Origin of the sequence: Morganella morganii (genome assembly GCF_019243775.1) — a bacterium.
GTDB classification, from domain to species: domain Bacteria; phylum Pseudomonadota; class Gammaproteobacteria; order Enterobacterales; family Enterobacteriaceae; genus Morganella; species Morganella morganii.
On the sequence record NZ_CP069157.1, the window covers coordinates 1,038,090 to 1,150,457 of the forward strand.

The 112,368-nt window shown below is 50.0% G+C and carries 128 protein-coding genes, 3 tRNA genes, 1 other RNA gene and 3 pseudogenes (2 of these 135 running past the window's edge); 87 read left to right on the forward strand and 48 right to left on the reverse strand.

Annotated elements, in window-relative coordinates; translation table 11 throughout:
• A protein-coding gene (locus JL661_RS04670; RefSeq protein ID WP_015422914.1) for an oxidative stress defense protein crosses the window boundary here: on the forward strand, positions 1-233 show its final stretch. 493 nt of this gene lie to the left of the window's left edge; the window shows 233 of its 726 coding nt (coding positions 494-726); its start codon lies off the left edge, out of view; the stop codon is at positions 231-233.
• On the opposite strand, the gene JL661_RS04675 is transcribed toward JL661_RS04670, so the two are convergent.
• Positions 230-1,138, reverse strand: a complete 909-nt coding sequence (locus JL661_RS04675; RefSeq protein WP_015422913.1) for a LysR family transcriptional regulator ArgP — start codon at positions 1,136-1,138, stop codon at positions 230-232. The two genes, JL661_RS04670 and JL661_RS04675, sit on opposite strands and share 4 nt — an antisense overlap.
• Before the next feature lie 128 nt (positions 1,139-1,266).
• Between JL661_RS04675 and rpiA the strand changes: the two genes are divergently transcribed.
• Both rpiA and serA read left to right on the forward strand, forming a co-directional pair.
• Positions 1,267-1,923, forward strand: a complete 657-nt coding sequence (gene rpiA / locus JL661_RS04680) for a ribose-5-phosphate isomerase RpiA (protein WP_004238350.1) — start codon at positions 1,267-1,269, stop codon at positions 1,921-1,923.
• Positions 1,924-2,209: 286 nt separating this feature from the next.
• Positions 2,210-3,460 (forward strand): phosphoglycerate dehydrogenase, encoded by a 1,251-nt coding sequence (gene serA, locus JL661_RS04685; protein WP_062772747.1) that lies wholly within the window; start codon positions 2,210-2,212, stop codon positions 3,458-3,460.
• 170 nt (positions 3,461-3,630) lie between these two features.
• Here serA and JL661_RS04690 read toward each other — a convergent pair whose 3' ends face one another.
• The 3 genes from JL661_RS04690 to zapA all read right to left on the reverse strand — a co-directional run bounded on the left by JL661_RS04690 (position 3,631) and on the right by zapA (position 4,894).
• Complete coding sequence (locus JL661_RS04690; RefSeq protein ID WP_049246362.1) at positions 3,631-4,236, reverse strand: 5-formyltetrahydrofolate cyclo-ligase; 606 nt, start codon at positions 4,234-4,236, stop codon at positions 3,631-3,633.
• 37 nt (positions 4,237-4,273) lie between these two features.
• Positions 4,274-4,456: non-coding RNA, 6S RNA (ssrS, locus tag JL661_RS04695), on the reverse strand.
• A gap of 108 nt (positions 4,457-4,564) precedes the next feature.
• Positions 4,565-4,894 carry a cell division protein ZapA gene (gene zapA / locus JL661_RS04700; RefSeq protein ID WP_004238346.1) on the reverse strand — a complete coding sequence of 110 codons (330 nt, stop codon included), beginning with the start codon at positions 4,892-4,894 and terminating at the stop codon, positions 4,565-4,567.
• A 149-nt stretch (positions 4,895-5,043) separates the two neighbouring features.
• On the opposite strand from zapA, the gene JL661_RS04705 reads away from it, so the two are divergent.
• From JL661_RS04705 to gcvP, 7 genes are all read left to right on the forward strand, one after another.
• Complete coding sequence (locus tag JL661_RS04705) at positions 5,044-5,625, forward strand: YecA/YgfB family protein (protein WP_004238345.1); 582 nt, start codon at positions 5,044-5,046, stop codon at positions 5,623-5,625.
• An 87-nt stretch (positions 5,626-5,712) separates the two neighbouring features.
• Positions 5,713-7,032, forward strand: a complete 1,320-nt coding sequence (pepP, locus tag JL661_RS04710; RefSeq protein WP_036416807.1) for a Xaa-Pro aminopeptidase — start codon at positions 5,713-5,715, stop codon at positions 7,030-7,032.
• 3 nt (positions 7,033-7,035) lie between these two features.
• Complete coding sequence (gene ubiH, locus JL661_RS04715) at positions 7,036-8,238, forward strand: 2-octaprenyl-6-methoxyphenyl hydroxylase (protein WP_004238343.1); 1,203 nt, start codon at positions 7,036-7,038, stop codon at positions 8,236-8,238.
• Between the two features lie 3 nt (positions 8,239-8,241).
• Positions 8,242-9,477 (forward strand): FAD-dependent 2-octaprenylphenol hydroxylase, encoded by a 1,236-nt coding sequence (ubiI, locus tag JL661_RS04720; RefSeq protein WP_004238342.1) that lies wholly within the window; start codon positions 8,242-8,244, stop codon positions 9,475-9,477.
• A gap of 305 nt (positions 9,478-9,782) precedes the next feature.
• Positions 9,783-10,877 (forward strand): glycine cleavage system aminomethyltransferase GcvT, encoded by a 1,095-nt coding sequence (gene gcvT / locus JL661_RS04725; protein WP_004238341.1) that lies wholly within the window; start codon positions 9,783-9,785, stop codon positions 10,875-10,877.
• 55 nt (positions 10,878-10,932) lie between these two features.
• The gene (gcvH, locus tag JL661_RS04730) at positions 10,933-11,328 is read left to right on the forward strand and encodes a glycine cleavage system protein GcvH (protein ID WP_004238339.1); all 396 of its coding nucleotides are present in this window, start codon (positions 10,933-10,935) and stop codon (positions 11,326-11,328) included.
• Between the two features lie 84 nt (positions 11,329-11,412).
• Positions 11,413-14,289 carry an aminomethyl-transferring glycine dehydrogenase gene (gene gcvP / locus JL661_RS04735; protein ID WP_036416809.1) on the forward strand — a complete coding sequence of 959 codons (2,877 nt, stop codon included), beginning with the start codon at positions 11,413-11,415 and terminating at the stop codon, positions 14,287-14,289.
• Positions 14,290-14,342: 53 nt separating this feature from the next.
• On the opposite strand, the gene JL661_RS04740 is transcribed toward gcvP, so the two are convergent.
• Both JL661_RS04740 and ygfZ read right to left on the reverse strand, forming a co-directional pair.
• Entirely contained in the window at positions 14,343-14,948 is a 606-nt protein-coding gene (locus JL661_RS04740; protein ID WP_036416811.1) for an HD domain-containing protein, read from the reverse strand.
• A gap of 79 nt (positions 14,949-15,027) precedes the next feature.
• Positions 15,028-16,011 carry a tRNA-modifying protein YgfZ gene (ygfZ, locus tag JL661_RS04745; protein ID WP_004238336.1) on the reverse strand — a complete coding sequence of 328 codons (984 nt, stop codon included), beginning with the start codon at positions 16,009-16,011 and terminating at the stop codon, positions 15,028-15,030.
• A gap of 327 nt (positions 16,012-16,338) precedes the next feature.
• Between ygfZ and JL661_RS04750 the strand changes: the two genes are divergently transcribed.
• Positions 16,339-16,575: a succinate dehydrogenase assembly factor 2 gene (locus JL661_RS04750; RefSeq protein WP_004238335.1), complete on the forward strand. Its 237-nt coding sequence runs from the start codon at positions 16,339-16,341 to the stop codon at positions 16,573-16,575.
• Between the two features lie 151 nt (positions 16,576-16,726).
• On the forward strand, positions 16,727-17,134 hold the full coding sequence (locus JL661_RS04755; RefSeq protein ID WP_004240903.1) for a protein YgfX: 408 nt from the start codon (positions 16,727-16,729) through the stop codon (positions 17,132-17,134).
• 5 nt (positions 17,135-17,139) lie between these two features.
• Here JL661_RS04755 and fldB read toward each other — a convergent pair whose 3' ends face one another.
• Positions 17,140-17,658 carry a flavodoxin FldB gene (gene fldB / locus JL661_RS04760; RefSeq protein WP_004238332.1) on the reverse strand — a complete coding sequence of 173 codons (519 nt, stop codon included), beginning with the start codon at positions 17,656-17,658 and terminating at the stop codon, positions 17,140-17,142.
• A gap of 133 nt (positions 17,659-17,791) precedes the next feature.
• Here fldB and xerD point away from each other — a divergent pair, with 133 nt between their 5' ends.
• The 12 genes from xerD (at position 17,792) to JL661_RS04820 (ending at position 31,454) form a co-directional block, all read left to right on the forward strand.
• A complete protein-coding gene (gene xerD, locus JL661_RS04765) occupies positions 17,792-18,706 on the forward strand; it encodes a site-specific tyrosine recombinase XerD (RefSeq protein ID WP_062772750.1) in 915 nt (304 codons plus the stop codon).
• A 12-nt stretch (positions 18,707-18,718) separates the two neighbouring features.
• Positions 18,719-19,411 (forward strand): bifunctional protein-disulfide isomerase/oxidoreductase DsbC, encoded by a 693-nt coding sequence (gene dsbC / locus JL661_RS04770; RefSeq protein ID WP_062772753.1) that lies wholly within the window; start codon positions 18,719-18,721, stop codon positions 19,409-19,411.
• Positions 19,412-19,433: 22 nt separating this feature from the next.
• On the forward strand, positions 19,434-21,167 hold the full coding sequence (recJ, locus tag JL661_RS04775; protein ID WP_062772756.1) for a single-stranded-DNA-specific exonuclease RecJ: 1,734 nt from the start codon (positions 19,434-19,436) through the stop codon (positions 21,165-21,167).
• A 104-nt stretch (positions 21,168-21,271) separates the two neighbouring features.
• Positions 21,272-22,370 (forward strand): peptide chain release factor 2 gene (gene prfB, locus JL661_RS04780; protein ID WP_096862115.1). Its coding sequence is split into 2 segments (ribosomal slippage): positions 21,272-21,346 and positions 21,348-22,370, totalling 1,098 coding nucleotides; the frame shifts between segments, so codons are not numbered across the junction.
• Positions 22,371-22,379: 9 nt separating this feature from the next.
• Positions 22,380-23,897, forward strand: coding sequence for a lysine--tRNA ligase (lysS, locus tag JL661_RS04785; protein WP_004238325.1), 1,518 nt, complete (start codon positions 22,380-22,382; stop codon positions 23,895-23,897).
• Between the two features lie 104 nt (positions 23,898-24,001).
• Positions 24,002-24,075: transfer RNA gene (locus JL661_RS04790), tRNA-Gly, on the forward strand.
• Between the two features lie 627 nt (positions 24,076-24,702).
• On the forward strand, positions 24,703-24,810 hold the full coding sequence (gene speFL / locus JL661_RS04795) for a leader peptide SpeFL (RefSeq protein ID WP_107678959.1): 108 nt from the start codon (positions 24,703-24,705) through the stop codon (positions 24,808-24,810).
• 380 nt (positions 24,811-25,190) lie between these two features.
• Complete coding sequence (speF, locus tag JL661_RS04800) at positions 25,191-27,353, forward strand: ornithine decarboxylase SpeF (protein WP_015422912.1); 2,163 nt, start codon at positions 25,191-25,193, stop codon at positions 27,351-27,353.
• 63 nt (positions 27,354-27,416) lie between these two features.
• On the forward strand, positions 27,417-28,745 hold the full coding sequence (potE, locus tag JL661_RS04805; protein ID WP_032098853.1) for a putrescine-ornithine antiporter: 1,329 nt from the start codon (positions 27,417-27,419) through the stop codon (positions 28,743-28,745).
• A 134-nt stretch (positions 28,746-28,879) separates the two neighbouring features.
• Complete coding sequence (gene acuR, locus JL661_RS04810) at positions 28,880-29,500, forward strand: acrylate utilization transcriptional regulator AcuR (RefSeq protein ID WP_225310053.1); 621 nt, start codon at positions 28,880-28,882, stop codon at positions 29,498-29,500.
• A gap of 84 nt (positions 29,501-29,584) precedes the next feature.
• Positions 29,585-31,006 (forward strand): DKNYY domain-containing protein, encoded by a 1,422-nt coding sequence (locus tag JL661_RS04815; RefSeq protein WP_062772759.1) that lies wholly within the window; start codon positions 29,585-29,587, stop codon positions 31,004-31,006.
• A gap of 181 nt (positions 31,007-31,187) precedes the next feature.
• Positions 31,188-31,454 carry a DUF2798 domain-containing protein gene (locus JL661_RS04820; protein ID WP_004238319.1) on the forward strand — a complete coding sequence of 89 codons (267 nt, stop codon included), beginning with the start codon at positions 31,188-31,190 and terminating at the stop codon, positions 31,452-31,454.
• On the opposite strand, the gene JL661_RS04825 is transcribed toward JL661_RS04820, so the two are convergent.
• The 4 genes from JL661_RS04825 to JL661_RS04840 form a co-directional block, all read right to left on the reverse strand.
• A complete protein-coding gene (locus JL661_RS04825) occupies positions 31,455-32,150 on the reverse strand; it encodes an ArsR/SmtB family transcription factor (RefSeq protein ID WP_062772762.1) in 696 nt (231 codons plus the stop codon). It lies immediately after the preceding gene.
• Positions 32,151-32,164: 14 nt separating this feature from the next.
• Entirely contained in the window at positions 32,165-32,473 is a 309-nt protein-coding gene (locus tag JL661_RS04830) for an antibiotic biosynthesis monooxygenase family protein (RefSeq protein WP_004240892.1), read from the reverse strand.
• A 79-nt stretch (positions 32,474-32,552) separates the two neighbouring features.
• Entirely contained in the window at positions 32,553-32,981 is a 429-nt protein-coding gene (locus tag JL661_RS04835; protein ID WP_062772765.1) for a DMT family transporter, read from the reverse strand.
• The gene (locus tag JL661_RS04840) at positions 32,981-33,433 is read right to left on the reverse strand and encodes a DMT family transporter (RefSeq protein WP_032098830.1); all 453 of its coding nucleotides are present in this window, start codon (positions 33,431-33,433) and stop codon (positions 32,981-32,983) included. Before JL661_RS04840 ends, JL661_RS04835 begins: the two co-directional genes overlap by 1 nt.
• Positions 33,434-33,546: 113 nt before the next feature.
• Between JL661_RS04840 and JL661_RS04845 the strand changes: the two genes are divergently transcribed.
• Together JL661_RS04845 and JL661_RS04850 are read left to right on the forward strand one after the other, a co-directional pair.
• Positions 33,547-34,485, forward strand: a complete 939-nt coding sequence (locus JL661_RS04845) for a LysR family transcriptional regulator (RefSeq protein WP_062772768.1) — start codon at positions 33,547-33,549, stop codon at positions 34,483-34,485.
• Between the two features lie 74 nt (positions 34,486-34,559).
• Entirely contained in the window at positions 34,560-35,195 is a 636-nt protein-coding gene (locus JL661_RS04850) for a glutathione S-transferase family protein (protein ID WP_004238311.1), read from the forward strand.
• A gap of 32 nt (positions 35,196-35,227) precedes the next feature.
• Here the strand turns inward: JL661_RS04850 and JL661_RS04855 are convergent, their stop codons facing one another.
• Positions 35,228-35,518, reverse strand: a complete 291-nt coding sequence (locus JL661_RS04855) for a putative quinol monooxygenase (RefSeq protein WP_004238308.1) — start codon at positions 35,516-35,518, stop codon at positions 35,228-35,230.
• A gap of 133 nt (positions 35,519-35,651) precedes the next feature.
• On the opposite strand from JL661_RS04855, the pseudogene JL661_RS04860 reads away from it, so the two are divergent.
• A pseudogene (locus tag JL661_RS04860) lies at positions 35,652-36,391 on the forward strand (cyclase family protein).
• A gap of 9 nt (positions 36,392-36,400) precedes the next feature.
• Here JL661_RS04860 and JL661_RS18535 read toward each other — a convergent pair.
• The 3 genes from JL661_RS18535 to JL661_RS04875 form a co-directional block, all read right to left on the reverse strand.
• The gene (locus JL661_RS18535) at positions 36,401-36,532 is read right to left on the reverse strand and encodes a hypothetical protein (protein WP_282097128.1); all 132 of its coding nucleotides are present in this window, start codon (positions 36,530-36,532) and stop codon (positions 36,401-36,403) included.
• Between the two features lie 394 nt (positions 36,533-36,926).
• Positions 36,927-37,424, reverse strand: coding sequence for a hypothetical protein (locus JL661_RS04870; RefSeq protein WP_225310054.1), 498 nt, complete (start codon positions 37,422-37,424; stop codon positions 36,927-36,929).
• Between the two features lie 335 nt (positions 37,425-37,759).
• Positions 37,760-38,590: a helix-turn-helix transcriptional regulator gene (locus JL661_RS04875; protein WP_073970190.1), complete on the reverse strand. Its 831-nt coding sequence runs from the start codon at positions 38,588-38,590 to the stop codon at positions 37,760-37,762.
• 640 nt (positions 38,591-39,230) lie between these two features.
• Here JL661_RS04875 and modA point away from each other — a divergent pair.
• The 5 genes from modA (at position 39,231) to JL661_RS04900 (ending at position 43,147) form a co-directional block, all read left to right on the forward strand.
• A complete protein-coding gene (gene modA, locus JL661_RS04880; protein ID WP_370531222.1) occupies positions 39,231-39,974 on the forward strand; it encodes a molybdate ABC transporter substrate-binding protein in 744 nt (247 codons plus the stop codon).
• Between the two features lie 14 nt (positions 39,975-39,988).
• A complete protein-coding gene (locus tag JL661_RS04885) occupies positions 39,989-40,777 on the forward strand; it encodes an ABC transporter permease (protein ID WP_049241209.1) in 789 nt (262 codons plus the stop codon).
• Positions 40,764-41,387: an ABC transporter ATP-binding protein gene (locus JL661_RS04890; protein ID WP_004238296.1), complete on the forward strand. Its 624-nt coding sequence runs from the start codon at positions 40,764-40,766 to the stop codon at positions 41,385-41,387. The genes JL661_RS04885 and JL661_RS04890 overlap by 14 nt, the downstream gene beginning before the upstream one ends.
• Positions 41,388-41,807: 420 nt before the next feature.
• Positions 41,808-42,521: a bactofilin family protein gene (locus JL661_RS04895; protein ID WP_051456202.1), complete on the forward strand. Its 714-nt coding sequence runs from the start codon at positions 41,808-41,810 to the stop codon at positions 42,519-42,521.
• 71 nt (positions 42,522-42,592) lie between these two features.
• The gene (locus tag JL661_RS04900; RefSeq protein WP_032098827.1) at positions 42,593-43,147 is read left to right on the forward strand and encodes a GNAT family N-acetyltransferase; all 555 of its coding nucleotides are present in this window, start codon (positions 42,593-42,595) and stop codon (positions 43,145-43,147) included.
• On the opposite strand, the gene JL661_RS04905 is transcribed toward JL661_RS04900, so the two are convergent.
• Positions 43,138-43,494 (reverse strand): nitrous oxide-stimulated promoter family protein, encoded by a 357-nt coding sequence (locus JL661_RS04905; protein ID WP_004240881.1) that lies wholly within the window; start codon positions 43,492-43,494, stop codon positions 43,138-43,140. The two genes, JL661_RS04900 and JL661_RS04905, sit on opposite strands and share 10 nt — an antisense overlap.
• Positions 43,495-43,613: 119 nt before the next feature.
• On the opposite strand from JL661_RS04905, the gene JL661_RS04910 reads away from it, so the two are divergent.
• Positions 43,614-43,865 (forward strand): DinI family protein, encoded by a 252-nt coding sequence (locus JL661_RS04910; RefSeq protein ID WP_004238291.1) that lies wholly within the window; start codon positions 43,614-43,616, stop codon positions 43,863-43,865.
• Positions 43,866-43,941: 76 nt separating this feature from the next.
• Here the strand turns inward: JL661_RS04910 and JL661_RS04915 are convergent, their stop codons facing one another.
• The gene (locus JL661_RS04915; protein WP_004240880.1) at positions 43,942-44,190 is read right to left on the reverse strand and encodes a YecH family metal-binding protein; all 249 of its coding nucleotides are present in this window, start codon (positions 44,188-44,190) and stop codon (positions 43,942-43,944) included.
• Between the two features lie 143 nt (positions 44,191-44,333).
• A complete protein-coding gene (locus JL661_RS04920) occupies positions 44,334-44,546 on the reverse strand; it encodes a DUF465 domain-containing protein (protein ID WP_004238289.1) in 213 nt (70 codons plus the stop codon).
• A gap of 323 nt (positions 44,547-44,869) precedes the next feature.
• On the opposite strand from JL661_RS04920, the gene eco reads away from it, so the two are divergent.
• Positions 44,870-45,394: a serine protease inhibitor ecotin gene (gene eco / locus JL661_RS04925; protein ID WP_004240879.1), complete on the forward strand. Its 525-nt coding sequence runs from the start codon at positions 44,870-44,872 to the stop codon at positions 45,392-45,394.
• 138 nt (positions 45,395-45,532) lie between these two features.
• Positions 45,533-45,934, forward strand: a complete 402-nt coding sequence (gene psiE, locus JL661_RS04930; protein WP_004238582.1) for a phosphate-starvation-inducible protein PsiE — start codon at positions 45,533-45,535, stop codon at positions 45,932-45,934.
• A gap of 49 nt (positions 45,935-45,983) precedes the next feature.
• On the opposite strand, the gene JL661_RS04935 is transcribed toward psiE, so the two are convergent.
• On the reverse strand, positions 45,984-46,421 hold the full coding sequence (locus JL661_RS04935; protein WP_004238583.1) for a universal stress protein: 438 nt from the start codon (positions 46,419-46,421) through the stop codon (positions 45,984-45,986).
• A 447-nt stretch (positions 46,422-46,868) separates the two neighbouring features.
• Between JL661_RS04935 and JL661_RS04940 the strand changes: the two genes are divergently transcribed.
• Positions 46,869-47,816, forward strand: a complete 948-nt coding sequence (locus tag JL661_RS04940) for a cation diffusion facilitator family transporter (RefSeq protein WP_004238584.1) — start codon at positions 46,869-46,871, stop codon at positions 47,814-47,816.
• Between the two features lie 130 nt (positions 47,817-47,946).
• Positions 47,947-48,819 (forward strand): GNAT family N-acetyltransferase, encoded by an 873-nt coding sequence (locus JL661_RS04945; protein WP_073970185.1) that lies wholly within the window; start codon positions 47,947-47,949, stop codon positions 48,817-48,819.
• A gap of 38 nt (positions 48,820-48,857) precedes the next feature.
• Here the strand turns inward: JL661_RS04945 and JL661_RS04950 are convergent, their stop codons facing one another.
• Both JL661_RS04950 and ghrB read right to left on the reverse strand, forming a co-directional pair.
• Positions 48,858-49,058 carry a hypothetical protein gene (locus JL661_RS04950; RefSeq protein WP_062772774.1) on the reverse strand — a complete coding sequence of 67 codons (201 nt, stop codon included), beginning with the start codon at positions 49,056-49,058 and terminating at the stop codon, positions 48,858-48,860.
• A gap of 228 nt (positions 49,059-49,286) precedes the next feature.
• Entirely contained in the window at positions 49,287-50,264 is a 978-nt protein-coding gene (gene ghrB / locus JL661_RS04955; protein ID WP_015422905.1) for a glyoxylate/hydroxypyruvate reductase GhrB, read from the reverse strand.
• Positions 50,265-50,372: 108 nt separating this feature from the next.
• Between ghrB and JL661_RS04960 the strand changes: the two genes are divergently transcribed.
• Positions 50,373-51,677, forward strand: a complete 1,305-nt coding sequence (locus JL661_RS04960; protein WP_062772776.1) for a uracil/xanthine transporter — start codon at positions 50,373-50,375, stop codon at positions 51,675-51,677.
• Between the two features lie 94 nt (positions 51,678-51,771).
• Positions 51,772-52,272, forward strand: coding sequence for a hypothetical protein (locus JL661_RS04965; protein ID WP_004238593.1), 501 nt, complete (start codon positions 51,772-51,774; stop codon positions 52,270-52,272).
• 229 nt (positions 52,273-52,501) lie between these two features.
• Here JL661_RS04965 and JL661_RS04970 read toward each other — a convergent pair whose 3' ends face one another.
• The 4 genes from JL661_RS04970 to ebgR all read right to left on the reverse strand — a co-directional run bounded on the left by JL661_RS04970 (position 52,502) and on the right by ebgR (position 58,746).
• Positions 52,502-53,968, reverse strand: a complete 1,467-nt coding sequence (locus JL661_RS04970) for an amino acid permease (protein ID WP_004238594.1) — start codon at positions 53,966-53,968, stop codon at positions 52,502-52,504.
• A gap of 16 nt (positions 53,969-53,984) precedes the next feature.
• The gene (locus JL661_RS04975; RefSeq protein WP_218481053.1) at positions 53,985-54,407 is read right to left on the reverse strand and encodes a beta-galactosidase subunit beta; all 423 of its coding nucleotides are present in this window, start codon (positions 54,405-54,407) and stop codon (positions 53,985-53,987) included.
• Positions 54,408-54,428: 21 nt separating this feature from the next.
• Positions 54,429-57,491: a beta-galactosidase subunit alpha gene (gene ebgA / locus JL661_RS04980; RefSeq protein WP_062772781.1), complete on the reverse strand. Its 3,063-nt coding sequence runs from the start codon at positions 57,489-57,491 to the stop codon at positions 54,429-54,431.
• Positions 57,492-57,756: 265 nt separating this feature from the next.
• Positions 57,757-58,746, reverse strand: a complete 990-nt coding sequence (gene ebgR / locus JL661_RS04985) for a transcriptional regulator EbgR (protein WP_036416830.1) — start codon at positions 58,744-58,746, stop codon at positions 57,757-57,759.
• 242 nt (positions 58,747-58,988) lie between these two features.
• On the opposite strand from ebgR, the gene galE reads away from it, so the two are divergent.
• The 4 genes from galE (at position 58,989) to JL661_RS05005 (ending at position 63,381) form a co-directional block, all read left to right on the forward strand.
• On the forward strand, positions 58,989-60,005 hold the full coding sequence (galE, locus tag JL661_RS04990) for a UDP-glucose 4-epimerase GalE (protein WP_004242315.1): 1,017 nt from the start codon (positions 58,989-58,991) through the stop codon (positions 60,003-60,005).
• A gap of 73 nt (positions 60,006-60,078) precedes the next feature.
• Positions 60,079-61,131 (forward strand): UDP-glucose--hexose-1-phosphate uridylyltransferase, encoded by a 1,053-nt coding sequence (locus JL661_RS04995; RefSeq protein WP_062772784.1) that lies wholly within the window; start codon positions 60,079-60,081, stop codon positions 61,129-61,131.
• Positions 61,132-61,144: 13 nt separating this feature from the next.
• Positions 61,145-62,299, forward strand: a complete 1,155-nt coding sequence (gene galK, locus JL661_RS05000; RefSeq protein WP_062772787.1) for a galactokinase — start codon at positions 61,145-61,147, stop codon at positions 62,297-62,299.
• Between the two features lie 11 nt (positions 62,300-62,310).
• Entirely contained in the window at positions 62,311-63,381 is a 1,071-nt protein-coding gene (locus tag JL661_RS05005; RefSeq protein ID WP_062772790.1) for a galactose-1-epimerase, read from the forward strand.
• A gap of 51 nt (positions 63,382-63,432) precedes the next feature.
• Here the strand turns inward: JL661_RS05005 and JL661_RS05010 are convergent, their stop codons facing one another.
• Positions 63,433-63,765, reverse strand: coding sequence for a tRNA-binding protein (locus tag JL661_RS05010; RefSeq protein WP_004242310.1), 333 nt, complete (start codon positions 63,763-63,765; stop codon positions 63,433-63,435).
• A gap of 98 nt (positions 63,766-63,863) precedes the next feature.
• On the opposite strand from JL661_RS05010, the gene JL661_RS05015 reads away from it, so the two are divergent.
• From JL661_RS05015 to JL661_RS05030, 4 genes are all read left to right on the forward strand, one after another.
• The gene (locus tag JL661_RS05015) at positions 63,864-64,868 is read left to right on the forward strand and encodes a substrate-binding domain-containing protein (protein ID WP_004904318.1); all 1,005 of its coding nucleotides are present in this window, start codon (positions 63,864-63,866) and stop codon (positions 64,866-64,868) included.
• 292 nt (positions 64,869-65,160) lie between these two features.
• The gene (locus tag JL661_RS05020) at positions 65,161-67,200 is read left to right on the forward strand and encodes a TonB-dependent receptor domain-containing protein (protein ID WP_004904321.1); all 2,040 of its coding nucleotides are present in this window, start codon (positions 65,161-65,163) and stop codon (positions 67,198-67,200) included.
• 555 nt (positions 67,201-67,755) lie between these two features.
• Entirely contained in the window at positions 67,756-68,616 is an 861-nt protein-coding gene (locus JL661_RS05025; RefSeq protein WP_036416838.1) for an alpha/beta hydrolase, read from the forward strand.
• 374 nt (positions 68,617-68,990) lie between these two features.
• Positions 68,991-70,061 carry an MFS transporter gene (locus JL661_RS05030; RefSeq protein WP_338143986.1) on the forward strand — a complete coding sequence of 357 codons (1,071 nt, stop codon included), beginning with the start codon at positions 68,991-68,993 and terminating at the stop codon, positions 70,059-70,061.
• Positions 70,062-70,113: 52 nt separating this feature from the next.
• Here JL661_RS05030 and JL661_RS05035 read toward each other — a convergent pair whose 3' ends face one another.
• A complete protein-coding gene (locus tag JL661_RS05035) occupies positions 70,114-70,599 on the reverse strand; it encodes a DUF4822 domain-containing protein (RefSeq protein ID WP_036415400.1) in 486 nt (161 codons plus the stop codon).
• Between the two features lie 337 nt (positions 70,600-70,936).
• Between JL661_RS05035 and JL661_RS05040 the strand changes: the two genes are divergently transcribed.
• Complete coding sequence (locus JL661_RS05040; protein ID WP_004904330.1) at positions 70,937-71,446, forward strand: hypothetical protein; 510 nt, start codon at positions 70,937-70,939, stop codon at positions 71,444-71,446.
• A 71-nt stretch (positions 71,447-71,517) separates the two neighbouring features.
• Here JL661_RS05040 and deoD read toward each other — a convergent pair whose 3' ends face one another.
• A complete protein-coding gene (deoD, locus tag JL661_RS05045; protein WP_004241027.1) occupies positions 71,518-72,225 on the reverse strand; it encodes a purine-nucleoside phosphorylase in 708 nt (235 codons plus the stop codon).
• Positions 72,226-72,355: 130 nt separating this feature from the next.
• Between deoD and JL661_RS05050 the strand changes: the two genes are divergently transcribed.
• Positions 72,356-73,624, forward strand: a complete 1,269-nt coding sequence (locus tag JL661_RS05050) for a NupC/NupG family nucleoside CNT transporter (protein ID WP_015422902.1) — start codon at positions 72,356-72,358, stop codon at positions 73,622-73,624.
• 202 nt (positions 73,625-73,826) lie between these two features.
• On the opposite strand, the gene JL661_RS05055 is transcribed toward JL661_RS05050, so the two are convergent.
• The 3 genes from JL661_RS05055 to JL661_RS05065 all read right to left on the reverse strand — a co-directional run bounded on the left by JL661_RS05055 (position 73,827) and on the right by JL661_RS05065 (position 78,071).
• The gene (locus tag JL661_RS05055; RefSeq protein WP_062772793.1) at positions 73,827-74,834 is read right to left on the reverse strand and encodes a hypothetical protein; all 1,008 of its coding nucleotides are present in this window, start codon (positions 74,832-74,834) and stop codon (positions 73,827-73,829) included.
• A 463-nt stretch (positions 74,835-75,297) separates the two neighbouring features.
• Complete coding sequence (locus JL661_RS05060; RefSeq protein ID WP_004241031.1) at positions 75,298-76,566, reverse strand: aromatic amino acid transporter; 1,269 nt, start codon at positions 76,564-76,566, stop codon at positions 75,298-75,300.
• A 134-nt stretch (positions 76,567-76,700) separates the two neighbouring features.
• The gene (locus JL661_RS05065) at positions 76,701-78,071 is read right to left on the reverse strand and encodes a tyrosine phenol-lyase (protein WP_004241032.1); all 1,371 of its coding nucleotides are present in this window, start codon (positions 78,069-78,071) and stop codon (positions 76,701-76,703) included.
• A gap of 1,296 nt (positions 78,072-79,367) precedes the next feature.
• Here JL661_RS05065 and JL661_RS05070 point away from each other — a divergent pair.
• Positions 79,368-79,443, forward strand: a tRNA-Thr gene (locus tag JL661_RS05070).
• 15 nt (positions 79,444-79,458) lie between these two features.
• On the opposite strand, the gene JL661_RS05075 is transcribed toward JL661_RS05070, so the two are convergent.
• From JL661_RS05075 to JL661_RS05150, 17 genes and pseudogenes are all read right to left on the reverse strand, one after another.
• Positions 79,459-80,616, reverse strand: coding sequence for a site-specific integrase (locus tag JL661_RS05075; protein WP_327037593.1), 1,158 nt, complete (start codon positions 80,614-80,616; stop codon positions 79,459-79,461).
• The gene (locus JL661_RS18585) at positions 80,499-80,846 is read right to left on the reverse strand and encodes a helix-turn-helix domain-containing protein (protein ID WP_071992687.1); all 348 of its coding nucleotides are present in this window, start codon (positions 80,844-80,846) and stop codon (positions 80,499-80,501) included. The genes JL661_RS05075 and JL661_RS18585 overlap by 118 nt, the downstream gene beginning before the upstream one ends.
• A gap of 210 nt (positions 80,847-81,056) precedes the next feature.
• Positions 81,057-81,596: pseudogene (locus tag JL661_RS05080) on the reverse strand (phage N-6-adenine-methyltransferase).
• Complete coding sequence (locus JL661_RS05085; protein ID WP_062772799.1) at positions 81,586-81,972, reverse strand: phage protein NinX family protein; 387 nt, start codon at positions 81,970-81,972, stop codon at positions 81,586-81,588. Before JL661_RS05085 ends, JL661_RS05080 begins: the two are co-directional and overlap by 11 nt.
• A complete protein-coding gene (locus JL661_RS05090; RefSeq protein ID WP_062772802.1) occupies positions 81,956-82,177 on the reverse strand; it encodes a hypothetical protein in 222 nt (73 codons plus the stop codon). Before JL661_RS05090 ends, JL661_RS05085 begins: the two co-directional genes overlap by 17 nt.
• A 535-nt stretch (positions 82,178-82,712) precedes the next feature.
• The gene (locus JL661_RS05095; RefSeq protein ID WP_062772808.1) at positions 82,713-83,093 is read right to left on the reverse strand and encodes an ASCH domain-containing protein; all 381 of its coding nucleotides are present in this window, start codon (positions 83,091-83,093) and stop codon (positions 82,713-82,715) included.
• Positions 83,094-83,095: 2 nt separating this feature from the next.
• The gene (locus JL661_RS05100; RefSeq protein WP_062772811.1) at positions 83,096-83,887 is read right to left on the reverse strand and encodes a DNA cytosine methyltransferase; all 792 of its coding nucleotides are present in this window, start codon (positions 83,885-83,887) and stop codon (positions 83,096-83,098) included.
• Between the two features lie 53 nt (positions 83,888-83,940).
• Entirely contained in the window at positions 83,941-84,636 is a 696-nt protein-coding gene (locus JL661_RS05105) for a lambda exonuclease family protein (RefSeq protein WP_062773021.1), read from the reverse strand.
• A gap of 2 nt (positions 84,637-84,638) precedes the next feature.
• Positions 84,639-85,562, reverse strand: a complete 924-nt coding sequence (locus tag JL661_RS05110; protein WP_062772814.1) for a recombinase RecT — start codon at positions 85,560-85,562, stop codon at positions 84,639-84,641.
• On the reverse strand, positions 85,559-85,804 hold the full coding sequence (locus JL661_RS05115; RefSeq protein WP_049246389.1) for a hypothetical protein: 246 nt from the start codon (positions 85,802-85,804) through the stop codon (positions 85,559-85,561). Before JL661_RS05115 ends, JL661_RS05110 begins: the two co-directional genes overlap by 4 nt.
• On the reverse strand, positions 85,801-86,001 hold the full coding sequence (locus JL661_RS05120; RefSeq protein WP_036412791.1) for a hypothetical protein: 201 nt from the start codon (positions 85,999-86,001) through the stop codon (positions 85,801-85,803). The genes JL661_RS05115 and JL661_RS05120 overlap by 4 nt, the downstream gene beginning before the upstream one ends.
• 164 nt (positions 86,002-86,165) lie before the next feature.
• Positions 86,166-86,399 (reverse strand): DUF551 domain-containing protein, encoded by a 234-nt coding sequence (locus tag JL661_RS05125; RefSeq protein ID WP_052928013.1) that lies wholly within the window; start codon positions 86,397-86,399, stop codon positions 86,166-86,168.
• Between the two features lie 57 nt (positions 86,400-86,456).
• Complete coding sequence (locus JL661_RS05130) at positions 86,457-86,777, reverse strand: hypothetical protein (RefSeq protein ID WP_062772817.1); 321 nt, start codon at positions 86,775-86,777, stop codon at positions 86,457-86,459.
• A 1-nt stretch (position 86,778) separates the two neighbouring features.
• A complete protein-coding gene (locus tag JL661_RS18280; protein WP_062772819.1) occupies positions 86,779-87,138 on the reverse strand; it encodes a hypothetical protein in 360 nt (119 codons plus the stop codon).
• Positions 87,139-87,226: 88 nt separating this feature from the next.
• Positions 87,227-87,511: a hypothetical protein gene (locus JL661_RS05140; protein WP_062772822.1), complete on the reverse strand. Its 285-nt coding sequence runs from the start codon at positions 87,509-87,511 to the stop codon at positions 87,227-87,229.
• Between the two features lie 412 nt (positions 87,512-87,923).
• Positions 87,924-89,078 carry a type I restriction endonuclease gene (locus tag JL661_RS05145; RefSeq protein WP_062772825.1) on the reverse strand — a complete coding sequence of 385 codons (1,155 nt, stop codon included), beginning with the start codon at positions 89,076-89,078 and terminating at the stop codon, positions 87,924-87,926.
• 8 nt (positions 89,079-89,086) lie between these two features.
• The gene (locus tag JL661_RS05150; RefSeq protein ID WP_052927997.1) at positions 89,087-89,773 is read right to left on the reverse strand and encodes an XRE family transcriptional regulator; all 687 of its coding nucleotides are present in this window, start codon (positions 89,771-89,773) and stop codon (positions 89,087-89,089) included.
• Between the two features lie 102 nt (positions 89,774-89,875).
• On the opposite strand from JL661_RS05150, the gene JL661_RS05155 reads away from it, so the two are divergent.
• The 37 genes and pseudogenes from JL661_RS05155 to JL661_RS05335 form a co-directional block, all read left to right on the forward strand.
• On the forward strand, positions 89,876-90,082 hold the full coding sequence (locus JL661_RS05155) for a helix-turn-helix domain-containing protein (RefSeq protein ID WP_062772828.1): 207 nt from the start codon (positions 89,876-89,878) through the stop codon (positions 90,080-90,082).
• A gap of 125 nt (positions 90,083-90,207) precedes the next feature.
• Positions 90,208-90,480: a CII family transcriptional regulator gene (locus tag JL661_RS05160; protein ID WP_062772831.1), complete on the forward strand. Its 273-nt coding sequence runs from the start codon at positions 90,208-90,210 to the stop codon at positions 90,478-90,480.
• 24 nt (positions 90,481-90,504) lie between these two features.
• On the forward strand, positions 90,505-91,299 hold the full coding sequence (locus tag JL661_RS05165; RefSeq protein ID WP_062772834.1) for a DNA-binding protein: 795 nt from the start codon (positions 90,505-90,507) through the stop codon (positions 91,297-91,299).
• A gap of 107 nt (positions 91,300-91,406) precedes the next feature.
• Positions 91,407-92,246, forward strand: a complete 840-nt coding sequence (locus JL661_RS18285; RefSeq protein WP_225310062.1) for a hypothetical protein — start codon at positions 91,407-91,409, stop codon at positions 92,244-92,246.
• Positions 92,243-92,938, forward strand: a complete 696-nt coding sequence (locus JL661_RS05175; protein WP_036424719.1) for a replication protein P — start codon at positions 92,243-92,245, stop codon at positions 92,936-92,938. Before JL661_RS18285 ends, JL661_RS05175 begins: the two co-directional genes overlap by 4 nt.
• A 24-nt stretch (positions 92,939-92,962) precedes the next feature.
• The gene (locus JL661_RS05180; RefSeq protein ID WP_062772836.1) at positions 92,963-93,226 is read left to right on the forward strand and encodes a hypothetical protein; all 264 of its coding nucleotides are present in this window, start codon (positions 92,963-92,965) and stop codon (positions 93,224-93,226) included.
• A 196-nt stretch (positions 93,227-93,422) separates the two neighbouring features.
• On the forward strand, positions 93,423-93,797 hold the full coding sequence (locus JL661_RS05185) for an ASCH domain-containing protein (RefSeq protein WP_062772842.1): 375 nt from the start codon (positions 93,423-93,425) through the stop codon (positions 93,795-93,797).
• A gap of 8 nt (positions 93,798-93,805) precedes the next feature.
• Positions 93,806-94,249, forward strand: a complete 444-nt coding sequence (locus JL661_RS05190; RefSeq protein WP_098935835.1) for a recombination protein NinB — start codon at positions 93,806-93,808, stop codon at positions 94,247-94,249.
• The gene (locus JL661_RS05195) at positions 94,246-94,677 is read left to right on the forward strand and encodes a hypothetical protein (RefSeq protein WP_062772848.1); all 432 of its coding nucleotides are present in this window, start codon (positions 94,246-94,248) and stop codon (positions 94,675-94,677) included. The genes JL661_RS05190 and JL661_RS05195 overlap by 4 nt, the downstream gene beginning before the upstream one ends.
• 190 nt (positions 94,678-94,867) lie before the next feature.
• Positions 94,868-95,158, forward strand: a complete 291-nt coding sequence (locus JL661_RS05200; protein ID WP_036421457.1) for a DUF1364 domain-containing protein — start codon at positions 94,868-94,870, stop codon at positions 95,156-95,158.
• On the forward strand, positions 95,155-95,520 hold the full coding sequence (locus JL661_RS05205; RefSeq protein WP_062772851.1) for a RusA family crossover junction endodeoxyribonuclease: 366 nt from the start codon (positions 95,155-95,157) through the stop codon (positions 95,518-95,520). The genes JL661_RS05200 and JL661_RS05205 overlap by 4 nt, the downstream gene beginning before the upstream one ends.
• 66 nt (positions 95,521-95,586) lie before the next feature.
• A complete protein-coding gene (locus tag JL661_RS05210) occupies positions 95,587-96,195 on the forward strand; it encodes a hypothetical protein (RefSeq protein WP_062772854.1) in 609 nt (202 codons plus the stop codon).
• 399 nt (positions 96,196-96,594) lie between these two features.
• Positions 96,595-96,670 (forward strand) — tRNA-Met (locus tag JL661_RS05215).
• A gap of 98 nt (positions 96,671-96,768) precedes the next feature.
• A complete protein-coding gene (locus JL661_RS05220; RefSeq protein ID WP_052927923.1) occupies positions 96,769-96,957 on the forward strand; it encodes a phage holin family protein in 189 nt (62 codons plus the stop codon).
• Positions 96,954-97,430 (forward strand): lysozyme, encoded by a 477-nt coding sequence (locus tag JL661_RS05225; protein ID WP_062772857.1) that lies wholly within the window; start codon positions 96,954-96,956, stop codon positions 97,428-97,430. The genes JL661_RS05220 and JL661_RS05225 overlap by 4 nt, the downstream gene beginning before the upstream one ends.
• Positions 97,412-97,582 carry a hypothetical protein gene (locus JL661_RS05230; RefSeq protein ID WP_169802104.1) on the forward strand — a complete coding sequence of 57 codons (171 nt, stop codon included), beginning with the start codon at positions 97,412-97,414 and terminating at the stop codon, positions 97,580-97,582. The genes JL661_RS05225 and JL661_RS05230 overlap by 19 nt, the downstream gene beginning before the upstream one ends.
• Positions 97,579-97,911: a DUF2570 family protein gene (locus tag JL661_RS05235; protein WP_062772860.1), complete on the forward strand. Its 333-nt coding sequence runs from the start codon at positions 97,579-97,581 to the stop codon at positions 97,909-97,911. The genes JL661_RS05230 and JL661_RS05235 overlap by 4 nt, the downstream gene beginning before the upstream one ends.
• A complete protein-coding gene (gene lysC, locus JL661_RS18630) occupies positions 97,865-98,104 on the forward strand; it encodes an Rz1-like lysis system protein LysC (RefSeq protein WP_425593540.1) in 240 nt (79 codons plus the stop codon). The genes JL661_RS05235 and lysC overlap by 47 nt, the downstream gene beginning before the upstream one ends.
• Before the next feature lie 373 nt (positions 98,105-98,477).
• Entirely contained in the window at positions 98,478-98,825 is a 348-nt protein-coding gene (locus JL661_RS05245) for a hypothetical protein (protein WP_062772864.1), read from the forward strand.
• A gap of 225 nt (positions 98,826-99,050) precedes the next feature.
• Entirely contained in the window at positions 99,051-99,248 is a 198-nt protein-coding gene (locus tag JL661_RS05250; protein ID WP_049245839.1) for a hypothetical protein, read from the forward strand.
• A gap of 2 nt (positions 99,249-99,250) precedes the next feature.
• Positions 99,251-99,853, forward strand: a complete 603-nt coding sequence (locus tag JL661_RS05255; protein WP_062772867.1) for a hypothetical protein — start codon at positions 99,251-99,253, stop codon at positions 99,851-99,853.
• 1 nt (position 99,854) lies between these two features.
• Positions 99,855-101,336, forward strand: coding sequence for a terminase large subunit (locus JL661_RS05260; protein ID WP_062772870.1), 1,482 nt, complete (start codon positions 99,855-99,857; stop codon positions 101,334-101,336).
• An 11-nt stretch (positions 101,337-101,347) separates the two neighbouring features.
• Positions 101,348-102,793 carry an anti-CBASS protein Acb1 family protein gene (locus JL661_RS05265; RefSeq protein WP_062772873.1) on the forward strand — a complete coding sequence of 482 codons (1,446 nt, stop codon included), beginning with the start codon at positions 101,348-101,350 and terminating at the stop codon, positions 102,791-102,793.
• Entirely contained in the window at positions 102,747-103,742 is a 996-nt protein-coding gene (locus tag JL661_RS05270) for a phage minor head protein (RefSeq protein WP_062772876.1), read from the forward strand. The genes JL661_RS05265 and JL661_RS05270 overlap by 47 nt, the downstream gene beginning before the upstream one ends.
• Positions 103,743-103,758: 16 nt before the next feature.
• Positions 103,759-105,159 carry a DUF2213 domain-containing protein gene (locus tag JL661_RS05275; RefSeq protein ID WP_062772879.1) on the forward strand — a complete coding sequence of 467 codons (1,401 nt, stop codon included), beginning with the start codon at positions 103,759-103,761 and terminating at the stop codon, positions 105,157-105,159.
• 6 nt (positions 105,160-105,165) lie between these two features.
• Positions 105,166-105,603 carry a hypothetical protein gene (locus JL661_RS05280; protein WP_062772882.1) on the forward strand — a complete coding sequence of 146 codons (438 nt, stop codon included), beginning with the start codon at positions 105,166-105,168 and terminating at the stop codon, positions 105,601-105,603.
• Positions 105,604-105,613: 10 nt separating this feature from the next.
• Positions 105,614-106,690 (forward strand): major capsid protein, encoded by a 1,077-nt coding sequence (locus JL661_RS05285; RefSeq protein ID WP_062772885.1) that lies wholly within the window; start codon positions 105,614-105,616, stop codon positions 106,688-106,690.
• A gap of 9 nt (positions 106,691-106,699) precedes the next feature.
• On the forward strand, positions 106,700-106,987 hold the full coding sequence (locus JL661_RS05290; protein ID WP_062772888.1) for a hypothetical protein: 288 nt from the start codon (positions 106,700-106,702) through the stop codon (positions 106,985-106,987).
• Positions 106,987-107,358: a DUF7370 family protein gene (locus JL661_RS05295; protein WP_062772891.1), complete on the forward strand. Its 372-nt coding sequence runs from the start codon at positions 106,987-106,989 to the stop codon at positions 107,356-107,358. Before JL661_RS05290 ends, JL661_RS05295 begins: the two co-directional genes overlap by 1 nt.
• Positions 107,355-107,696 carry a hypothetical protein gene (locus JL661_RS05300; protein WP_062772894.1) on the forward strand — a complete coding sequence of 114 codons (342 nt, stop codon included), beginning with the start codon at positions 107,355-107,357 and terminating at the stop codon, positions 107,694-107,696. The genes JL661_RS05295 and JL661_RS05300 overlap by 4 nt, the downstream gene beginning before the upstream one ends.
• A 1-nt stretch (position 107,697) precedes the next feature.
• A complete protein-coding gene (locus JL661_RS05305; RefSeq protein ID WP_049245859.1) occupies positions 107,698-108,066 on the forward strand; it encodes a hypothetical protein in 369 nt (122 codons plus the stop codon).
• Positions 108,063-108,431, forward strand: coding sequence for a phage tail termination protein (locus tag JL661_RS05310; RefSeq protein ID WP_062772897.1), 369 nt, complete (start codon positions 108,063-108,065; stop codon positions 108,429-108,431). The genes JL661_RS05305 and JL661_RS05310 overlap by 4 nt, the downstream gene beginning before the upstream one ends.
• Before the next feature lie 64 nt (positions 108,432-108,495).
• A complete protein-coding gene (locus tag JL661_RS05315; RefSeq protein ID WP_062772900.1) occupies positions 108,496-109,251 on the forward strand; it encodes an Ig-like domain-containing protein in 756 nt (251 codons plus the stop codon).
• A gap of 50 nt (positions 109,252-109,301) precedes the next feature.
• Positions 109,302-109,997, forward strand: coding sequence for a DUF6246 family protein (locus tag JL661_RS05320; protein WP_062772903.1), 696 nt, complete (start codon positions 109,302-109,304; stop codon positions 109,995-109,997).
• A gap of 102 nt (positions 109,998-110,099) precedes the next feature.
• Positions 110,100-110,366, forward strand: coding sequence for a hypothetical protein (locus JL661_RS05325; protein ID WP_150974883.1), 267 nt, complete (start codon positions 110,100-110,102; stop codon positions 110,364-110,366).
• A 223-nt stretch (positions 110,367-110,589) separates the two neighbouring features.
• Positions 110,590-110,982 carry a hypothetical protein gene (locus tag JL661_RS05330; RefSeq protein ID WP_073970187.1) on the forward strand — a complete coding sequence of 131 codons (393 nt, stop codon included), beginning with the start codon at positions 110,590-110,592 and terminating at the stop codon, positions 110,980-110,982.
• Between the two features lie 65 nt (positions 110,983-111,047).
• Positions 111,048-112,368, forward strand: a pseudogene (locus JL661_RS05335) (tape measure protein) (it continues 2,142 nt past the right edge of the window).

Sequence of the window (112,368 nt, forward strand, 5' to 3'; positions counted from 1 at the left end):
CGATTTCTGATGCGATTTCACAAGCCAAATCGGTCGCAAAAGGCTTTGGTACTGAGCTGGGTGCGGTTTACAGCATCGGTTACAACGCACCACAGCCGGTTCCGGTAATGGCGCGTAATAAAATGATGCTGGCCGCCGGCGCACCGGCAGCAGTCTCTGCGGATGAAACCTATGAACAGCAGACTATCGATTTCCGCGACCAGGTGGATGTCGTGTTTGAACTGAAACGTTAAGCCGTTTCAGGCTGCTCCTGCCGTAAGGTCTGACGCCCGTGTTTCAGCAGGGCGTCAGTCACCCGGCGCATGGTGGCACTTTCCGGTGCAAACCGGTGCCAGTACAGCATCCGGCGCTGAAACAGCCCCGGTGTCAGATCCAGTAACTCTCCCCGCTCCAGTTCATCCGCAATCTGCAAATGCGGGATCATACAACAGGCTGAGCTCTGTTTTGCCAGCTGCACAAAGGCTTCTGAGGAATTGAGTACGTGGCTCGGCACACTGCCGGGGGCGAGGTCAAAATTGGTCTGCAAAAAGGCCATGTGCATGTCATCGAGATAATCAAACGCCACAGCCGGGGCTTTCAGCAGGGCACTGCGGCTGACACCGTCAGGAAAATAACGGGCGGCAAATTCCGGTGAGGCGACAAAGAGGTAATCCAGCGCGCCAAGTTGATCCGCCAGACATCCGGGCAGCGGACGCGGCTGAATACTGACCGCACCGACCACTTCCCCGCGCCGCAGGCGTTCATGAGTCCGCGATTCATCTTCCACCTGAATATTCAGACGGATAGACAGGTCAGCCAGAACATGACGCAGTGCCGGGAGCAGCCAGGTCGCGAGGCTGTCGGCGTTGACCGCCAGAGAGATCAGCGGCGGCTCAATATTCCCGGCATCATCCCCCAGCCATTCCGCTTCGAGTAATTCCACCTGATGCAGCAGGCCGAGCAGCTTCTGGCCTTCTTCAGTCGGACGCGGCGGCACGGTACGCACCAGCAGCGGCTGCCCGAACAGATTTTCCAGCTGTTTGATGCGCTGCGAAACGGCAGACTGGGTAATACAGAGTTTCTGTGCAGCCCGCTCAAAACCACGTTCACGGATAACAGCGTCCAGCGCCTGCAGGGCACGATAATCCGGTCGTCTCATGGCGGTTTTCTCCTCTTTTTTATAAGTCATTCACAATATGCCACAATTCGCATTCCGGGGGAGAAATAATTGCTATAATTATTGCGGGCTATGCCGGTGGCATAGGATGACGACGAAAAGGCAATAACATGACTCAGGATGAATTAAAAAAAGCGGTTGGCTGGGCAGCATTAGAATTCGTGAAGCCGGGCACCATTGTCGGTGTGGGCACCGGGTCCACCGCATCTCACTTTATTGATGCACTGGCAACCATGAAAGGCCAGATTGACGGCGCGGTATCCAGCTCTGTGGTCTCAACCGAAAAACTGAAAAGCTACGGCATTCCTGTGCTGGACTGCAATGATGTGGACAGTCTGGATGTGTATGTCGACGGCGCGGATGAAATTGACCACCATATGAATATGATCAAAGGCGGTGGCGCAGCACTGACCCGCGAGAAAATCGTGGCAGCTATCGCGAAGAAATTCATTTGTATCGTGGATGAAAGCAAGCGTGTTGATATTCTCGGTAAATTCCCGCTGCCGGTGGAAGTGATCCCGATGGCGCGTTCTTATGTGGCGCGCGAGCTGGTCAAACTCGGTGGTCAGCCGGAATACCGTCAGAATGTGGTAACAGATAACGGTAACGTAATTCTGGATGTCTACAACCTGGAAATCCTGAATCCGGTTGAGCTGGAAAATAAAATCAACGGTATCGCCGGTGTGGTGACCGTTGGTTTATTTGCTAACCGTGGTGCCGACGTGGTGCTGATGGGTACTCAGGATGGCGTAAAAACCATTAAATAAATCAGTACTATATCTGTCATATTCAGATGCTGAATAAGGAACCGGAAACGGTTCCTTTTTTTATTTTTTTAAAATCATAAATTTCGGTGATATATATCACAATTTTGTCTTTGATATGGCCAAAATATCAGCTCTCAGCGGCATTTTTTCATTTTCTCCTGTAAACCTGCCTTTTCCCTGTGACTTGTTCTGTGACTTGTACAGGAGCGTGTATTGCGGAGACGTTATTTTTTGTTATTTTGATGTGAGGACAGGACATTTCGGGAACTTAACAAAAGGCAGGGTCATGGTAAAAGTATCACTGGAAAAAGATAAAATTAAATTTCTGCTATTGGAAGGCGTACACCAGAGTGCGGTAGACAGTCTGAAAGCAGCGGGTTATTCAAATATTGAATATCATAAAGGCGCATTATCCACGGAAGAATTAAAAGAAGCGATCCGTGATGCACGCTTTATCGGTATCCGATCCCGTACCCAACTGACGGAAGAGATTTTTACCTGTGCGGAAAAACTGGTCGCCGTCGGTTGTTTCTGTATCGGGACTAACCAGGTTGATCTTGATGCAGCGGCAAAACGCGGTATTCCGGTCTTTAACGCACCATTCTCAAACACCCGTTCCGTGGCTGAGATGGTGCTGGGCCAGTTATTACTGCTGCTGCGCCGTATTCCGGAGGCGAATGCCAAAGCGCATCGCGGTATCTGGGATAAACAGGCGAAAGGCTGCTACGAGGCGCGCGGTAAAAAGCTGGGGATTATCGGTTACGGCCATATCGGGACACAGCTGGGGATCCTGGCGGAATCCATCGGGATGGATGTCTATTTTTACGATATCGAAAACAAACTGCCGCTCGGCAATGCCACTCAGGTGCGCCATCTGTCTGAGCTGCTGAATATGAGTGATGTGGTCAGCCTGCATGTGCCGGAAACGGAATCCACCAAAAATATGATTGGTAAACATGAGTTTGAGCTGATGAAACCGGGGGCAATTTTTATTAACGCCTCACGCGGCACAGTAGTGGATATCCCGGCTCTGAGTCAGGCACTGGCATCAAAACACCTGTCCGGCGCGGCAGTGGATGTGTTCCCGTCTGAACCGGCGGCCAACAATGACCCGGCAGATCCGTTTATTTCAGAGCTGATTGGGTTTGATAATGTCATTCTCACCCCGCATATCGGCGGCTCCACTCAGGAAGCACAGGAAAATATCGGGTTTGAGGTCGGCGGTAAGCTGGCGAAATATTCCGATAACGGCTCGACGCTCTCTGCGGTCAACTTCCCGGAAGTGTCACTGCCGGTGCATGGCCAGAATGCCAACCGTCTGCTGCATATCCACGAAAACCGCCCGGGACTGCTGACCAGCATCAACCAGGTCTTTACTGATCGCGGTATTAATATCGCGGCGCAGTATCTGCGGACGGCGGGTGATCTGGGTTATGTGGTTATCGACATTGTGGCGAATAACAAAGATGAAGCTGACGACGTTCTGCTGCAGTTGAAAGCGCTGCCGGGAACTGTCAGAGCACGTCTGTTGTTCTGAGAGCGGTGATTGCTCTGCGGATAACGGGCAAAAACGAAAAGTCGCGGTAAACACATCCGTGTGCGCTCAGGCGCGTCATCCATGACGCGCATGCTTTTCGTTTCATTTGCCCGTTAACCGCTGTCGCTGTCAGCAGCAGATGGATTATTTATCTGATTGTTTATACTGATTTATTTATGTTCCGGCCACAGCCAGCGACGTGATGGCGTGATCACTTCCGGCAGCGGGACATCCCACTGTGCGGCAGGAAGTTCATCAACCTGCTGACAATCATGTGCCAGCCCCACCGGGTAAAACCCTTTCTTCTGCCAGCCTGTCAGTGTGCGGTCATAAAAACCGCCGCCCATCCCGAGACGCTCTCCTTTTTCATCAAACGCGACCAGCGGAATAAACATAATATCCAGTTCCTGCGGCGGTAATACCTGTGTGACATCCAATGCCGGTTCTGAAATTGAAAATTTGTTTTTAATCAGCGGGGTATCAGGGCGATAAGCAAGGAATAACAGATGATGGCGGCTGAACGGGTGAAGAACAGGTAAAAATACCTGTTTTCCCTGTGACCACAGCCACTCTGTCAGCGGACGGGTATCAATCTCACCATCAAAAGAGAGAAACAGGGCAATATTATTGGCGCGGTGTATATCAGGGTGATGAATGATTTGCTGAACAAGGTCTTGTGCGGCAGTGTTTTGCTGCTGAGGTGTCAGCGCACGGCGCTTATTGCGGATTAACTGACGCAGATGATGCCGCGCTTGTAACAACGGGTCATGAGTCATAGTGAAATCAGCGAAATATCAGGAGATAAAGAAGAGAGAGGTCTCCAAGATGCCGTCGCAGGCTGTAACCCTTGAACCCTTGGTTCAAGGTGAACGCGGTGTTGCTTCCATTAGGCTGCCTGAACGAATCAGGTATGCTCACCGGTGACAAATCACCACATTCTGTCTGTATCAATATCGGCTCAGGGGACTGACCCGCAGACAAACATCTCAGAGAATTTTGTGAACTTCATGTAACGTTGTTCTTAAACTCATTGTATGAAATCGGGCAGATATTGCAACCTAATTTCTAAATTTTTTTTGTCTAGTGACTGATTTCTAAACAATTTTATTCAATAGGTGTTACCTGGCGCTCAGTGATTCGGGTTTGGTCATGCAGCGCCTGCTCGATAGTCTGCTGTAACAGTTTTATCTTCTGTTCCATGTTATAGGCATAATCGCGCGTTTTCAATTTTTCTTGTGCCAGTTCGTGACAGATGTTTAACGCGACGATAAAAACGAGCTGTTCTGTGTTGGACACCCGGCTGCGTTCTTTCAGGTCCTGTAACCGTTGTTCAAGCTCCGCAGCAGAAGCGAGCAGAGCTTCTCTTTGTTCCGGTGGACAATTAACGCGCATGGAACGCCCGAATATCTGGATATCAACGGGTTGTGCAGACATGAAATCTTCCTTTGGTTCTGCAACAGGATATTATCCTGTGTGACGTGAATTGTGTACGTTATAGCAGCAGGCCGCAGCCCTTATCTGGTACAGCGGCGCCTCTTGATGGTAGCATATCATGAACTGAAACCCGACTGGTGAGCAAAATAATGACCCCGGATAAAACACTGCCCGATTTTAAAACACTTGATGAACTTTTGCGTCAGCAGGCCGTCGCCATGACCGCGTCAGAGATGCACGGCCTGATCACGGGTCTGCTCTGCGGCGGTAACACAGATGACAGCTGGCTGGCACTGATCCACGACCTGACCAACGAAGGCATGGCGTTTTCACAGGTTCTGGCACAGCCGCTGCGTGCTCTCTTTAATACCACATTTGAACTGCTTGATGATACCGAATGTCAGTTTAATTTACTGCTGCCGGATGATGAAGCGGGTGTGTTTGCCCGGGCTGATGAGCTGGCCGGCTGGGTCAATCACTTCTTATTAGGTCTGGGTGTGGCGGATCCGAAATTCAGTGATCGCAAGGAAGTAAAAGAAATTGTGACTGATCTGCGGGAAATCGGCATGCTGGGCTATGATGAGGCAGAAGATGCCGAAGAGTTGGATGACGCGCTGGAAGAAGTGATCGAGTATGTCCGCGTTGCGGTACAGCTGTGCTATATCTCGCTGGCGAAGCCGCGCAGCGCACAAAAGGCTGATGCGCCGGAACAGAAACCGACATTACACTGATATATCTGAATCTGTCCGCAGCAGATAATCTGCGGCACACTGAACCATCAGATTCCTGAATCATCACACAGTACAAGGAAAGAGGGTATGAATAAACAAGAATTTATCTCACGCCGTCAGGCATTGCTGGAAAAAATGGCACCGGCCAGCGCGGCGGTTTTCTTTTCGGCACCTCCGGCACAGCGCAATGCGGACAGTGAGTATCCCTACCGCCAGCACAGTGATTTTCTCTACCTGACCGGTTTCAGTGAGCCGGAAGCCGTACTGGTACTGATTAAAAGTGATGAAACCCATAACCACAGTGTTCTGTTTAACCGGGTTCGTGATCTGACGGCGGAAATCTGGTTCGGCCGCCGTCTCGGCCAGGATGCTGCGCCGGAAAAACTGGGTATTGACCGCGCACTGCCGTTTGATGAAATCAACGAGCAGCTCTGCCAGTTGCTTAACGGCCTCGACACCCTCTATTTCGCTCAGGGCGAAATGGCGTATGCTGATACCATTGTCTTTAATGCCCTCGATACACTGCGCCGCGGCAGCCGCCGTAACCTTTCCGCGCCGGGCACGATTATTGACTGGCGGCCGATTGTCCACGAAATGCGTCTGTTTAAATCCCCGGCGGAGCTGGACATCATGCGCCGTGCCGGGAAAGTCAGTGCACTGGCACACACCCGCGCGATGGAAAAATGCCGTCCGGGTATGTACGAATACCAGTTACAGGGCGAAATTGAACACGAATTTGTCAGTAACGGCGCGCGTTTCCCGTCCTATAACACCATTGTCGGCAGCGGTGAGAACGGCTGCATTCTGCACTACACCGAAAACGAATGCCGGATGAAAGACGGCGATTTGGTGCTGATCGACGCCGGATGTGAAATTGAGGGTTATGCCGGGGATATCACCCGTACCTTCCCGGTGAACGGCAAATTCAGCAAAGAGCAGCGCGAAATCTATGATCTGGTGCTGGAAACCCTGGATGTCTCCCTCGAACTCTACCGCCCCGGTACTTCTATTGCAGAGGTGACAGAGCGCGTGGTGGAAATCATGACGGAAGGGCTGGTAAAACTCGGCTTACTGACCGGGGATGTGCCGCATTTGATCGAGACCAAAGCATACCGCGCATTTTTCATGCATAGTCTCAGCCACTGGTTAGGACTGGATGTACATGATGTCGGCCATTACGGCACAGAACGTGACCGCATCCTGGAACCGGGTATGGTGCTGACCATCGAACCGGGGCTGTATATTGCGCCGGATGCGGATGTGCCGGAAGCATATCGCGGCATTGGTGTCCGTATCGAGGATGATATTGTCATCACAGCGGACGGCAACGAAAACCTGACCGCATCAGTGGTCAAAAACGCAGATGATATTGAGGCGCTGATGGCGCAGGCAAAACAGGCTGAATAATTAATGAGTGTGATAATCACCGGGGGCGGAATGACCGGCGCAACACTGGCGCTGGCACTTTCCCGCCTCAGTCACGGCAGGCTTCCCGTTGCACTGGCGGAAGCCAGATTACCGGATGACCATCATCCGGGGTTTGATGCGCGGGCGATTGCCCTGGCATACGGTACCTGTCAGCGGCTGGAGAAAATCGGGCTGTGGTCCGCCCTGAAAGCGCATGCGGCGCCGATTACCCGGGTGCATGTGTCTGATCAGGGGCATACCGGCTGTGTGAATATTACCGCCGGTGATTATGATATTGATGCGCTCGGACAGGTGATTGAGCTGTATGATGCCGGGCAAACCCTGTTTGCCGAACTGGCAAAAGCCGAAAATGTCACGTTGTATTGTCCGGACAGCGTAAAAAGCATTACCCGTACAATGGATTCGGTCAGTGTTCAGCTGGACAGCGGCAAAACACTGAACGGTCAGGTTCTGATCGCGGCGGACGGCAGTCACTCTGCGGTCGCGCAACAATGCGGTATGCAGTGGAGCGACACCCCGTATGAGCAGGTGGCGGTGATTGCCAATGTGATGACAGAATTGGATCCGCAGGGGCGGGCGTTTGAGCGTTTCACCCCGCAGGGGCCGCTGGCCATGCTGCCGATGACAGAAGGGCGCAGTTCGCTGGTCTGGTGTCACCGTGCAGAGCATGCGGAAGCCGTGCGTGAATGGGATGATGAGACTTTCTGCCGCGAATTGCAGAAAGCCTTTGGCTGGCAACTGGGCAAAATTGTCACTGCCGGTGCCCGTCACTGTTATCCGCTGACTCTGAGTGCCGCGCACTCTCAGATTTCCCACCGCCTGGCGCTGGTGGGTAACGCCTCGCAGACACTCCATCCGATCGCCGGCCAGGGTTTTAACCTGGGAATGCGTGACGTGATGGCACTGGCGGAGGTTATCAGTCAGGCGTTTTTATCACAGGAAGATATTGGTCAGTACCGTGTGCTGATGCAATATCATGCCGCCCGTGAGGCTGACCGGCAGGCGACAATGACCCTGACCGACAGCCTGGTGCGCCTTTTCTCCAACAGTTGCTTCCCGCTGGCCGCCGGACGGAATGCCGGTCTGATGGCAATGGAAATGCTGCCGTTTCTGCGCAACCGGCTGGCAAAACAGACTCTCGGCTGGGTCGCGCAGCCGCTTAACACCGCCACGGAAAGAGGATAAACAATGCAGTCATATGATGTGGTAATTGCCGGTGGCGGCATGGTCGGGCTGGCACTGGCCTGTGGTCTGCACGGCTGCGGGCTGCGTATCGCCGTGATTGAAAAGCAGGCGCCGGATACCCGTTTTGATCCGCAGGCGCCGTTTGCTGTCCGGGTCTCCGCCATCAACAGTGCCAGTGAGCGCTTACTGGGGCGACTGGGTGTCTGGCAGGATATTCTGGCAAAACGCGCGGCACCGTATCAGGGCATGGAAGTGTGGGATAACGACAGCTTTGGCCGTATTGCGTTCAGCGCGGCGGAAGCCCATTGTGAACACCTTGGTCATATCATTGAGAACGATGTGATCCGCAACGCGCTCTGGGAGCGGGTGCAAAAGCTGTCTGATGTAACACTGCTCACCGGTACGCAAATCCGTCAGGTGGTGTGGGGCGAAAACGATGCCTTTATCACCCTGGAAAATGACGACATGCTCACGACCCGCTTAGTGGCCGGGGCAGACGGTGCAAATTCCTGGCTGCGTCAGCATGCGGATATCCCGGTTTCGTTTTGGGATTATGAGCATCACGCGCTGGTCGCCACCATCCGCACAGAACTGCCGCATGAGAATGTGGCGCGTCAGGTTTTCCACGGCGACGGCATTCTGGCATTTCTGCCGCTGCCGGATGCACATCACTGCTCAATTGTCTGGTCTCTGCCCGGACTGACAGCACAGCACTGTCTGGATCTGGATGATGCTGCGTTTAACCATAAACTGGCAGCGGCGTTTGATCTGCGCCTCGGGCTGTGTGAAGTGGTCAGTGAGCGGCGGGCAATCCCGCTGACCGGACGTTATGCCCGTCAGTTCGCCGCGCCGCGTCTGGCGCTGCTGGGCGATGCGGCTCACACCATTCATCCGCTGGCCGGACAGGGTGTTAACCTCGGTTTTATGGATGTGGCAGAGCTGATTGGCGAAATCCGCCGTCTGACGGCTGAAGGCAAAGATATCGGTAACTATTTCTGGCTGCGCCGTTTTGAGCGCCGCCGCAAGCAGAGTGCCGCAATGATGCTGGCCGGAATGCAGGGTTTCCGTGAACTGTTCGACGGCAGCAATCCGGTGAAAAAACTGGTCCGTGATGTCGGTCTGGTGCTGGCAGACACACTGCCGGGCGTGAAACCGGCGCTGCTGCGCCATGCCCGCGGACTGAGTGATATGCCGGACTGGCTGCGTGAACCGAAGCCGGCATCAGCTGAAAAAATCTAATTTAAGGGCTTTTTTCACATTAGTTTTATTCATAATGCACTAAAAATTAACCGGTCGATCCGGCCGGTGTTTTAGTGCATTCCCGCCGCTTAATTCAAAACTATCACCTGTTAATGCTTTTTTGCGCCTCAGGGCTCAGAATGGCAGATGAAAAATCTGCATACTGACGGCTCGTATTTTTCCGTCCGCGTACACGGTCACAATTTTTTCTTATGGTTACGTTTGTGATTCGGTGATAACGTCAGGAAAAGGGTATCGTTTGCGCGGTACACGCTGCGCACTATGTCTGACTGAAAGGGGATAGAATGGCACAACACACACCACTGTCCGGTGAGCACGTTGCCTGCGGGGCAAAAATGGTGGATTTCCACGGCTGGATGATGCCGCTGCACTACGGCTCCCAGATCGAAGAGCACCACAATGTCCGCAATGACGCCGGTATGTTCGATGTTTCCCATATGACAATCGTGGACTTTCATGGTCCGCAATGTCAGCAGTTCCTCCGTTATCTTCTCGCCAACGATGTGGCAAAACTCACCGAAAAAGGCAAAGCACTGTATACCGGGATGCTCAATGCGTCCGGCGGTGTGATCGATGATCTTATCGTCTATTACTTTGCGGATGATTTTTACCGGCTGGTGGTGAACTCCGCCACCCGTGAAAAAGATCTGGCGTGGATTGACGAACATCGCAAAAACTTTGCGGCTGAGATGACAGTCCGTGATGATTTGGCGATGATTGCTGTTCAGGGGCCGCATGCCAAAGAAAAAGTTGCGACACTGCTGAGTGCGGAACAAAAAGCCGCCGTCGCCGGGATGAAACCGTTTTACGGCGTGCAGAGCGGCGATTATTTCATTGCCACTACCGGGTACACCGGCGAGGAAGGTTATGAAATCGCGCTGCCCGCAGAGCAGGCTGCTGACCTGTGGAAAAAACTGCTGGCCGCCGGGGTGAAACCTGCCGGGTTAGGAGCGCGGGATACCTTACGCCTCGAAGCTGGCATGAATCTTTACAGCCAGGAGATGGACGAAACCGTCAATCCGCTGGCGGCGAATATGGGCTGGACTATTGCCTGGCAGCCGGAAGACCGGAAATTTATCGGCCGTGAGGCACTGGAAAAATTCCGCCGTGACGGCACTGAAAAACAGGTCGGTCTGGTGATGCGCGAAAAAGGCGTACTGCGGGCCGGAATGGAAGTCCGCTTTACTGATGAGCTCGGCAAATTACAGACCGGCGTTATCACCAGCGGAACTTTCTCCCCGTCACTGGGATTCAGTATCGCGCTGGCCCGCGTCCCGCAGGGGATCGGCAATACCGCTATTGTACAGGTGCGCAACCGTGAAGTGCCTGTTGAGGTCGTGAAACCGGGATTTGTCCGTAACGGCAAAGCACTGGTCTGAACATCCGTATTTTATTGTTAAATTTTGAGAAACCCGATAACAGGAGCCGTTGGCGATGAGTAATATACCTGAGAATCTGAAATATACAGAAGATCACGAGTGGGTTCGCCATGAGAGTGGTGATGAGTATGTGGCAGGGATCACTGACTACGCGCAGGAACTGCTGGGCGATGTGGTTTTTGTTGAATTACCGGAAGTGGGTGATGAAATCACGTTTGGTGAGGCATTCGGTACCGTTGAGTCGGTAAAAGCGGCATCTGACCTGTATGCGCCGGTGACCGGCACCGTTATCGCCGTGAACGAAGCACTGGAAGACAGCCCGGAACTGGTAAACAGCGAGCCGTATGAAGGCGGCTGGATGATCCGTATTAAAATCACGGATCCGGATGAGTTTGCCGGTCTGATGGACGCAGCCAAATACGCAGAACTGCAGGCTGAAGAAGAAGACTGACGGATTGCGGAACCCTGTTTGTAAGTAAACAGGGTTTTTTTTCGGGTTTTTATTGAATCAGACAATGTCAGGAACCGGAGAACAATGACTCAAACTTTAACGCAGCTTGAAAACCGGGGTGAATTTGTCCGCCGTCATATCGGCGCATCCCCTGAACAACAGCAGCATATGCTGAAAACGGTCGGTGCGGCATCACTTGAAGATCTCACCCGCCATATTGTCCCTGATGATATTCAGCTGGATATCCCGCCTGCCGTGGGCGAAGGGGCAACCGAACAGGATGCGCTGGCAGAACTGAAAATCATTGCCGGGCTGAATCAGCAATTTACCTCTTACATCGGCCAGGGCTATGCACCGACCATTCTGCCGCCGGTAATTTTACGCAATCTGCTGGAAAATCCGGGCTGGTATACCGCGTACACGCCGTATCAGCCGGAAATCTCCCAGGGCCGCCTGGAAGCACTGCTGAATTTCCAGCAGGTGACTATCGACCTGACCGGTCTGGAGCTGGCATCTGCCTCACTGCTTGATGAAGCGACCGCTGCGGCGGAAGCGATGGCGATGGCAAAACGCGTCAGCAAAAAGAAAAATGCCAACCGCTTTTTCATTGCGGATGACGTGCATCCGCAAACCCTGGATGTGATCCGCACCCGCGCTGAATATTTCGGTTTTGAACTGATAATCGATAGTGCGGAAAAAGCCCTTGATTACGATGATGTGTTCGGTGTGCTGTTGCAGCAGACCGGCACCGGCGGACAGATCCATGATTACCGTGAATTACTGGCACAGTTACATCAGCGTCAGGTGATCACCAGTGTGGCAGCCGATATTATGGCGCTGGTCCTGCTGGAAGCGCCGGGCAAACAGGGCGCGGATATCGTCTTCGGCTCAGCCCAGCGTTTTGGTGTGCCGATGGGCTACGGCGGCCCTCATGCTGCCTTCTTTGCCTGCCGTGATGCTTACAAACGTGCGATGCCGGGCCGTCTTATCGGGGTATCCATTGATGCCGCCGGTAACCGTGCTCTGCGTCTGGCGCTGCAAACCCGCGAACAGCATATCCGCCGTGAAAAAGCGAACTCCAATATCTGTACCTCTCAGGTTCTGCTGGCAAATATCGCCGGGATGTATGCGGTCTACCACGGGCCGGAAGGTTTGAAACGGATTGCCGGCCGCATTCACCGCCTGACCGATATTCTGGCGAAAGCGCTGACAGATGCAGGTCTGCGTCTGCGTAACACCACCTGGTTTGATACCCTGACGATTGAAGTGCAGGACAAAGCTGCCGTTCTGGCCCGTGCCAAAGCGGCGCGTATCAACCTGCGTACCGATCTGCCGGGTGCCGTTGCGGTCACCCTGAGCGAAACCACGCAGCGTGAATGTCTGGAAAATCTGTACGCGGTACTGACCGGACAGGAAGCACAGTGGGATATTGATGCACTCGATGCACAGGTTGCCGCTTCTTCTGAATCCATTCCTGCCGCGCTGCGCCGCGAAGGGGAGATTCTGAAGCATCCGAACTTCCGCCGCTATCACAGCGAAACGGATATGATGCGCTATCTGCACAGTCTGGCCCGCAAAGACCTGGCGCTGGATCAGGCGATGATCCCGCTCGGCTCCTGTACCATGAAACTGAATGCGGCTGCGGAGATGATCCCGATAACCTGGCCGGAATTCGGTAATATGCATCCGTTCTGCCCGCCGGAGCAGGCTCAGGGCTATCATGTGATGATAGAACAGCTCTCCCGCTGGCTGGTGTTGCTGACCGGTTATGACGCCATGTGTATGCAGCCGAACTCCGGCGCACAGGGGGAATATGCCGGGCTGGTGACTATCCGCCGCTATCAGGAAAGCAAAGGTGAAGGGCACCGCACTATCTGTCTGATCCCGCAGTCTGCTCACGGCACTAACCCGGCCTCAGCCAATATGGCGGGGATGGAAGTCGTGGTGGTGGCCTGTGATGAAGACGGTAACATTGATCTGGCGGATTTACGGGCGAAAGCAGAACAGCACAGTGAAAATCTGTCCTGTGTGATGATCACTTATCCGTCCACCCACGGGGTGTATGAAGAGGGTGTGCGCGAAGTCTGTGATATCATTCATGAATTCGGTGGCCAGGTGTATCTGGACGGCGCGAACATGAACGCACAGGTCGGCGTGACCACGCCGGGCTTTATCGGCGCGGATGTTTCTCACCTTAACCTGCACAAGACCTTCAGTATTCCGCACGGCGGCGGCGGCCCGGGTATGGGGCCGATTGGTGTGAAAAAACACCTCGCACCGTTTGTGCCGGGGCACACCATTGTCACCTCTGAGCTGCTGACCTCTCAGGGCGCGGTATCCGCCGCACCGTTCGGCAGTGCTTCCATTCTGCCGATCAGCTGGATGTATATCCGCATGATGGGTGCGCAGGGGCTGCGTCAGGCCAGTCAGGTGGCGATCCTCAATGCCAACTATATCGCAGCACGGCTGAAATCCGCTTACGATGTGCTTTATACCGGCCGTAACGGCTATGTGGCGCATGAATGTATTCTGGATATCCGTCCGCTGAAAGCGAAGTTTGGTATTACGGAGATGGATATTGCCAAGCGTCTGATTGACTACGGTTTCCATGCACCGACTATGTCTTTTCCGGTCGGCGGCACACTGATGGTTGAGCCGACAGAGTCCGAAAGCCAGACGGAGCTGGATCGCTTTATTGATGCGATGCTGGGTATCCGTGCGGAAATGGAGCGGGTCGGCAGTGGTGAGTGGACAGCGGAAGATAACCCTCTGGTGAATGCCCCGCATATCCAGACTGAACTGGCAGCGGAGTGGTCACACCCGTACAGCCGTGAAGTGGCGGTATTCCCGACTCAATCCACCCGTGACAACAAATACTGGCCGACGGTTAAACGGCTGGATGATGTCTACGGTGACCGTCACCTTCAGTGCTCCTGTGCACCGATGAGTGATTACGAGTAAACGGTAAACGATAAAGAAAAGGCCGGTTGTGGTAACACAACCGGCCTTTTTTATCAGTGCAGCCAGCCTTTCTGCTTCGCGGTATCCAGTTCGGCGCGTAACCACGCCCAGAATGCCGGATGCACATCCGCAATAAATTTCGTGCGGTCAATTACCTGTTCCAGTGAAATATTGTTTTCCACCCAGCTCTGACCATTGTTGTGCAGATTCATCAGCACCGGCATCACGCGGTCGATCATATTGGCGATACGGGCTTCGCAGGTCTCTGCGGCGTCATACTCATTCCACAGCGCCTGAAACTCATCCGCCTGCGGCTGCGGCAGCAGGCCGAAAATCCGTTTTGCGGCAGCCACTTCTTTTTCCGCAATCGCTTCGCGGGCGGCCAGATCAAAGACCAGCACGTCCCCGGCGTCAATTTCCACCACATCATGCAGCAGTGCCATTTTCAGGATCCGCAGCATATCCGCATCCTCAACATACGGCGCAAAAGCCATTGCTGTCATGGCAAAATGCCAGCTGTGTTCAGCGGAGTTTTCCTGACGTTCATTGTTCAGCAGGCGGGTTTTGCGGTAAACGCTTTTGAGCTTATCCAGCTCCATAACAAAGGTGATTAACTGAGAAAAAGGAATGACTTCCTGTGCGGGAACAGCTGATGACATAACAACCTCAATACGGATTTATACGGAATACCCCCGGGCGCAGAGACAGGGTATCTCTGCGCCCGGGTATGACGGGAAATCAGGCTTCTTCAGTAAAGGAGTACGGCAGCGGGAAAAGGCTCAGGCGGCTTTCTTCATCTTCACGGATACGGAAGACAGCATCTTCCTCCGTATCATTATTCATCACAATCTGCACCAGAACGCGGTCATCGCTCAGGCGGACAGCCGCGAGAATGGTACCGGTGCGGCGCCAGTTTTCACCCAGCTGACGCTCAGCATCATCACCGGCGACCGGCACATGGCGGCTGTGACCAATCAGTGTGAACATGGCGCGTTTGTTGGCACCGCGGAATTTGGCGCGGGCGACCATTTCCTGGCCGGTATAACAGCCTTTCTTAAAGCAGATACCCCGGGGAAGGGATTGCAGATTTGTTGCCTGCGGCAGAAATTCACCGACGGTTGCCGCATCAATTACGGCGTAACCAGCTTCAATATCCAGTGCGGTCCACTGAGTGTCAGACGCGTCCGGCAGAGACAGGGCATCAGATAAAGCACCGGCCTGTTCAGCGGTTTGGATCAGAATAAAACGCCCCTGCGGCAGCGGCAGATACAGCAGCGTGGTGTCATCGCTGCTGACAACCTGAGTGTCCGCATCCGGAACTGTGCTGAAATGTGCCTGTAAGACTTCTGCCGCACCGTGACCGGCGATCCCGGTCAGGACAGCACTATCATCAGCGGCAATCGTCACTTTGGAAAATACCGCGTATTTTTTCAGTTCCGCGAGCTGGGTATCCAGCGCACTGCGGCGGATAAGGTAGGCGTAACCGTCTTTATAATGAAACAGACGCAGATCACTCCACATCTTCCCTTTGGCATCACAATGGGCACACAGCACATGCTGATCATCAGCCATAGCGTCGATATCAGCGGTGACCTGTCCCTGAAGATACTTCTGACTATCCGGGCCGGTGATGGTCACCAGCGCCAGATCGCTGAGGGAAATGCGTGTCAGGGGGAGAGAATCACTCAGTTGCGGGAGTAATGTATTTGTTTCTGTGTTCATGATGTTTTACCTGTCCGGAGAGCTGTGCAATGTATGGTAAAAGAGATAACAGACATTGCAAGAGAATATTATTGACCCTTTGTGTGATGCGGTACGTGCGGAGTGACAATGAAACCGGCAGTTGCGGATTTCATTTATTTTTCCGCCTGAGACGCATTTTTCTCCGGCATGTGCGGCAGACGATTTTCTTTATTGTCAGGGCTTGGTAGGCTACGCTGGTATCATCAGTTATGTTTACCGGTCTGATAAACCGCTTCTTATAAAAAGGATATACCGGTGTTAGATATTGAAAATAAAGCCCGCATCCACTGGGCCTGCCGTCGCGGCATGCGGGAGCTGGATATTGCGATTATGCCGTTTTTTCAGCATGAATATGACACGCTGACCGATGCTCAGAAACAGGATTTTGTGCAGTTGCTGAACTGCCCGGACCCGGATCTGTTTAACTGGCTGATGAATAAAGGCCGTCCGGATGATGAGGCGCTGTATCAGATAATCCGGCTGATTCAGGAACGTAATCAGGCACGGATGGCAGCACAGAACGCAGCGTATTATCCGGACTGAGCGGCAGAAAAAGTCATAACCGGTCACAGTTATTTCATAGGAAACCGGGAAGGAATGCCGTATATTTTCCGGCTGACGGACGCGGGATAACCGGGTTCTCAGCCGGACAGCGGGTGCTGTCATTATGTCAGGATACAGAGGGGGCAGACCGGTGGTTTTATGGAAATCAGTATTACGTGTCTCATTTAATACTCAGGTCTTCTCAACACTGATTTACGGTGTGCTGGCGCTGAGTGTATTATTTGCGCCCTGGCCCGGCAGAACCTCATTTATCTGGCTGCCGCTGACATTGCTGCTGATCGCAGGCTGGGGGCGGACACAGTATAAAATCAGCAAACGCGCCGGTCCCGCCAGTCTGCAGAATCAAAACCGGATTTTATGGCGTAAAAGCGAGTGGGAAATCACTAAACCGCCATATATTACCCGGCTGGGTATCCGTCTGCATCTGCGCTCACTGACCTCCGGGCGGCAGAAATACCTGTGGATAGCCTCTGACAGTGTCCCGAAAGAGGCATGGAGCAGCCTTAATCAGCTGCTTTTACAGTACCCGGATATCTGATCGGCCTACAGCAGTTCCTGAACTTCCTCAAGTACCTGCATACACCATGTGGCGATGCGCTCTTCGCTTTCGTCATACTGATTGACATCATCAAGTGCCAGGCCGACAAAGTGTTTGCCGTCCGGGGTCAGGGCTTTCGGGCTGGTGAAGGTATAACCGTCCACCGGCCAGTAACCGGCAAATTTTACCCCGGATGATTGCAGCTGCTGATGCAGATAGCCCAGTGCGTCCAGGAACCAGTCGCTGTAATCCACCTGATCACCCATGCCGTACATAGCGACAATTTTTCCCGATAAATCAAGCTGCGGCAGTTGCTCCCACACCGCCAGCCAGTCTTCCTGGATTTCACCGAAATCCCAGGTCGGAATGCCGAGGATCAGCACCGGGTAGCTTTCCATCAGTTGCAGATCTGTCTCTTTCACATCATGGAGTTCAACGAGATCATCACCTAAAATATCACGGATTTTTTCAGCTGCCATTTCGGTATAGCAGGTGCTGGAACCATAAAAAAGACCAATTTTCATCTGTTTATTCTGCTGTGTATCGGGTAAAAAATGAAAGCCCGCCGCCTCTGTGCGCTGCTTTCATCACAGGATTACGGTATTGTAACAGAAGATAAGTTAATTCTGACACGGGAATTCAAACGGGAGGTCAGCGGTGAAGGACGCCGTACAACACAGCGAAAGTGATGCACTGACAGAGCAGTTTCTTGATACTATCTGGCTGGAACAGAATTTATCGGAAAACACTCTGGCATCCTATCGCCTGGATTTACAGGCACTGGCGGACTGGCTGGCGCCGCAGGATCTGGACTGGTTATCGCTGACCACCCTTGATTTGCAGGCTTTTCTGGCCGGCCGGCTGGATCGCGGTTACAAAGCTACCAGTTCGGCGCGGATGCTCAGCTCGCTGCGCCGGTTTTTCCAGTATTGCTACCGTGAAAAACTGCGGACGGATGACCCGACTATTCAGCTGGCGGCACCCAAACTGCCCGCCCGGCTGCCGAAAGATTTGAGCGAAAGCCAGGTGGATGACCTGCTTGCGGCTCCGGATGTTACCGATCCGCTTGAACTGCGCGATAAAGCCATGCTGGAAGTGCTTTATGCCTGCGGACTGCGCGTGACAGAGCTGGTGTCACTGTCGCTGCCGGATGTCAGTCTGCGCCAGGGCGTGATCCGTGTGATCGGTAAAGGTAATAAAGAGCGTCTGGTGCCGATGGGGGAAGAAGCGGTGTACTGGCTGGAGGTTTATCTGGCACAGGCCAGACCGTCACTGCTGAACGGACAGGCTACGGACGTGCTGTTCCCGAGCAAACTCGGGCGGCAGATGACGCGGCAGACATTCTGGCACCGCATCAAACACTATGCGGTCGTAGCCGGGATTGCGACTGAAAAACTCTCGCCCCATGTGCTGCGCCATGCCTTTGCCACGCATCTGCTCAATCACGGGGCGGATCTGCGGGTGGTGCAGATGCTGCTGGGGCACAGTGATTTATCCACCACACAAATTTATACCCATGTCGCGACGGAGCGGTTACGCACGCTGCACCAGCAGCACCATCCGCGCGGCTGATAAGGAAACAGTATGCTGAAAATTGTATCATCCGCACTGGCGCTTCTGCTTGTGTTCAGTCACGGCGCGGTTGCCGGGGAAAGCGAAATCAAAGCGGCACTGGGCAAAATGGATATGACCGCCACCATGATCCGCCCGTCACCGGTGCCGGGTGTCTCGGCGGTAGCCACCCCGCAGGGTGTTTTTTATATCAGCGATGACGGCCGTTATCTGCTGCAGGGGCCGATGTTTGATATGAGCGGCAAAACCCCGAAAAATATCACCAATAATGTGCTGCTGGATGAGCTGAACAGCCTGGAAAATGAGATGATCATTTATAAATCTCAGCGCGGCAGCCACGTTATTACTGTCTTTACGGATATCACCTGTCCGTACTGCCTGAAGTTACATAATGAAAATAAGGCGCTGAATGATAAAGGCATTACGGTCCGTTATCTGGCGTTTCCGCGCAAAGGGCCGGATTCAGCTGTCGGCCGGGAAATGCAGTCAGTCTGGTGTAACGGGTTCAAAACCAAAGCGCTGGATAACGTGTTCCGTAATGAACCTATCCCGCAGATAGACAGCTGTAACATTGATATCAGTAAACACTATAATCTCGGCCTGAAATTCGGCATCACCGGCACTCCGGCGATTGTCCTTGAGGACGGAACGCTGATTGCCGGTTACCTGTCAGCGGATAAAATTGCTGAATTAGTAAATAAATAATTAATAGTATAATCAGGTTGTTATGATAAAAACAGAACTCCGCCGCCGTGATGCGGGGGATTATACAGCACTGCTTTCTCCCGATCGCCCCGAACTGTTATGCCGTCTGTATGCTGCCAGAGGAATTACCTCTGCCGAGCAACTGGAGCGCGGTGCACGCGGGCTGCTTAATTACGGTCAGCTTAATGGCATTGACCAGGCCGTTGTACTGCTGAAAGAAGCACTGCACCAGAATCAGCGGATTGTGATTGTCGGCGATTTTGATGCTGACGGCGCGACCAGTACGGCATTGTCGGTCCGTGCACTGCGCCGGATGGGATTCCGGCAGGTGGATTTTCTTGTCCCCAACCGTTTTGAGGACGGCTACGGGCTCAGCGCACAGGTGACAGAGCAGGCCCGCCGCAAAGGGGCGGAGCTGATTATGACAGTGGATAACGGTATTTCCTCTCATGACGGCGTGGCCGCTGCTCATGCTGCCGGGATCCGCGTGATTGTGACTGACCACCATCTGCCGGGAGAGATTCTGCCGCCGGCGGAAGCGATTATTAACCCGAACCTGGCAGACTGCGGATTTCTCTCCAAATCCCTCGCCGGTGTCGGCGTAACCTTTTATCTGATGTCCGCGCTGCGGGCATCACTGCGGGCGGACGACTGGTTCGCACAACAGAATATTGCCGAGCCGAACCTGGCTGAACTGCTTGACCTGGTCGCACTGGGCACAGTGGCAGATGTGGTGCCGCTTGATCAGAACAACCGTATCCTTGTGCATCAGGGGCTGAACCGCATCCGTGCCGGACGCTGCTGTGCCGGGATCACCGCGCTGCTGGAGATCTCCAAACGGCAGGCTCCCGCACTGGTGGCGAGTGACCTGGGTTTTGCGCTCGGGCCGCGTCTGAATGCGGCGGGCAGACTGGATGATATGTCAGTCGGTGTTGAACTGCTGCTGACGGATGATATGGCGAAAGCACGCATGCTGGCACATGAACTGGACGGCCTGAATCAGACCCGGCGCGAAATCGAGCAGGGGATGCAGCAGGAAGCCCTGACATTGTTCAGCAAAATTGAGCACAGCACTACGGAAATGCCGTCAGGAATAGCTCTGTATCACCCTGAGTGGCATCAGGGCGTGGTCGGTATTCTCGCCTCGCGTATCAAAGAACGTTATCACCGTCCGGTGATTGCCTTTGCGCCGTGCGGTGATGGTCTGCTGAAAGGCTCCGGGCGCTCGGTAAGCGGCCTGCATCTGCGGGATGTGCTCGAGCGGCTTGATACGCTCAATCCGGGAATGATGGCCGCATTCGGCGGCCATGCGATGGCGGCCGGGCTTTCTCTGCCGGAATCGTATTTCCCTGATTTTCAGCATAAATTTGCCGCGCTGGTGGATGATATGATTGACCCCGGCTTGCTGCACGGGGTTATCTGGAGCGACGGCGTGCTGTCACCGCAGGATATGACACTGGAAACCGCTGGTTTGCTGCGTGAAGGCGGGCCGTGGGGGCAGGGGTTCCCGGAGCCGTTGTTTGACGGCACATTCCGGCTGCTGCAACAGCGCATCGTCGGCGAAAAACATCTGAAAGTGATGATTGAACCGGAAGGCGGCGGTCCGCTGCTCGACGGAATCGCCTTTAATGTGGATGTAAATTACTGGCCGGACAACAGTGTGCAGCGGGTTCGTCTCGCGTATAAACTGGATGTGAATGAGTTCCGCGGACAGCGCAGTGTGCAGTTACTGATAGAACATATCTGGCCGGATTAATTTTAGTCCGAAAGGGGTTTGCGGTGCTGTCATGATGAGCGGATTTTCGCTACAATGTGCAGTTCTCACATTATTACCTGACAATCAACAAAAGATAAAAAGACATGTTTGAAATTAACCCGGTAAAAAATCAGATCCAGGATTTGACTGAGCGTACTTCGGTGCTTCGGGGGTATCTTTGACTACGATGCCAAGAAAGAGCGCTTAGAAGAAGTTAACGCCGAGCTGGAACAGCCTGACGTCTGGAACGAACCTGAACGTGCCCAGGCACTCGGTAAGGAACGCGCCTCTCTGGAAGCCATCGTGGAAACCATTGATGACCTTGACCAGGGGCTTGAGGATGTCAGCGGTCTGCTGGAACTCGCCGTCGAAGCGGATGACGAAGAGACCTTTAACGAAGCTGTTGAAGAGCTGAAGGGACTGGAAGACAAACTCGGTCAGCTGGAATTCCGCCGGATGTTCTCCGGTGAATATGACAGCGCTGACTGCTACCTTGATCTCCAGGCCGGTTCCGGTGGTACAGAAGCTCAGGACTGGGCAAGCATGCTGCTGCGTATGTATCTGCGCTGGGCAGAAAGCCGCGGCTTTAAAACCGAAATTATTGAAGAATCTGACGGCGACGTGGCCGGTCTGAAATCGGCAACGGTTAAGATCATGGGCGAATACGCCTACGGCTGGCTGCGCACCGAAACCGGCGTTCACCGCCTGGTGCGCAAGAGCCCGTTTGACTCCGGCGGCCGCCGCCATACCTCGTTCAGTTCCGCGTTTATCTATCCGGAAGTGGACGATGACATTGATATTGAAATCAATCCGGCGGATATCCGTATTGACGTTTACCGCGCCTCCGGTGCCGGTGGTCAGCACGTGAACAAAACGGAATCTGCGGTGCGTCTTACCCATATTCCGACCGGTATCGTCACACAATGTCAGAATGACCGCTCGCAGCATAAGAATAAAGATCAGGCTTTCCGTCAGATGAAAGCAAAACTTTATGAATATGAAATGCAGAAGAAAAACGCCGATAAACAAGAAATGGAAGATAACAAATCCGACATCGGCTGGGGCAGTCAGATCCGTTCTTATGTACTTGATGATTCCCGTATTAAAGATCTCCGTACCGGTGTGGAAACCCGCAATACGCAGGCTGTATTAGACGGCGATCTGGATAAATTTATTGAGGCCAGCTTAAAAGCGGGTTTATAAGGATTAAAAATGTCACAAGATCAACACAGTGCTGAGCAGGCACCTGATTTAAATAACGAATTAAAAACACGCCGTGAAAAACTGGCACAGTTGCGTGAGAAAGAAGCCGTTGCATTCCCGAATGATTTCCGCCGTGACGCGGTATCCGGTGAGCTGCATGAAAAATATGGTGAAAAAAGCGCGGAAGAGCTGGAAGCCCTGAATATCGAAGTGGCGATTGCCGGCCGTATGATGACCCGCCGTATCATGGGTAAAGCCTCTTTTGCCACCTTACAGGACACTGCGGGCCGTATTCAGATTTACGTTTCCCGTGATGATCTGGCTGAAGGCGTGTACAACGAATCCTTTAAAAAATGGGATCTGGGCGATATCCTCGCGGCGCGCGGTAAGTTATTTAAAACCAAAACCGGCGAACTGACTGTCCACTGCACTGAAGTCCGTCTGCTGACCAAAGCACTGCGTCCGTTACCGGATAAATTCCACGGTCTGAGTGACCAGGAAACCCGCTACCGCCAGCGTTATCTGGATCTGATCGCCAACGATGAATCCCGTCATACCTTTGCGGTGCGTTCACGTATTCTGGCTGAAATCCGTAAGTTTATGGTGAACAAAGGGTTTATGGAAGTGGAAACTCCGATGATGCAGGTGATTCCGGGCGGGGCAAGTGCGCGTCCGTTTGTTACCCATCATAATGCGCTGGATATCGATATGTATTTGCGTATTGCGCCGGAGCTGTATCTGAAGCGTCTGGTGGTCGGTGGTTTTGAGCGCGTGTTTGAAATCAACCGTAACTTCCGTAACGAAGGGGTTTCCCCGCGTCACAACCCGGAATTCACCATGATGGAACTTTATATGGCATATGCCGATTATAAAGACCTGATTGTACTGACCGAAGAGCTGTTCCGCACCATCGCTCAGGATGTGCTGGGTAACCCGGTCGTGAAATACGGTGACCAGGAATTCGATTTCGGTAAACCGTTTGCCAAACTCACCATGAAAGAAGCAATCTGCAAATATCGTCCGGAAACCAACATGGCTGATCTGGATGATATGGATAAAGCAGTTGCTATCGCGAAATCCCTGAACATCAAAATTGAAAAATCATGGGGTCTGGGCCGCGTACAGTGTGAAATCTTCGAGGAAGTGGCAGAAAGCCATCTGATCCAGCCGACATTCATCATTGAATATCCGGCAGAAGTCTCTCCGCTGGCGCGTCGTAATGACGACAATCCGTTTATTACTGACCGCTTTGAATTCTTTATCGGCGGCCGCGAAATCGGTAACGGTTTCTCCGAGCTGAACGATGCGGAAGATCAGGCAGAACGTTTTGCCGAGCAGGTCCGCCAGAAAGACGCTGGTGATGACGAAGCGATGTTCTATGACGAAGACTATGTTGTCGCGCTGGAGCACGGTCTGCCGCCGACAGCGGGTCTGGGTATCGGGATCGACCGCATGGTCATGCTGTTTACTGACAGCCATACCATCCGTGACGTTATCCTGTTCCCTGCGATGCGTCCGGGCAAATAATTGCTGCAGTAAATGAACACGGAGCCTCACAAATTTGTGGGGCTTTTTTTTCACTATCCTCTTGATAAACAAGATGACCGGCGTATAATCTCACACATCCTGACGCGGGCGTAGTTCAATGGCAGAACGAGAGCTTCCCAAGCTCTATACGAGGGTTCGATTCCCTTCGCCCGCTCCAATTTTCTTCGTTAACTTCCTGTGTTATCAAATATTCCGGCAACTGAATCTCTCCGGTGCATCTCATCCCGTATGTCTGAAACTCTGATTCAGCCACACATGTGTCTGTGTCAGCATAATGGCGCTTGTCATTGCGCTCCGGCTTCGTACTGTTTTATATATTTACCGGCCCGGAGAAATATTGTGACTGAAATGAATAATTATTCAAAAATAATACTTTATTAATTTTACGAGTTTCCCGGTCATAAAATAGTATTTTTTATAACTTACTGTTATTGCACCTTAATTTAAAATTAAACTATTAGTGCGATTTGATTAAATATATATGTCGTGATTATATTTTATTATCTTATAAATAATGATTATAGACCAGGTCACTATATTATCAGAGGATTAGTTATTATCTATAATATAGACGTAGTAACTATATTAAATATGTATTTGTTTTTTTAATTTGCGCCAATAATATACACAACACAGTATTAACAAAATGTATTTTTATACTAACTGATATTGGTTAAATATATTTTTAGGATTATTATTTTGATGTATATCACGGTATAGTATTTATACTTGGTTATATTAATAATTGTTCGTCAGATAGTCTTAATTTTAAACAGGTGCAAAAATGGAAAACAATAACCGATTTTGGCCGCATATAAGACGTGTTACACACCTTATGATGTTCTCACATCGTTCGTGTTTTGATTTTAATCGTTTTAATGCACAAAGGTAGTCCCTCTACTGACATCCATGACGTTGTCTGCATATTGCCATCGTATGGATCGTCGACCTCTTTCTCATTATATCCCGCATTTATGTGTGGATATGCTGAATTCTGATTGATAATTCATACTCTGGTTTTCATGCATATCAATATGCAGGTAAACAGCTTTCGTCATTCCCGGTTGCGGTAAAAAAAAGCCCTTGCTGAGATAGTGAAAACTGTCAGTCCTGAATATTGTTTTGGCATACGTAATGGCATAAAGAGAAATGTGATTTTTTAACTCAATAGTATATTGAGGGAACAAGCTCGCATTTATGAAAATAAATAACTGAAATATTTTTTCTGAATATTTCAGCGGGAATTTTTTGCCAAAAATAAAAGGTATGAAAATGAAAAGTTATAAAATCGCTGTCAGCTATGATATGTCTGACTATATTTCAACACACCGGGAATGTGTGGATATCCTGAATACAGATTTTACGGATGTTGCTGTCATCGTTATTTCACTTGATGATATCCGCGACGGAAAGCTGGATTTTATTGAGCAGCACAGTTTTGAACAGCCGGTTTTTGCTGTAATCAGTGATCACGAAGTCATTCCGGCAGATGTCATTACACGGTTAACCGGCGTGATTGATTTAAATAAAAAGAACGGTGAATTATACAGTAAGCAACTGGAAACAGCGGCGCTGAAATATGAAGAAAGTCTGTTACCGCCATTTTTCGGCAGTATGAAAAAATATGTTGAGCAGGGCAATTCAGCTTTTGATTGTCCCGGACATCAGGGCGGGGAGTTTTTCCGCCGTCACCCGCTGGGTAACCAGTTTGCTGAATATTTCGGCGAAAATTTATTCCGTTCTGATTTATGTAATGCGGATGTCTCCATGGGGGATCTGCTGATTCATGAAGGGGCTCCGTGCGCGGCACAACAGCATGCGGCGAAAGTTTTTAACGCGGATAAAACCTATTTCGTCCTTAATGGTACGTCGTCTTCAAATAAAGTGGTGCTTAATGCCTTATTGGCGCCGGGTGACCTGGTATTATTCGATCGTAACAACCACAAATCAAATCATCACGGCGCATTAATACAGGCGGGGGCAATACCGGTTTATCTGGAAGCTGCGCGCAACCCGTTCGGATTTATCGGCGGGATTGATGCTCATTGTTTTGAAGAGGATTATCTTCGCAGCTTAATTAAAGAAGTCGCACCTGAACGAACCGGCGAAAAACGTCCGTTCCGTCTGGCGGTTATTCAACTGGGTACGTATGACGGAACAATTTATAACGCACGCCAGGTTGTCGATAAAATCGGTCATTTATGTGACTACATTTTATTTGATTCTGCCTGGGTTGGTTATGAACAGTTTATTCCGATGATGAAGGATTGTTCTCCGCTTTTGCTGGAGCTGAATGAAAATGATCCCGGAATTCTGGTCACACAATCTGTTCATAAACAACAGGCCGGTTTCTCTCAGACATCTCAGATCCATAAAAAAGACAGTCATATTAAAGGCCAGAGCCGTTATGTGAATCATAAGCGTCTGAATAATGCCTTTATGATGCATGCCTCCACCAGCCCGTTCTATCCGCTGTTTGCCGCGCTGGATGTGAACGCCAAAATGCATGAAGGGAAATCAGGTAAGCGTTTATGGATGGATTGCGTGAAAACCGGGATTGAAACCCGTAAGTTGCTGCTGAAATCCTGTAAACATATCCGCCCGTTCATTCCGGAAACTATTGATGGCCGTTCATGGGGCGATTTTGAGACTGATGTGATTGCCAATGATCTCCGGTTCTTCAATTTTGTGCCGGGTGAGCGCTGGCATGCCTTTGAGGGATATGAAGAAAATCAGTATTTTGTTGACCCGTGCAAATTACTGCTGACAACGCCGGGTATTGATGCCAAAACCGGTAATTATGAAGCGTTCGGTGTGCCGGCAACGATTCTGGCTAACTATCTGCGTGAAAATAATATCATTCCTGAAAAATGCGATCTCAACTCCATTCTGTTCCTGCTGACACCTGCTGAAAGCATGGCAAAAATGCAGCATCTGGTGGCTCAGATTGCCCGTTTTGAGCAATTACTGGAACAGGATGCTCCGCTGAAAGAGGTACTGCCGTCTGTATATCATGCGCATGAAGCCCGTTATCAGGGGTATACCATCCGTCAGTTATGTCAGGAAATGCATGATATGTATGTGAAGTTTAATGTGAAACAACTCCAGAAAGAGATGTTCCGCAAATCACACTTCCCGCAGGTCAGCATGTTACCGCAGGCAGCGAATATTGCGTTTGTACGCGGCAACGCGGAATTGGTTGCGGTGGATCAGATTGAAGGCCGTATTGCGGCTGAAGGTGCTCTGCCTTATCCGCCGGGGGTTCTGTGTGTGGTTCCGGGGGAAATCTGGGGCGGCTCCGTGCAGCAATATTTTCTGGCGCTCGAGGAGGGGATTAACCTCTTCCCGGGATTCTCACCGGAATTACAGGGTGTGTATATCCGCTGTGATGAAGATGGCCGTCAGCGGGCATACGGCTATGTAATTAAACACTGAGTTCGTTAATTCGTGCATGGCGGAGCGCGGATGAGCGTGCTCCGTCAGCCGGGGAGAAATATGATGAGTGCTTCAAAGAATAAAATGAGCGTATTACAGCTCACTATATTAACCGCAGTGAATATGATGGGATCCGGCATCATTATGCTGCCGACAAAACTGGCGGAAGTGGGGACGGTTTCTATTCTGTCATGGCTTGTGACCGCCGTCGGTTCTATGGCTCTGGCTTATGCATTTGCCAAGTGCGGTATGTACAGCCGCCGCAGCGGCGGGATGGGAGGTTACGCGGAATACGCATTCGGTAAATCCGGTAACTTTATGGCGAATTATACCTATGGTGTTTCTCTGCTGATTGCAAACGTTGCGATCGCGATTTCAGCCGTCGGTTATGGGGCTGAACTGATGGATGCGGCGATGACGCCGCTGGGTATCTGTATTGCCACAATTGTTGTGTTGTGGATTTGTACGGTGGCAAACTTCGGCGGTGCACGGATCACCGGACGGATCAGCAGTGTGACTGTCTGGGGGGTCATTATTCCGGTTGTTGGTATTTCGGTTATCGGCTGGTGGTGGTTCAGTCCTGAACTGTATGTTAATTCCTGGAACCCGCATAATTTTCCGCTTTTTGAGGCGGTCGGTTCCTCTATTGCGATGACATTATGGGCATTTTTAGGAATGGAGTCAGCCTGTGCTAACAGTGAGGCGGTTGATAATCCTGAGAAAAATGTGCCGATAGCAGTATTGGGCGGAACATTAGGCGCAGCGGTTATTTATATCGTATCAACAAACGTCATTGCCGGTATTGTACCGAATATGGATCTGGCAAACTCTACTGCACCGTTTGGCCTGGCATTCTCACAAATGTTTACGCCGGGTGTGGGTAAGGTTGTTATGGCGCTGATGATTATGTCCTGCTGCGGTTCATTATTAGGCTGGCAGTTCACCATTGCGCAGGTATTTAAATCATCATCCGATTCCGGTTATTTCCCGAAAATCTTTTCTGCTGTTACCAAAGCGGATGCCCCGGTAAAAGGTATGCTGGTTATTGTTATTATTCAGTCTGCACTGTCGCTGATGACCATCAGTCCGTCACTGAATAAACAGTTCAATGTGCTGGTTAACCTGGCGGTTGTTACTAATATTATCCCTTATATCCTTTCCATGGCTGCCATGATTATTCTGCAGAAAGTCGCCAATGTGGATCCTAAGAAAGCACGGACAGGCAATGTGATTGCATTTATCGGTGCTGTTTATAGTTTCTATGCGCTGTATTCATCCGGTGAAGATGCTGTGATGTGGGGGGCGCTTGCCACCTTCCTCGGCTGGACACTGTATGGTTTTGTTTCCCCGCGGTTTGAAATGAAACAAAACCAGGACGTAATGATGAAATAACGAACACTCTCCGGTGGGTTCCTCCCGTGCAGTAACGGCGGGAGGATTTTTTCCTGCAGCGAAACAGCCGGAATGTATACGAACAGCAATCTGTATATTCCGCATAACAGAGATAAAACGTAATGACAGCAATAATGACAAAGCCGAAACGGGGACGACCGCCGAAAAACCATGATGCAGGTACCGATGTAAAAGAAATATTGATCCGCAGCGGTACGGAGGTGTTTACCGAAACAGGATATATGACGTCAGATATCAGCAGAATATTAACAAAAGCCGGTATTCCGAAGGGATCTTTTTATTATTACTTTGGCAGTAAAGAAAATTTCGGTGTGAAAGTGATACGTCATTATGACCGCTGTTTTTCTCATCTGCTGGATAAATGTCTGTCTGATACCACATTGCCGCCACCGGAAAGATTATTGACATTTTGCAGGATTGCCAAATCCGGAATGGAAAAATATCACTGGCAGCGCGGGTGTCTGATCGGCAATCTCGGGCAGGAAGTTATCAGTCTGCCGGCCGGGTATTGTGAATTACTCAATGACATTATTACCGGCTGGCAAAAGAAAGTGGAGAATTGTCTTCTGGAAGCACAGGCGCAAAATTTTATTTCCGGAAATACTGACTGCAGGCAGATGGCGGCTTTTTTCTGGGCGGGCTGGGAAGGGGCGGTCATGCGTGCCAAACTGACCCGTAACGGTGAACCGCTGGATCTGTTTATTACAATTTTTATGAAGCAGATACTGGTATAACAGCCGGAAAGATGATAATTCCGGGCTGAAAAATGGTTTTCTCTGATAGCAGACGGCAATGCTTTCGGATACTATTTCCATCCTATGAAAGCCCGCAAACGCCTTGTTTTTATCATTATGTCCGGCATTATGCTGGTCTCCGTCCTGTTTATATCCGGGATCATTCTGGCCATGGATAAAACACCGTATTACGATATTGACCGGAACGGGAAATCATTCGGGCACTCCGTTTTTACATTGTATGACGGCCGGGTGTATGCCGCTGTTCCGTCTGACGGGTATTTTTTAATCCCCGGTGCGGACCCGGACAGTTTCAGATTATTGCCTGACAATAACAACCACAATGGCCGGCAATTTGCAGCCGATAAATATCACGCCTGGTGCGGTAATCTTCCCGTCGCGGATTTTAATCCTCAGACGGCGGTTACTATCGGGAATGGCTATTTTACGGATGGTAAAAATACGGTTTTCTGTGCCCCTTATACGCGGATAAATAATGAACTGACCGGCCTGCAAAAGCTGTATCAGCAATGGCGTTACGGCTGGGGACTGAGTGATAAGCCTCTGACTTACTATTATCCGCAGCAACAGTTGCCACCGTCTGCCACACCTTACCGGATATCAGCGGATTCCGGGCTTGTCAGTAACGGAGAACAGGTTTTCTTTGACGGTAAATTAATGCCGGCGGCAAACCCGGAGACATTGCGTCCTGTGGCTGTCCGGCAGAATGATAAATCAGTGCGTGAGAGCAGGGTGTTTTATCACGACGGGGAACATGTTTATTATCAGCGCCATTTATTACCGCTGAAAGATACAGAATCACTGTATGGTTTTTACCTCGGTAATTTATTTCAGGAAGCCTATTTATTTGATCCGCAAACCGGTCAGGCGGCCATGAATAATGTCATGTTCCCGCCGGAATATGCGCCTTACCGCGTGATCAGTTACTATGGTCAGCATGTAAATCAGGGATTGTTTTTATCCCGGAATGGCGTTTACTTTTATGACCGGAAAAAAGAAAAAATCCGCCGCGCCGGTGATAATCCGCCATTGCAGGATAGTTGCCGGGAAATATCACCGCTGATTTTCACCTGCGGCAATGAAACCCGGTATTTGCAGGGTTCAGAATCATGGGGCGGCCGGAAATCACCGGGTCTTATTTCCCGCAGTACGATACTTTATCGTCTCGGTGATAATACAACGGATAACTGGGAAAAAATCGGCGATATTACTTCTCACCATTACGGGGAGGTCTGGCAGAAAGGCGGACAATATTATTATTTTGACCGGCTGGGCGCATCACAGCTTATGCGCGGACCGATCTATTTAATTCCGGATAATATGACGGTACGCGCGCTGCTGAGTGATGACCTCCGGGTTGATGACCTCCGGAAAATGGCGCATGACGGGCGTTTGCAGGATATTTCTGGTACAGAAATGCTGAAGGCCACTACCCGTTATAAAGAGAGTATGTTCAGTTTCCTGAATTTTTCTGATGATGACTGAGTAACCGCAATTATTTTTCTTATTGAGAATAAATTGCATTTGACAAACACATTCAGATTCATAGAATAGCGCCATCAAAGGTCAATTCTCTGACCCGTAAGCGTTTACGTTAATCAACGCATGTAACTTTGTGCATTACAACAGTTATGTGTTGTTGTGTCGTCACTATACGGAGTCGTCTATGTCTTTTCAGGACAAAAACTATATTTTAGGTTTTCCGAAGCTGCCTCAGCGCGCGTTAATCTTCCTGGTGCCTTTTTTCTTATCGCTGGTTATGAGTGGTATTGTTTCGTTTATCAGTACCGTCAAAGCGCTGGGATTCTCCTGGCTGCTGGTTTCTCCGTGGCTGACGTCATGGGGTATATCCTGGGCCATTGCATTCCCGACCGTCTTATTTGTTCTGCCGTTCGCCCGTAAATTATCGTTATTACTGGTCAGAAGTTCATAATTACGGGATCTGAATCCCTAACCATTGCCGGAATTGTTTTTTTCCTTTTCCGGTAATTGTCACTTCACGGTAGCCCGGTGTGCGGGTCAGCCAGCCCTGTTGCTCACAGTGAGTGAAGAGGGCGGCGCCCAGATAGCCACCGAGGTGAAACCGGCGTTCACTCCAGTCCAGACAGCCGCAGCAGAAAACCCGTTTTACCGTGTGAGCGGCAGGCAGCCCGAGTGTGGTCAGTGCAGATTCTCCCGCCGTTGTCAGCATAGTACCGTCAGCGGTTATCCACCCTTTTTCCTGCATCGCATCATACACAGCCACCGCCGTTTCCCCGGCCAGATGGTCATAACAGGTTCTGGCCTGCCGTAAATGCGGCGGGGCGGAGGATTTGCGGATGGCGGCTGTTACCGGAATACCGGTGAGATTCATCATTTTTTCGATGATTTCGGCCACGTTTAATCCGGCCAGCTGATAATAGCGGTGACGCCCCTGCGGAATACAGATGATCAGCTTTCCGGCGACCAGTTTTGCCAGATGGGCGCTGGCGGTGGAGGCACTGATATCCGCGGCAATGCTCAGTTCAGTTGCTGTCCAGGCTCTGCCGTCCATCAGGGCGCAGAGCATGCGGATACGGGACGGATCAGCCAGTGCCGCAGCCACACCGGCAAGCGCGGTTTCTAACTCAGGTGCGTGTTCTTCTGACATATCAGCTCCGCCGGTTATTCCTGCCCGAAGTCATATTCACGGGTGATCTCAGCAATACGGATGCGGTAAAAAGAGAAAATATCCGCTTTACCTTCTTCCTGAGCCTGCCGGTGCTGCAGGTTTTGTTTCCATTTCAGCAGAGAAGCCTCGTCTTCCCATAATGAGAGCGACAATAATTTACCGGGTGTGCTCAGGCTGGCAAAACGTTCAATGGAGATAAAGCCCTCTGCGTCACTGAGCAGCGGGCGTAATCCGGCAGCGATATCCAGATAGCGGGATTGTTTGTTTTCCGGCATAGTTACTTCAAAAATTACAGCAAACATGGGATTCTCCTTATGCAGTCCGGCTAATCATATCGGAAGCACAGAGAAAACACTTCGCTGAGTAACGAAATAAGAAAAATTACTTCCGGTAGCGGACAGCGATAGCCAGCAGGATTAAGATGACACCGGTTATCTGCATCAGCAGATGTGACGGCATGCCGTGCTGTATGATATCGATAATAAAGCCGGATAATACCTGGCCGCAGATAGCCAGAATGGTGGTCAGTGTGGCGCCGAGCAGCGGCAGAATATAACTGTTTATCACCACGAAACAGGCACCGATAATACCGCCGGTGAATGTAATCAGCGGAATACTGTTCAGTGTGACGGGGAACTGCGGCAGGTAAAACAGTACAACCACACTCAGAAAGATAAAACCGGCAATATGATTAACCAGCGAGGCATAAAACGCATTGCTGCTCTGAGATAATCTGCCGTTAATACTGCGACTGAAAATAATACAAATGCCATTTGCCAGCGCGATAGTAATATAAAACAGTAACATCATTATTTTCCTGCAATGATCAAAATACAGCCGCTGAATAACAGCAGCAGTGTCAGCCCGTCGCGGCTTGTCACTTTGCGCCGTGTCAGTCCCATCAGACCAAAATGGTCGATAATCAGCCCGGTCACTATCTGCCCCGCAAGCATCAGTACAATCGAGCCGGAGAGTGACAGCGGGCTGTTAACGGTGATCGCCGCCAGCAGTACGGTAAACGCACCGGGTATCCCGCCGAGATAGCACCACAGCGGCATTTTTGTACCGGCGTGGCGTGGCGGCAGGTGCTTTTTCACTGTCAGCCAGATAATCAGGGCAACAATGGCACCGATGCCGTGTGTCAGCCAGGAGGCGTGCAGCGGAGAAGTAAAGGTGGATAAATAGCTGTTGCTCATAATCATCAGGGTGAGTAATACCCCGGAAAGTAAGGCTATCAGCGGTAACAGGATCTCTTTTTTCATCGTTATTTTCACTTTATTGCGGACGGAGAGAGTATAGAGATTGCCGGGGCCCGGAATAAACGCTATAAACGGAAAAACAGAGTTTCCTGTGAGTTGACAATAAAGGAGCTGAGATGGATTTTTCACTTTTACCGGTGTTTATTGCGATCACCGAGCAGGGAAGCCTGACAAAAGCAGCAGAATATCTGCATATGACCAAATCGGCGGTCAGTAAAAAACTGGCGGCGCTGGAGACTCAAACCGGCATCCGGCTGGTCACCCGTTCCACGCGCCATTTACAACTGACTGAAGCCGGACAGCTTTATTACACCTATCTGAAAAAAGCCCATCAGGCGGTGCTGGACGGGCAGGATGCGTTGTCACATTACAGCCGTGAGGTTGACGGCACACTGAAAATCAGTGCGCCGGCGGTGTTCGGCAGTCTGCATCTGGCTAAATTAATACCTGAATTTTTACAGCGCTGGCCGTCATTACAGGCGGAAATGGTATTTGATGACAAACTGACGGATTTGGTCGGGGAAGGGTTTGATCTGGCTGTCAGGATCGGTGAATTACAGGATTCCTCTCTGATTGCCCGCGTGTTATCTCCCTGCCGCAGCGTGTTGTGTGCGTCTCCCGCCTATCTGGTACAACATGGTACACCTCAGAATCTGACTGACCTGAAATCTCATAATTGCCTGTTTTACAGCTATTTTCAGGCCGGTCAGTCATGGACATTTCTGCACCGGGGAGACGTGGTGCGTTTTACCCCGCAGGGCACTCTGCGTGCCAACAACAGTCTGGCGCTGCATCAGGCTGTTTTACAGGGAACGGGGATCTGCCAGCTGCCGCAGTTTATCGCGGCACCGGATATCCGCGCCGGGCGGCTGATCCCGCTGCTGCCGGAATACCTGCTGCCACGGCATCACATCTATGCGGTTTATCCGGATCGTGAATATCTGCCGAAAAAAGTCTCCGCATTTTTACATTTTTTGCAGGATACGCTGGGTACGGAAGGGCGCTATCAGAAAGAATATGAACAGGATTTATCCTTTTTTAAGGCAGCGGAATAAAAACCGGATACATTGGGTAAGGCAATCAGCCTGCTGTTTATATCATTTATTTTAATTTCACTGAGAGGGGTTATATGTCTCTGCAATTGTGGATCGCCAATAAAAATTACTCTTCCTGGTCGCTGAGACCCTGGTTTTTACTGAAAGCCCTGAATATTCCGTTTGATGAACAGTTGGCCACCTTTGTACCGGGCGGCAGCAGTTATGAGAAATTTCTCCGCTTTTCCCCGTCCGGGCTGGTGCCGTGCCTGGTGACAGCGGATACCACGGTCTGGGATTCTCTGGCAATCTGTGAATATATTGCGGAGGATTATCCGCATGTCTGGCCGCAGGAAAAAACCGCCCGTGCCTGGGCGCGCTCTGCCGCGGCAGAAATGCATTCCGGGTTTACCACGCTGCGCCGTGAGTGCCCGCTGAACTGCTCGGAAAGCCGCCCGGCCGCAGAGATGACACCGGAATTACAGAAAGAGTGTCAGCGTCTGGATAAGATCTGGTGTGAGGGATTAACCCGGTTCGGTGGCCCGTGGCTGGCAGGGGAAAATATCAGTGCGGCGGATGCTTTTTATGTGCCGGTGGCCCTGCGGGCACGGACTTATCAGCTGCCGTTTTCAGCGGCGGCACAGACATGGATTGACCGGATCCTGGCGCATCCTGCCATCATTGAGTGGTGTGAGGCGGCAGCGAAAGAAGCGAAAATCGACCACGACTGAATCAGGAAGGGCGGGGATATCCGCCCTGATTATTACTTAACGGCGCTGTCCATCAGGATAAAACGCGGTTCGGCACGCTGATATTTATTAATGGCGGGTACCAGGCGGCGGAAGTGCTCACTGGCACAATGGGCATCCAGCGCGGCCTGATCCGGCCAGGTTTCGATAAAAACAAAATGCCCCGGGTCTTTCTGATCGACAAACAGATCATAACTGATACACAGCGGCTCACGGCGGGTGGCGGCAACCAGTTCTTCATACATCGGCATCAGGATCTCAACGGCATCCGGCTGCATAAAATCTTCAGCAATCACTTTTAACATTGTGTTCCCCTTGTCCGGTGCGGACAACAACATGAAATATCTGCAAATGACTTCCCCGGCAAGCCGTGTAAATTCTGACTGATAACCAGAGCATAAATCACAACAACTACCGGTATAACATTGAGGGGGCAGAATGTCATTATCATTAACTGAAGCCGTGAATCTGTTGAAATCCAAAAAATGGATTGACCTGACACACGCATTTAATGCGGACTCACCGCACTTTTTTATGTTTGAACCGGCGGAGTTTAAAACGCTGTTTGATTACCGTGACGGCTTTTTTGCCCAGCAGTTTACGTTTCCCGGCCAGTACGGCACCCATATTGATGCGCCGTGCCATTTTGTACAGGGGCGGCGCTTTGTGCATGATCTGGAACTGAAAGAGCTGGTGTTGCCGCTGGTGGTGATTGATCAGTCCGCCAGAGCACAGAAAGATGCAGATTTTGCGCTATCCGCAGACGATGTACTGGCTTTTGAACAGATTCACGGACGTATTGAAAGCGGCAGTTTCGTGGCATTGCGCACGGACTGGAGCAAACGCTGGCCGTCACAGGCACTGATGGATAATAAAGATGCGGAAGGCAACAACCATATTCCGGGCTGGGGAATGGACGCACTGGAATTTCTGTTTCGTGAGCGCGGGATCAGCGCCGTGGGGCATGAAACCTTTGATACCGATTCGGCGCAGGATTTCCGCAAAATAGTGCACTCCGGGCGGAATATTTTGTATTGGATCAGGATGCGTATCAGATAGAGCTGCTGACCAATCTCGATAAAGTCCCGGCCAAAGGTGCGGTGATTTTTAATATCGTGGCAAAGCCGGACAATGCAGGCGGGTTCCCGGTCCGGTCATTTGCCATTTTGCCGGATTAATGCGGCGTATCAGCGGAGATTAAACTGAGAGAAAGTCAGTTGGTTATTCACATAGAGCAACTGATTGATTTCGGTGGCAATCAGTGATTTCAGGTCACTGTCAGATAATGACGCCGGCAGTGACTGCCACAGCCGGGACAAAATAAATTCCTGCTGTTCGCCGTATTCATCATAGTGGGACAGGATTTGTAAGAGTGAGTCTCTGGTGATTTGTCCGGTATGTTTTGTTTTTTTTCAGATCACAAATCACCGGAGCCAGTAAACTTACACAGATATCCCGGTATTCCTGACTTTCGGCAGGGAATGTCTTCAGTGTCTGCCATAACAACCGGCGTTCATCGGTAAACACAGGTGTGACAGCAGTCGTTTCAGTGTGACGGTACATAAATATCAATCCTCTTGAGGTTGTCAGGCAAATGCCGTTCGTGTGTTATTTCCCGTCGTAGTCACTATTTTATTTTTATCTGTTATTGCTATATGCAGTCAGATAAAAGGGATATTGCTATCCCTTTATCCGGTATATTTGCCGGTGCTGTCAGCACCAGTGTATTTTATCTGTCGTCAGACAGATATTGCGGCTGTTCAGCCACTGATACAGCCGGTCATCATCATTGTTGTTTTTCAGCTGCAAAATCAGCTGTACGGCAGTACGGAAATAGTCCGGAATGCGGTTGTCCTGCAAGGACTTATGATGATAAATAACATCACGGAACAGATTAACAAAATGACGCAGCGTGAACGAAATTTCTCCCCGGAGAGTGTGAATATTATGCTCTGTCCGGGAAAGATCCTGTGCGGACTCCGCGAAACTGTTTTTGATATCTGACAGCTCTGACTGCTCCGTCTGCGGATAATATGCACTGTACAGCGCATGCAGGGCAGCCAGCTGACGGTTTATTATTCTGCGTTGATTATATTCTTCTTCCAGATCCCACAGCTCACGGTGTGTGTCTTTTATCCAGTATTCATACGTTTCGTTTAATAATCCGTCAATCCAGTAACGGGACGCAGATAATATAATTGTGTCAGACAAACAGGCATCCCAGTTATCAGGGTAAGTCTGTATTGTCTGTCTGATCATGGTCAGGTCATGATACTGAAAAGGAATATTCCATTTCTTTCTGCGGCGGAACCAATCTGTTGTTTTTAAGTTGTCTGCCTGCTGACGTGTAAGATATTCAGATAATAAATCATTTTCTTTACAGGCGTCTTCTGAGTTATATATTCGATCATCTGACAGATAAAGATGATACATCGTTTTATTAAGCATGAATCCCTCTGGCGAATAAAAGTGAAGCAAAGGAACGCAGCTTAACAGACCCGTTTTTTTCCGGTATTATTTTTGTTTTCTGTTTTTATCACAATTCGTCAGTTTATATGATTACCCCGGGCTTTGCTGGGCGTAAATCCGAAACGCTTACGGTAGCTCTGGGTAAAATACGACTGACTTGAGAACCCTGCTTCCATTGAGACATCAACGATACTCATCTGGGTATTAAGCAGAAGCTGATGAGAAAATAATAACCGCCGTTCGCTTATCCATGCCCGCGGAGATGTACCGTATACCGAGCCGAACAGCTCTTTGAATGTTGTCAGGCCCATACCAAATTCTCTGGAAAATTCATTTAACTTCCAGTCTTTCAGATAGTGCTTTTCCATGAAGCTCTGCAAACGTTCTGCCTGGCGGTTACTCAGCTGACGCAATACCGACATCAGACGTGTGCCTTCTTCACTCAGGGCGATAATTAATAATAATTCCTCCAGCTTCAGCTTTATCAGCGGTGATGGCGCATTATTACAATAAGCATCATAAAACCCGCTGATACTGTTTTTCAGCATAGCGGACTGCGGAAAATAAATGAGTCCGGATGTCGGATCAGTAACACGGTGAAGGTGGCTGAAAGTATCAGAAAAACGGTGAAGAAAATCCCGCAGAAAATGGTTGTTCAGCGGAACCCATAATAAGTTAATTTCGCCGGAAATATGCTGGTATGCATAGCTTCCCTGATTGGAGAAAATAACTTCATTGTCATTAAGTGTGTATGAGTTTATGCAATCCTGCCATTTCATTTTTCCGGACATCAGAAGGTAAAGACCTTTTTCCTGTTGTTCGGTAATATTGAAAATATCGGGCTCAACAATAACAGATTGTATCTCTTTATTATTGTCAGATGTCAAAGTACGTGAGTTCATGGGCATCTCAGAGTGAACAATATGGCTTAATTTTCGGAAATTAAATAACAGGGACAGTGCCAAACCATCCGGTATAAATAATTATATAACTAATATCGGGCTTTTCTACTTGATAATTAGTTTTTATGACATTAACGGCTTTATTTATTGGTTTGGGTGCTATTTTATTTACATGATGAATAACTTCACTGAATAACAAGTAATGTCATTATGAATTATGTTTCTAAAATGATGCTGTTTTGTTGTTATTATGTTTTTTGCGGGTGGGGTGTATATACAGTTCATTATCATTGAATCTGTTTTATTGATGGATATATTGAGCGGATATTAATTAATACTGTTGTTACCGGCGAAGGGCAGAGTATTACTCTGCAAAAATGTAATGATTGTTTCTGTTATGATTATTGATGTTATCACTTTTAATTTTATGTTTTTATTATGCTGCATATAGCTGATTAAAATTTTTCTGGTGAATATATAATTTATATATTATTTGTATCGCGGATTATTTCCGGCGGGTAACGCCACCGGACATGACAGATGATACGCCGTTTCGTGATGACTGTCCCTTGCACCACTCACCGTTTTTAATCATTATATAAAAAAATATATAACGAGTGAGGTTACTATGTCGTCCCGTCGTCTGATGCTCTCCGCATTACTGTTCTGTTGTTCCGTACCGGCCGCGGTGGCCGCTGAGTTACATATGTATGCCGGCGCCGGTCTGCGCCCGCCGGTTGAAAAGGTGATCAGCCAGTTTGAAAGAGAGACCGGTAATACGGTAACGGTGGAATATGGCGGTTCCGGACAGATCCTGACCCGGTTTGAACTGACAAAGCAGGGTGATCTGTTTTTCCCGGGATCAGCGGATTACGTGGAAAAGCTGCGGAAAGAAAAACAGGTGACAGACAGTTATCCGATCGTCCGGCATATTCCGGTGATTGCAGTACGCAAAGATAAAGCAGACGGAATTAACAGTATTGCAGATCTTGCCGCAAGTAATCTGCGTATCGGCATGGGGGACCCGAAAGCCATTGCGCTGGGCCGCAGCGGTGAAGTTTTACTGGATGCCAGCGGTTACGGTGATGCACTGCGGGAAAAAGTCATTGTCCGGGCGGCAACGATTAAACACCTGTCGATGTATCTGCTTAACGGTGAGGTGGATGCTGCGGTTATCGGCCGCGCCGATGCCATGAAAAACCACGATAAACTGATTATTCTGCCGTCACCGGAAGGCAGCCCGGAAGAGGTGGCTACGCTGGCGGTACTCAGCACCAGTGCATCCCCGGCAGAAGCAAAACAACTGGCGGAGTATTTTTCCTCTCCGGAAGGGATCAAAGCCTTCACCGATTATGGTTTTCTGCCGGTCAGACCGGCTGATGCACACTGATTCCGGTATTACCGATGTATCCGGTGATGAAATGGGCGCTGGTGCCCCTGTTACTGTTGTTGTGTCTGATTACCGGGTCTCTGCTGGCGTTACTGTTTCAGGTAACGCCGGCGTTGCTGACTAAGCTGATTACTGACCCTGAATTTCATTTTGCGGTGCTGATGTCGCTGGCAACCTCACTGACATCGCTGGTACTGGCATTTCTGATTGCCGTACCGGCCGCCTGGGTGATGGTGCGGGGGGATTTCCCCGGCAAGCGGGTGGCGGATGCGCTGTTTGATATCCCGCTGGTCACGCCGCCGCTGGTGATTGGTATCGGGTTGTTACTGCTGCTGGGCAGTCAGGGCCCGCTGGCCGGAATTTTCCCGCAGTTGGGGCGCTGGCTGTTTTCCCCGGTGGGTGTGATTATTGCCCAGACCTATGTCGCGTCAGCGGTTCTGTACCGTTCGGCGCAGGGGGCGTTTGCCTCGGTGGATCCGGCATATGTCCGCACGGCAATGAATCTCGGGCTGACCCCCGGAAAAACCCTGCTGCTGGCGGAAATTCCGTTGTGTCTGCAGGGATTGCTGAGCGGCGGGATCCTCGCCTACTCCCGGGCGCTGGGGGAGTTCGGTGCCACACTGATGCTGGCCGGTGCCACCCGCTTTAAAACCGAAACTCTGCCAATGGCAATTTATCTTAATATTGCCAGCGGTGATTTTTCACTCGCGCTCGGCTGCGCGCTGATCCTGATGGCACTGGCGATTGTTTTGCTGGTCGCATTGCACCGGCTGAAAAGGCAACCTTCACATGCTGCACGTTGAACATCTGAGTGCGGGGATCCTGCAGGATCTCTCGCTGACACTGCCGCGCGCACAATGTACCGCGATCTGCGGCCCTTCCGGCAGCGGAAAAACCACATTACTGAACTGCATTGCCGGTTATCTGCCTTATCAGGGCTCCATCCGGCTCGGGGATGTTCCCCTGGATCCGCTGCCGGTCTGGAAACGCCCCTGCCGTTATCTTAATCAGCGGCTGTGGCTGTTTCCGTGGCTGACGGTTCTGGGCAATTTACGGCTGGCACAGTATGCCGCCGGGTTAAAGCGGGACAAATCACAGGCTCTGGCACTGCTGGATAAAATGCAGGTGGCACATCTGGCGGCGCGTTTTCCGCATCAGATTTCCGGCGGGGAACAGCAGCGGGTGGCACTGGCCCGCGCACTGATCTCACCGCCGGCACTGCTGTTGCTGGACGAACCGTTTTCCGGGCTGGATTGGGCGACCCGCAGGCAGTTATGGCCGCAGATTAATCTGCTGAAAGAAGAAGGGATCACCACGATTCTGGTCACGCATGAACCTGAAGAGGCAGAGGCGCTGGCACAATACCGCTTAGCGGCAGAAGGCGGAAAAATCCGGGGGACTAAAGGGGCCTGAGAGGGATAAAATCCTGTCGTAATTGTGATATTTTTATTCTGCCCTCTTCAGTTAAGGTAGACCCCTGAGAGGGCGGTGACGGATTGTAATGAAGGGATGCTGTCACAGGGTACACGGAGTGTATCCGGCTATAGTCACCGCTTTCTCTATTTCCCTGATTACATACTGATACTGGTCTTAATCCGCCCTTTACCGGCGCGGCGGCTGCGTACAATATGCAAAAGTATCTTCCGTAACGTAAAAATACCATCACAAAGGTCTGCCATGCTTAATATTATGCTGACATCCCTTTGGTTTTTATGGGGATTGTTACTGTATGCAGTGATAGCCGGGCACGCATCGTGGCCTGTTTATTTAACAGGTATCGCCGCCGTTATCTGTGCTATTACGATTCTCCCGGAAAGGAAAAGGAAAAACGTCATGTTCGGTAAGAAAAAACAAGCAGATACCCCTGAAACGGAGCCGGTTGCGGCACCGTTGCAAAAAACCAGAGAAGAAAGAGAAGAAGAAGAACGAAAAGCGGCTGAACTCAGTGCTCAGGCAAATGAAATTACCCAGCTGCTGTCAGCACGCGGTGAAGAGAAACAGCGCCCGCTGGCGTCTCTTGAATCCCGCCAGCCGACGGTGATCAGCAAAGAAACCCGTCTGACCGGTGATGTTGAAATCAGCGGTAATCTGCAAATCTGGGGTAAAATTAAGGGACAAATCAAAGCCCGTTCCGGCTCGGTCAGCATTATGCAGTCCGGTGTGGTGGAAGGGGATATTTTTGCCGAAACCCTGCTGATTGACGGCGTGCTGACCGGCACCTGTACCGTCGAACAGCTGGAAATTCTTGAGCACGGTGAGCTTAACGGCGTCTGCCGCGCCTCTAATTTCTCTATCCGCAAAGGCGGTACCTTTATCGGCCAGTCAGAGCCGTATGCCCCTGCCGGTAAAGCGGCTGCCGCAGCACAGGCACCGCAGTCCCGCCCGGAAAATAATAAGCCGGCAGCAGTGACTGAGCTGAAGCAGTCTGAAAAATCAGACGCAGCGGCGGAAAAATCACAGGAATCCGCGCCGAAATCGTCGTCACAGAACGGTAACGGAAAAAACAAAGAGCCGCAGAAAGTCCCGTCTGTCTTTAAGCGCGTGTAACCGCGCCGCCCTCACGTAAATCCGTTATACTCCTCCGGTATATTTTATGACTGAATGAACCGGAGGATTATATGCTTACTCTTGGTACCCCGCGTCTGCACCTGCGTCCCTGGACACCGGATGATTATGCACCGTTCCGTGCACTGAATGCGGATCCGGACGTTATGCGCTTTTTTCCGGCCTGCCTGAGTGCGGCAGAAAGTGATGCGATGGCGGATGAAATTACCCGTCGTTTTGAACGGCAGAAAGCATTCGGGCTATGGGTGGCGGAAGAAAAAAGCAGCGGGGAATTTACCGGGTTTGTTGGTCTTAATATCCCGTCCGCGCCGTTTGATTTCAGTCCGTGTACTGAAATCGGCTGGCGTCTGGCGAAACGCTTTCACGGTAAAGGTTATGCAACCGAAGCGGCAAACGCGGTGCTGCACCATGCCTTTATGACGCTGAATATGCCGGAGATTGTCGCGTTTACCGCGAAGGTAAATCTGCCTTCTGAACGGGTGATGGTGAAAACGGGAATGCGGTATCAGCGGGAGTTTCTGCATCCGTCACTGGAACAGGGGCATCCGTTACAGACGCATGTGCTGTATAAGATCACACAGGCGGAATACCGCGCGCGTCAGTCCTGATTATTGCGGGGCGTGCGGCGGCGCTGCGGCAGAGGCGGTACCGGCTTTTTGTCATCAATAAGGTGACGGACAGCCAGGATCGGATGATGCCACAGCATACGCGGCCCGGCCCAGCGCATAATCACTTTCATCTCTTCCCGCGGTTTTGGCTGATAACAGTGCACCGGGCACTGTTTGCAGGCTGGTTTGTCTTCACCGTAACGGCATTTTTCCAGCCGTTTCACTGCATACGCCAGCAGATCGCGGTAATGTTCCGGAGTATCTGCCGGTGCCGGATGGCGCTGTTCATACAGTTCCACCATACGGGTAACGGTTTTTATTTCCCGTAAAATACGTTTGCCGGCCATCAGAAACTCCTCTTTCATGCTGTAAAGCCCATAAATTTAAATACTGTGCTTAAAATTCGCTTTCTTTTTATTTAAAAATAAAATACTGTATATGCATACAGTTTACGGAGAGCAACATCATGCGTATTGAAATTCTGTTAGATAAACGAAATGCAGTGCCTGCGCATCTTATTCAGTCCCTTGAAGTCCAGTTAAAACGCCGGATCCTGCCGTTATATCCGGATATGCAGTTCCGTATTGCGCAAAGCAGTCAGACCACGATTAATATTTCCGGCGTGAAATCCCCCGACGATAAACAGTCGCTGATGGATACCATTCAGACCATCTGGGAAGATGACAGCTGGATGGATGATGACAACGCGCAATCATGATTTTCTTCCTGTTACAGGAAACGCTATCTCTCGGTTTTTGTGCCTTCAGGGGAGATAGCGGCCTTTTTTTCGCTGTTCAGTGATTACAGATTTTCTCAGCCGATGTGCTGAATCCCTCTTCAGTACCGATAAACTTCCCGCGTGCAGCCAGAAAACTGACCAGCGCTTTTGCATCCATATTCTCTGCCGAGCAGGTATGGAAGCGGGTATCTTCGCCGAACGTGGCGTGAATATCGGCGATAAGTGATTCTGTGGTGTAATTCTTCCCGCTTTCAATAATCATATTCATGACCTCGTGGCCATGGACAGAGGCTTTCTCAGACATAATAACTCCGGTCGGATAGTAAAGATGTAATTATTATACATCTTTTGATGTGCAATAGATTGCGTCAGGTCAGATTATGGTGCGAAAGGGAAGGAGACATAAGATAACGCCCGCGAAAGGGCGTTATCTGACAGGGGAGAAACTTACTGACACTCCGTTAAAATGCGCTGCATCTCATCTTTTACGTGCAGTTTTTCTTTTTTCAGCCGGACGACATTGTCGTTATAGCCTGCGCCGTTCGGGCCTTCAAGCTCGGCAATTTCATTATTTAACTGATGATGTTTCAGATACAGTGCGGCAAAACGAGGATTTGAATCTTTAAGCTGTGCTATAAGGGCTTGCTGATCAAGTGGCATAGAACCTCCTGTTTGACGGGGAATACAGCTTTTCCAGTATAACAAATGTACGCCGGAATGCATGGGGCGTATCGTTATATCCGTGATCAAAATGGCATAAATACATCGTGATTTATTGATGGTGATGATGGCATCCGGCAGAGTTATTGGTTTAACACACTGGCAGTGGTGATTTATCTGAGATTATCTGCCATTTTGTAAGAATATTCTGTGTTTTACTCTGGCGGTGAACTAAAGATTATTATAATGTTCTTAATAGTCAGCATGAAGATTATGAGACGATTTCATAATCAAATGTACTTATAAAACAAGGTAATTATTTGATGAAAAAATTGATCCTTCCTGTTATGGCCATGTTCGCTGCCGCAGGCGCTTATGCTGAAGAAGCAAAAACCACTGATATGGAGCCGCTGAAGATTGTGAAAACTGACAACGGCATGAGTGAGTTGAAACACTTCCCGCAGGCTGCGTCAGATCAGGTTCGCCATGTGATTGCCGTAGAGCCGAAAGCCGATGAAGGGCAGTACAAAATTGAGCTGGTGATCGGTAAAAAACAGATGGTGGACTGTAACCACCAGTGGTTCGGCGGTACGCTGACACAGAAAACCGTTGATGGTTTCGGCTATGACTATTATGAGACCGGCGACTTAACCGGGCCGATGTCCACCATGATGGGCTGCCTCAATAATGAAAAACGCGAAGCGTTTGTCAGCGCTAACCTGGGTGACGAAGCATTCGTCCGTTACAACAGCCGCCTGCCGGTTGTGGTGTACGCCCCGAAAGATGTGGAAGTAAAATACCGTATCTGGAGCACGGATAATCAGCTGCTGGATGCACCGGCCAAATAATCCGTTAATATCTGATACATAAAACACGGCGCCTGCCGTGTTTTTTGTTTTTTATTCGGTTCTGTCATCATTTCGTCGTACACTTAAACCCATACTGTTTACGGGCGTAATTGTCGTCTATCACTGAGGCTATTGATTATGGAATTTCAGCCATCCCGCCAGATAGCAACTGTGCTGCAATGGGTTCTGAATATTGCACTGCTGATTTTAGGTGTGCTGCTGATTGTATTTATGGGAAAGGAAACACTGACGCTGATTAATCTGCTGTTTTCCGCGCAGGAGAAAACAACCTATCTGTTATTAGACAGTATCGTGACCTATTTCCTCTATTTTGAATTTATTGCCTTAATTGTGAAATATTTTTCGTCGGGCTACCATTTCCCTCTGCGCTATTTTATCTATATCGGCATTACGGCGATGGTGCGTTTAATTATTGTCGATCATTCAGATGCCAATGCGACATTCCTGCATACCCTGTCAATACTGGCGCTGACCGTGGCATTATATCTGGCAAATACCGATAAGCTTAAACGCAGCTGAAATAACATGCCCCGCTGTGACGCGGGGCAGAATAAACAGACTGACGGGATCAGCGGATAACCATCACCGAGGTTTTGGCGTGACGGACAATCGTTGCGGCGGTAGAGCCGAGCAGGAATGTTGCCGCACCCGGGCGGTGAGAGCCCATCAGGATCAGGTCGGCGTTAATATCTTTGGCATAAGAGAGAATTTCGTTTTTGGCTGATCCGATAGCCGCGTGCAGGGTGTACTGACTTTCCGGCACAGCAATTCCTTTAATAATTTCTTTCAGTGCGGCAAGCGCCAGCTCAATGCGCTCTCCGGATTCCCGCATACTGACCGGCATTGAGGCGTATTCCACCCCGAAGAACATTTCCACGTTAGGGATAACGGTAAAGAAGTGGATCTTCGGATTATCAATTTTCGCCAGTGCTTCCACATGGGGCAGCATTTTGTCTGTCAGGTCATCTTCAAGAATATCAATCGGAACCAGAATCGTGTTGTACATACAGCCTCCTGTTAACTGAAATCAGTAACAGTATGACAAAAAATGACAGCGTGTGCTGTGATCATGGCGGCAGCTTATTTAATTTGTGAAATGAAAATAACTATCGTTTATTTTTATTATTAACAATAATAAAAAGGAGGGAATGAATTAAAGAGAATAATGATAACGTCATCAGTGACGGGGAATGAAAGAAGCCGTTTTAAAAGCGATAAGAATAATGATTCTCAGTTATAAAAATCAAATAAAATCATAAAATTGGAGACGTGAAAAAAATATTGTGGCATACTGCGGGCGCTGAATTAATATTCTGATTTAACCTTATTAATTGTAATTCTTTATTTCCTGTTCAGAAAGAACGGCATTAATCCGTTTGCTGAACTATAATGATCACGATCCACAGCATGTATTTGCTTTGTATTAACCACAAAAATAATGTGGAATTAAATTATGTCCAATATACCTGCACAGGCGGATGAAACCGCAGAAAACAGCGCGAATATCAGCCGTGAGATAAAATTCGCGGCCGCGAAAAAAAGTACCTGGGTCAGCGTCTGGGTGAATACCCTGTTGTCTGCATGGCAGATAGTGGCGGGTATTTTCTCGCACTCACAGGGGCTGATTGCTGACGGGGTTCATACTCTGTCTGACCTTATCGCTGATTTTGTGGTGCTGATTGCCAACCGCGGCAGCCGTAAAGCGCCGGATGAAGAACACCCTTACGGCCATTTCCGCTATGAGAATGTGGCATCACTGGTTCTGGGCGTGCTGCTGCTGGTCGTCAGCGGCGGGATGCTGTGGACCGCCGGTTCACGGATTATGTCGCCGGAAACGATTCCCGAAGTGCACTCGCTGGCGTTGTATGTCGCGCTGCTGGCACTGCTGGCGAAAGAGGGCCTGTTCCGCTATATGCTGCATGTGGCGCGCAAAGTGAAATCCAATATGCTGGAAGCCAATGCCTGGCATGCCCGTTCGGATGCGGCATCATCGCTGGTGGTGGCCATCGGTATTACCGGCAGTCTGATGGGGTATAAAATTCTGGACCCGATCGCAGCGCTGGTGGTCGGGCTGTTTATTCTGCGCATGGGGGTGAAATTTACCCTGCAGTCTCTCCAGGATTTAATGGATCGCGGTGCGGATGAAGAAACCATCGCCAAAATCACGCAGTCTGTGATGGATACCCCGGGGGTGGAAGGGGTTCATGATCTGAAAACCCGTAAGTCCGGCGATTATCTGCTGGTGGATGTCCATATTGAAATTGATGAAAACCTGACGGTTAAAGAAGGGCATGATATCGCTATTGCAGCGGAAATGAATATCCGCCGTGACCCGCAGGTGCTGAGTGTGATGACGCATATTGATCCCGCCCAGTCCGTCCGGGCCGGGCTGACAACCTGATTATTATCTTCTGACAGAATTACCGTGGCGGGGATGAACCTGCCACGGTGATTCTGTTATTAGTTGCACCTGTAGCCGGTTTAATTAGAATAGCGTACATAATTACATTAATGGGCAGAACACTGCAGGTATGATGAAATTCCGGGGATGGGAAAAATGCAGCTTCAGTGACTATGAAGCCTGCTGTGAAAAGTTTGGTTATAATGCGGAAACCTCACCGCACTATATTAAGTTCGCCATGGAGCAGGGCGTTGAACCGGATTTCTACGCTTACACAAAAAAAGGCGTTATTGAAGGTGCTGTCTGCACAGATAACGGCTGGCTGGCAAACGACAATAATAACCCCGCAAACCGCCTGAAGTGGATGTATTTCCCCCGCTACTCCATCCTGCTGCCTTTTAATAAAAATATTAAATGTTTTCTGCCGTTTAAAACCAAATCCCTGAGTACAGAATGCCGTCAGTTTTATAACAGCTCATTTTCGCTGTTTTCCCGGCGTCATGTGGCCGTTTCAAAAGATCTGTCTGCTTTTTCTTCCAAAACCAGAGTCACCCGGAAAAAAGAGATCCGTAAATTTATGGCTGATGGCGGGACATTTGAAAATGTCAGCACGGCCGGACCGGATTTTTTATTTGAAACCTACTTCCGGTTATATGCCGACCGGCGGGGGCATGAGGTGGAGAACGATCCGGTTATCCGCGCACTTTTTCATCATTGCTATAATAACTTTTTCGGGGAAATTGCGTTTTTGGACGGTAAAGCAGTGGGTATTCAGTTATTGCTTTCCACACCGTCAAAGCGGGGAACATTTATTGATTTTCTGAACATCGGCTACGATATGAATTTACGCAAATATTCTATCGGCACGATGCTGATGTGGCGCAATCTCTGCCTGACAGCAGAATTGCCCGCACCGGTGACCTATTCTTACGGCATGATGTCCGGGGAGTATAAAGCCCGCTGGTGTGACCCGGTCAGTATTGGTCGTTCCATTACCTTCTGACGGAAAATACAGACGGCTTTACATACCCGTCTGTGTTTTTATAAAGAACTGCGGGAAAGGCGGACAAACCGGCCCTGTTTATCCCGGTGCAGAGAATAGAGCGCTTTTTTATCCCGCGCGGATAACCAGATTTCATCCTGTCCCTGATCCTGCGTCCGGTAAAGATAATAACCGGCATTATTCAGGTAATTTTTCAGTGGTGCACAATCCCGTGCATCATGAAAAACAACACTGCTCATTTCAGAAACCGACCCTTCTGTCGGGATATACTCAAACTGATAATTCTCTGAGATCCGCGGCGCATTCCGTATTCCGGAATAGTGTGCTACAGATAGAACTATATCAGCGATGAATACTATCGTATTTATCTGATAATTATGGAAATTAACATTTATCCGGGAAGGGCGGAAATAGCAGAGACAGCAGATTATCCGTCAGAGATAACCTGCTGTGTACAGACGGGATAATTACTGTTGCTGAGCCTGCGGATTGACGCAATTCTGACTGACATCCCCTTTCAGGGCACGCAGTACATTATCCGCAGCACAGGCAGCCATCGCATAGCGGGTTTCATGGGTGGCGGAGCCGATATGCGGCATCAGTACTACATTATCCAGTGACAGCAGCGGTGAATCCGGCGGCAGCGGCTCCTGTTCAAAAACATCCAGCCCGGCGGCGAGGATCGTTTTATCTTTCAGCGCCTGTGCCAGTGCGGCTTCGTCGATCACGGCACCGCGCCCGATATTGACCAGAATGGCACTGCGTTTCATTTTTTCAAACTGTTCGCGGCCGAATAAATGGCGGGTTTCCGCCGTCAGCGGCAGGGTGATACAGACAAAATCTGACTCTGCCAACAGGGCATTCAGTGAACGGTATTCCGCCTGATACGCTTTTTCGGTTTTTTCATGGCGGGAGCGGGCATTGTAGAGCACTTTCATGCCGAATCCGCAGTGCGCCCGGCGCGCCAGTGCATCACCGATGCGGCCCATGCCGGCAATTCCCATCGTTTTATGGTGGACGTCACAGCCGTACCAGTCCGGCGTGATACTTTCTGTCCACTCGCCGCGTTTCACCCGCTCTGAGCTGATGATCATTTTCCGTGCAGTCGCCAGCACCAGTGCCATCGTGGCATCGGCAACGGTTTCGGTCAGGACATCCGGGGTATGCATCAGCACCACATTCCGTGCACTGAGGGCAGAGACATCAAAATTGTCATAACCGACGGTGATGGTGGAAGCCACCCGCAGTTTCGGGGCCATCGCCAGGAAACGGGCATCAATTTTCCCGCCGGAGCCGAGGATAGCATCCGCTCCGGCCAGCAGCGGTTTTACTGACGGGTCAATGTCCGGATCAATTTCCGCCACGCGGTGAACATCGCACTCAGCGGACAAACGGGTGAGGATATCGTCAGGAATATCGCGGTAAACAAGAACGGATGGTTTCATCATGACCTCTCTGAGTGAAAAACTCACAAAATAATCTCTCTTTGATAGTATGATCATTATCACTATATTAAAAATAAATCTGACACTGCATCCAAAAGGCGTTACCCCATGATAAAAATGCAAAAAAGCCACTGGCTGTCCGGCTTTCAGTGGTATTTCTTTATTTTCTGCAATACGGTACTGATCCCGCCGACACTGCAATCTGCGTTTCATCTTTCTGACGCCGCCACACTGACTATCACACAATACAGTTTTATCGCCACCGCGCTCGGCAGCCTGGTGCAGGTGTTTACCGGCCACCAGCGTGCGATTATGGAAGGGCCGACCGGCCTGTGGTGGGCTACCATTCTGGGGATCGCTGTGGCGGAAGCCTCTTTCGGGACTTCTGCGGGTGTGACCGGCGCAAACCTTGCTATCGGGATTGCCTGTGCGGGACTTATCACGTTGGTGATTGGCTTTACCGGCGCAGGAGCCCGTATCGCCCGGATTTTTAACCCGGCGGTGATGGCAGTGTTTATGTTTATGATAGGCGCGCAGCTGGTCTCCATTTTCCTGAAAGGGATGCTGGGACTGCCGTTCGGTATCATGCCGCCGGATGCCACCGTGAATTACCCGGTCTTTTTCCTGGCGCTGGTAACGCTGATCCTGGTGCTGGGCGTGATTGTGTATGCCCCGGTATCCGTGGCCAAATATGCGCTGCTGATTGGCGTGTTGCTGGGCTGGGGAGCTTATGTGCTGCTGTTTTCCCCGCCGGGACGAGATGTGGCATCCGCATCATGGGAATTTCTGCCGCTCGGCAGCACTGACGGGTTTGAATTCCGCTGGGGCGTGATTATCACCTGTATCCTGACCGGGCTTCTGAATATCAGTAATACCTTCGGTGCCATCCGTTCGACGGATGTGTTTTACATGGATAAACTGCAGGAGAATAATGTCCTGTTCCGGCGCAGCTTTATTGTCACCGGCTCGGTGACACTGCTGACCGCGCCGCTGGCAGTGGTGCCGTTTGCACCGTTTGTCTCCTCGGTGGGATTAATCACCCAGACCAATGACAGCAGCCGGACATCCCTGGTGGTCGGCAGTGTGCTGTTTCTGCTGATGGGGCTGATCCCGCCGGTGACACTTTTCTTCAGCGGATTGCCGCTCGCCATCGGCAGTGCCGTGATGCTGGCAACTTACCTGCCGCTGATGTTCTCCTCGCTGGCTTTCGTGGATAAAATTTCCCTGAATGCACGTAATATTTACCGGCTGGCGCTCCCGCTGTTTGTCGGCATTTTCCTGATCAATCCGCCTGCCGTCTTTATCAGCGACCTGCCGGTGCTGCTGCGCCCGATGCTGGGGAACGGCATGCTGGTGGCAATTTTGCTGGCGGTGTTGTCAGAAAGCCTGGTGCGCTGGGATAAGGTAAAGTAGGGCAATACTGCGGCATTTTTCCGGATGCGCGGGAAACTGTGATAGACTTTGTGTCTGTTCCGGCTCCGGAAAATGCACTGACAAAAGGATATTTATGACGCACAAACTCTGGCTGGCAACCGCACTGCTCCCGATTTTGCTCAGCGGTTGTGCCGCGCCTCTGCCACCGGCGCAGACGCAGGAAAACTGCCCGGATTTCACCGGTGTTTATCAGCTGCCGCTGCAGGGGGAATCACAGAGTATTGCCCTGACATTGCTGGATAAATCCACTAATCAGTATGGTGTGGGCGTGAAGGACAAAAACGGCGTTGATCATTTCACCTCGCGTCCGTATCAGGGCGATATGGTGCGGATGGATAAAAAAGAGATGAACGGCCAACTGGCATGCAGTGTGATGATTGACCAGGTGGGGCTGATTAAGCAGGTTGAAAAAGGTGGCCCGATGCCGGGCTTCCCGGGGATTGCCCGCAACGATGATATTAAAATGGCCACCGGCTATGCGTTGTTTATTTTCAGCCCGCAGGGAATCGATTTTATTAATCTGATCAAAACTTCCGACACAGTACCGATGGAGTTGCAGCCGCCGCGTTACTGAGCTGGTTTTAATGTAAAAGGGGGGTAACCGGCAGAGAAATGAAAAGCATGCGAGCCATGGATGGCGAGCCTGAGCGTACAGGGACCGTATTTACAGCGACTTTTCATTTTTGCCGGTTACCACCGGAGTCACCGGACTATCAGAAATAATATACCCCGGTCTGTCAGGGGATTCTCTGAGCACAATAAAAAAGCCACCGTCCGGTGGCTTTTCAGTATCTGCAGGATAATCAGATATTATCGACGGATTCTTCGCCGCGGGCCAGTGCGGTTTGCGCGGTCGGGGCATCGGCGATTTTCCGCTCTTCTGCGGTCAGGGTTTTTTCATAGCGGCTGTATTTCCACCAGGCGTAGCCCAGGAAAATCAGGATCCCGCTGACGTTATAGAACAGAATGGTCGCAATGTTGGCACCGGTCGGGAAAGTGGAGGCCAGGAAGCCGATAGTGAAAATCACAATCAGCAGGGAGACCACCGCAATCCCCGTGGTGCGTGAACCCATGCGGAAGTCACGCGGGATATGATCCAGTTTGCGGCGCAGATTCAGGTACGCCAGCATGATAAACAGCGGCGGCAGCATTGATGCAGCGGCAGTCATGTTGATGACGGTGTTCATCAGATCCTGAACGGTATCGGAACCGAGGGTCGGGATAAACATCAGCGGGATCACAATCAGGAACTGGATCCAGGCGGCACGTGCCGGTACGCCGTGTTTGTTCAGTTCGACTGTTTTGGCACCAAAGACACCTTTCGGGATCTCCGCGAAGAAGATTTTAACCGGTGCCGCGGTCCACATCAGCAGGGAGCCGAACATGGCGGTGAAAGAGACCACGCCGACAAAGCGGTTCATCAGGATCTCCGGCAGACCGAAATAGGTGGATAACCCTTCAAAGACCTGGACAGAGCCGCCGGTAAACTTCAGTGCTTCACGCGGTACAAACACGTTGATCACCACGGAGGAGACGGAATAGAGCAGGCCGATGAATAATCCAGCAATAATAATCACCTTCACGAATGCTTTACTGCCGCCTTTGACGTCATTCACATACACGGCAACTGATTCCGCACCTCCGGCCGCCATAAAGATCCACGCGGTGATCCCGAGGAATGCCCAGTTAAAGTTCGGCGTCATGGCTTCCACAGTGATCGGATCCGCAGGCTGAATTCCCCCCACCAGCGCAACGCCGGCCAGCGCGATATACGAGAAGGTCAGCAGCAGCATCATCGAGGAAGTGACAGAGGTCATCGGTCCCAGCAGTTTTGCCCCGTTGGTGGAAACATAGGTGGAGAAGGCAAACAGCACGGTACTGAGCAGCGCAGTGGTGACCGGCGTGAAGATATATTCATAGCCGAGGAAAGCGTAAGAAGCATAGGCGATAACACGCGGCAGCAGCGAGGTGAAGAAAAACAGGTTCACAAACCAGTAGGTATAAGCAGCGAGGAAAGCCCAGCGGCCGCCGAGGGCACTGCGCACCCAGGCGTAAACACCGGCTTCGGAGTTTTTATTCAGGGAGACGAACTCCGCGATAATCAGACAGAACGGAATAAAATAGAAAATCGTGGCGATAAAGAACATCGGTGCGGAAGCCAGTCCGAGCTCGATATTATTATTAATGACGTTGTTAAAACTGTATACAGCGGCAAAGGTCATGGACAGCAGTCCGAACTTGCCGATGGTATTACGCGCGGATGTGGACATAGCGTTCTCCGTGGGTCTATTTATTCAGGAAATAACCGTCTTCAATGGTCACGGTAAGCACCACTTTGCGGACATCGCCTGAGCAGGTGAACCGGTATGCCTCGTGATTTTCACACACCAGCACATTGCCGGCTTTACAGAGCAGGGTTTCCCCTTTGCCGCGCAGGGTTTCGCGGTCAGTTTCATCACTGTAAGCATTCACCGGGGTCAGGGCGGATTTGTCGGCATACTCCACGTTTTCCTCCCCCTCCAGCCAGTAATGCACCTGAAAATAGCGGCGTTTACCGAGGAAATCCGGCTGCGGCGCTGCTTTAGTCTGAAGGCGGTATATCAGTGAATCACCGACAGAATAGGTCACATCAGGATGAATAGACGGGAGGTTATTGATGGCCTCAATACAACGCTGCCATTTTTTCCTGACGGAAAAAACGCTGAAAATCCGTTAAATCAGTAAACAGGATCATGCCCGGCCTCTTGAGTGTGTTTCGCCTGAAAAATGGAGTGTTGCCAGTGTTTCCGCACGGCAGTCGCCTTCGGTAAACGGCAGCAGTGTGAATCCGAAACGGAACGGCCGGAAATAGACACGGTAACTGTCGAGGACTTCACTGCCCCAGGAGTTAGAGCCCAGCCCGGTCAGGGCGTGATCAAGGTTCAGAGTGATATGGCCGTCCGGCTGCCATTCATGCTGATGCTGGGCACGGTGGAGTTCTTCCCCGCGGCACGGCCAGCAGCTGAAATTGATTGGCTGATCAGGACGCACAAACAGGCCGCTGCCGTGATTGTCCGTCAGTGCCAGCCAGCGGGTGTCCTGATGGTTGCCGTTGTTCTGCGGGAACGGGTAATTAACGAACAGGTCACTGACCGGTGACTGATAACGGCCGATAAGATTGGCTTTGCAGCTGTCCGCGTAGTTCTCGCCCGGCCCGCGTCCGTAGTACTCCGCGTGGTCAAAACGGGCATCGATCCCCATATCCATGCCGATGCACGGGATCACATGCGGATAATCGCCGTACGGCTCACCACTGAGGGTCACCGCAACATGGCCGTCCGGCGCAATGGTGTAGCGGTAAGTACAGCGCATGCCGAAATCAAACACCGGCGGGGCAACCACGGAGTTCACCGTGACAATCACATGGCCGTTTTCCTGTGCTGTTTCCATGCCACGGAAATGTTCCTGCATGATTTGCAGGTGTGCCGGATGCCATAAACCTTCATATTCCTGTTTATGGTTATCAATCATCGGTTTAAAGAAACGCATCCGTGGTGCGGCGGCGAGCAGGGATTGCCCGCGGTTTTCCCAGCGGATTAATTTACCGTCGGTTTTTGAGAAGGTGAGGGTGAAATCACAGCCGTGAATATGCATTTCCAGCCGCTCGTCACAGACTGCCAGCGGCGTGGCATCATGTCGGATAAACGGCAGCACCGGCGCAGATGCCGCCGCCAGCGGGAACTGATAAACCGCGATTTCATGTCCGGCAGCACTGTAGCAGGTGGCATTCAGACGGGTGACGATGATATTGACAAACATTTCGCGGCCATCGGCAGCCGGTAAGTTCAGGGCAACGCGGGCGCTTTCGCGGGGAGCGAGTTCAGGCAGCGATAAAATTTCACTGTGAATAATGTCGCCGTCAGCACTATATTCCGCACGGATCTGACACTCTGCCAGCGTACTGAACCAGAAGCGGTTTTCAATGGTGATTTCGCCGTTGTTCGCATCAAAATCACGTACTTTCACCGGTGCGATAACTTGCTTGTACTCTTTCAGTCCGGCGGACGGGGTTTGATCCGGGAAAATCAGGCCATCCATGCAGAAGTTATAGTTGTTCGGGTAATCGCCGTAGTCACCGCCATATTTATAGAACGGACGACCCTGTTCATCCTGTGCCAGAATGCCGTGGTCACACCATTCCCAGACAAAATGTCCCTGAATGGCGTCATGACGGTCAAACACAGCCTGATATTCACTCAGTCCGCCCGGCCCGTTGCCCATGGCGTGGGCATATTCACAGATAATGCGCGGTTTCGGGTGCGGATATTCACCGAATTCATTCATCATCTGCACACGGGAATACATGGTGCTGATGATATCCACCACATCGGCATCACGGTCTTCTTCATAGTGGATCAGGCGGGTGTCATCAATGGCTTTTGCGGCATCATACATAGCACGGATATTACAGCCGTAACCGGATTCATTACCGAGCGACCACATAATCACGGACGGATGATTTTTCTGTGCATGCACCTGGCGGCGGATGCGGTCGACATACACCGGCTCCCAGGACGGATCATCGGTGATCTGACTGAGATTACCGACGTTGGCAAAACCGTGGGTTTCCACATCGGTTTCCGCCATCACAAACAGGCCGTAAATATCGCACAGCTCGTAAAAGCGCGGATCGTTCGGGTAGTGCGCGGTACGGACAGCATTGATATTGTGCTGCTTCATCAGCCGCAGATCCTGCTCCATCCGGCGGATGCCGACAGCACGGCCTTTGTGTTCATCATTATCGTGGCGGTTGACGCCGTGTAATTTCACATAATGATTATTGATATAAAACAGGCCGTTGCGGACTTTAATATCGCGGAATCCCACCCGCTGCGGGATCACACTGAGCAGATTGCCGTTGCTGTCCGACAGGCGGACCAGCAGGTGATACAGATACGGATCTTCCGCACTCCAGCAGCGCGGGGAAGCGATATCTGCGGTGAATGTGATGGTATGATCGTCAGCAGTCAGCGCTTTTTTCTGCGAAAAACAGACGGTGCTGCCATCATATAAAACGGCCTCAATCTGCATCCCTTCTGCAGAACCGGCAATTTCCGCAGAGGCGGTCAGCCGGGCGCTGCGGTAATCCGGCGCAAAATCGGTGCGGACAGTCAGATCACGGACATGTACCGGCGGTTGTGCAATCAGATACACATCGCGGAAAATCCCCGCCATCCACCACATATCCTGGTCTTCAATATAGGTACTGTCCGCCCACTGCATGACGCGGACAGATAACAGGTTTTCCCCGGCGCTGACAAATTCGGTGATATCAAATTCAGCGGTCAGGTGGCTGCCTTTGCTGAACCCGGCATAGTGGCCGTTCACATAGACTTCAAAATAGGTTTCAACGCCGTCAAATTTAATAATGACCTGTTGTTGTGACCAGTTTTCATCCAGCGTAAACGTGCGCTGATAGGCACCGGTCGGGTTATCTGACGGAACAAACGGCACATCAATCGGGAACGGCCAGCCCTCATCGGTATACTGGAGCTGTCCGTGGCCTTCCATCTGCCACATATTCGGGACAGTGATGGATGACCATTCTGTCATTGGCGTGTGATAAAACGCCTCCGGCACACGCAGCGGATGATCAAAATAGCGGAACTGCCATTGCCCGCTGAGCAGTTTAAAGCCCTGACTCAGCTCACGCTGATAAGTGCGTGCGGCGGTGTCGTTATCATAGGCAAAGAAATAGGCACGCGGCGGCAGGCGGTTTTCATGCAGCAGGGTGTAGTTTTCCCAGTTATTCACAGAAGCTCCTTCTTTATAGTCAGCAATCACTGCGGGCTATCGGATGAGATCAATCATTAACGGGATATTAGTAAAAATTTTACTAAAAACTATAGAGTAAAACTAAGATGTTTAACCTGATCACATAATCCGTACAACAGCGGCACAATCTTGTGAGCTGAAACGCTAAATTGTGTAAAAGGCAGTCATCTTTGCAGAAGGTAAATTTTACTGAAAGAAAAACGGCTGCCTTTCCGGCAGCCGTCAGAATCTTACGGAGGGGGTATTACTTCGTGGTGCCGCGCAGAATAAGGCGGGAGGCGGCAAAGACCTGAAGCGGCTCCTGCCGCTCATCACGCAGACGTTCAAACAGCAGATTCACGCCCTGGCTGCCCATCACCTCAGAGTGGATGCGGACGGTCGACAGTGACGGAATGGTAAACTTGGCGGTCGGGATATCATTGACACTGATAAGAGCGATATCCTCCGGGATAGCGATATGCTGTTCATGCAGGGCGCGCAGCACGCCGATAGCAATGGAGTCAGAAGCGACAAACAGGGCCTTCGGGTAGCTCTCTCCGGCCAGCATCTGTTTTGCCAGAGCATAACCGGACGCGCTGGAGAAATCCCCGCGATAGATATCTTCCCCGCGCACCACACCGCGCAGTGAGCCGTATTCAGTAAACGCGACTTCGCGGATATCCGCCGCCGCCGGGGAATCCTGCCCGCCGATAAAACCTATCCGGTCATAACCTTGTGCAATAAAGAAATCAGTTACGGATTGCGCAATGTACGCGAGGTCAATATCCACCGCGTCATAATCACTCTGGCGATCGCTGAAATCGACAAAGCAGACGGCAGAGCAGAGTGCCTGTACTTCTGTCAGTACCGCGCGGGCACCGTGTCCGATCAGCAGCACGCCGTCCGGGCGGGAGACCGTCTCCGGCAGATTGTTTTCATAAGCGTGCGTCAGCTCAATACCCAGCCGTTCGCTCTGTAACTCAATGCCGTGGCGGATGGAGAGATAATAAGGATCATTAATTTCCGCTGTTTTCGGATAGCTGTAAACCGCCAGGAAATGCAGCCGCTGTGCCTGACGTTTGCCCGTGGTGTGACGGCGCTGCGCGGAAACGGTGTATTCCAGTTTCTCGGCGATTTCCAGGATACGCAGCTTGGTTTCTTCTTTCACACTGAGTGTCGGGTCGTCATTCAGCACCCGCGACACGGTCGCGAGTGAGACACCGGCTTGCCGGGCGATATCTTTTAGCGTGGCCATTTTTTTGTTCTTTCTCCTCCGGCCGGGAACTGCGGCAGGGCAACAGGCGTAATTCAGGCAGTGACAGCTACTTATAGTAACACAGAAACTTTTAGTAAAAACCATTCAGTGCATCAGTGTAAACGTTTACACAAATCAGATCAGTATCACAGACTCAAAAACTATTCATGGTTAGAATCTTCCCCGTCCTCACGTTATACTTTGGTTTTCTCTGAATACATTACAAAGCCTGAGAGGTATATGTGGAAATTCTTGTCACCGGCGGTATGGGCTATATCGGCAGCCATACCTGCGTACAGCTGATGAATGCAGGCATGACACCGGTTATTGTGGATAATCTGTGTAATGCCAATGCCAAAGTTCTGGCGCGGATCACTGCAATTACCGGAAAAGAACCTGTTTTTTATCAGGGGGATATCCGTGATGAAGCCTTTCTTGACAGCGTATTTGCCAAACACCGTATTGATGCGGTGATTCACTTTGCGGGCCTGAAAGCCGTGGGTGAATCCGTGGAAAAACCGGTTGAATATTATGATAACAATATCAACGGCACGCTGGTTCTGCTGCGCAGCATGAAGCGGGCGCAGGTGAAACGGATTATTTTCAGCTCTTCCGCCACTGTTTACGGCGATCCGGCCAGTGTGCCGATCACCGAAGAATCCGCTATCGGTAACACCACAAACCCTTACGGCACCAGTAAATACATGGTTGAGCGCATTCTGAATGATGTGCTGATCGCAGATAATGACTGGTCTGTATCACTGCTGCGTTATTTCAACCCGGTCGGGGCGCATCCGACAGGCACGATGGGTGAGGATCCTAAAGGTATCCCGAATAACCTGACGCCATATATCACTCAGGTTGCTATCGGCCGCCGTGAAAAAGTCAGTATCTATGGAAACGATTACCCTACACCTGACGGTACCGGGGTGCGTGATTACATCCATGTGATGGATCTGGCGGACGGCCATGTTGCGGCACTGAAAACCGTGGCACAGTCCTCCGGGCTGCATATCTATAACCTGGGCACCGGCAAAGGCACCAGTGTGCTGGAAATGATTGCGGCGTTCAGTAAAGCGGCCGGTAAACCGATCCCGTATGCTGTCTGTGACCGCCGTCCGGGGGATATCGCTGAGTGCTGGTCCAGCCCGGATAAAGCGGCCCGTGATATGCAGTGGCGTGCCGTCCGCACTGTTGATGATATGGCGCAGGATGCCTGGCGCTGGCAGCAGCAGAACCCGGAAGGTTACGCAGACTGACGAAATACGAAAACCGGTAACGCCTGAGGACAATCATCGCTAACCCGTTTCATCGTCAGAGAGAATTGTGTCTATGATGACTTTTGATCCGTCTGATTGCCCTCACCGCCGCTATAACCCGTTAACGGGACAGTGGATTTTAGTCTCTCCTCACCGGGCAAAACGCCCGTGGCAGGGGAGAGATGAAGTCGCTGATGTGGCGGATTTACCGGCTTATGACCCTGACTGTTTTTTGTGTCCGGGAAATACCCGGGTAAGCGGCGATATTAATCCTGCTTACACCGGCACTTATGTTTTTCAGAATGATTTCTCCGCGCTGAGACCGCAGCCCTGCACACAGCCGGAAAACACCAGTCCGTTATTTCAGACTCAGGCCGTCAGCGGGCTGAGCCGCGTGCTCTGTTTTTCTCCCGACCACAGCAAAACTCTGCCGGAACTGCCGGTGGCACAAATCCGTGCCGTCATTGATACCTGGCAGGCGCAGGCACAGGAACTCGGGGAAAAATACCTCTGGGTGCAGCTGTTTGAGAATAAAGGGGAACTGATGGGCTGCTCACAGCCGCATCCGCACGGTCAGATCTGGGCCGGTGATTTTCTGCCTGATGCCCTGAGCCGCAAAGACGGACTGCTGCGCGACTATTCCCGGCAGCACGGCAGTAACCTGCTGCTGGATTACGCGCAGGCGGAGCTGAAAGACGGCAGCCGTATTGTGACGGAAACGGAGCACTGGCTGGCAGTGGTGCCGTACTGGGCGGCGTGGCCGTTTGAAACCATGCTGCTGCCGAAACACCGCGTGATCACCCGGATGGAAGCCATGACAGATGCGGAGCGGGATGACCTCGCACTGGCACTGAAAAAACTCACCAGCCGCTACGATAACCTGTTCCGCTGTGCCTTCCCGTACTCGATGGGCTGGCATTTTGCGCCGTATTTTCAGCAGGGCGAACCGCTGGATCACTGGCAGTTACATGCACTCTATTATCCGCCGCTGCTGCGTTCCGCGACAGTGCGCAAATTTATGGTCGGCTATGAAATGCTGGCGGAAAGCCAGCGTGACCTGACACCGGAGCAGGCTGCAGAGCGGCTGCGTGTAGTCAGCGACCACCATTTTAAAACCCCTTTATAATCTGAGGTTTCCGATGAAAACAGTTATCAGCAAGGCACTACATGCCTTTGAACAGTGCTTCGGCGCATCCCCTGACATGCTGATCCGGGCACCGGGCCGCGTGAATCTGATTGGCGAACACACAGATTATAACGACGGTTTTGTTCTGCCGTGTGCCATTGATTTCGGCACCGTGGCAGCCGCCTCGCGGCGTGATGATCAGAAGGTCTGCGTGGTGGCTGCGGATTATGATAATGATCGCGATGAGTTTGATCTCTCACAGCCGATCGAATACCGCGATAATAAATTGTGGGCAAATTATATCCGCGGCGTGATCAAATACCTGGCGGAGCGCGGTTTTGTGTTCGGCGGGATGAATATTGCTGTCAGCGGCAATGTGCCGCAGGGCGCGGGTCTGAGCAGTTCCGCCTCGCTGGAGGTGGTGATCGGCCAGACTGTCAAAGCCCTGTATGATTTACCCGTCAGCCGTGAAGTCATTGCCCTGAACGGGCAGCAGGCGGAGAACCAGTTTGTCGGCTGTAACTGCGGCATTATGGATCAGCTGATTTCAGCCTGTGGTGAAGACGGGCACGCATTGCTGATCGACTGCCGCAGCCTGGAAACCCGCGCGGTTGCCATGCCGGAAAACAGTGTGGTGATGATTATTAACTCCAACAAAAAACGCGGCCTGGTGGACAGCGAATACAACACCCGGCGGCGTCAGTGTGAGGCGGCAGCGGAGTTCTTCGGCGTTCCGGCGCTGCGGGATGTGACTATGGAGCTGTTCACCGCCCGGGCTCATGAGCTGGATGCGGTGACCGCGAAACGGGCCCGTCATGTGATCAGCGAAAATATCCGCACCCTGGCAGCGGCGGAAGCTCTGAAAGACGGGGATTTACCGCGTCTCAGTCAGCTGATGGCGGAGTCCCATCACTCTATGCGTGATGACTTTGAAATCACGGTCCCTGAAATTGATGCTCTGGTCACGATTATCGGTGATGTTATCGGCGCGGAAGGCGGTGTCCGCATGACCGGCGGCGGCTTCGGCGGTTGTGTGGTCGCGCTGGTGAAGCCGGAACATGTCGCTCCGGTTACAGACGCGATTAACGCACACTATACGGCGATCTCCGGTCTGACTGCGGATATTTATGTCTGCCGTGCCAGTGACGGCGCCGGTGTGATCCGCTGACCGGAGGGGATATGACACATATGCAGCAGCGCCCTTATGAACGGGCGCTGGCAACCGAACCGGCCGCAGACGGCAGACCGGCGGAGGTAGTGGTTCTGACCAACCACAACGGCATGCGCATCAGTATTGCCGATACCGGCGCGACCTGGCTCAGCTGTGAGTTGCCGCTGGCAGACGGAATGCGGGATGTGGTGTGCGGTGTGGCGGACAGCGCCGGATTTGCCCGTCAGACCGCCTATTTCGGCGCGACGGTCGGGCGCTTTGCCAACCGGATTGCGGGCGGTGGTTTCACCCTGAACGGGCAGTTTTATCCGCTCGCCTGTAATGAAGGCACCACCTGTCTGCATGGCGGAACGGATAACTTCAGCCACCGGCGCTGGCAGATCCGCCGTCGTTCAGCGGATTCCGTAACATTTTCCCTGCAGTCGCCGGATGGTGACCAGGGTTTTCCGGGCAATCTCAGTGCAGAAGTCACTTATCAGCTGACGCCGGAAAACGAAGTCCGCCTGACTTACCGGACACAAACAGACAAAGCCTGTCCGGTCAGTCTGACCAATCATGCCTATTTCAACCTTGCCGGTGAAAACAGCGGCGTGAAGGTGACAGAAGGGGAAATGCAGATCCGGGCGGACAAACGTCTGGGGCTGAATGCAGATAACTTACCTGACGGGACGCTCTGCCCGGTAGCCGGCACTGTGTTTGATTTGCGCACCCGCAGGCCGCTGTCTCAGGGTTTTATGTCTGAGGCGGCACAGCAGCTGACAAAAGGCTTTGATCACGCCTTTGTGCCGGACCCGGCATTGTGTGACGGTAAACAGATTATCGCGGCGTACTGGTCACCGGCGGGGGATGTGTGTCTGGAAGTGGCAACCACCATGCCCTGCATACAGCTTTATACCGGCAATTATCTCGGCGGTCAGCCGGGAAAACACGGCGATTATCAGGATTATGCCGGGCTGGCGCTGGAAACCCAGTATTTCCCGGACGGGCCGAATCACCCGCACTGGCCGGATGCGGTCAAAGGCATTTCAGCAGCGGGGGAACAGCGGGAGAGTGTAACAGTATACCGGTTTGTGTTTTAGACAGTGGCTCACAACGGTGAGCCACTCAGGCCGTTGACAAACTTTGCTTTATCAGACAATACGGACACCGGCAGGCATTACACGTTCCGGGGTCAGCAGGACGCTTTCTGAGCCGTCATCGGTTTCGGCGCACAGCAGCATACATTCAGAGGTTTCGCCGCGCATTTTGGCTTTCTGCAGATTGCACAGCACCACGACCTGCTTATGCAGTAACTCTTCCTCTGTATAATACGGCACGAGACTGGTGACGGTCTGAAGCGAGCGGTCACCGACATTTATCTGAACAATATAGAGTTTATCGGCATTTTCGTGACGTTTAACATCCGTGATCCGGCCGGTGCGGATCTCCAGTTTAGCGAAATCAGGGTAAGCGACAGTTTCCATAGTAAAATCCGGTAAAATTTTAGTAAAAGATAATAAAAATTAGCAGAGTTACACCGGATGGCAAGTACCGGGATCACAAAACAATAACGGAGCGGTAAATGGCAACCATTAAAGATGTTGCGAAACTGGCGGGGGTATCAGTGGCAACGGTCTCGCGGGTTATCAATCAGTCACCGAAAGCCGGTGCGGAATCCATCCGTGCGGTTCAGGCGGCCATGAAGGAGCTGGCTTACCGCCCGAATGCGGCGGCGCGGGCGCTGGTCAGCCAGAGCAGTGATATTGTCGGCGTGCTGGTGGGGGATGTGTCCGATCCGTTTTTCGGTTCATTGGTCAAAGCCGCAGATGAGGTGGCGCATCAGCACGGAAAACATCTTTTAATCGGCAATGGCTACCACCGGCAGGAGGATGAGCGGCGCGGTATCGAATTACTGATGAACAGCCGTTGTGATGCCTGTGTGATCCATGCCAAAGCACTGAGTGATGAAGAACTGCGCGGCTATGCAGCGGAAATGCCGTCGATGGTGTTTATCAACCGTATGATCCCGGGGCTGGAAAACCGCTGTGTCGCTCTGGATAACAGACGCGGAACCCAGCTTGCCACACAATATTTGCTGAAACAGGGGCACCGCCATATTGCCTGCTTATCGTCATCACACACGATTGAGGACAGTGCGCAACGGCTGGCGGGCTACAGAGATGCTCTGACAGAGGCCGGTTGTGAGCTGCCGGAAGCCTATATTGCCGTTGGTGAACCGGTGGCAGAAGGCGGAGAGGCGGCAATGAGCGCTGTTTTGTCCCTTTCACTGCCGGTGACGGCGGTCGTGGCATACAACGATTTTATGGCGGCGGGGGCGCTGTCGGTGATTGAAGCGAACGGGCTGCGCGCGCCGGAAGATATTTCTGTTATCGGCTTTGATGACAGCATGATCGCACGATATATCCAACCTCGTCTGACCACAATACGTTATCCTGTTGACATGATGGCTCAGACAGCAACACAGCTGGCACTGGCGCTGGCGTCCTCGCAGGCGCTGCCGTTTTGTCCGCCGTGTTACACACCGACTCTGGTTCTCCGCCACTCGGTGATGAGCAGATTTTCCTGACGAGAATGTGTTAATTTTATTTATTAGTTATCCCTCACTATTTACTTTGGTACTTTGTTAGAAGGCTGCAAATTCACCTGAATTTGCAGCATTTTTTTTATCCTGCGATTTTCATTCCCGCCGTTTACTCTCCAGCTGTACTTTCCGGTTTAACGATGTCACAGCAATTTATTATCATCATGATAATAATTTTCATTTGCGATCATATTCTCAATGGCATATATCAATGATAGGATTAATCATTCTCATTTAATACTTCAAATAAAAAATATCAATCCAGTCAGGGAATAATATGAACGCCTCATTCAAACGCTCACTGCTTGCTGTTGCTGTTATGTCAGCGGCCACCGCCGCTTATGCTGAAAATAAAGATGACACCATCGTGGTTACCGCTTCCGGTTTTGCGCAGGAAATGCGCGATGCACCGGCGAGTATCACCGTTATCACCAAGGAGCAGTTACAAAATAAACCGGCTGCCAACCTGATTGACATGGTGAAAGATGTGGAAGGTGTCAGTGTGATCGGCGGTAGCCTGAAGCCGGATATCAGCATCCGTGGTCTGTCCGGGGATTACACCCTGATTATGGTGGATGGTCGTCGTCAGAACAGCCGTGAATCCCGCCCGAACGGCAGCGGCGGTTACGAAGCCGGGTTTATCCCGCCGGTGGAAGCCATTGAACGCATTGAAGTGATCCGCGGACCGATGTCCTCCCTGTATGGTTCCGATGCGATGGGTGGTGTGATTAACATCATCACTAAAGCAGTGGCAGACGAATGGCACGGCTCAATGGGTATGGGCGGTATCATTCAGGAAAGTAAAGATTACGGTAACTCCGCAAATACGGATTTCTATGTCTCCGGGCCGCTGATTAAAGACAAGCTGGGGTTACAGGTTTACGGCGGGCTGAACTATCGCCGCGAAGATAAACTCCTGGAAGGTACACCGCGCAAAGACGACAAAAATATCACCGCTAAACTGGCCTTTACGCCGGTTGAAGGGCAGAAATTCCTTGCGGAAGTCGGCCGCAGCACACAGGAACACACATCTACCCCGGGGAAATCGATTGATGAGACAACTACCCGTGGCGGTATCGTTCAGAAGAACAACAAATCCGAAGTACACAACAATCGTAACCACTGGGCGCTGACCTGGAAAGGTGACTGGGACGAAATTAACAGTGAAGTGAGTGTGTATCAGGAAAATACCATCCGTAAAACCAATACCGGCAAATGGAATAAAGTCAGTGAAGACTGGGTCATGGCATATGAAGCCCGCCAGCCGGAAGTCACCAATACTGTGGTTGACGGAAAGGTCACTGCATTCCTGCCGTCTAACGTCCTGACTGTCGGCGGACAATATCAGTATGCCAAACTGAAAGATGATTCCGTGATTAAAAACAAACAGACCGTCACTGAAAAAATGACTGCTGAGCAGAAAGCGCTGTTTGTGGAAGATGAATTCAGTGTAACCGACGACCTGACGCTGACCGGCGGTCTGCGTATGGACGACCACGAATTCTACGGTAAACACTGGAACCCGCGTGCCTATGCCGTCTATAAGCTGACAGATGAAATCACCATCAAAGGTGGCGTGGCGAAAGCCTTCCGTGCCCCGACACTGCGAGAGTTAAGCCCGAATTTCGGAACGTCCACACAAGGCGGTGCGGCTATCATGTACGGTAACCGTGACCTGAAACCGGAAACCAGCGTTACCGAAGAACTGGGTATTGCTTATGACCACGAATCCGGTTTCTCTGCCAGTGCAACCCTGTTTAACACCGAATTCAAAAACAAGCTGACCAGCTACCAGGTCGCCGGTCAAACCGATCCGCTGACCGGCCTGAATATGTTTATCTACGACAACGTGGGTAAAGCGAATATCCGTGGTGTGGAAATGGCTTCCCGTATTCCGGTGGCAGAAAAATGGAATCTGAACCTGAACTACACCTTCACCGATTCAGAACGTAAGAGTGACGACGAAAAACTCAACGGTAAATCCCTGAAAGGACAACCGCTGGAAATGACACCGCGTCATATGGCGAATGCCAGACTTGACTGGCAGTACCGCCCGGATATGAACTTCTACACTCAGGCAAACTACACCGGCAAACAGGTCTGGGCAGCACAGCGTAACGGGGCCAAACAGCCGCGTGAACGCAGCGGGATCACCACCCTCGACCTCGGGATGACATACCAGGTCATGCCAAATGCGCTGCTGAACTTCGCAGTACTGAACATCGCCAACGAGAAAGGGGATGATATCGAGACTAACGGGAACTGGCAGATCGATGAAGGGCGCCGGTATTGGGCTAATCTGAAACTGAATTTCTGATTACGCGTCATCCTTCGCCCTGTGGCGGCGTTGGCTTCGTTCGGCTCCCCCGGTCACATACTGATGTATGCTCCCGGGGATATCCTCACTTTGCCGCCTTGCCACAGAGCGAATGATTTAGCGTAACGCGTCTCTTTGTTTTGTGGCGGCGTTGGCTGCTCTCAGGAAACCAGGTCAATATTCTGTTTACACAATACGTTATGTAGACGGCAGATGCTGCGCAGAAAAACGAAAAGCGTAGAGCGCCAGGGATGGCGCGATCCGAGCGAACAAGGATGTGACAGCGTCTTTTCGTTCTGCGTGGTATCAGCCGGATCACCGTGGCAGAATCAGGCCCCCGGAATCCTTCCCTTGCCGCCTTGCCACAGAACGGATGATTCAGCAGATTTCGCGAACAAGGATGTGTCAGCGTCTTTCCGCTTTGCCGGTTATCCCGCTGCCCGGGTTTGAAAGAAAATGGTTTTATTTTTTCCGGGGATGGCGCGAACCGAATCTGCGTCATCCTCCGTCCCGTGGCAGAATTGGTTTTTTAAGTAAGTCTTTCCCGGAGTCAGGATGTGGAAAAAAATAATGGTGATTTGTTGCATGATGGCTGTATCTCCCCTGATGGCGCGGCCTTCACAAGAGATTACGCCGCTCACTGAAGCGGCAGAGCAACAGTTCACAGTAACGCATCATGAGATGCAGCAGGGTGATCGTCACTACTGCCTCTTTATCGCGCAGCCGAAACAGCCGCAGACGGCGTACACTGTGCTCTATATGCTCGATGGTAACGGACAGTTTCCGATGATGATTAACCGGCTCAGCGCCGGTAAAACCCGGCCGCTGCCGCTGGTGGTGGGGATCGGTTATCCCTCAGATCAGGCTTACCCGAAAACCCGCACCTTTGATTACACACCGCCCGCAACCGGTGAACAGTTTGCTGCAGGCGGCGGTGAACTTCCTTTCCGGCAGTTTATCCGCGAACAGGTTATTCCGTGGGTGAGCAGTCACTATTCTGTTAACGACCACCGCTACTTCTTTGGCCACAGCCTCGGCGGATTGTTTGTGCTGAGAACGGCCACGGATGAACCCGGTTTATTTACCGATTACATCAGTGCCAGCCCGTCCCTCTGGTGGGGCAATGGCACTTATATGACAGCAGAACGTTTTGATCGCCTCCCGGCGGATATCCGGCTGACCATCACTCAGGGCGGACTGGAAGAAAAACCCGATCTGAGCAAAATGAGCGAAGAACAAAAACACAATCTGTCCGTCCGTTACAGTGACATTACCGCACGGGAAGTGTGTGAGCAGTTACAACTGCGCGGCAAACAGTGTCAGTTCCTGAGCTTCCCCGGAAAGTCCCACGGCAGTGTTATCCCCGATGCACTGGAGACGGTGATTTCCTTATTACCGGCGGATAAGGAAAAATAAGTTATTTTTTTGTTAATCTGCATGTGAAAATACCGAAAATAACAGGGGAAACCCCATATTCCTCTGTTATTTCCTTCCATAACAAAAACTACTCGCAGCCATTAGTTTTTTTGATTTCATTTTTCCCTCGCAAGGGGCTATATTCCGCTCCGTTTCAGACATAAATTCACAATCCACTGCTTCTATCAATGACCCGTCATCAACCATTTTGGCGATGAAACAGCCTGAGAAAAAAAAGCAGCGTCATGTTTTTTTGATTTTTTTGTTTTAGGTGGAGAAAAGCAGTGAGTCACAGCATCCGCACGCCGCGTCCTGACAGTGTGTTAATCCCTGTCGCCGGTCTGACGTTATTTGCGATTGCATCCGGTTATCTGATGAGCCTGATCCCGTTATCGCTGGGTCATTTTGCCATCGGTACCGATTACGCAGGCTGGTTAGCCAGTGCTTACTATATTGGTTTATTGCTCGGTTCGATGCTGATTGAGCCGGTGATTGCCCGTATCGGTCACCGCCGTTCCTTTATTCTCTTTGTGCTGGCGCTGGCGGCAACCGTGGCGGTTCTGCCGTTTTATACCGATCTCAGCGCGTGGCTGGCTTCCCGGATGCTGGCCGGGGTGGCGGTTGCCGGTATTTTTGTGGTGATTGAATCCTGGCTGCTGATTGGCGATAACCCGGCTGTCCGCGCCAAACGCCTGAGCTTCTACATGACTGCACTGTACGGCGGCACCACACTTGGCCAGCTGGCGATCGGCGTGTTCGGAACCGCAGGTGTCGTGCCGTTTGCGGTGGTGATGGTTCTGCTGTTTGCTGCTGTACTGCCGCCGCTGTTCTCAAAAGCACAGCCGGTGTGTCACGGCGGGCATAAAAGCTTATCCCTTAAACAGATCCTGCGTCTGAGCAAACCGGCGATGGTCGGCTGTATGACTTCCGGTATTGTGATGGGCACCATTTACGGGCTGATGCCGCTGGCATTGCAGGAAAAACATTACAACACCGGACAGGTCGGCGGCCTGATGGCGGCCATTATCCTCGGCGGGATGATTATCCAGCCGGTGATCAGTAAATTATCTTCCCGCATGAGCAAAGTATTATTACTGGCGATGGTCTCACTCGCCGGGGTATTTGCGATGGGAATGATTTATCTCTCTGGTCACTATCTGGTGATGGTGGTGGCGCTGACACTGCTGGGGATGTCTTCCTTTGCCCTGTATCCGGTGGCAATCACACTGGCGTGTGACACACTCACCGCGAATGTGATTGTGGCGGCAACACAGGTGATGCTGTTCTGCTACAGCGTGGGGTCGGCAGCGGGCCCGCTGGTGGCCGGACAGTTTATGAAACAGCCGGACGGTATTATGAGTTTCTTCTTTATTGTGCTGCTCTCCACCGCGATTTATATGCTGCTTTCTGCGGTACGCCGCAAATCGCGGATTCTGGCAAGCTGATACCGCCGGAACGAAAAATGCCCTCACTGAGGGCATTTTTGTATATCGCTATTTATTCTGCGGTTTTTGGTTTATGGACAATATCCGCATAATGACTTTTATCATCAGGTTTCGGGTAGACGCGGTAAATATATTCATCCGGCGCCACTTTGATATTTTCGACCACCCGGGTAAACAGCACTTCCCCTTTATCATTTTTACCGGTCAGCGTCCGGGTTTTACCGTCCGCGCTGAAGGACCAGTCGCCCTGTAATTTCAGCTTTCCTTCCGGGGTGTACATCTTAACGGAACCGTCTTTCTCATAGTTGGCCAGACCAAAGAAGCCCGCCACACTTTCATCGGTGGCCGGAATGGCTTTACCGTCCTGATCCAGTGCCTCTGTCGTGACCCAGGTTTTGCCAATCAGATAATCAGCGGTATTTGCGGTTTTCTGTGCCGTGGCTGTCAGGGGTTTTACCTGAACATCCGCTGTGGCCGCCAGTGCTGAAAAGGAATACGCCGCTGCGATGATACCGGCAATCATTGTTGTTTTTTTCATGTCAGTTCCTCAGGTTGTTCTGTTTGCTGTCTTTTTTAGTGATAACAATTCCCTATATCAATAATAAGGGGATTAATCTTATTGGCTCATTTTTTATGTAAGGAAGTATAAAGCTGATTAAATTTTATCGTCATTTCTGACACATCTTTCTTCGTGCAAAAAGGTTGAAATGTGGAGAAAAAATGAAGAACTGTGCAGAAATTATGATGAATTGTGCAGGGATTATGGTTTCATAGTCAGAAAGGGTAAAACGGATTGTCTTACACACCGGTATCGGCAATGATGACATCAACAGCAAAACAGTGCTTCAGAAAATTAATTAAGAAGGAATGTTAATATGAAAAAAATCATTGCAGGTGTTATCGGTCTGAGTTTATTAGGTGCGGGTATGACCGCGTTCGCAGCACCAGCTCCGGTTAATCAGCCGCAGCAGAATGGTCAGTATATGAATGGCTACGGCAACTGCGACGGTAACGGCGGTCGTCATATGATGCGCGGCAACCATGACGGGCGCGGCTATCATAATAACCGCGGATACCATAATGGTGGTTACAACCGTGCACCGGTCTTTCAGTCAGCACTGACCACTGCCACCCCGGGTGAAGCCCTGAAAAAAATGAGCGCTGATGCCCCGGCAGTCAGTAAAGACGGCAAACAGTATTTTGTCCGCGCCAGCGTCCGTGATATGAACGGCAACACGCTGTATCAGTCTTCATTATCCACCGCAACGCCGAAAGAAGCACTGACGAAAATGGCGGGTGATGCACCAGCTGCCGCATCCGGCCAGCAGTATTATGTCCGCGCAGGCATTATGGAAATTCTGCCGGTTAACAACACCGCACAGTAATCGCTGTCATGAACAAACAAAAATGCCCTCTGATGAGGGCGTTTTTGCTTTACGGATAAAAGTCTGAGCGGTCAGAGTGTCAGTGCAGTTTCCAGAGCCAGCTCAATCATATTGTGCATCGCGTTCTGGCGCTGATCGATGGTCAGTTTACCGCCGTTTTTAATATGATCAGAAGTGGTGAGGATCGCCAGTGCCCGTGCGCCCAGCTCCGCCGCGACGGTGTACAGCCCGGCGACTTCCATATCCACCCCGAGAATGCCGTATTGCTCCATCACGGCAAACAGTTCCGGGCGGGTGGTGTAAAACAGATCCGCAGTAAACACGTTACCGGTCTTGACCGGTAACTGCAGACGCTCAGCGGTTTTCACCGCAGATGCCAGCAAGTGCCAGTCCGCCAGTGCCGCCAGGTCGTTACCGTAAAAACGGTCACGGTTCACTTTGGAATCGGTACTTGCGCCCATGGCGATCACCACATCCATCAGTGACACATCATCCCGCACTGCGCCGCAGGTGCCGATACGGATGAGGTTTTTCACACCAAAATCCTGAATCAACTCATACGCATACATTGAAATTGAGGGGATACCCATGCCGTGAGCCATCACCGAAATCCGTTTGCCTTTGTATTCTCCGGTATAACCCAGCATATTGCGGACGCTGTTTACTTCCCGCGCCTGCGATAAATAATGTTCAGCAATAAACTTGGCGCGCAGGGGATCTCCGGGCATAATGATGGTTTCCGCGAAATCGTTTGCGCTTGCCTGAATTGCAACTGCCATAAAAGCACTCTCCTCTCAATCAAACCGTGTGAAGGGTCGGTATTTGTTGGTCAGCATGTTAACACGGTTTGGTTTTTATGCCGCCGCTGCCGGCGGATTTTTCACTCAGGGTTTTTACCGGATTACACATATGAATACAGCAATCGGCATTCTCGGGATCGTGGTACTGCTGGGAATAGGTTATTTACTGTCTGAAAACCGCCGCGCTATTAATCTGCGCACGGTGGTACTGGCTTTTACCATTGAACTGGCGCTGGGCGGATTAATTCTCTATTCCCCGGCCGGACAGCACGTTTTATTTGTGATGGCAGAGGCAGTCACCACAGTAATCAACTTCAATAATGCCGGAACATCCTTTATTTTCGGCGGTCTGGTCTCTGACAAAATGTTTGAGATTTTCGGCAGCGGCGGGTTTGTTATCGCGCTGCGGGTATTGCCGATTATTGTCTTTTTCTCCGCCTTGTCAGCGGTACTTTATTATCTGGGGATTATGCAGATCCTCGTGCGCTGGGTCGGCGGGGCGTTACAGCGTCTGCTGAAAACCAGCCGTGCGGAATCGATGAACTCAGCGGCCAATATTTTTCTTGGTGTGACAGAAGCGCCTTTGCTGGTTAAACCGTATCTCGGCAGCATGACCCGCTCTGAACTGTTTGCTGTACTGTGCGGCGGGCTGGCATCTATCGCCGGTACTATGCTGGTGAGCTATGCTTCGCTGGGCGTAAAAATGGAATACCTGCTGGCCGCTTCCTTTATGGCGGCACCAGGCGGGTTACTGTTTGCTAAACTGATGATCCCGGAAACACAGCAGACGGCCGATGAATCCGGCGCCAAACCGGTGCAGGAAAACCGCCCGGCGAATATTATTGACGCGGCGGCGGAAGGGGCGATTAACGGCCTGAATATGGCGCTGGCGGTCGGCGCAATGCTGCTGGCGTTTGTCAGCCTGGTGGCGCTGTTAAACGGATTGCTCGGCGGTGTCGGCGGCTGGTTCGGTCTGCCGGATCTGAGCATGGAGCTGATCCTGGGCTATCTGCTGTCACCGCTGGCGTGGCTGATGGGTATTCCGTGGAATGAAGCGCTGACATCCGGTGCCATTATCGGGCAGAAAATTGTTATCAACGAATTTTTTGCCTATGCCAACCTGGCGGAATATCTGAAGGGCAATGAAGTCGTGGCTGCCACCGGTCTGCCGATGACTGAGCGGACACAAATCATCCTCTCGTTCGCTCTGTGCGGGTTTGCCAACTTCGGTACCGTGGCAATTGCTATCGGCGGTATCGGCAGTCTGATCCCGAACCGGCGCAAAGAAATTGCCACCCTCGGGATGAAAGCACTGGTCGCAGGGGTATTATCCAACCTGATGGCGGCCACAATTGCGGGGCTGTTTATCGGCGGATAAACAATCTGTGATCTGCTCTTCCGAAGCAACCTGAATGTCAGGTTCATGATAACGGGCAGGCGAACGAAAAGCATGCGAGCCATGGATGGCGAGCCTGAGCGTACAGGGAGGTATTTACAGCGGCTTTTCGTTTTGCCCGTTATCATCAGAACCGGAAGGGCGGCGCCGGGCTTAACACCGCACCGTCCTGTCCGGCAGAGGATTACTTATAATCCCCCTGCAGATAACGGTAAAAAGAGGGATTCACCCATACTTTTTCACTCGTTACCTGCATCCCGCTTTTCGCTTTGCGGATATTTTCCGCCTGTTTTTCCGCGTTTTCCGGCAGTGCCATCAAATCAGCCTGATAATGACCGCTGGTCACACGGGTTTCGGCTACCACATCATAACCGTCCACAGGGACATAACTGCGGTAAAACGGCTGCCACCAGGCGGCGCGGATCAGCCCTTTCTGGTCAGCAGTATTTTTCTTGGCGTACTGGTCAATCAGGCTCTGAAAGCGGTTACGCTCTTCAGCTGACGGAAATTCCAGGTCGAGATTATATTCACTGGCGATCGCCACTTTTTTGCCGCTTTTCAGCGTGGTAACCGGATAATCCGCCTCACCCCATTCGTCCAGATAAAGAAACGCAGATGATTTCGGCGTCAGCTGCACTTTCGGATCAAACCCTTCGCGGCGCAGCAGATAAATCAGCTGGGCGGCGTGATCGATATCATTATGGCCGTAGCGGATCATCCGTGTTTTATCAAAGCCGGATTCTTCGCGGGTATCCACCAGGTTATAGCCGCTGGTATAGCCTTTATCAATAAAGTTATTCAGGGTTTTCAGCGTCTTCGTGTCATTCGGGAACACTGCGGTTTTCCAGGCGGTATGCAGGCGCGGCACAATATTTTTATCCGACACATTGCCGAGATAGCGGGTGTGCTCCTGCTGTTGTGCATCAACAAAGGCCTGAAGCTTATCACTCTCTGCTGCCGGATTTTTCAGGTCATCCGCCGTCAGGGCACCGATGGTGATCATCAGCGCATCGAACCGGTTTGCTTCCGGCTGCTGTGTCAGTGCGGAAATCTGTGCCGGGCTGTAGGTCTCCGCCAGTTCGGTCAGAGAGAGCTTTTCGGCGGCCTGCTGTGAGGTCAGCGCCAGAGCAGGGTGTAAACCACTGAAAAAGAATGCAGATAACAACGTACCGATAAATAACGATTTTTGCATGTTTTATCCTGTAAATGCAGCGAACAAACGATTGCATCACCATATCACAGAGTTGCAATCTGAGTGATAAAGTGTCGTGATTTTTTTACACCGGACAGAGATGAAAAAATGCGCGTCAACCCTTGCAGGACGGAGCGGGATGAGTAAGATACGCGGTACGTGATAGTCATCACGGTTTTGGAGAGATTATGAAAGCGCTTTACCGTAAGTTTATAAAAAAAATCGATCAGTTTTCCGCTCTTATCCCGATGCGTTTTTTCTGATCCGGCGTTCCCGTCTCTCCCTGCGCGTCATATGAACAGTGCGCTGCACCTGAATAAGCAACCGCAGAGCTTCCCGGCGGGTAAACAGCGGATGTTGCCAGTGTAACAGGGTGAAATACATGATTTGCCTCCCGGCAGATCAGAGAGAACCGCTGCACAAGCGGCCGGAGCATGATTTGCCTCCGGCCGTCTGTAACCGCTTATTTAAATGCCGGCAGCCAGCCGAACACATCCAGAATGACCGTCAGATACACAATCGCACCGCAGACAATCACCAGATTCAGTACCGCGCTGTTACACGGCGAACGGTAAATGGTATCGCTGTCGCTGTAGCGTTTGCGGGAGGCTTTTACCAGGAACGGCGGTAAAATCACACTCCAGATAGTAAAGGCCAGACCGGCATAACCGATGGCATAAACGAATCCGTTCGGGAAGAAGAAACACACCACCGCCGGTGGCAGATACGTCACTACTGCTGTTTTGAAACGACCGGCGCTGTCATTTTTAAAGTTCAGCAGGTCGGCAATATAGTCAAACAGGCCGAGTGTTGCTGCCAGCAGGGAACTGGCCACCGCAAAGTTACCGAAGAATGTCAGGATAAGATCCATGGTTTTCCCTGACATCACCCCGCCGATAGCCTCAACGAACACATCAATGTTCCCGCCTTTGGCAATAATCGGGGAGAAGTTGGCGCGGCTGATATTGCCCATCGTGACACCCAGCCAGAAGATATACAGCAGTACCGCAAATATTGTCCCGATAATAATTGAACGGGTAATAAAGCGGAATTTGGTTTTGCCGTACAACTTCACCAGGCTCGGCACGTTACCGTGGAAACCAAACGAAATAATACAGAACGGCAGTGTCATCAGAACATAAGGCAGATATTTCGTTCCGGGTATTGCCACTGATGCGGAATCCAGCAGATTGGCAATTTCCACGTGTGCAACCAGTCCGGAGAAGGTGGCAAAGAACGCGATAAACTTACCGAAAATTAAAATGGTGGTAATACGTCCGACCCATAATGAGCTGTACCAGACAATCGCAGCCACCAGACAGGCGACAATCACGACCGCGGCTTTTATCGGCAGGGCGACACCGGTATATTTTAATATCGTCTGAGTCAGAACAGCGGATGACCCGGATATATAGGCATACGTCAGAATATAGAGTACAAACCCGAAGGCAATACCCACGACAATATTCCATTTTTTGCCCAGTAACTCGGTGGTGAAGGTATTAAAGCTGGCGCCCGGTTCAAAATGCAGGTTAACTTCAACTAACATCAGACCGGTCAGTAACATCATAATTGCAACTAAAATCAAAATAACGGTGGCACCGGAAAACCAGACACCGGCCATCGCAATCGGCAAAGAAAACATACCGCCGCCAACGACTGTTGCTATAACAAGCATGGTTCCGCTGGTCAGTCCGGGTGATTTATTTGTATCGGCACTATGAATACTCATAATAAAAGTTTCCTATTAATGATAAATATCACCAACAGCATTCATATTTATCGATTTTATTTGTTCTTTATTGTTATAGGGATGCAGAGACAAAAAGGCCCCATTAAAATAATGAGGCCTCTGTCATCAGATAATTACACGTAATCAAAGCGTGCAGTGAAGAAGCGTAACTGCTTCGGCTCGTATACGAACTTCAGCCCTTTAATGTCTTCTTTGTGTTTGAACAGTTTGATAATACCGTCAGCAACCAGATCCATGTGTGCATAGGTGTATACACGACGAGGAATAGTCAGACGAACGGTTTCCAGCTTCGGACGGTGATGGTCGCCGGTTTCTTTGTTACGGCCTGCGGAGATAATACCGCGCTCCATAGAACGTACACCGGTTTCCATGTAGATGCTGGCTGCCAGGCTCTGTGCCGGGAACTCATCCTGGGTCAGATGCGGGCAGAAACGGCGTGCATCGAGGAATACTGCGTGGCCGCCGACCGGCTCAACAATCGGTACACCGGCTGCTTTCAGTTTTTCGCCCAGGTAACGAACCTGCTTGACGCGGTGCTCGATATATTCGAACTGCATCGCTTCGCGTAAACCGATAGCCATCGCTTCCATATCACGACCGGCCAGACCACCGTAAGAAGGCATCCCTTCATAAACCACAACCAGTTCACGTGCAGCAGAGAACATGTCGTCGTCGTTCATACACAGGAAACCACCGATGTTCACCAGACAGTCTTTTTTACCACTCATGGTACAACCGTCAGCGTAGCTGAACATTTCGTGAACGATGTCTTTAATGGAGACATCTTCGAAGCCTTCTTCCTGCTCTTTGATGAAGTAGGCGTTTTCCACACAGCGGGTCGCATCGTAGAACACTTTGATGCCGTGCTTGTCACATAACTGGCGGACTTCACGCATGTTTGCCATAGAGACCGGCTGACCACCTGCCAGGTTTACGGTTACCGCCAGACAGATATAAGCGATATTTTCCGCGCCTTTCTCAGCAATCAGTTTTTCCAGTTTTTTAATGTCGATGTTGCCTTTGAATTTCACATCCAGGCCCGCATCGTGAGCTTCATCGCGGACGATATCGATGAATGTCGCACCATTTTTTTCCTGGTGATAACGGGTGGTGGTGAAGTACATGTTACCTGCAACATACTGGCCCGGTTTGATAGCTAATGAAGAGAGTAAGTTCTCTGCGCCGCGACCCTGGTGAGTAGGAACGATGTGTTTAAAGCCGAATAATTCCTGAACAGTTCTTTCCAGATGGAAGAAGTTTTCGCTGCCCGCGTATGCTTCGTCACCCATCATCATGCCGGCCCATTGTTTATCGGACATGGCGTTGGTGCCGCTATCGGTCAGTAAATCGACATAAACGTCTTTGGAATTCAACAAGAAAGTGTTGTACCCGGCCTCTTTCATTCTTTTGATACGCTCTTCGCGAGGGATCATGGATACGGTTTCAACACTTTTAATACGATACGGTTCTGCTGGATACATCATGGTAAAATCTCCAATTATTTATAATAATAACTCGATAATTTACACAGGCATTTATCTGTTTATAAGTATCATGCCTTGTGAATGATATAACATTTGTAAATCCGGTAGTGTTCTTGTCTTAATTCAAATTCAGTTTTTTTATTTCTGTTATTTCTTTCTCTGCCATCCTTCTCGTTTGGCGTGAAATCATCATGCGTGAAAAAAAATGAAAAGGGAATGGGGGGGGGCTGAAATAAACAAAATCCGTATTAATCACAGGTGTAAACCGGGTGATCTGTATCACTTAAACTGAAATAATTCATTATATTCAATGAATTGTATTTGTTAATGTCTTGTTGTGTATTTATGTTAAATATACATTTACCTCATCGTTAAAATCCGGGAGTAATATGAATAATTCAATGCTGTCGGGCAGTTATGCTGCAATGAAAAGCCATTTTATTCTGTGGGATTTTATATAGGTTAAGAAAAAGTAAATAAGGGTTAAACGTACAAATTTAAATCTATCTTTACAGGAAGAATAAAAAAACGGATGAGAAGTCTTGTTCTTTTTTAACAAAAACTATGCATCAGATGCACTGGTACGGTAATTTAAGTTAAAATATCTTATAAGTAACAATTGTTATAATCATCTTTGTTTTTATTGATCGTACGGAAAAACGTTATGATTTATTGAATCCTTCAACTGAAACCTGGGATAAAAATAAAAATGTGACACAGTCAGGATAAATTTGATGATAAAGATCACATTGATAATGTTACGTTACATGAATGAAAAGTAAGCGACAGCAGGGAATAACAAAGATATTTAATTAAAGCAGTGAATTGTTATGCATTCCGGTATGTGGTTGTTTAGTGATCATATTCACGGTTTCGCATTTACAGTCATGTTAGTAAAGCAAAACGCTGTACTTAAATGTTTACATTATCAGCGGGTGAATAGTAACAGGATGTGTGTGATATACATATTTCCCCGGGTCTTGTTATTGAAATTTAACGCTATTATTTTATATTTATTTAGCATTTAAATCCATAATTCATATTAATATCAGTTAATAATTAGAGTCATGTTCTTGTTGTCAGGTTATTCATCTTTGATGGTATCCGGAGTGATTTACAGAGACAGACACGATTTCATGAAGAATCAGCAACCGCCCGCTGAAAACGGAAAATAACGAATTTGTGCTTCAGATCACGCAAGGAAGGTATGAATAAAGAAGAAAAATCAGGCAAAGCGGCAGAGATTTCCGGTTTTCAGCTTGAAAACCCTGCCGGGCAGGAGTGTAATAATGCCGTGCCGGATTAGCTCAGTTGGCAGAGCAGTTCATTCGTAATGAAAAGGTCACCAGTTCGAATCCGGTATCCGGCACCATTACTTATCAAAGAGTTAGCGATTATCTCCCGATGCCAGTTTTTCACCTTGGGACGTATTTGGGACGTAACTGTCAAAAATGGCATCTATTTGCTTCGCATGTTCGGTAAGATGATTTGGTGCCAGATGGGCATATCTGCGCACCATTTCTATCGACTCCCACCCACCCATTTCCTGTAACACTGAAAGCGGAACGCCAGACTGGATCAGCCAGCTTGCCCAGGTGTGTCTCAGGTCGTGGAAGCGGAAATCGTCAATACCGGCTCTTTTTAATGCTGCTCTCCATGCTGTATTAGAATCCGGCCTCATCTTTCTTACTGCCGCAACCGGTGTTCCGTCATTCCTGTATGACTGCTCAGTGTGGACAAATACCCATTTGTGATGGCGACCAATCTGGCTGCGCAAAACCCTGCATGCGGTATCGTTCAGGGCTACACCGATCGCTTTACCTGATTTACTGTCTTCAGGGTAAATCCATGCCACTTTCCGCTGCATGTCTATCTGCTGCCACTCAAGGTTAAGTATGTTCGAACGACGCAGGCCGGTTGACAGAGCGAACCTGACGACTGACTTTAATGGCTCAGGACATTCATCAATCAGTCTTTTCGCCTCGACAGGCTCAAGCCACCGGACTCTCCGATCACGAATAGATGGGATTTTTATCACAGGTGACTTTTCTATCCACTTCCATTCTCTTTCCGCCGCTCTGAGTAGCGCCTTAATGAAAGAAAGGTATCGCGCTTTTGTGGCCGTAGTGACAGGCTTCGCTGTAAACAGCGGCACCTCCTTTCCCTTCCTTTTTGCTGTGTCAGCTTTCCTTCTCCAGCAGTTTTCAGCATGCTTGTTTGTCATCTTACTGATGATCTTGTAAATGGCATTCTCGGTTATATCCTTCAGCCGGACACCCTCGAAGTACTCAAGCCAGAAAGTGATAAAGTTCTTATCATCCTCTATCGATTTTTTATCTGCTTTTTCCTCAAGCCACCGCAGGCAGGCTTCCTCATACGTATAGTCCGGGAAGTCCCCTACCTGCTCAATTCGCCATTGTTCGGCCTTTAATTTGTCGTGCAGCTCCTGGGCTTGCTTCCGGTCGGACGTACCAAGCGACTTTTTAATTCTCTTGCCGCCAGGTGTCGCGAAGTCGCAATACCAAGAGTTACCACGTTTGAAGATTGACATTTGTGATCTCCTTTCACATCAATCTCGCTCTCGGCGATAGTGTTGATCGGATTGCTCAGTGCCGCAAGGCAGGCTGATTCTGTAAACAGATAGGGGGACTTCTTTTTGAACGGGTCTTTCCGCTGATACGAAATGCGTCCGGCGCGGCACCATGACGTAAGCGTATCAGGGCTTACGCCGATAAATTTAGCGGCCTCGTCGCGTGTCATCGTGACTTTATCCATCCTTCATCTCCTTCTGTAACGTACGCACGTAATACCCGAGCACTCTCTTTGCCGGAAAGCGCAGGTGATTAAGTGGTTTAAATTTCGGTGTGTATTTGTCGAGTATTGCGGTGTGTTGTTCGTCTGATGTGTACTGCATTAATTCCTTCAGGCATTCCCTTGCTATTCGTCTGCGTCCGTTCTCTGCTTCCTGTGGTGTCATTGGTCACCTCAGATTTGTGCTTCCAGTAACCGGTTGCCGATATCCATCAGGTCATCACGGTTAACTGTGGTAATTATCCGGCGGGGCTGGGTGAACGGTCGCCAGATTAAAAGCATCGAACCTTTGTTGTTTCCGTTCACCGGTTTGTTTGTGCCGGCGTTAATAAACGATATCCGGCCACCGGTAATAAACCTGACCTCATCAACGGTATCCAGTGCCGATTTAAACCATCCCACGGATGTATCTGCCGGAACCAGCATCACGACCGGCTGCAGTTGCTTCCCGCACTGTTCGGCAGATTTGCGTACCCACGGCTGTATGTCGCTATACGGCGGGTTGCACCATATAGAACCGTAGCTTTGCCAGTCGGAGTTTAATGCGTTGTCTTTTTCGGTGAGATAATGAGAGCAGAGGGTATTATTTTTATCGGCGGCGGCATCAAGGTAAAAACCGAATTCAGCGTCCAGTGCTGAGAATAACGGTAGGGGAGTTTGTCATAAATCACGCAATTCCTTTGGTGTTGTGCTCCAGCCGTAATCAGCTTTCATTCTCAGCATCCTTCATCATCAGGAATACTTCCATAGCGGCGCGGTATGGATTGGATTTCAATCCCGACGCAATACTGCCTGTTACGTCTTGAGCAACCCACCATGCTGATTCACCATCATCTGACTTGTCTGATATTAATGATATCAAACTCCTAATAACAATCGGCATTGCGTCCGCCGGGTTGTTGCATGGGTCGAATTTACCAATGACGTACTTATTTGCGAGGTTAAATTCACCGCCATATTCTCGGTATAAATCTACATCAATCAGCTCAACGATTTCATCGGTACTATTTAATCTGAAATCGTGCGTTAAATAACGCTTAGCTACAGCCTTATTAATCTCAAAGTCTGATTTGTCACGATATTTGTTCATTGATTGCCTCGCATTCTCCGATGCTGATAGAAAAATAGTAATCGAAATTGATATTTAAATGCTCTCCATCTCCGCCGATGCGGATTAGCTCCGATCCCGCAACATCAAACCCTGAGTCATAATGATTGTTAACCTCAGCAATCACTGGGAAACTAATATTCTCCAGCCCAGCATAACCACCATCATTCAATAATTTAACCTTCATCTCACCACCTCCGCGCACACTAATTCAACATTCCGCACAGCCTTTAGCTGCACTGCGCGGCTCTCACACTCTTCGAGCGTATAAATATCATCGGTAACAGGCACAGCAGATCCGTGCATTACCAGTAGTAATACAAATCCGATTGTCATGGTTAGCTCTTAATTTTTGGTATAAAAAACCCTGCTAGTGCAGGGTGATTGTGGGTTAAAGAAATTCGGCAGGTATGGGCCTTGGCTTGTATTCATCTATAGCTGCACCAGCTTCATCTGTGTCAAAATTGCTATTGGCAACTATTGCGTAAGTACTACCTTTATAAAATACAGGAATAACATCTAATGAATACCCTATATTCTGTGGTGATTTATTATTTGATGATATTACTTTCTTGAAAATTGGTATTTTTTTTCATGTATTTTTCTTTTGTTAATATATCACCATGCATGTCACCGCCGAAAACTAAATAATCAACTGACATATGCCCTCCTTTATGTTGAATTTAAACCATATCATCAATTTCATAAAGGTACAGTGCTGATCATTTGATTTTGTGAAACTCGATAACCCACACCCACGGATTTTCAATCCAGTTATGAGCGCCATAGATGTTAATCCACTCCTGCATAAAGGAATGCCTTGGTGACTTTTTATCAAAACCCTCGGCAATAGCATCTGCAGTTGATATGTCATGAATGCTGTGAATGTGTACTGATATCACTTTCAGCATTCCCTTTTCGCAACCATCCCTATCAGCGAAAGGAATCGTGCCGCCTGTTAATTTGTATGGAAATGTTTTACTCACAACTGAAACCTCAGTGCCTGCTGATGGCTGCGGCTCAATCAGTCGCCGCGTCTGCGTCTTCCTTCCAGCAATAACAGCGGCCAACATTTCGTCGCTGAATTTGATTCTGTCTTTCATATTCATTCCTCTGTTATCAGCATGTAAGCCCTTATGAACTCTTCCGCGACCGGCGCGACGATGGCATTTCCGTAGGCGCGGAGTTTTCCCACCCGTCCGGCAGCATCATCAGTTCTCTCGCCAAAGTCAGGTGGCAGCATTCGAGAGTTTTTATCTGCTCCCGTGACGGCCTGCCATCCATCCCAAACATGTGCAGCCATAACTGGCGGTACAGCGTGTCGTTCCGCATCTTCCCGTCCTTCCGGAAGAATGACTGACTCACATCCCCGCATTCCTTCCATTCCCTGGTTGTTGGCGTTGCCCACCCAATACAATCGCTGTCTGATATGCGGCGCACCGAAGCCCGCAGCGCATAAATCAACCGCGCCGACGGCGTAGTTCGTTGCTTCCAAGTCAGTCTGAACAAGGTCGAGCCATCCGAGTCCGTCTTTGCTTGCAACCTGTTCACCAAAGATAACGCCAGGTTTGCACTCGCTGATGAGGTGGAAGAATGCTGGCCAAAGGTGCCGCTCGTCAGCAAATCCATTTCCTTTGCCTGCCGCGCTGAAAGGCTGGCACGGGCAACTTCCTGTCCAGACTGGTTTATCATCCGGCCATCCTGCGCGGCGCAGGGCGAGTGACCACACCCCGACACCGGCGAAGAAGTGGCATTGCGTGAATCCGCGTAAGTCATCTGGTGTGACATCTTCAATACTCCTTTCGTCCACTACACCCGGAGCTATATGACCGGCAGCAATGAGATTCCGTAACCACTGAGCAGCGAACGGATCGATTTCGTTATAGTAAGCAGTCATTGTTATTTCCTCAGCATCCCTGCATTGCGCTTCATCCTGAAACGGTGGGGTTATTAAAGCTGAAATCCTTTCCACTGATTACCGTACTCAATGCCGAGTGTGCTTAATGCGGCATCCATTGCCTCAATAAACTCTGGTATCTGTTGGTCGAATTCCTGCATCATTTTTTCGTCACGCTCTACCGGTATGTGGACAATTTCCTTTCCTCCCGGCATGCGCGGATCGTAGTTTGCGAAGTGCCAGACATCCTTTCTGGTGATCCACATTGAATACTGAACTTGAGCGGTGTATTCCTTTTTCATGGCCTTAATTCCGTTTAAAGCCAGGTCGATAAAGACTTCCGTTGTCTTGGGGCATTTAAGCTCAAGGCCAGCGCCGTCACTGCAAATGCCGTCCGGAGAGCAGGCCGTTCGCAGTGATTCATCCCTGAAAATTATCGGGTCTTCCGTGACCGTCAGGCCGCTGTAAAACTCAAATGTCATCCGTGCTTCGAGTTCGTAATCCTTTCCCCATTCCAGCGAACTGGCGCTAACATCCTTGCTTACGCCGGTGCATACTTCACCGATAAGCGTATTGAAATACGTCTTTTTGGTGTCGCTCCATGTCGTCCCTGAACGTGGTTTTGTGAGCACTTTCCAGACCTCTGAGGCGGTAATCACCCCAAGGCGCAGTGACATCCATTCTTCGCTTCCCTGCGATATTTTTGATAAATCGATGCCGGTTTTGCTGAGAATGATGTCGTTACTGATCATTATTCGCCTGCCTTTTTCCTGAGCATGTCGATGATGGTGTTAGCCTCAAATACGGTGAGTTGTTCTGGGTGGGAGATAGGGCGGTTGAATTTTTTGCTGATGAATGCGAGGAATGTATCGCTCCATTCGCCATCAACTTTAATCATCAGATCAGCGATATCCTGCAGCTGGTTTTCTCCTGCAGGTGTAACGTCACGCTCTTGTGATTGCTCGCCTTTAAAATCGATACCTTCGCCGGATTCCGTGTTCACATAATCGATGGCATGATCAAGTCGATCGCGGCGAGGCCAGTATTTTGCTGCCTGCTTCACGACTGTTTTCAGTATCATCTGCTCTTCGTCAGTTACCCACGGACAGGATTTTTGTTTTGATTTCCACGCCTTCCAGGCTGATGAGCGGTCGCGGATTGCGTAGATATCAGCAATCGGCATTGTGTGCGTCAGGTAATCGCCATCATCTGTTTTCACTACGACATACGCCCCGACAATATCGCCGCGCTCTTCTGCCGGTGCGAAAGCGTTGTATTCATGCCGTGGGGCGGTGTCGATGGATGTGAGCTGGAAGTTATCGTTTTTGCGGACAATGCTGGACTGGCACCACTTTATTGCGCCTGATTGCTGCGCAATGTGCATCAACCCCATGTAGCTGATATCGAGACAAACCTTTCTGTCTCTCGGAACAAGATAAGCCAGTTTTTGTGCCGGATTCAGGCTGATGCCGATGGCGGCAATATTCATTATTGCACTGCGAACTGACACCAGATTGTTTATTGCTGTGGTTGCCAGGTAATCGTTATTGGCAAATATTTGCATAGCGAACTCAGATTCCCTTTTGAATGCTATGCTCGGCTCACTGCAAACCTGCTCAAAGTCCGTTTTTAGCGGGTTTATTGTTTCGTACACTTTTTGTATTGCGGTACTCATTGCTCACTTCTCCAGATGAGGTACGCATTCCGAATCCCTTCGATTAATGCATCCAGTGATTTGCCGTTTTTGATGAAGATAGGATCCATTATCTTTTCCATTTCCGGCGATAAGATATGCTCAGGGAGTCCATCCATGAACTCGTCAGCATCCATACACAGAGCATCGTTTACGGCATCCTGCCATGCTGCATGCTCCAGCCGCCGCTCTTCCTGAGCATCCTGTGCTGCGTATGCGTTCATGCTGCCTCCCCGTATCGTTCCCTGAGTATCTTTTCCAGAGTTTCCTTCTCCGGATTAAGCAGCAAGATAAGCGTTTCAACGTCCATTGTTTCCACACTCGAATTACGGTCAAAATAAATGACGGCGCGCTGATTTCCGCATCCTGCCTGCTCAGTGCTTGTCGCCAGGTGTTTTGATTCGATAGTTATCTTGTGCATTCCTGTCTCCCGTAACTTTCTCTGAGTAATTCCATTGCTAACCACCAGATGTCATCGCATTTCTGGCGTATAGCTACCCGCGCCTGTGCTTGCGCCAGACGGAAAACGTTCTGATTGATAGTCATGTGATTACCTGCTGATATCCCGAGGTGGGATAGGGTGGGTTACTTGGTTGGTGCCTCTGGCATAGGTTGCCAGTGAGTTATTCCATGGCTTAGATAAAGCTTGGTGTATTTTTGGTTTCCGTTTTCGTCGCGGCCATTGGTTATGTCACCAAAAAAATCTTCAACATGAACCATATCCATGCCGCCATGCCCTTGCCAGTACGCCAGTACAGAATCATCTCTGATTTCAGGTAGGCGTTCATTAACGCTAATCCAACCGTTGTTATCGGCCATAATTAACTCCGTTTATTTATAGGGTGGGTTACTTCTGTGTGAAAGAGAGCAGGGCGGCTATTCTCGGCCAAGTGCTTTTTTGATGATGCTATTTAATTCAGATTGATGTTTATCTGACAGGTAATAAGCACCTTTAATTTCCAACAGGAATCCTAGCATTCCCGGCGCTGCCGCTATTAAATTAGCGTTCGCCTTCGCGGCAATTGTTCCAATATCCTTACTGGCACCTTCGTCGCTAAAGTGCTCAAATCCTTTTTCATGCCATCTGCACAAGACGGCTAACCGGCTACAGGTAGCGATAATAAATTGGTCACTATCCATTATTGAGCCGCCACTATCAGTGATAGTCCACGGCCCAGGCGTACCCTTAAATTTCATGTTATTTCTCCCTTGCTCTGAGCATTACGTCTGCCATCTCATATGAGTTCTCAGTCCACCTGCTCATCATATCTTCCATCATTTCCGGAGGTATTTGAGATACCCATGCCTGCATTGCTTTGGCTGCAAAATAATCCCGCAGCGTTGCATCATTAACTGTAAATGATTGCACGCCTGGTTCATCATCAAAGCGATAGAGCAGGTCATAATCACCTTTATCGTCAAATGATGTGTACCGATAACCCCACCGATGACCCGCATATTCAAACGTACTGTTACCGTGTGAACCGTCTGGAAAGCGCGCCTTGAGGTAATCACCATGCTCCGGTGAGTTTTTATAAACTTTAATCGTATGTTCCATACTTCCTCCTATGCACTTCCCTGTGCTACGTGATGTCCGAATAGTTATCCCCACTGCGGGGTGTTAGTCAGTATTGGTGTGCCGCCGGTCACGCTCTGGCTGTGATATCGCCGTTCGGCATAATCAGCTTGCGGTTCATTCTCAGCTGCTTGCGTGGTGCTTCCGGTGCATCTTTCAGCCTGATAATCAGCTCTGCAAACACATCTGTTTCGTCTGCCTGCCGGCCGAAAACTGAATCAAAAATCTCCTCCACTGAGCGGCTTTTAGGCTTCGCTGCATACTCCTCACGCTTTCTGTCCCAGAACGCCATTTGCTTTGCTAACCGGCGGTTCTTCGCGTTGTCTTTCTTTGGAATAACAGTAATTGTTGCCATATTGCCTCCTGAGTAATTTTTGGTGATTGGTGGCGGGATACCTCACACGCTGGCTACATGGCCTCAAATATCCAACCGCCTGCGCATTCACCAATCCCAAAAACCACTCAGTGGTGATCTGACACTTATTCAGATCAGGTTCCCGATTGTAAAAGAGCTAAGTCCGTTTATCTTTGGCTCCGTGCCGTTGATGTTTGTAATATACAAGAATTCTTGTTCTCTTGTAAACAGGTAAACTTGTATTAAATTGTATTTTTGGGGCGGTTATTTTGTATTTGCTTGTTTTTTATGGCGTATTATTTTTTGTAATTTTTGTTTTAGTGAGGTTTGTCACAAGGATTTGTAGGGGGTTTTTGATGGCAGGCATAAAAAAGCCCTCAGGAGAGGGCTCTATAGGGTGGGGTCTTAGCGGTTAACTTTGTTTTTTACGGATGAAATTCTCATCATTTTTAACGTATTCAAATGAATCAAGTACGATCCCTGTTATGCGTAAGATGTCTTCTGGGCATCCAAGAGAAATCCGTCCATTGGTTAATTCTAATCCGGCTCTTGCTATTTCATTGGCAAGGATGTCAGTGACTTCTATTGGTACTTGGATAAAGGCATTGGTTTTATCGTAATATCTGACGATCCATCTGTTTGTTTTGCCTTGATACAATATCCCGAAATATGATTCGGTATCCTTGTATTGGATGTCTTCGCAACCAGTTATCGATTTGATTTTTTCGAAAAGTTCTAACTCGTTTTTTGTTGTGATAATGTTTGGGTTATCAGGATCGATAATATTTTCAAATTCTTTATCCTGTTTAGCCTCTGCTGGATCCGCCAACTCTGCTGGCTCGTCGGTAGATAGACCCTTACCAGACAGGCCAGACACCACCATTGCGCTAACAGAGCGTTCCACTGCTTGTTTAACTAATGGGGTAATGGAATCAATAAATCGCTGGTTTAGCTGCCTTTCTACATTAGACCTGCTCGCAACATATCTTACGAACTCACTGTCCACATCTCTTAAACTTGAGCTGATTGTTTTTGTAAAGGCAGACAAATAAACACTTTCTTCAGCTAAAGTTCTCAATGCTTCTGGCTTGAATTTATCATGTCTAAATCGGAACAATTGGCCAGCATCAGAATCACTTACCTCGTCCATTCTGATTCTCAGGAATGGAGTAGGGTCCATAACATTTTTTTGCTTTAGGTCAGTAAAGAAGCGCCATTCAAGCCCATTTGTAATTGCGGATATGGTAACTTCAGGTGTTGAATTGAAATAGCGAGATAACTGAGGACAATGGTTATCCAATTTCTCGAAGTATCCCTTTGCCTCTATAAACATCACCGGAACATCTTGGCAGAAAAGGGCATAATCAACCCTCTCGTTCGCTTTTGCACCAGGGAAGTCGGCACCATACTCTGCTTTTACTTTCTGTGGATCATACGGGCTAAACCCAAGAATATCCAAAAATGGCAGAATAAGAGCTTGTTTTGTCGTCTCTTCAGTAGAGCAATGCTGACCAACCTGTTTCACATGCTCAACATGATTTTTCAGTCTTGCCTTAAAGTTATCCATTACTTACCTCAATAATCAAGTACGGAATACCAAAACATTCTGCCAACTATCTGGACTTCATTTTCATCGGCTTCTTCATCTTCGTATTCATCACGGTTATAACTGCGAATAATAAGTTTGTTCCCTGGTCTGCGATAAAGCATTTTCAAGCGTTTCAATCCGTCCTGATCTATTGCGTAAACTTTTCCGTCAATTATTTTTTTATTAGAGATATCAATAGCTACAGCTGCCTTATCTGGTATAACAGGCTCCATGCTATCGCCTTTAGCTGGGAAACAGACAATAGTTGACCCATCAGACGGCGCACCAATTCTTCTGAGCGTGGATTTTGAAAACCTTAATTTGTAGCCGTTATAATCAACATTAATAAAACTGCCATTGCCGCATGCCAACTCAATGTCTTTTAAAAATGGCACTTCAACCTCGTCATCTTCAAGTGGCGTTCCGCTGTCCCATGTAGCAACAGTTCCCCACTCAGATTGTGGAGGAATAGAATCCTCCTGATTTCCTGTAACCAACCAATCAACTGAGCAATTTAATGCCGCAGCTAATTCCGGCAAAAACCGTGGTCTCTTGGTTTTACCGCTTTCTAATTGTTCTATTGACTGCTGTGTAGTTCCTGCTCGCTCGGCTAACTCAGCCTGTGTTAATCCGAGAGCAGTTCTCTTGTTTTTGACTCGTTCTGAGATCGACATAAAAACCTCTTCAAATATCTTATCGATAGTCACAAGAAAACCTGTAATTGACAAACAAACTAATTTGTTTTTAAATACAAGAAACTTTGTCAAGGAGGCACGATGAGTACACTATCGGAAAGGGTTAAAACTCGTCGCGTGGCGCTTAATCTTACCCAGTCAGAATTAGCTGAGATGGTTGGATTAAAACAGCAATCAATTCAACAAATTGAATCAGGATTCATCAAGAGACCACGATTTATTGTTGAAATTGCTACTGCACTGAAATGCGACCCAAGTTGGCTGATCTGCGGCGCAGATGCAGCATAAAAATAAACACACCGCTCTTTACACAATTTAGCCCGTTCCGGATATGTGCTGGAACATTTTTCAACACAGCAACACCTCACAGGAAGTGAGCGAATAACTGTATCTCAATAAGGACATTATGAATTATGGAAAATGCAAATTACAGCAAGAAAGTAATGGAAACCGAAGCAGAAATCATGAACCGGATTTTGTACATGGGGAAGAGCAATTTTGCTCGCAAAGCTGGCTGGCATGAATCGAAAGTGAGTCGGTTAAACGTCAAGGATATCGCAGTAGTCTTTTCCATTTTGGATAAAGCATTCAGCAATAGTTTTATTCAGGAAGTGGCAAAGCAAGCAGTGGCAAGCGTGATGGAAAAAGAAAACGCCCCGGCTGTTGGAGCAGCAGAGGCGCATTAACTGAACATACATACAGGAGTAATTATGGCAACGCTATCGCAATATTACAAGCATAAAGACAAAAACGGCACCGGCACCACCGTTAAGAAAGCATTTATGGTTCCGTATGACGAGCTGTATCTGGAGCCGGGCGATAACATCCGCCCTCTTAATGAAGAGCACGCTCGGAAAATGTGCGAATTATGGAAATCAGGAGCTGACCTCCCGGCATTATCCGTCCAGGTGACAGAGAAAGGGGTGAAGATCATTGATGGTCAGCATCGCTATATCGGTGCCGGATACGCTATTGCTGACGGTATTAGCATCCCCAGGATTGAATGTAAGGATTTCATTGGTACCGAGTTAGAACGCCTCGCTCATCAGGCTGGCACCAGTGAGGGTCTGGCTATTACCCCTGTTCAACGCGCAAAGCAATACAACAGAGCAAGGAATGCCGGATACACAATTCAGGAAATTGCTGATGAATTCCACAGATCAACTTCTGATGTTGAAACCCATCTGCAACTACTGTCATCCGGTGATGAACTGATAAAGCTGGTTGAGGCTGGTGAAATAGCAGCGACAACAGCAGTTGCACTATCTCGCGAACATGGCCCGAAAGCTGATTCCGTTGCCACAGGGCTGATGAGCAAAGCCAAAGCAGCCGGTAAGAAGAAACTGACCCGTAGTGCGGCGTTGCCGCAGTTCAGCGCAGTGAAGGCCAGAAAGTTTATTCAGGCTGTTGCTGATGCAGGGTTAGAGCTGGACGGCGAGGCGGGGTTGCTTATGGAAGAGTACCAGGCATTTTTATCTGAAACCGGACAGGAGGTCGGATCATGAATACCGCATTAAACAACGTGTACCGGTTCCCCGGCAGAGCGCCGGAGGAGCGGCCTGTAACGCCGGAGCAATCCGGCAAGGGGTTTGCATTGATACACAGACAATTCATGGACAGCAGGCTATACAGGGACTCTCAGGCAGTCCATCTGTGGCTGCATCTGATACTGAAAGCAAATCACACTGACGAGGAGGTTAACACTGATATCGGTATGATGATTGTCCGGCGCGGCCAGATGATCACCGGCAGACCGACACTGGTATCCGAGACGTTCATTCCGGACAACAAAGTAAAGAGTTTACTCCGCACTTTTGAGTCGAAAGGGATGATTAATATTGAGTCGAAAGGCCGTAAATTCAGCCTGATTTCGATAGTGAAATATGACGATTTTCAGTCCCAAAATTGTCCAACGAATGTCCAACGGATGTCCAACGAAAACACCAGTAAAAACGTACCTCTCAGCGATGTTTGTCCAACAGATGTCCAACGATTGTCCATAAACAATAATAATATATTAAATACTAACGTATTTAATGATCGTCCGAGAATTTCAAAATCTTCTCCACGCAAAGCAAAACCAGAGGCCGCAGTCAGCTCACCGAAAGGTGACAAGTGGGGAACTGCTGACGACCTGAAAGCGGCGCAGTGGATATTCCAGCTCATCACCAGAATCAGCCCGTCTGCCAAAACACCAAACTGGTCTGGCTGGGCTAACGATGTCCGCCTGATGCGAGAGCAGGACAGCAGGACGCATTCTGATATCTGCCAGATGTTCAAATTCGCGAACCAGGACAGTTTCTGGAAGAGCAACATCCTGAGCCCTGCAAAGCTTCGCGAGAAATGGACTCAACTGGAAGCCAAGCGGAACACGCAGGGGCAGGGTAAGTCATCCGGCAGGCCGCATCTTGATTTCGATAACACCGATTGGGCGGAGGGGCTGAAAGTATGAAATCACTCACCACAGCCATTCAGCAGCGTGACGCTGGCGCACTGCGGTCAATGGCAGGAGCTGCACCAAAACCACAACAGAAAGTTCCGCAGGAAGCCATTCAGGTATTCAACGAGCTGTTCCGGCAGCTGAAAGCAACATTCCCAGCCGCAATGGCAAACTTCCAGACACAGGATGACCTGAACGAATTTCGTCGTCAGTGGGTTCTGGCCTTTGCCGAAAACGGAATCCGGACGGTGGATCAGATCAACGCCGGTATGCGGATTGCCAGGCAGCAGGAGAAGCCGTTTCTCCCGTCACCCGGTCAGTTCGTTCAGTGGTGTAAGCAGGCAGACTGCGTAGCCGTTGGACTTCCGGATGCGGACGGGCTTTACGACATGATCATGAAGTTCAGTGCTAACCGCAGCATGTACCGAACGGCAGAGGATTATCCGTGGCAAAACAACGCCTGTTACTGGATGGTCACGAAGTTACATGCACTGAGTCGTGCATCTGGACTGACCGAGTCAGAGCTGAAAAAACGCTGTTCTCAGGAACTGGCGGTGATGGCATCCAGAATCCGATCCGGCGAAGAAATTCCGGCACCACGTGTGCAAATCCCTAAGCTGCATATCCCGGTACCGAAGGAAAAAGCACTGGCGCATATTGCAGAATTAAAGGCCAAGTTCGGATTCCGGACGCGGACGGCATAACCCAAGACAGAAGGACTTTTGATTATGAATTTGGAATTCAAGAAAATTAACCCTCGAATCGGGGCCGCCTATTACATTGTTAAGTGGGGTGATATTCAGATCGGAACCATCACTCGCGATATGTGCGGCAAAGGCATGGTAATTAATAATAACTTACCAGGATTTAAGACAATTAAAAATAAATTCATCGACATAGAATCTGCATTTGATTATTACGTTGGACTGGTCACTCTGTTTGCTAAAAAGGTCGGGGTGCAGGAAGCCGTCAACGAGCTAAAGGAATCCTGATTATGGAACCAACGGATTTTGAAAAGTGGTGTGCGGGTGAGATGGGGCACACAGTCGAATTCATCATGAGCCAGCGAATAAAAAAGATATTTGGGAAAATATCGTATATTCGCAGTGATATTACAGTCAGGTATCGCGCATGGAATGCCGGAGTTCACAGCAGACTTCCGTACCAGACACAACCACCGGAGGAGTGATGAAAGCAATATCAATCAGACAGCCGTGGGCATGGCTGATAGTCAACGGGCATAAAGACATTGAAAACCGCAGCTGGCGCACGAAGTATCGCGGTCAGGTTCTTGTTCATGCGTCTCAGGGCGTAAATCGGAGTGACTATGACGCTGCGTATGCTTTGGCTTGCCGCCTTGGAATTAAGCTTCCACACCGTTCAGAGTTTGAAACCGGCGGAATTGTCGGAGTATCGACCATCACCGACTGCGTGGAACAAAGTGAATCGCCGTGGTTCTTTGGTGAAAAAGGTTTCGTCCTGGCAGATAGCCGACCGTTGCCGTTTGTGCAGATGAAAGGGCGGTTAAGCTTTTTCGAAACAGGAATAGAGCCGGAGGAATAGGGGGTAATGTGGAAAACTTCTGCCTGCATGAATCCAACAAAAAACTGTTTTACGAGCAACTAAAATCACTACTGAGCACCCACCCGAAGTTAAGTATCACCGCAAAACCCTACCGCCCGAAACGAAGCCTTTCACAAAATGCACTCAGCCATGTCTGGTACAAAGAAATCAGCGAGTACCTGATTCGTGCCGGCCGGCCGTTTTGCACTGAAGCATGGGTGAAAGAAAGCCTGAAGGCGACATATCTCGGATTTGAAACCACTGAGTACACCGATGTTATCACCGGCGAAAAAACGCAGCGTGAGACGCTCAGGCGCACTTCAAAACTTGATAAAGGGGATATGCATTACTTTCTTCAGCAAATCGAATCATGGGCTGCACAGTTCGGTTTAATACTGACTACGCCTGAGGATTCGGAGTACATGAAACTCAAAAGGGAGCAGGACGAATGACAAGGCAATACCTTCACACCAATGAGCAGAAGCAGGATATGTGCCTGAAAATAATCCGGTCACTTCGTCATCTTGACACCTTCACGGTCAAGATGGTTTCGCAAGCCACCGGTCTTGGCAGCATGATAGACGCTAAATTTGTCCGGCTGTTGCAGGATATCGGCAGTGTCCACGCCGTGCGCAGGAAAGGCAGTCAGGTTTATTACGCTTTTGACGACCGCGCGGCATCCAAAGTCAGGACTCATTTCAGCAGCCTAGCCGGAAAACCTACCCCGGTAGCTAAAGCAAGGATGACGGTAATCAAGGAGAAAGCATCGCGTCCAAAATCCAGAAGCCGTCCGTTTGAGCCTGGGTTCGGGTGGTCGTTCATCAATGAAATTGACGCAATGCTGCGGGAGGTTCGCCGTGGAATGCCAACTGTGCAGTAAAGAGCTGGCCGACGATGAAACATGGCTGTGCGACCAATGCGCCAACGAATGTCCGCATCTTGAAGTAGTCGAGAAGATAAAAGGAGATGGTGATGATCAAACGCATCCTGGGATATCTGAGTAATCCGTTCACTCTGAGTTGGGTGATATTTGTTATTGCACTCGGCATCTATAAATACTGGTGGTGATTATGGCGAATTTACGAAAAGAAGCGCGCGGCAGAGAGTGCCAGATCCGAATTCCGGGAGTGTGTAACGGAAATTCTGAAACGGTGGTGCTGGCTCATTATCGGATGCCGGGATTGTGCGGTACCGGAATTAAGTCACCGGACATTTTTGGCGCATGGGCGTGCAGTGCATGTCATGACGAAATCGACCGGCGTACGCGCCTCACAGACGCTGAGTATGCAAAACAGTGTCATCTTGAGGGCGTTATCCGGACGCAGGCGCAGCTGCTGGCAGAGGGGAAAATATCGGCATGAACCAATATCACCTTAAGTTGCCGTACCCGCCATCGCTAAACACGTACTGGCGACATGCCAGAGGTCGGCACTACATCGCAGAGAAAGGAACCAGATACCGGCAGCACATCACAGAGTTAATCAGACAGCAAAACCTCGATATCAGCACCACATCCCGCATCAGAATCAGCATCACAGCAAATCCCCCGGACAAACGACAGAGAGACCTCGATAACCTGCCAAAGGCTGTTTTCGATTCGCTAACTCACGCCGGTTTCTGGAAGGACGACAGCCAGATTGATGATATGCGGATCAGGCGTGGTGAAAGGGTAAGCGGTGGGTCACTGGATGTCATGATATGGGAGATAGGGGATGAAACCTGAAATCACATCGATACCGGAAATGCTGATGACCAAATCCAAGATGAAAGGCAACCAGGGGGAAGGGCAATGAGAGACGAACCTTTTTACCTGTTGGCGCACGTTGCCAATAAAAATGACCTGCGGCGGGTGTGGTGTGGTGCCCGTAAAAATATCTCTGACGGCAAGCGGGTGTGGGTTCGTTACATGCTCATGACGTGGGGTAATGCATACGGTGGCAATGACTACGGCTCAAGCGAGTGCAGTGTTATTGGTCGCCTGATGATCCGCACTGAGTGGAGTGACACTGAGGGTGAAAGAATCATCAAGGTGGTGAAAGACCTGCATAAAATGGGTTATCGCGGAGATGAGTTGTTCAAAAAGTCTCACGAAATACTTAATCCGAAGAAAACAATAAACGACATCATTGCTCTCGCCAAAGAATCAGATGATGCCGCTTTTGTTGAAAAGGTAATGACCGACAGGTTTAAAAAAGATAACCCAATCCGTCATGTGGCTATTAAACGGTATTGTGAGCGCAAATACCCGCAAAAGATGGCGCGTGAGCTTACTTTCATGACAGGAATCAGCATCCAGCAGGGAACCAGGCGCATCGAATGGGCAGAGAGACTACTGGAAGAGGAGATGTTTTACGCAATGGAGCGCGAGTTAAAACGAGAGGAGTGTCCGATTTCATAAATATATATTAAAAATGTTGCAAATCGAGAAATTTCAGTGTATAGTTTGTGATATGCTCCGGCAGTTAAAGGCAAGAGCAGGTAACAGGGTAAAAGAGGCGGCTCCTGTTACCGATCCCGCCTAGTTCGTCACTTCGCCGCAGGGCTGGGACTCGAACCGCATCGGCTGAGAGGTCGAAAGAATGCAGAGCGAGGAAGTAAGTAAACGGCGCACACCGGCGGGAAACTGGCCTTGTGTCGAAGCATGCATAACAGCCCTCTTCGGAGGGCTTTTTCATATCTGCAACTTGTAAGAGTTACTTACAGGTTCAACTCTCCGGAATTTCCGGATAGTTCACATGTTCGGTTATTCCGAACAACTGATACTAAAGGTCGCCCTGTGCGGCCTTTTTTCATATACGCCCCAGTAGCCCAACGGTAGAGCGCTCGGCTCATAACCGATGGGTTGTCGGTTCGAATCCGGCCTCGGGGCACCAATACTCCGCCACAGAATCCTGAACAAACAAACGTAATCAGCGCAGAGATACTGTGCGCGGCACCCTATTAACTAAATCCTCCGGAAGGGGGGTGAGCTATGCGTATGACAGAAAAATACTCAAGCCCCTTTGCTTATGCGTGGGGATTCATTGCTGCCACTTTCGGTGTGATGTCCCTGGATCAGTGGGCGGTACTTATCGGCATTATCTGCACTGTCGGGACGTTTGCCGTTAATTGGTATTACAAGCGTAAAGAGTTCCTGCGTAAAACGGGTGGGGAATCATGAATAACCGATTATTTAAACAAGTCATGGCCGCCTGTTCTGCCGGTGTTATTGCTGGGGCGCTGGTGCTGATCCCCGCGTATGAGGGGGTTGAGTACAAACCTTACCGTGATGTGGCCGGGGTGCTCACTGTATGTTACGGCCATACCGGCAGTGATATTCAGCCCGGCAAGCTGTACACGGACGCTGAATGTAAGGCGCTGCTGCACGACGATCTGACGAAAGTCCGGCGCGCGGTTGACCCGATGATCAAAGTGCCGATTGATGACAATACCCGGGCGGCCATCTATTCATTTGTCTACAACGTCGGCCCCGGCGCGTTCTCGCGCTCCACTATGCTGCGCAAGCTCAATGCCGGTGATATCTCCGGGGCGTGTGACGAAATGAAACGCTGGACATTTGCTGGTGGTAAGCAGTGGCAGGGTTTGATTAACCGGCGCGAAACGGAGAAAGCGGTATGCCACGGAACCCTTTAGTGCTGATCATCATTGCTATCATCCTGCTGACGGCCTGCCTGCTGGCTGGCTGTTATCTGTATTCACTCGATACTCACTGTAAGCCACTGCCGGGTAACCCGCTGGACGGTGTGATCCATTATGAGTGTGAGAACCCACGGGGGCTGCTGTGAAACTTGGTGAGTGGGCGGTAGTGGCGGTGATTGCCATGATGATTGCTGTCGGTTTTGTCTGGCAGGCAACCCGCATCGATAAGCTGAAAAGTGAGCGCGATTCACTATCTGAAAAACTGTCAGCCCAGCAGGTGATTAATACCACCACATTAACCGCAGTCGCTACCTTTCACCGTATCTCTGGAGAAACCATAGATGCCAAGCGGAAAAACACACTGGACGCACAGACTGCCAAGAAAGACGTCAAAGTTATTCTTGTGGGTAATGACTGTGCTTCCGCTGATGCTCCTGGTGCTCTCATTGACCGGATGCGGCAGTACAAAAACTGAGTATGTATCAGCACCTCACGTTCCAATCCCTGCAATCCTGATAGCTGACTGCCCGATGCCGGATATTCCCGACAAAATGACGTGGGGCGATATCGCGGAATACAACATCGAACTTATGTCAGTAATTAAAGCATGCAATCTGGATAAGCAGGCAATACGGGAGATTGAACAACAAAGGCAGGTGATGAAATGAATATTACCTGGGATGCGGATGCCACTAAAAAAATCTATTTTCCAATGTTAATTGGTTCTGGTATTCAACACATATATCCAGATATTAGCTGGTTTGTAATTCCAATAGTGGCAATCCTATTCAGCATAAATATCGAAAAATAACACCCCTACAAGAAAACAACGCCTCGCTAAATAGCGGGGCTTTTTTACGAATAAACCCGACAAGGTTAGATAGCTCTTCTCTGATAGGAGGTGATCACTATCTTGACATGCCGGAACAGACGGAAGTGACCAAAATAACGTAGTGATGCGTGATGATGGTTGCGATATGTATCACCATATTTATGGGGTGATTGCTGTAAAATAATCTCAAAATAAACAGGAGATTATTTATGTCTGGGAACACAAAAGTAGATTATAGAGTTATATTAACATTTGATGTTGATGTTAAAGGTGAGACAGGTATTTATAAGGAAGTATCCGACCTACTTGCTAAAGGTGGACTAACTCAGCAATTTAATAAAAATGACCTACCTTCAAATACATATACAGGCGACAGACGGGCTGATGTTACATATGAAGGTGCATCTCTGACTATAGATGATGTGAAGAATAGAGGTGATAAGTTAAATAATCATTACTGGAAGGTTGTTAATGATTTTTTTGATTCTAAAAAATTAAAGCATTCAATTTTCGTTTCAACATCCTACTTAAAAACAACATCAACAAAGCATGAGTAGTAACACGAACGAAAACCTTACACCGCATTAACCCGCTACGGCGGGTTTTTTATTACCTACGAGCCGCCGATCTCCTCTGCCACATTAGCCACGACCTGTGCCACTCCTCACAGCGAGCGCGTGGGTAAACAGAATAATCGGTAACACCGGGATAAAGACACCCTCATATGCGGCGACACCTGCCGTGGTGGAAGAAATGGTGAACATCAATCAACTGAGGCAAACATGACTGAAAAATACGAAGTCACAGCAACCAAAAAGGACGGCACGACATATCACGGATTGATGACAACGAAAGAGCCACGCATTACTAACGGACTGATTGGTATTGCCGGTCTGGACGGTTCATGGACATATATCGCACCGGATGAAATCAGCGACATCAGATACATTCCGGTGGTTGAGGAAAAGAGTAAGGAATAGGAATGGCTAAAAGACCAGACTGGGAGGCCATCGAGTCGGCTTACAGGGCTGGCGTGATGTCACTCCGTGAAATTGCCTCACAACACGACATATCCGAGGGGGCGATAAGAAAGAGGGCAAAGCGTGATGATTGGTCGCGTGACCTGAATGCGAAGATAAAAGCCAGGTCTGATGACATGGTACGCAAACAGGAGGTACGCAGGCAGGTACGCACAGAAACAACATTATCAGAACGCGTACTTATCGAAGCCACCGCAGAGGTAATAACCAATGTTCGCATGGAGCATCGTGGCGATATCCGGCGGGCGCGTGAATTGGCTAACGTGCTGTTTGATGAACTGAGCGCAGAGTGTGCCGATGTGGCTGCACTGGAGAAACTCGGCGAGCTGATGATTGAGCCAGATGATAATGGGCGAGATAAGCTGAACGAGATTTATCATGCTGTTATCTCTCTGCCTGAGCGCGTGAAGTCAGCCAAAGCGCTGAGCGAAACACTGAAGAACCTTATCGGTCTTGAGCGTCAGGCATATGGCCTTGATGACATGCAGCCGAATAAAACAGCCAGCCAGCTATCCGACCTGATGGACGAACTATCGAGCAAATAACATGAAGCCAGAGCATTTAGCGTTACTGCGTAATAAGCAATGGCGTCTGAATAATCTGTACTGGATCACCGATAAAGAAGGTCGCCCGGTTCGCTTTAAAATGACGCCTGAGCAAACTGAATATTTCGAAGGCATCCACAACCGCAATATCATCCTGAAAGCCCGTCAACTTGGATTCACGACTGAGGTCTGTATCATCCAGCTTGACGCGGCCATATTTGAATCGGCCAAGTGCGCACTGATAGCCCACACTCTTCCGGACGCAAAACGCCTGTTCCGGGAGAAGATAAAATACGCCTACGAGCGCCTGCCGGACGAAATCAAAGCGGCAAATCCTGCAAGTAATGACTCCGCCGGTGAACTGGTGTTCAGCAAAGGCGGCTCAGTGACTGTGTCCGTGTCGTTTCGTGGCGGTACGCTGCGTTACCTGCACGTATCGGAGTTCGGGAAGATATGCGCCAAGCAACCAGAGAAAGCCCGTGAGATTGTCACAGGGGCGTTTGAGGCGGTGTCGACTGAGTGCTTTACGACGATTGAGAGCACAGCAGAAGGGCGGGCCGGTTATTTCTTCGATTACTGCCAGTTGGCAGAAAAAGCACTAATGCAGGGTAAATCATTATCTCCGCTGGACTGGAAGTTTTTCTTCTTCTCCTGGTGGAAGAATCCGCAGTACTCAATCGATCCTGTTGAACAATTACCACAACGCCTGACTGACTATTTCGATGAGCTGTCAGGCAAGCACGGAATCACACTCACCGACCGGCAGAAAGCATGGTACTACGCCAAAGAAAAAACACTCGGCGACGATATGAAACGGGAATACCCGTCGATACCGTCAGAGGCATTTCAGCAGTCTGTGGATGGTGCGTATTACGCTAAGCAATTCCGCTGGCTGTACGAGAATAAACGCATTGGTGAAATCCCTGATAATTCACATCTGCCGGTGCATACGTACTGGGATATCGGCGTTGGTGACTCAACGTCAATTTGGTTTGTGCGTGAAGTCGGTGAAGAGTTCCACATTATTGATCACTACTCAAACAGCGGTGAAGGTCTGAGGCACTACATGAAGGTGCTGAAAGACAAAGGCTATGACTATGCCAGCCATAACGGGCCGCATGATATCGATAACCGCGAGTTTGGTTCTGATGCGAAATCACGCCGGGAACTGGCGCGGGAAGGGTACGAAATTGACGGGCAAACCTACTCCATCCGCTTTGAGGTGGTACCGAAGCTATCCGTTGATGAGGGTATTGAAGCAGTGCGCGAAATCCTGCCGCTCTGTGTATTCGACGAGAACAAATGCGGCGAAGGCATCACTCACCTTGAGGCGTACCGGAAAGAGTGGGATGACAAACGCGGGTGCTGGAAAGATAAACCACTTCACGACTACACATCACACGACGCTGACGGATTCCGTTATTTCGCGGTCAGTCGCCGCAATAAAAAATCTCACTCCGGCATGCTGGTTCGTAAACGTTAATGAGGGCAACAATGGAAGCAAACAGAGACAGGCTGTCATTGGCGGTGAATAACGCTATCAGCGCGGTAGCAAGATCCAGAATGGCATACGCAACTGGCGGCATCGGAACCGGAAACACAAAGCGCCCACGCATCTGGCGTGAGTTCGGCTATCCGGAAGTGCTGACGTTTAATGATTTTTACAACGCCTATGACCGTAACGCTTTGGGCGGTGCAGCGGTGGACCGGTATATCTCCGGCTGCTGGATTGATGTTCCTGAAATATTTGAAGGTGACGAAGAAGCAGACCAGGACGGTTCTACTGACTGGGATAACAAGCTGAACAAGCTGCTTAAATCACACTGGGAGCAGATCAAAGAGGCCGACAAACGCAATCTGGTTGGCCGGTATTCAGGTCTGATTATTCAGTTGCGCGATGGTCGCAAATGGGATGAACCGGTAGACAGAGCCGTGGTTTCCCGCCTTAAAGATAAAGCCATTATTCGCATGATCCCCGCGTGGGAAGAGCAGCTTGATGTGAGGCGATGGAATGAAGACCAGCTCAGTGAAGATTACGGCTATCCTGCTCTGTACTCATTTACAGAATTGCATGTCGGTAAGGAATCAGATGGCTCTCCAGGGCGGATTATTGATATTCACCCTGATCGCGTAATCATCCTTGCTGAAGGGGCGGCAGACGGAAAATTAACATCCGGTACCCCGTTACTGAGGAAAGGCTACAACAAACTCATTGATGCTGAAAAGGTATCGGGCGGCAGCGCTGAAGGATTCCTGAAAAACGCCAGTCGTCAGCTCAACTATGCGTTCAGCAAAGAAACCGACTTCCAGCGCCTGGCGGAGGCATTAGGCACCAATATGGATGGCCTGGCCGATGCACTTGATGATCAGGTTCGCAGGCTGAACGAGAGCATTGACGCATCAGTGATGATGCAGGAAGGAACGGCAAGTGTGCTTTCCGTTGCACCGGCTGATCCTGAACCAACATGGCGTACCGCACTGGCTGAATTCGCTGCCTCAATCAATATGCCGGTTAAGGTGCTTATAGGTCAGATTACCGGTGAGCGGGCATCAACAGAGGACATGAAGGATTGGGCTAAAACGTGCATGTCACGGCGCACAGGATTTCTGAAATCAGTGATTGAGTCCGTGGTATCACGATTCTGGGCGCTCGGCATTATCGAGCCAAGAGAGGAAATCACCGTCAGTTGGTCTGATTTACTGGCACCGAGTAAGGCTGAGAAAATCGACTCGATGAACAAAGCTGCCGATGTCGCTGTTAAAACACAGCAGGCATTCGGTCATTCGGTATTCCAGGAGAACGAAATCAGGGCGCTGGGGGAATATCCGACTCTGATCGAGTTTGAGAATACTGACCCACCGGAAACCGGCCCCAAAGGAGACCCGTTAACTGATGATAAAGAACCAGAGAACAGGGTCGCCGATAATACCGAGAAATAAGGCCGACCCAACACAGTCAGGAAAGCCTGTCAGAAAGATGTTCCGCGATATTGAAAACCGGTATCACGGACTGAAAAAAGCACTCCGCCAACTGTTCGATCTGTCATTCAGTGGCAGAGAACGAAATCAGAACTCACTCTACAGCTATATCCTCGCTAAAAGCTCACAGAACGAACCTGACTCGCTTATCAGGGTTAACGCTGGTGTTTATTCGTATGACCTCGCTGAGCGGCCTGATGAGTACGCGCGGTTCCTTGAGCGACTGCAATCTATTCTGGATGAGTATCTGCTTGATGGCGGGAGTGAAAACCTGTGGGCGTTCAGCCATATCGCAGCGGAGTATGACCGCGGCACACTGAATGCGTATACCAACCTGTCGTTACAGTCAGAAGTGTATGCAACACAGACCACGCTCACTTACCTGATGTCGCAACCTGCATACCAGAACCAGATAGCCGCCACGTTTATCTCAACGTTCAGCGACTGGAAAGGTATTTCTGATGCCGCGCGCGCCGACCTGTCGAACATCATAGGCACATCGATAGCCAGGGGTGTCAATCCGAGAGAAACAGCGAGAATCGTGAGTCAGCGGCTGGATGTCTCAATGAGCAACGCAAAGCGCATAGCTCAGACGGAACAGGTAGGCGCGTTACGCCGTGCAAACTGGAACGAAACCACATGGGCGAGTGAGCGGCTCGGGCTGCGTACTGGCCTGTTGTGGTTATCTGCACTGAAACCAACGACACGCAGTTGGCATGCGGCACGACACGGCAAAGTGTTCACTGTCGAGGAAGTTGAGTCGTTCTACGCTGACGGCGGCAACCGGTTTAACTGCTACTGCGCGACACAACCGGTATTACTGAATGACGACGGGACGATTTACAACAAAGGCATTATTGACCGGCTGACAGCAGAGCGGAAAGCCTGGTCAACAGACGAAGATTCATAACCAAAGAGGCCACCACATGAAGCTTTCGGGTATTCATGTTAAATCGCTGGCTATCAATTCCTCCAATATCTCAACTGAAACCATCGACGGTGACGAGCATATCGTCATTCGCGGCGTTGTGCCGGTTGTTGATGACGTTGTGATGAACGGGGGGCTATATCCGGCCAGCGAAATTAACAAAAGCTTTCAGTCGATGGAGGGGAAACAGTGCCCGTATGGACACCCTAAAATCGGCACAGATTACGTATCGGCTGACACGCCGAGAGCGGTAAACCAGTTTCACATCGGCGCATGGGCTGAAAATGTCCGCAAAGATGGTGAAAGAGTCGTCATGGACGTGAAGGTCAACCGTCGGTTTGCTGATGCCACTGAGAAAGGCAAAGAGTTCCTTGCCCGTGTGGATGACATCATTGCCGGTAACAGCACAGACCCGATCCACGTATCAACCGGATTACTGTTACAGCGCGAGCAGAACAAAGGCAAGTCGAAGGGCAAACCGTACACATGGGTAGCCAGGAACATGCACTTTGATCATATCGCCATTCTTCCGGCGAGTGAGCCCGGCGCGGCCACTCCTGATGATGGTGTCGGGATGTTCGTTAATGCTGACGGGCAGAAATGCGATATCGAAAATGCCAGCCTGGTTGATGCGGCGAACTGCACGAAGGCGGATATTTTCAGTCAGGTGAAATTCTTCTTCACCAACGGTTCAAATTTCTCTTTCGAGGATATCCATAAAGCACTGCGAGATGCCCTGAGAGAGCAATCATCAGGTGACGACTGGCCTTATCCGGAAACAGTCTGGCCTGACAAATTCATCTACTACAAATCCGGAAAAACCTACCAGCAAAAGTATCTCATTGACGACAACGGCGAAGCTGATCTTGTCGGTGAGCCCATTGAAGTTGTGCGCAAGCCAACAGAGTACGAAGTAAAAACCAATAAGGAAAACGACCCGATGAAACAACTCATCACAAACGCGCTGAAGGCAAAAGGCATCGACACAGACGGTAAATCCGATGCTGAGCTGATGGATGCGTACAACCAGATGATCGCCAATGAATCAAAAGGCGAAGAAACGCCGGAAGAGAAAGCGGCGCGTGAGAAAAAAGAGCAGGAAGAAAAGGACAAAAAGGATAAGGCCACTAACAGCGATATGCAGGCCATGATCACCGCTGCGGTAAACGCTGCCGTCGCCCCGCTTAAGGAGCAGTTAAACGCAAGCGCGGACAAAGAAAAATCAGCCATGCGCGAGGCAGTTAAAGCCAAATTCGGCTTCACAGAAACAGCCGTGAATGCTCTGGACGGTGACCCGCTGAAAGAGCTGTATGCGCAGTGCGCTCCGGTTCATGGGCTGAATGGCTCGTTCCATTCTCAGCATAACTCTTCCACCTCAGTATCAGAAATGCCGGAGTAAAACGAAATGGCGAACAAAACAAAACGTGTGATTCATGCTGGCGGTATCTTTCCTAACCCGCTGTTAAATCGTGAAGGCGAGGTGTTAGCAGACATCAAGCCCGGCACGGTAGGCTTTTTCGATGGCGGCAAGTTCAAAGCCTCAGTAGATGGTAAAGAGTCGGCGATCCTGTACGTGGCAAACATGGATTATCTGCGCTGCAAAGGCGTTGATGATGATCTGAAAGCCGGTGATTTGGTTGTGGCAATCCAGCCATTGCAGGGATTATTCCTGAACGTCCGCGCCGCTGCCGGTACGTACAAAAAAGGCCAGCCGGTGATTGTTGCCAACGGCCAGATCACAGCGGCCACCGCTGCGGAAGGTGAAGTTGTATTCGCCTATGTCGAAGAAGATTCAGCACTGACCGCTAAGGCGGGTGAGCTGGTTCGCGTTGTGTTCAAGTAAGGAGAACCGAATGTTTTATTTTTCAACCAAAAAAGCGACCGAAACCGGTAACCTCGAAGCAAACACGGCGCAGTTTGGCGAATTACAGATTGCCCGCGATGCATCTGCACAGGCAGTTGCCGAGTTCATTATCCGTGCCAATTCACGCGGTAACGGTGCAATCAAAGTTGACGCCGCTAACGCAGTTGATGACATCCGCCGCCTGTATAAAGCATATGACCAGACTGTTCTGTCCGAGTTTCAACCGAACACCGAGTTCACCCTGCTGAATGACCTGATGGGACTTTCCCGCTCAGTGCGTCTGGAAGAATCCGTGTATGAATACGCCCGTAAAGGCAGTGGCGGTGTGGCTCATACGTCAATGTCCGGCCAGATCGGTGCGTTGCTGGATGCCGGCGCTTTCACCTTTGACGGTACTATGGTGCCGATTCACGATACCGGCTTTAAGTTCGGCTTCCGTGACCCGATCTTTGCAAAAGGTTCCGCGCTGGCCTCTTTGTCCGATGCACAGTCTGATTCTGTTGATACTGTCCGCCGCAAATACGTTGACTTTATCTGGAACGGGTTCCGTGATTCCGAAGGTAATTTCATCAAGTTTGATGGCAAATCATGGAAGGGCTTCCGTGCTGATGAGCGCGTAGCCCAGGTGACACTGACGGTTAACTTTGCCGCTGAGCAGGACGGCAAAAAAATCCGCGCAGAAATTATCAAGCTGCGTGACGTGCTGAAACTGCAAAACCTGCAATACGGTGAGCAAACCTGGTATGTGTCAGGTGAAATCCTGTCAAATTGGGAAAGCGTGTATTTCGACGTTAACCAGACCCGCACCATCCTGGACGAAGTGAAGAAAATCACCGGCATCAAAGACATCAAAGAAGATTGCGAGCTGAAAGGCAATGAAATGCTGATCGTTCCGCTGGGTGCCGGTGTTATCGCTCCGATTGTCGGTCAGGCGTTTGGTACTGTTGCTGACCCGCGCCAGTTCTATAACTCTGATTTCGTATGGCGCACATGGGGCGCTGCCGGTCTGATGGTTAAGCAGGACATCAGCGGCCACTTCTCGGTTGTTCACGCGAAAGGTAATTAAGGGGGATTTATGGCACTGGTAAAAGTAGTTTCAAATAACTTCTTCGCCGGTGCCGGTTTCCAGCATGTGGAAGCCGGTAGCCAACTGACAATGTCAGATGAAAGCGCGAAAGAATGGGGAAAGGCCGGTCTGGTTGAAATTATCGCATCTGGTGATATTGAAGTAGCATCGCCTGGTAACGACGATTCTGAACAGCCTGAACAGCCTGAACAGCCTGAACAGCCTGAACAGCCTGAACAGCCTGAACAGCCTGAACAGCCTGAACAGCCAAAGGCAAAACCTAACGGTAAAAAATAATGCAGATAACTCTTGATGACGTAAAGCCGATGATTGCGGAACTCGGGTTTGCATTGCCTGATTCTGTGCTGTCGCTGTTACTGAGTCAGGTTAATGCAAAGTCCGGATGCCTCGAAGCCAACTACGACGAAACCACGCAGAAATTGTTGCTGATTTACACCGTTGTGCGGTTGGCATCACTGTCTGGCGCACGAAAGATATCATCACAGAGCGCTCCTAACGGGGCGTCTCGTTCTTTCGCGTACGATTCTGCCGGTACTGATTATCTGCTGAACCAGATCCGTGCATGGGACAGTGCCGGGTGTCTTTCTGATTTGCCGTTGTCGAGTAAAACGGTCGGATTCTTTGGTGTGGTCGGGGGGTATCGATGAGTTCAGTTGCAAATTGGGCATATACCTCATGGGCCACACTGTGGCGGCTTGCCGGGAAGGACAGATACGGTAAGCCCGAGTTTTCTGAACCGGTTCATTTTCTGTGTGGTTACGGCAGTGAGTTGAAAGCCGGAAAGATTGATATCGGCTCTGAAATCACTATCAAGCTGGTGTTCTGGACTGAGTACGCTGATGCGAAAAAAGGTGACTTTATTGCTATCGGCAAGCACTCAGGCGATCCGGTTTCTGCCGGTGCTGACGAAATCAAATTCATCAAACGTGATGAGGATGTATTCGAGCACATAGCGGATGATTACACCCTGATAACGGCGGTGTGATATGGCGGCAAAAATCAGAGGTATCGCAGAGGTCAGTGCCAATATCAATGCACTGGTCGGCAATATCACAGGGCGCAAAGTTACACGCGCAATACAGGCAGCAATGCTGATTGGTGGCGCTCAGGCCACGTTGTTCACGCCTATCGACACATCAACGCTTATCAACTCTCAGTTCCGTGAAATCACAGTTAACGGCACCCGCGTTACCGGTCGTGTCGGGTATTCTGCCAACTACGCGGTATTTGTTCATGACCCGAAAGTTAAGCAGACATTCCGGCGCGCCACTGCGCGAAAAGAGTTCCTTACGCTGGGGTTTGAAGAGAGTCGCGATGAGATTGAAGCGGCCATGCATCAGGAGATGCGCATATGATACACGAAGCATTTGAGCGTTATCTTAGCCGCGTCGGCCTGCTGGATGATTTCACTGTTCAGTACCTGACATGGACGGAAGAGCCTGAGTCACGCACACAACAATATGCCGTCATTCAGCCTGACGGCGGCAGCGGCAGATTTGCTGACCTTGGCGCTGACGACAATGTAATGCTGATTCTGGTATCTGCACAGAACGATCCGGAGCCGGTGTTAACCAGGGCGAAAGACATTCTCAGTTTCGTATCTGAGTTTCCGGACGATTGCGAACTCAACTCAGTTTACAACCTTGGCGGCATGCCGAAGCCGGTACCGACAGAAGAAGGCCGGTTCATCATGCAATTAGCTTTCCGCTGTACATCATAAACAAACACACTTCAAACAGGTCGCTTATGCGGCCTTTTTTATTTGCAAATAAAGAGGTTACAACATGGCACAATGCCCTGATGATAAAGGCCTGGTGATGGGTAATGCGGGAATTCTCCGTATCGCGCCCGGTTGCCCCGGCACGGTTCCTGAACAGTCAGCGTTTCTGCGTCTCGGCGCACTGACCAGTAAAGGGCTGGATTATGGTACTGAAACGGTTACTTCCAAAGCAGACGACACAAAAGGGTTGACTGAGGCTATCGTGACCGGTCTGGATTTAACCATTAAGTTTGATGGTGAGCTGAAGCGCAAAGGTGCTGATGGCTCCACGTCTGCTTTTGATATCGCCAAAGAAATCCTTGCTGAAGTCAAGGCCAGCCGCCAGCCGTCATATTGGGTGCAGCTCGACATGAAAGGCGACGGTAGTGATGTGATTCAAGGGTACATGAACTTCACATCATGGTCGATGGAGTTCCCGACCAAAGAAATCTCCACGTATTCCGGTGAGCTGAAAGTAGCAGACGCTGACAGCTTTGAGTGGTTACAGGAAGAAATCGTGGTGCAGAGCGTCACTGCCAACCCTGCGACACTGACTGTGAAAGCCGGTGAAACTGCAACATTCACGGTTGGATTTAATCCGGTTGACGCGACAAACAAAAATTACGAGGTGGTCAGCGATAAGCCTAATTTTGCTACCGTCAGTAAATTGTTGAATGTTGTCACCGTCACCGGTGTTGCCGCCGGCGCCGCGAATATCACTGTCACATCGGAAGATGGCGGTAAGACGGCGAAATGTGTCGTTACAGTCACTGCGGCCTAAATATTACAAAGGGTATCTCCGGGTGCCCTTGATAATGTTCAGGAGGATATATGACACCGCGTTTAGAATACGGCGAGATGGTGATATCCACTGCCGAAAATGATTACCTGTTTCGCCCGTCACTGGATGCCATGACGCGAATCGGTGAGCCTAAAGAGATTGTGAGTGCGTTTACGCGATTAAATGGCTCAGAGGTACAACAAATTATAGCGTCTGCCGTAGACGCTTACGGAGTTGTTCCTGAATGGCTGATTGCACTGTTAAATAAACCGGTTTATGGGCGCAGCATTTTATCGACAGCAATGGACGTGATGCAGGCATGTTGTAACGATGACTGTTCTGAGGTTATCGGTGAATGGCGGGTTGGCAAATCCGGCATGGTGTACCGGCGCGGCGCTATGCATTATCGCGATATCATCCTGCTGGCGCGCGAGCTAATGACCCACGGCATTATCGGCAAGGCCAAGGTGCGCAAACTCCAGCGCAACGAAGGTAAAGACGAATACTCCGACGAGTTCCGCGCCGTCGATTACATCAGTGCCGCCCGTGTGCATTTCAACATCACCCGCAGCGAAGCGGAACAACTCACAATGACTGAGTTCGTGATGATGCTGAAGGCGAAATATCCCGATGAGAAAGGTTTCACGAAAGATGAGTATGAGGCTATCACCAAAGCCGATGATGCACGCAACGATGACCTGATTAAGGGCAAGCGTCGGCTGGTGAGCAGGAAGAGGGCAACTTGATCACAGTGGTGCAGCTAGGCTTTCGGGCTTATGTCGCACCAGTCTTTTTGCTGGGATATTTGTGCGTGTATACTCAATTGAAACACTGGAAATGGGGGCGTAATGAATATCTCAGTTACATCACAAAATGTACACAAGCATAAGAAAAACATCAGGAGAGATGACCTCGATGGACTTACTTGTTTTATGCAAATGGCTGATAGTGTTCGCATCACTGCATCTTTAGATCATCAACCAATAGTGACAGGGGTTCTTGGTGAGCCTGACAGCAAAGAACACCATCAACTTACATCATACTGGCGATGGGAAAATGTCAGCGCTGTAAGGTTGGTTGATGTGCTGTACGCAATTGCTACATTTAATAATTGAAATATTATAAAAATAAAAATAAAAATAAAAATAAAAATAAAAAACGTTGAGTATTGTTTTTGATGTGTAAAAAATCTGATTGTTTTATTTTTTAAAATTAAAAATAATATTCTATTTGGTATTGAAGAAATAAAACAACTTAGATAAATATTTGGTCATGATGGCACATATGTATTATTGTGATATTGTCTTGATAATGTATTAATTATTGAGGTGTATTGATGTGAATAAGATATTTATTATGTGTATTCCCATACTGTCTGTATCAATGCTTTCTGGCTGTGCTCAAAAAACAATTAGCCCTGAGATAATAGCTAAAGCCAAAGAGCCGGTTTATTGTGAAGGAAAGTCACAATGTGATACATACTGGGCAAGAACAAAAGCATGGATCGCTATGAATTCCGCTTGGAAAATACAAAATTCAGATGAAATTGTTATCTCAACATATAACCCTGCTGAATACAGCACAGCTGTCAGTTATCAAGCGGTGAAAAATCATGTCGGCGGTGAAAAATATGAAATCGTCATACAAACAGGGTGTGCCAATATGTTTGGCTGTGTTCCTGATGAAAACGTCCAAGTGGCAACTCTAAAAGATTACATCAAAGCAAATTAGCGATTATTAATTTATATAATAAACCCTGCCAACTGGCGGGGTTTTTCATTTTAAGGAGCCGGTAAATGGCAAACGTCGGTGAAATCGTATATCAGGTGCAGATGGATGTTGCTCAGTTGCTGACATCACAACGTCAACTGGATCAGCGGCTGCGGAATATGGAGGGCGGATTTAACCGCACAACGACCGCCGTCAATGGCACTGAGCGATCAATGTCCTCACTGTCGCGGGTTGCTGCGTCACTGACTGCGTATTTATCTGCTTCTGCTGTTGCCAGCTACGCCGAAGCCTGGACGGTTCTCAACAACAAACTATCGAACTCTGTCCGTGCCAGTGAATCGTTAGTTGAAGTGACTGAGCGTGTATTCAATATCTCTCAGGACACCCGGTCAAGCCTTGACGCCACAGCGACATTGTACGCCCGACTTGAGCGCGGAACACGACAGTACAACACATCAGCGGAAGATCTGGCGAAACTTACAACCATTATTAACCAGGGCTTCATTGTTTCCGGTGCCACCGCTCAGGAAGCTGAAAATGCCATCATTCAGTTGTCGCAGGGGATTGCGTCCGGCGTGCTGCGCGGCGAGGAATTTAACTCAGTTTCCGAGCAGGGAAGTCGGTTGATGGTCGCTCTCGCTGATTCGATGGGTGTCAGCATCGGGCAGTTACGCGCAATGGCCGCAGAAGGAAAGCTGACCACTGACGTGGTAGTTAACGGACTTTTGTCGCAGGGCGCAGCCATTGGCGATGAGTTTTCGAAAACCACTCAGACCATGTCTCAGGCATTACAGGAGGCTGGTAATAACATCACTAAGTTTTTCGGTAACTCATCGACTGTTCAGTCGTTCATCGGCGGTTTTAATGACTCAGTGGTGGTGGTAAGTGAAAACCTTGATTCTCTGACAAATATTCTGGTTATTGCTGCCGGGGTTATTGGCTCAAGGTACGCCGGTGCACTGGCGCTGGCTGGTGCTGCGCAAGTTAAAAAAAGCTCGTGACACAATGGCTGGTGCAGCCGCATCAAGACAGGCGGCAGTGGCTGAACGTGATGCGGCAGCTGTGCTTGTGAGAAAAACAGTGGCAGACAGAGACGCGGCAATGTCAGCGCTAAATCTTGCCAGGGCAGAATATCAGGTCGCCAGAGGGTCGGCGGCAGAGGCTACAGCGCTGGCTAACGTTACAAGATTGAAAACAGCGTACAGCAATGCAGCCATCATTGCTGCGCAGGCGAACAATACACTGAGTGCATCTCAGGCCAGGGTGGCCGCTACTGGTTTGACAATGGCTAATGCACTGAAATCCATGAACTGGTTGCTTGCGCCGATAGGTGGGCCGGCAGGTGCCGCCATGTTGGCCGGTGCTGCGGTTTATTACTTTTTCCAG

Excerpts from the sequence above, each read along its gene's own strand:
- JL661_RS04675 (WP_015422913.1), bottom strand. The coding sequence starts at position 1,138 with ATGAGACGACCGGATTATCGTGCCCTGCAGGCGCTGGACGCTGTTATC.
- rpiA (WP_004238350.1), top strand. The coding sequence starts at position 1,267 with ATGACTCAGGATGAATTAAAAAAAGCGGTTGGCTGGGCAGCATTAGAA.
- serA (WP_062772747.1), top strand. The coding sequence starts at position 2,210 with ATGGTAAAAGTATCACTGGAAAAAGATAAAATTAAATTTCTGCTATTG.
- JL661_RS04690 (WP_049246362.1), bottom strand. The coding sequence starts at position 4,236 with ATGACTCATGACCCGTTGTTACAAGCGCGGCATCATCTGCGTCAGTTA.
- zapA (WP_004238346.1), bottom strand. The coding sequence starts at position 4,894 with ATGTCTGCACAACCCGTTGATATCCAGATATTCGGGCGTTCCATGCGC.
- JL661_RS04705 (WP_004238345.1), top strand. The coding sequence starts at position 5,044 with ATGACCCCGGATAAAACACTGCCCGATTTTAAAACACTTGATGAACTT.
- pepP (WP_036416807.1), top strand. The coding sequence starts at position 5,713 with ATGAATAAACAAGAATTTATCTCACGCCGTCAGGCATTGCTGGAAAAA.
- ubiH (WP_004238343.1), top strand. The coding sequence starts at position 7,036 with ATGAGTGTGATAATCACCGGGGGCGGAATGACCGGCGCAACACTGGCG.
- ubiI (WP_004238342.1), top strand. The coding sequence starts at position 8,242 with ATGCAGTCATATGATGTGGTAATTGCCGGTGGCGGCATGGTCGGGCTG.
- gcvT (WP_004238341.1), top strand. The coding sequence starts at position 9,783 with ATGGCACAACACACACCACTGTCCGGTGAGCACGTTGCCTGCGGGGCA.
- gcvH (WP_004238339.1), top strand. The coding sequence starts at position 10,933 with ATGAGTAATATACCTGAGAATCTGAAATATACAGAAGATCACGAGTGG.
- gcvP (WP_036416809.1), top strand. The coding sequence starts at position 11,413 with ATGACTCAAACTTTAACGCAGCTTGAAAACCGGGGTGAATTTGTCCGC.
- JL661_RS04740 (WP_036416811.1), bottom strand. The coding sequence starts at position 14,948 with ATGTCATCAGCTGTTCCCGCACAGGAAGTCATTCCTTTTTCTCAGTTA.
- ygfZ (WP_004238336.1), bottom strand. The coding sequence starts at position 16,011 with ATGAACACAGAAACAAATACATTACTCCCGCAACTGAGTGATTCTCTC.
- JL661_RS04750 (WP_004238335.1), top strand. The coding sequence starts at position 16,339 with ATGCGGGAGCTGGATATTGCGATTATGCCGTTTTTTCAGCATGAATAT.
- fldB (WP_004238332.1), bottom strand. The coding sequence starts at position 17,658 with ATGAAAATTGGTCTTTTTTATGGTTCCAGCACCTGCTATACCGAAATG.
- dsbC (WP_062772753.1), top strand. The coding sequence starts at position 18,719 with ATGCTGAAAATTGTATCATCCGCACTGGCGCTTCTGCTTGTGTTCAGT.
- recJ (WP_062772756.1), top strand. The coding sequence starts at position 19,434 with ATGATAAAAACAGAACTCCGCCGCCGTGATGCGGGGGATTATACAGCA.
- lysS (WP_004238325.1), top strand. The coding sequence starts at position 22,380 with ATGTCACAAGATCAACACAGTGCTGAGCAGGCACCTGATTTAAATAAC.
- speFL (WP_107678959.1), top strand. The coding sequence starts at position 24,703 with ATGGAAAACAATAACCGATTTTGGCCGCATATAAGACGTGTTACACAC.
- speF (WP_015422912.1), top strand. The coding sequence starts at position 25,191 with ATGAAAAGTTATAAAATCGCTGTCAGCTATGATATGTCTGACTATATT.
- potE (WP_032098853.1), top strand. The coding sequence starts at position 27,417 with ATGAGTGCTTCAAAGAATAAAATGAGCGTATTACAGCTCACTATATTA.
- acuR (WP_225310053.1), top strand. The coding sequence starts at position 28,880 with ATGACAAAGCCGAAACGGGGACGACCGCCGAAAAACCATGATGCAGGT.
- JL661_RS04815 (WP_062772759.1), top strand. The coding sequence starts at position 29,585 with ATGAAAGCCCGCAAACGCCTTGTTTTTATCATTATGTCCGGCATTATG.
- JL661_RS04820 (WP_004238319.1), top strand. The coding sequence starts at position 31,188 with ATGTCTTTTCAGGACAAAAACTATATTTTAGGTTTTCCGAAGCTGCCT.
- JL661_RS04825 (WP_062772762.1), bottom strand. The coding sequence starts at position 32,150 with ATGTCAGAAGAACACGCACCTGAGTTAGAAACCGCGCTTGCCGGTGTG.
- JL661_RS04830 (WP_004240892.1), bottom strand. The coding sequence starts at position 32,473 with ATGTTTGCTGTAATTTTTGAAGTAACTATGCCGGAAAACAAACAATCC.
- JL661_RS04835 (WP_062772765.1), bottom strand. The coding sequence starts at position 32,981 with ATGATGTTACTGTTTTATATTACTATCGCGCTGGCAAATGGCATTTGT.
- JL661_RS04840 (WP_032098830.1), bottom strand. The coding sequence starts at position 33,433 with ATGAAAAAAGAGATCCTGTTACCGCTGATAGCCTTACTTTCCGGGGTA.
- JL661_RS04845 (WP_062772768.1), top strand. The coding sequence starts at position 33,547 with ATGGATTTTTCACTTTTACCGGTGTTTATTGCGATCACCGAGCAGGGA.
- JL661_RS04850 (WP_004238311.1), top strand. The coding sequence starts at position 34,560 with ATGTCTCTGCAATTGTGGATCGCCAATAAAAATTACTCTTCCTGGTCG.
- JL661_RS04855 (WP_004238308.1), bottom strand. The coding sequence starts at position 35,518 with ATGTTAAAAGTGATTGCTGAAGATTTTATGCAGCCGGATGCCGTTGAG.
- JL661_RS04875 (WP_073970190.1), bottom strand. The coding sequence starts at position 38,590 with ATGCCCATGAACTCACGTACTTTGACATCTGACAATAATAAAGAGATA.
- modA (WP_370531222.1), top strand. The coding sequence starts at position 39,231 with ATGCTCTCCGCATTACTGTTCTGTTGTTCCGTACCGGCCGCGGTGGCC.
- JL661_RS04885 (WP_049241209.1), top strand. The coding sequence starts at position 39,989 with ATGTATCCGGTGATGAAATGGGCGCTGGTGCCCCTGTTACTGTTGTTG.
- JL661_RS04890 (WP_004238296.1), top strand. The coding sequence starts at position 40,764 with ATGCTGCACGTTGAACATCTGAGTGCGGGGATCCTGCAGGATCTCTCG.
- JL661_RS04895 (WP_051456202.1), top strand. The coding sequence starts at position 41,808 with ATGTTCGGTAAGAAAAAACAAGCAGATACCCCTGAAACGGAGCCGGTT.
- JL661_RS04900 (WP_032098827.1), top strand. The coding sequence starts at position 42,593 with ATGCTTACTCTTGGTACCCCGCGTCTGCACCTGCGTCCCTGGACACCG.
- JL661_RS04905 (WP_004240881.1), bottom strand. The coding sequence starts at position 43,494 with ATGGCCGGCAAACGTATTTTACGGGAAATAAAAACCGTTACCCGTATG.
- JL661_RS04910 (WP_004238291.1), top strand. The coding sequence starts at position 43,614 with ATGCGTATTGAAATTCTGTTAGATAAACGAAATGCAGTGCCTGCGCAT.
- JL661_RS04915 (WP_004240880.1), bottom strand. The coding sequence starts at position 44,190 with ATGTCTGAGAAAGCCTCTGTCCATGGCCACGAGGTCATGAATATGATT.
- JL661_RS04920 (WP_004238289.1), bottom strand. The coding sequence starts at position 44,546 with ATGCCACTTGATCAGCAAGCCCTTATAGCACAGCTTAAAGATTCAAAT.
- eco (WP_004240879.1), top strand. The coding sequence starts at position 44,870 with ATGAAAAAATTGATCCTTCCTGTTATGGCCATGTTCGCTGCCGCAGGC.
- psiE (WP_004238582.1), top strand. The coding sequence starts at position 45,533 with ATGGAATTTCAGCCATCCCGCCAGATAGCAACTGTGCTGCAATGGGTT.
- JL661_RS04935 (WP_004238583.1), bottom strand. The coding sequence starts at position 46,421 with ATGTACAACACGATTCTGGTTCCGATTGATATTCTTGAAGATGACCTG.
- JL661_RS04940 (WP_004238584.1), top strand. The coding sequence starts at position 46,869 with ATGTCCAATATACCTGCACAGGCGGATGAAACCGCAGAAAACAGCGCG.
- JL661_RS04945 (WP_073970185.1), top strand. The coding sequence starts at position 47,947 with ATGATGAAATTCCGGGGATGGGAAAAATGCAGCTTCAGTGACTATGAA.
- JL661_RS04950 (WP_062772774.1), bottom strand. The coding sequence starts at position 49,058 with ATGAGCAGTGTTGTTTTTCATGATGCACGGGATTGTGCACCACTGAAA.
- ghrB (WP_015422905.1), bottom strand. The coding sequence starts at position 50,264 with ATGAAACCATCCGTTCTTGTTTACCGCGATATTCCTGACGATATCCTC.
- JL661_RS04960 (WP_062772776.1), top strand. The coding sequence starts at position 50,373 with ATGATAAAAATGCAAAAAAGCCACTGGCTGTCCGGCTTTCAGTGGTAT.
- JL661_RS04965 (WP_004238593.1), top strand. The coding sequence starts at position 51,772 with ATGACGCACAAACTCTGGCTGGCAACCGCACTGCTCCCGATTTTGCTC.
- JL661_RS04970 (WP_004238594.1), bottom strand. The coding sequence starts at position 53,968 with ATGTCCACATCCGCGCGTAATACCATCGGCAAGTTCGGACTGCTGTCC.
- ebgR (WP_036416830.1), bottom strand. The coding sequence starts at position 58,746 with ATGGCCACGCTAAAAGATATCGCCCGGCAAGCCGGTGTCTCACTCGCG.
- JL661_RS04995 (WP_062772784.1), top strand. The coding sequence starts at position 60,079 with ATGATGACTTTTGATCCGTCTGATTGCCCTCACCGCCGCTATAACCCG.
- galK (WP_062772787.1), top strand. The coding sequence starts at position 61,145 with ATGAAAACAGTTATCAGCAAGGCACTACATGCCTTTGAACAGTGCTTC.
- JL661_RS05005 (WP_062772790.1), top strand. The coding sequence starts at position 62,311 with ATGACACATATGCAGCAGCGCCCTTATGAACGGGCGCTGGCAACCGAA.
- JL661_RS05010 (WP_004242310.1), bottom strand. The coding sequence starts at position 63,765 with ATGGAAACTGTCGCTTACCCTGATTTCGCTAAACTGGAGATCCGCACC.
- JL661_RS05015 (WP_004904318.1), top strand. The coding sequence starts at position 63,864 with ATGGCAACCATTAAAGATGTTGCGAAACTGGCGGGGGTATCAGTGGCA.
- JL661_RS05020 (WP_004904321.1), top strand. The coding sequence starts at position 65,161 with ATGAACGCCTCATTCAAACGCTCACTGCTTGCTGTTGCTGTTATGTCA.
- JL661_RS05025 (WP_036416838.1), top strand. The coding sequence starts at position 67,756 with ATGTGGAAAAAAATAATGGTGATTTGTTGCATGATGGCTGTATCTCCC.
- JL661_RS05030 (WP_338143986.1), top strand. The coding sequence starts at position 68,991 with ATGAGCCTGATCCCGTTATCGCTGGGTCATTTTGCCATCGGTACCGAT.
- JL661_RS05035 (WP_036415400.1), bottom strand. The coding sequence starts at position 70,599 with ATGAAAAAAACAACAATGATTGCCGGTATCATCGCAGCGGCGTATTCC.
- JL661_RS05040 (WP_004904330.1), top strand. The coding sequence starts at position 70,937 with ATGAAAAAAATCATTGCAGGTGTTATCGGTCTGAGTTTATTAGGTGCG.
- deoD (WP_004241027.1), bottom strand. The coding sequence starts at position 72,225 with ATGGCAGTTGCAATTCAGGCAAGCGCAAACGATTTCGCGGAAACCATC.
- JL661_RS05050 (WP_015422902.1), top strand. The coding sequence starts at position 72,356 with ATGAATACAGCAATCGGCATTCTCGGGATCGTGGTACTGCTGGGAATA.
- JL661_RS05055 (WP_062772793.1), bottom strand. The coding sequence starts at position 74,834 with ATGCAAAAATCGTTATTTATCGGTACGTTGTTATCTGCATTCTTTTTC.
- JL661_RS05060 (WP_004241031.1), bottom strand. The coding sequence starts at position 76,566 with ATGAGTATTCATAGTGCCGATACAAATAAATCACCCGGACTGACCAGC.
- JL661_RS05065 (WP_004241032.1), bottom strand. The coding sequence starts at position 78,071 with ATGATGTATCCAGCAGAACCGTATCGTATTAAAAGTGTTGAAACCGTA.
- JL661_RS18585 (WP_071992687.1), bottom strand. The coding sequence starts at position 80,846 with ATGGATAAAGTCACGATGACACGCGACGAGGCCGCTAAATTTATCGGC.
- JL661_RS05085 (WP_062772799.1), bottom strand. The coding sequence starts at position 81,972 with ATGAACAAATATCGTGACAAATCAGACTTTGAGATTAATAAGGCTGTA.
- JL661_RS05090 (WP_062772802.1), bottom strand. The coding sequence starts at position 82,177 with ATGAAGGTTAAATTATTGAATGATGGTGGTTATGCTGGGCTGGAGAAT.
- JL661_RS05095 (WP_062772808.1), bottom strand. The coding sequence starts at position 83,093 with ATGAAAGACAGAATCAAATTCAGCGACGAAATGTTGGCCGCTGTTATT.
- JL661_RS05100 (WP_062772811.1), bottom strand. The coding sequence starts at position 83,887 with ATGACTGCTTACTATAACGAAATCGATCCGTTCGCTGCTCAGTGGTTA.
- JL661_RS05110 (WP_062772814.1), bottom strand. The coding sequence starts at position 85,562 with ATGAGTACCGCAATACAAAAAGTGTACGAAACAATAAACCCGCTAAAA.
- JL661_RS05115 (WP_049246389.1), bottom strand. The coding sequence starts at position 85,804 with ATGAACGCATACGCAGCACAGGATGCTCAGGAAGAGCGGCGGCTGGAG.
- JL661_RS05120 (WP_036412791.1), bottom strand. The coding sequence starts at position 86,001 with ATGCACAAGATAACTATCGAATCAAAACACCTGGCGACAAGCACTGAG.
- JL661_RS05125 (WP_052928013.1), bottom strand. The coding sequence starts at position 86,399 with ATGGCCGATAACAACGGTTGGATTAGCGTTAATGAACGCCTACCTGAA.
- JL661_RS05130 (WP_062772817.1), bottom strand. The coding sequence starts at position 86,777 with ATGAAATTTAAGGGTACGCCTGGGCCGTGGACTATCACTGATAGTGGC.
- JL661_RS18280 (WP_062772819.1), bottom strand. The coding sequence starts at position 87,138 with ATGGAACATACGATTAAAGTTTATAAAAACTCACCGGAGCATGGTGAT.
- JL661_RS05140 (WP_062772822.1), bottom strand. The coding sequence starts at position 87,511 with ATGGCAACAATTACTGTTATTCCAAAGAAAGACAACGCGAAGAACCGC.
- JL661_RS05145 (WP_062772825.1), bottom strand. The coding sequence starts at position 89,078 with ATGGATAACTTTAAGGCAAGACTGAAAAATCATGTTGAGCATGTGAAA.
- JL661_RS05150 (WP_052927997.1), bottom strand. The coding sequence starts at position 89,773 with ATGTCGATCTCAGAACGAGTCAAAAACAAGAGAACTGCTCTCGGATTA.
- JL661_RS05155 (WP_062772828.1), top strand. The coding sequence starts at position 89,876 with ATGAGTACACTATCGGAAAGGGTTAAAACTCGTCGCGTGGCGCTTAAT.
- JL661_RS05160 (WP_062772831.1), top strand. The coding sequence starts at position 90,208 with ATGGAAAATGCAAATTACAGCAAGAAAGTAATGGAAACCGAAGCAGAA.
- JL661_RS05165 (WP_062772834.1), top strand. The coding sequence starts at position 90,505 with ATGGCAACGCTATCGCAATATTACAAGCATAAAGACAAAAACGGCACC.
- JL661_RS18285 (WP_225310062.1), top strand. The coding sequence starts at position 91,407 with ATGGACAGCAGGCTATACAGGGACTCTCAGGCAGTCCATCTGTGGCTG.
- JL661_RS05175 (WP_036424719.1), top strand. The coding sequence starts at position 92,243 with ATGAAATCACTCACCACAGCCATTCAGCAGCGTGACGCTGGCGCACTG.
- JL661_RS05180 (WP_062772836.1), top strand. The coding sequence starts at position 92,963 with ATGAATTTGGAATTCAAGAAAATTAACCCTCGAATCGGGGCCGCCTAT.
- JL661_RS05185 (WP_062772842.1), top strand. The coding sequence starts at position 93,423 with ATGAAAGCAATATCAATCAGACAGCCGTGGGCATGGCTGATAGTCAAC.
- JL661_RS05195 (WP_062772848.1), top strand. The coding sequence starts at position 94,246 with ATGACAAGGCAATACCTTCACACCAATGAGCAGAAGCAGGATATGTGC.
- JL661_RS05200 (WP_036421457.1), top strand. The coding sequence starts at position 94,868 with ATGGCGAATTTACGAAAAGAAGCGCGCGGCAGAGAGTGCCAGATCCGA.
- JL661_RS05205 (WP_062772851.1), top strand. The coding sequence starts at position 95,155 with ATGAACCAATATCACCTTAAGTTGCCGTACCCGCCATCGCTAAACACG.
- JL661_RS05210 (WP_062772854.1), top strand. The coding sequence starts at position 95,587 with ATGAGAGACGAACCTTTTTACCTGTTGGCGCACGTTGCCAATAAAAAT.
- JL661_RS05220 (WP_052927923.1), top strand. The coding sequence starts at position 96,769 with ATGCGTATGACAGAAAAATACTCAAGCCCCTTTGCTTATGCGTGGGGA.
- JL661_RS05225 (WP_062772857.1), top strand. The coding sequence starts at position 96,954 with ATGAATAACCGATTATTTAAACAAGTCATGGCCGCCTGTTCTGCCGGT.
- JL661_RS05230 (WP_169802104.1), top strand. The coding sequence starts at position 97,412 with ATGCCACGGAACCCTTTAGTGCTGATCATCATTGCTATCATCCTGCTG.
- lysC (WP_425593540.1), top strand. The coding sequence starts at position 97,865 with ATGCTCCTGGTGCTCTCATTGACCGGATGCGGCAGTACAAAAACTGAG.
- JL661_RS05245 (WP_062772864.1), top strand. The coding sequence starts at position 98,478 with ATGTCTGGGAACACAAAAGTAGATTATAGAGTTATATTAACATTTGAT.
- JL661_RS05250 (WP_049245839.1), top strand. The coding sequence starts at position 99,051 with ATGACTGAAAAATACGAAGTCACAGCAACCAAAAAGGACGGCACGACA.
- JL661_RS05255 (WP_062772867.1), top strand. The coding sequence starts at position 99,251 with ATGGCTAAAAGACCAGACTGGGAGGCCATCGAGTCGGCTTACAGGGCT.
- JL661_RS05260 (WP_062772870.1), top strand. The coding sequence starts at position 99,855 with ATGAAGCCAGAGCATTTAGCGTTACTGCGTAATAAGCAATGGCGTCTG.
- JL661_RS05265 (WP_062772873.1), top strand. The coding sequence starts at position 101,348 with ATGGAAGCAAACAGAGACAGGCTGTCATTGGCGGTGAATAACGCTATC.
- JL661_RS05270 (WP_062772876.1), top strand. The coding sequence starts at position 102,747 with ATGATAAAGAACCAGAGAACAGGGTCGCCGATAATACCGAGAAATAAG.
- JL661_RS05275 (WP_062772879.1), top strand. The coding sequence starts at position 103,759 with ATGAAGCTTTCGGGTATTCATGTTAAATCGCTGGCTATCAATTCCTCC.
- JL661_RS05280 (WP_062772882.1), top strand. The coding sequence starts at position 105,166 with ATGGCGAACAAAACAAAACGTGTGATTCATGCTGGCGGTATCTTTCCT.
- JL661_RS05285 (WP_062772885.1), top strand. The coding sequence starts at position 105,614 with ATGTTTTATTTTTCAACCAAAAAAGCGACCGAAACCGGTAACCTCGAA.
- JL661_RS05290 (WP_062772888.1), top strand. The coding sequence starts at position 106,700 with ATGGCACTGGTAAAAGTAGTTTCAAATAACTTCTTCGCCGGTGCCGGT.
- JL661_RS05295 (WP_062772891.1), top strand. The coding sequence starts at position 106,987 with ATGCAGATAACTCTTGATGACGTAAAGCCGATGATTGCGGAACTCGGG.
- JL661_RS05300 (WP_062772894.1), top strand. The coding sequence starts at position 107,355 with ATGAGTTCAGTTGCAAATTGGGCATATACCTCATGGGCCACACTGTGG.
- JL661_RS05305 (WP_049245859.1), top strand. The coding sequence starts at position 107,698 with ATGGCGGCAAAAATCAGAGGTATCGCAGAGGTCAGTGCCAATATCAAT.
- JL661_RS05310 (WP_062772897.1), top strand. The coding sequence starts at position 108,063 with ATGATACACGAAGCATTTGAGCGTTATCTTAGCCGCGTCGGCCTGCTG.
- JL661_RS05315 (WP_062772900.1), top strand. The coding sequence starts at position 108,496 with ATGGCACAATGCCCTGATGATAAAGGCCTGGTGATGGGTAATGCGGGA.
- JL661_RS05320 (WP_062772903.1), top strand. The coding sequence starts at position 109,302 with ATGACACCGCGTTTAGAATACGGCGAGATGGTGATATCCACTGCCGAA.
- JL661_RS05325 (WP_150974883.1), top strand. The coding sequence starts at position 110,100 with ATGAATATCTCAGTTACATCACAAAATGTACACAAGCATAAGAAAAAC.